We start from the raw sequence: 102,314 nt of genomic DNA, 5'->3' as shown, positions 1-102,314 counted from the left end.
TACCTGTACCGGGGTTATTTGCAAATAGCCGCCTTGGACATGCTCAACAGCCGGAACGTGATTCGAACACTGTTGTGGGATCCTCTGGAACCGACAGCCACCCGCCCCCTGGCCCTCATGCAGGGCGCTTCCCTTTACTGCTACGGCATGGACTTCAACAAGAATGTGACGGAGGTGTTCGACGCACAGGGAACGATCGCGGCGGTTTACGATTACTCGCCCTATGGACAGGCGGCTTCCACGGGAGACCTCGTCCAGCCCGTCCAGTGGTCCGCCGAGATGCACGACGATGATCTCGCCCTGGTTTATTATAATTACCGCTATTACACCCCCAGAGACGGAAGGTGGATCAATCGCGATCCCATCGCCGAAAAAGGAGGATGGAATTTGTATGCCTTCCTCGGTAACAGCACTCAAGATCAGGTTGATGCTTTGGGGTTGATAGGAATATTTGGATTATTAGGAGGAGCTTTAATAGATTATGGTTTTCAAGTTACTGCAAACTATATTCAAGGTAAAGAAGATCCTTGGACAGATATAGATTGGGGCTCAGTTACAACTTCTGCAGCTCTAGGGGCTGCAGGAATACCTGGAAATGTAAAAATAGGGAAAAATATATATAAAAATGTTAAGGAGGCTGTTAAGATGCGCAAACGCATTAAAAACAGTCAAAAAATTCAAACGTGTAAAGAAAAATTACCAACAGCTCATCAGAAAAAACTTTTAAAAAGAAAACAGAAAAGGGAAAATATTTATTATGGATATAAAAATGAAATAAAGGACAATTTTTTAATAGGAATTATCCGAGGATTAGCTAAAAATATAGGTTCTGAGGTTTATGAAAATTATAAAAACACGTTAGGAGACAAGTACGAAAAATGCTGTCAAGATATCATAGTAATAATTATAGTAGAAATAGAAGTAGAAATAAGAATAGATTCTTTTCAACAATATGAGAATAACAATATCATCATTGAGGAAAACCCAAATTATACACCACCTATAAGACCATTTTATCCTTTAAGATAAATACAAATAATGAATTACTTATATATCTTTTCTTTTGCATTAGCCATTGGCTTATCTTTTTATGTGTATGGATTAAAAAAAGGAGCATGGTATTTTTTTATAACATTTTTTATTATCTTATTAGGAATTATAGCCGACGATTTATTATCCCCTCACACAACTATAATCACAATATTAATATTATCAATTTTATTCTATTTTTATAGAAAATTTTTTCCATTAAAAAATAGAATAGAAAATAAAAAAACCATCAAAGAAAATATTCATCCTAGAAAAGTGAAAAAACGGTTCCGAAATAAACAAAAATCTTCTAAATATAAATAATAACGATAGAATTACGTATGTTTAATACACTGGACCGAGATTTGGACATTGTTGTGGGATCCTCTGGAACCGACAGCCACCCGCCCCCTGGCCCTGGTGCAGGACGCTTCCCTTTACTGCTACGGCATGGACTTCAACAAGAATGTGACGGAGGTGTTCGGTGGAGATGGACGTATCGCGGCGGCTTACGATTACTCGCCCTATGGGGCCGTGACCAGTACGGGCAGCCTCGTCCAGCCCGTCCAGTGGTCCTCCGAGATGCACGACGAAGATTTCGCCCTGGTTTATTACAATTACCGCTATTACAACCCCAGAGACGGCAGGTGGATCAATCGTGATCCCATCGCCGAAAAAGGAGGATGGAATTTGTATTCGTTCGTAGGGAATAACCCTATTGATAGTTTTGATATTAATGGTCAAAATGCTATGGCAAGAGCTGTTCCTTTTGCCGCAGGAGCTGCAGCCGTAGATGGGCTTCTTCCAATTGGCGATGTAATAGGAGCAATTGTAATAGTTTCTGCAGGTGCTTATGATTTATCACAGCCAGGTCCAGGAACTGGAAATTGTACCCGTTTATTTCATGGAATGTTACAAAGTGCTGTTAATGCAGCTAAAATAGAGACAGCATTACTGGGTAAATGTAAGGACGCAGATTGTTGTTGGCTGTTGAAAATCAAGGCTGCAACTTGGCTAAAAAATGCAATTGCTCGAGATACTATTAACTCCAAATGTTACCAAGGAGGAGATTCAGGACACCGGAAAGCATCTGAACAAGCTTGGACAAACGTAATCAATTGTCAAAGAAAAATAAAAATAAAGTGTAATGGATGATTTTTTTAAAGAAGTAAAAGCCGCATTTCCTATATACCCTATTCCTTCCTTTGATTTGGTATATGGTTATAAAATATCTAGCGAAGAATCATATGAAGAACTTATTCTGTTGGAAGGTAAGGAATGGACGTTAATAGAATCGAATTATCTACAAAATCATTACACATTTCCTTTCTGGCTTTCCATATCCGGATTACATTATTATCTACCGGCTATCATGATTTTTTCCTGGAATGAATATATAAATAAAAAAGATATTGTTTTAGTTGCTGATTCGGCTGCATTGGCTCTAGAAAAATTTAATGATTATAGCATATATACAACCTCACAGCTGAATGTACTAATAAAATGGGCCGATATGTTAAATTTTGAAATTTAATTGCAAAAAATCAAGAATTTTATTTAGCTATTTTATTAAAATAAATCAAAATTATATAGAATAATCTTGCCATAAGATTTCAAAAAAAATCTGGTTGTTGATATTCAGCAAATTGCTCAACGAACAACAGGAAAAAATGAATAAAACAAGGCTAAAGTAAAAAATATCGAAATATTTTATAATAGGTAGGAAATTTACATGAGAAATTATAGAATCAGACTGGAAAAACTATGGAAATGGGAAAAATTGAACATTAGAAAATGCTAAAAAAGAGGCTATTTTAATAGTTGCTAAAATGATGAAAAAAATATGTAGAGATCAGACGAACACAGTAAAAGATATATTATAGTTATGAAAAAATATATTAATTTTTTTAAAAAAATACCAGCAATATCTTGGATATGTTATCTGATAGGGATATCAAAAGGCATATTAGAGTATTTCCAGATATATGATTCTACAACGCTATTTAACAAATACTCGCGCGCAATAAACTTATCCTATGGAGAATATTATGGAAATGATAAATTTGATGTTACCATCACAGATATTTTTATATGTTTCGAAACAATATTAATCTGGATAGTATTAGGATATATCATAACAATGTTAAATGATATACGGTTAATTAAAAATAAAATTCAGAAATAACAGTCGCCAACCATGAACGCTACCTGTACCGGGGTTATTTGCAGATAGCCGCCCCGGACATGCTCAATAGCCGGAACGTGCTCCGCACGCTGTTGTGGGATCCTCTGAAACCGACAGCCACCCGCCCCCCTGGCCCTCGTGCAGGATAATACCCTTTACTGCTACGGCATGGACTTCAACAAGAATGTGACGGAGGTGTTCGATGGAGATGGACGTATCGCGGCGGCTTACGACTACTCGCCCTATGGACAGGCGGCTTCCACGGGAAATATTGGCCGGCTAGTGGAGCGTCCGGCCTTAGTTATTTCAGGGCCAGGTTCGAATCTACGTAAATATAATATTCCTCCTTTTTCAAGGACAGATTTTCAGGAGGAGCAATAGATTTATCAGCAATATTTTGCTATGTTCATACGAAAATAGAGAGCAAGCAGGGAGACCGGGGTAAAGCTAACTATATAGGCTTCTTTGATGGTGTTCATAAAGACCCTTCCCATCACTCTCTTTTCCTGGAGTCCATGAAAATGGTCACCGGACCGTCGTTAATCAGGGAAACCTGCATATCCGCTCCGAATTCACCGCTTTCCACCCTGCCTTCCAGCAAAGACGCCAGTTCCTTCTTAAACAGCTCATACAGAGGAATGGCCCGCTCAGGCCTCGCAGCGCGGATGAAAGAGGGCCTGTTCCCTTTCCGGGTGGAGGCATGCAGCGTAAACTGGCTCACCACCAACGCGCTTCCACCCACCTCCTTTACGGAAAGATTCATTTTTCCGTCCGCGTCGGAAAAAATGCGCATGGCCGCCGCCTTGTTGGCAAGCCAGCTCACATCTTCTTCCGTATCCTCCTCTTCAATGCCCGCCAGAATTAGCAGACCGGGCCCCACGGCCCCCACGCAAACACCGCCGATATGAACGGCGGCCTTACTGACGCGTTGAATAACCAGCCTCACGGTTCCTCTCCTTTCCCCCTCAGGATAGTCACCTTCGTCCCCGGCCTGGTCAGCATGGCCAGTTCATTGCAGTCCTGCCGACTCAGATAAAACCCCGGCGAGCGGGGCGTGCCGCGGGCGGCGTCAATGACATAGCCTCCCGCCGCCAGCACCAGCGTCTTATCCGCAGAAGGAAACTGCCTGCTGTAGATGGACACGGGGGCCTGCTCATCCTTTACGGTCGTTTCCACATTCTTTTTTCCCCCGTCCTTCATGGAGAGGATGGGGTATCCCTTGACAAAATCCGTTCCGTCGTAAAGGCAGATTTCCTTTTCCGGCACGTTTACCACTACATGGAAATCCAGAGGCCGGTACTTGAATACATCTCCCGTGTGAAGAGCAGGAATATCCATCAGACCGTTCAGGTGGACCATCATGGCCTGGGAGCAACCCAGTTTCCTGACCATGCGTATCCAGGAATCTCCCTTTCGCACGGTATATTTCCTCACGTCCGGCCCGTTGGGATCCAGCAACTGGCGGATGCGCAGCCTTCCGATGAGTTCCTTCGCCTCTTTCCCCACCACGCCTCCCTGTTCCGCCAGGGGCTGCAACAGTTCCAGAGCTTTCGGCAGACTGCCGCGGTCCATCAGGCGGCGGGCTTCTGCAAGAGTCTCCGGACGGCGCGGCCAGAGGGAATAATTTTCTCCGTCCGCCAAAACTTCCTGAGCGCAGAAAGCCGCCGCCAAAAGGCTAAAGAAGACCTTTGCGCTTGAAGTCAAAGATATTGATTTCATGGGATTTTTGTATCATTTCCACCGTGAATTTCAAGAGGGAGACCTCCCATGCGTCATCCACCCCCTCAATGAGAGCCATGAACGTATCCTCCCCATTGCGCACCTGATCCAGCAGCCGGCCGCGCACGGAATCAAGCGGTTCATGCAGAATTTCCTCGCTCACTTCCGACCTTTTGAATCTGAATCCGTATTCCAGCAGCGTCAGAAAGCCCGGCCCATTTTTGGAAAGCCAGTCAAAAAAGCGCCTGGCCTCTCCGGAAAAACCCTCCGTACTGATTTCATTGTAAATGGAAGGCCGTATGATTTTCGGTTTCTCCGCTTCCACCCAGCCGCTGCGCACGCGCACCACGTTCACCTCATCCATCAGTTCGCTGAGGAGAAGAAAATTAAACCTGGTATCGCCAAAAGTATCAATGCGGCGGTCCGGTTCATACACCACCCGCGTCATCTCCGCCGCATAGCGGATATCGTCACGGGAAAAGGAAGGCAGGTCACTCATGGAAGAAAAGGCAGAGGGGCTTTCCATGAAAAAGCGGCTTCCTTGCCTTGCACAGGGAAGCCGCTTTTGTAATAAAGGATTTTAGCAGTGTAACTTAACCCTGAACCTTTTCGATGTAAGCAACGACGTCGGCCACGGACTGAAGTTTTTCGGCTTCTTCGTCGGGCACTTCAATGTCAAAGTTTTCTTCGAAAGCCATCACGAGTTCAACGGTATCCAGCGAATCAGCACCGAGATCCTCGATGAATTTCGCATCAGCAGTCACTTTATCGGATTCAACGCCAAGTTGGTCGACGATGATACTTCTTACTTTTTCTTCGATGCTGTTGTCAGACATGATATTTATTGTTAAGGTTCATTGATACTACATGGGGTATGCGCCATTGGCAATACCTATTTATGAGTTTTTACGCGTCATCCGGCCACGGCGCCAGAAGCAACAGGCTTCCAGCCGATTTTGCCCGCTCTTTAAAGATTCAGCACGGCGGCTATGCGCAAGCCGTTCAGCGTAATGTCAGAGTCCACATGGTCAATGCGCTCCACTCCCCTGGCGATCAGCGCTGCGTCCCCCCCCGTAGCGACCACGGCCGGACGCACGCCCAGCTCACCTTCCAGCCGGGCCAGAATTTCCTTCACCAGCCCCCGGTAGCCGTACACGGCACCGGATTGCATGGCCTCTACTGTGCTGGTCCCAATGACGCGGGACGGCTCCTGGGGGTCAATGGCGGGAAGAAGCGCCGTATTGCGCTCCAGATAATCCCCCATGCTGGCAAGCCCCGGCGCAATAACGCCGCCCATGTAGGTGCATTGGGGCCCGATCACGTCAAAAGTCACGGCGGTGCCGAAATCCACCACCACGCACGGATACCCGTAATAAGCCGCGGCGCCTACGGCGTTCGCCAGCCTGTCGGCCCCTATCTGGCGCGGATGGGGATAGTCGATACCCACGCCCAGCCGGGAATCGCAGGAAAGGAAATGGCAAGGTTTGACAATCCAGTTTTTCAGCTCTTCCGCTACGCGCGGCACGACGGAACACACCACGGCGGCATCATAACGGACGCCGGCCAGCACCTCGTCCAGCCGCTCCCCGCTCACCTCCCGGGTGGGAATCATATACCGTTCCGGCAACAGAGCTTCCGGCGAAGAGAGCACGAACTTGGTGCGCGTGTTGGAATTGTCAATCAGAAGATAGGTCACGGGAATCAGTTAGTATGTTCCTCCACCAGTTTCAAGGCCAAATCCGCTATTCCGGCGCTTCCTCCGGTCATCCCCGCCCGCAGCAGGTTTTCATACATGCGCCGCCACTGAGCTCCGCCGTCCGCCATCATTTCCTGAAGAGCGGACGCCAGGGCGCGGACGTCCGGCACATGGCCGCCGCCGCCCAGTTTTTCCAGGAGACGGGTATTGCCCTCCTCCTGGCCCGGAAGAAGAAAGTTCACCAGCATGGGCCGTGCGGCCGCAAGCACTTCGTGCACGGTAGCCCCTCCCGCTTTCCCGACCACTACATGGCTGGCGGCAAGATAGGAAGGCACGCGGCGCGTCCAGCCGCGCACCGTCAGCCTGCGTCCGTATCTGGCGCGCAAATCCCGGATGCGGGGATAAATGCGCCGGAACCGGCGCCCCAGAATACAGGTCACATGCAGGGCGGGATTCGCATCCAGCATACCCTCCAGTTCCGCCCGGGCATGCCGTGCGGAACGCTGGGCGAAGTAAAGCACCCGGAACGGCTCCCCTTCCTTCCAGGAAAGAGGATGCTCCTTCGCCAACGCCCCCAGAACGGGATTGACGGGAAATCCCGTAACGCGCAGCCTGTCCTGCGGCAGCCCCTTTTCCTCCATGATGGCCCTTGTCCAGGGATCCGTCACGGCCCAGAGCGGGGACTCGGAACACAGCCATAATTTATTGATGACGAAGGAATCCGTCACGACGGTCAGGTAAGGAACCGCCCTGCCCGTGCGGGACGCCAGGGAATCCAGCATGTAGGGATATACCATATAGGTGCAGACTACGGCATCCGGCTTCCATTCCCGCAGAAGACGTTCCAGCAGACGCTCCACGGGGGCGATTCCCCTGATGGGCTTTTCCGCCATATTGCGTTTATCGCTCACCTCATACATCAGTTTCCAGAGGCGGGGCATGCAGGAAATCGTCCACAGATAGGCGGCGCGCGTCAGGCGGAACATCCGGGGCATCGCCTCCGCGCACAGGTCCGTAACGCGGACTTCCGCGCGCCCCGCGAGAGCATCCCGCACTCCCCTGGCTGCGGAATTGTGCCCTTCCCCGTATCCTGCGGTCACAATCAGAATGCGCGGCAACCGTCCTTTCTGCATAGAACGGGATATACCAATATTCCGCTCCACTGGAAAGAACTTCTTGCAGTCAGGCGGACATGAGGGGAAGCGCCCCAGGGCAGGAAGCGTCCGGAACAAACATTTCCCGCAGCAACTCTCCCGGGCGGAAAGTAACGGCAAAAAACGGCCTTTCCTCCCTATGATTCCCTTCTCAAAATCGGATTTAACATTGACCTGCGCAGGCCGTCAGGGCAAGCTTCCAGCCATGCGCATCGTCTTTATGGGCACAGGCGACATTGCCATTCCCGCCTTCCGCAGCCTGATTCGTCACTCGGATCTGGCAGGCCTGGTCACGCAGCCCGACCGTCCCGTCGGCAGACACCAGGTGCTTACAGCCCCGGCCATCAAAAATATTGCCAGGGAAGCGGGCATTCCCGTGCTCCAGCCGCATTCCCTGCGCAGTCCGGATGCGCTGAGCAACCTCAGGAGGTTGAATCCGGATCTGATCGTGGTCATGGCATACGGGCAAATTCTGAGCCAGGAAGTGATTGATATGGCGCCCATGGGCTGCATCAACGCCCATGCCTCCCTCCTGCCGCGCCACCGCGGAGCGGCCTGCATCCAGTCCGCCATCAAGTCCGGAGATGCAGAAACGGGCATCACCATCATGCACATTGTCAGGAAGCTGGACGCCGGGGACATTATCGCCCAGATCAGCACTCCCCTGGAAGGCACGGAAACCGGAGGCACGCTGCATGACAAGCTGGCCAGGATGACGCCGGATGTGCTGCTGCCCGTCATCCATTCCATTGAAAAAGGGACGGCCACGCGCATCCGCCAGCAGGAAATCCTAGCTACATACGCTCCTAAACTCCTGCGGGCGGACGGAAAAATCGACTGGACCCGCCCCGCAGAAGAAATCGGCCGCATGATCCGGGCATATGACCCGTGGCCCGGCACCTTCACCAATTATTGGAACCGCAAAAAACGCATCCGCAACATGAAAATCTTTCCCGGCTTCACCATCCTCCCGGAAGCGAAAGGGAAACCGGGCCAGGTACTCTCCGCCGGGGAGCAGGGGCTTCTGATCGCCTGCGGAAGCGGAGGATTGCTGGTGACAGACGTCCAGCTTGAAGGCAGCACGCGCATGAATATCTCCCAGCTCATTGCCGGCCACCCGAATTTGAAAGATATCCATTTTGACGTATAAATGGCCAAATCCTTTTCCATGGAGAGCCTGAACGCGGCCCAGAAGAAGGCCGTGCAGACCCTGCAGGGGCCCGTGCTGATCCTGGCCGGGGCCGGAACAGGCAAGACGCGCACCGTCACCTGCCGCATCGCCCATATGGTGGACCGGGGCATCAGCCCCAAAAGCATCCTGGCCGTGACGTTCACAAACAAGGCTGCCCTGGAAATGCGGGAACGCGTAGGCCAGATGGTGGAACGCAAAGCGGCGCGCCAAATAATGGTGAGCACCTTCCATTCCCTCTGCGTGCGCATCCTGAGAGAGGACATAGGGCGCCTGGGGTACAAGACCAATTTCACCATTTACAGCGGTTCCGAGCAAAGCGGCCTGATCCGGCGACTGATTGTGCGCCATGGCGGCATTACGGAGAAAATCACGCCCAAGGACGTGCTTTCCTCCATGAGCCGGATGAAAAACAGCGGCCTGGGCCTTGACTCCATTGAAGACAACCTGACGGCCAACATCGCCGCCTCCTACCAGCGGGAGCTTCAGGCGCAGAATTCCGTGGACTTTGACGACCTGCTGATTCTGGCGGACAAATTGCTGAAGGAACACCGGGACGTCAGGGAGGCGTGGCAACAGCGCTTCCGCTATATCACCGTGGATGAATTCCAGGACACCAACAGTCTCCAAATGAGCCTGCTGGGCCATCTGGTGGGCCCGGAACACAATGTCTGCGTGGTGGGTGACGACGACCAGTCCATCTATGGCTGGCGCGGAGCCCAGATCAGCAATATCCTGGAATTCGAACGCTTTTTTCCAAATCCCTCCGTCATCAAGCTGGAGGAAAATTACCGCTGCACCGCCCCCATTCTGGACACGGCCAATGCCCTGATCCGCCATAACCTGGGCCGGAGGGACAAGACGCTGCGCGCCCACAAAGGCGGTGGAGAAGCCGTCCGGCTGATTTCCATGCCCGGAGACGCGGAAGAGGCTGAATTCATCATCACGGACATTGAAAACGTCCGCAGGCAGGAAGGCCGCCCCTGGGAGGACTTCGCCATTCTGTTCCGGGCCAATACCCAGAGCCGCGTTATTGAACAAACGCTCCGGGAACACAAAATTCCCTACCGCATGGTGGGCGCGCAGAGTTTTTTCGACCGCAAGGAGGTAAAGGACCTCATTTCCTATCTGGCGACTATCGAAAACCCGCAGGCTGACGAATATCTGCTGCGCATCCTCAACACGCCGCCGCGCGGCATCAGCGAGCTGACCAGCCATCTGGCCATCGACTGGAGCCGGGAGCACGGCAACAGCGTCTGGGCCGCCCTCCAGGACGAAGAATTCCTGGCGGCCCTTTCCACCCGCGCACGCAACAGCGTACAGGCGTTCAATGAGCTGATTGCAAAATACATTGACCTTTTCCAGGACAAGGAAACCGACTTCGGAGACATCCTGGAGCAGCTTATTGAGGAAACCGGGTTCAGTGAATACGTCACGCGCCTGTGCAAGACGGAAGCTGAAATCCAGAAACGGCTGGTGTCCATCGGGGATGTGAAAGCCTCTCTCCGCAACTTCTGGCAACCCGGGAAAACCCTCCGGGACTACCTGGCCCAGGTCACCCTGGACAAGGAGGATAATGATGACGACGTGGAGAACAAGCCCGGCGTATGCCTGATTACCATGCACGCCGCCAAGGGACTGGAATTCCCGGCAGTGTACCTCGTGGGGCTGGAGGAAGGCATTCTTCCCCACAAGCGTTCCCTGGAAGACGGCAATTGCGACGAAGAACGCCGCCTGCTTTACGTAGGCATCACGCGCGCGCAGGAAAAACTCATGCTGACCTATTGCGCCACGCGCCTGCGCTACGGAGACCGCATGCCTTGCCAGCGTTCCTCCTTCCTCAGTGAAATTCCCCCCCACCTGATGGAATATTCCCAATGGGAGGATCTCATGAACGCGGAAGCGACGGAAGAGGAATCCGGGAACTTCTTTGACTCCCTGCGCAGCATGCTTCTGGAAGAGGAATAAAAGCAGCCTGGCGTCTTACCGGCCTCTTTTCAATGGTGGCGAAGGACAAGACGCCGTTGCCGCCCGGAAACGCCAGTCTGCCGGTTTCACAGGCCAGGTTTTCATAATAAGACCGTCCAGGCAGTTTGTCAGGGGTCTTTCCCGGACATGAAAAATCCTCCCGGCCTGAACCGGGAGGATTGAAAATACAGACCGGGAGGCCTTCCCTGAATTACCAGAAGATGATGTACAGGGCGACCGTCGCGGCAACCACGAACCATCCGAAGATTTTGGCCCGTGAAGAGGACTGAAGGGCCACCACGCCTCTGTCGGGCAGCACGATGGACTGCCCGCCGCGGGCGGCGTTCACCGCCGTGAAGATGAAGCCGATGAGCACTACCGTGATGAAACACACGGCCATGCGGTTCAGGAAGGCCATTTCCGGCTGCCACACTTTCAGGATTCCGTACAGGAGGGCATTAATGACGATGCCCAGCCAGCCGAAGATGCGCGGGCACTTGGGCACAAAGAAGCCGAAGAGGAACACGCACAGGGCGCCCGGGCTCAGGAAGCCCTGGAATTCCTGAATGAAGTTGAAAATGCCGCCAAAGGCCGGACTGTCCAGGAACGGAGCAATGGTCAGGGCGATCACGGCGCACACCAGCAACCCTATCTTGCCGACGGTAACCAGCTCCGTGGGCCCCGCGTTTCTGCGCAGCTTGTTGTAGATGTCCATCGTAAAGATGGTGGATGCGGAATTCAGCATGGACGCCAGGGAAGACACCACCGCGCCAAAAAGGGCTGCAAGTACAAACCATGTCCAGCCCGTGCCGGGAAGCAGTTTTCTGATCAGCGTGCCGAAAGCGGAGTCGTAATCAAAGCCTACCAGCGTATCCGTCAGATAGTAGTTATCTGAGTTATCCACGGCCGGCTTGATGATTTTGTTGTTAAGGGAAGCGATTTTTTCCACGAACGGGGCACGTTCCGCCAGCGTGGTCTGGTCGTTGGCGGCATCCGCCTTCAAATCGGCGCAGGCCTGTCTCAAATTGGCCATAACGTCTTCTTCCACCTTCATTACTTCCGCATTATGAATGGCATGAGCACAGCCTGCCTCCACGTTTTCCACCAGGAAGCTGTCCGTAAGCTTGTAGATGACGGGGCGGCCCTTGACGGCTGCGGGATCTTCCGTCTTACGGATTTCCGCCGCGTATTTCACTTCCGCCTGTTCCTTCAGGTCATTGCGGTACAGGTTGTAGGCCAGAATGCCGGGGACCACCACCACAAATGGGATGAGGAGCTTGAGGAACGCGGCGAACACAATGCCCATCTGGCCTTCCGCCAGGGATTTGGAAGCCAGCGTACGCTGCATGATGTACTGGTTGAGGCCCCAGTAGAAGAAGTTGGGGATCCACAGGCCCAGGCAAAGAGCCGTCCACGGGATTTCCGCATCATCCGCAGGGCGGATCATGTGCAGCTTGCCGCCCACGGTATTTACGCCGCTGGCCGCGTCACCGGAGTTCAGTTCAAAAAAGCGCGTCACCCCATGCCAGAGGCTGTCCGAAGGATTCCCCAGGGAGGCGACCGTCGCGCCGGAATTGGCGGCGGCGGATTGAATCAAATGGTTCGGGTCTGCGCCGCTGAGCTCCGTCAAGGCAAAATAGGCCACTACGCCGCCGCCCACAATCAGAGCGGCGCCCCAGAACAGGTCCGTCCAGGCGCAGGCTTTCAACCCGCCCACGAATACGTATACCGTGGCGCAGAAAGCAATGATGACGCAGCCGACGGTAATGTTGCCGAAGTCGATGCCCATGGCAGAGTATCCCGTGAAGAACACGGAGATCACCTTGGCGCCGGCATAAATCACGCCCGCAGTCGGCACGCCTACCAGAATCAGCAGCGTGGCAATGGCCATCAGGGAGCGAGCCAGCGTGTTATACCGGTATTCCAGGAATTCGGGAATCGTATATACACCGCCTTTCAACAACTTGGGAAGGAAACAGAAGGCTACAACCACCAGCGTGATAGCGGCCAGCCATTCATACCCGGCAATGGCCATGCCCACCCAGTTGGCGGATTTGCCGGACATCCCCACAAATTGTTCCGTGGAAATGTTGGCGGCAATCAGGGAGAAACCCACCAGCCACCAGGTCAGACCGCGGCCGGCCAGGAAATAATCTGAAGCACCTTTGGTTTTCTTTTCCTCTTCCGTTTCCTCAGGGTCACGGCTCTTCCAGATGCCCAGGGCGATTACGCCCACCACGACTACGCAGAAGAGAATGACTTCCACCATGGAAAGAGGAGCCGTCTTAGGTTCCGCGGAAACGGCCTGTACGGCATCCGCGGCGGGAGCCGCCGGCTGAATTTCCGCTGCCGGCTGGGCCTCTACGGCGGGAGTCACGGCCGGAGCGGCCAGGGCGGGCTGCGCATCGGCTGCCGTTTCAGGTACGGAACCCTCCTGGGCGGCTGCGCCCCACGTCATCAGGGCGAGCGCCCCGAATATGGTTGCTAGTGTCTTCATCATCAGTATGGATTAAGCTTGGTACAGAACACGGGCGCCTTCTCCGGCACGGGTCACGAGGTACGTGGTTTCAATACCCGTTTCCTGGCAGTAGCCGTCCAGAAGCTCCTGGGCCACCTTTTCCACGTCCTCCGTCTTCACCAGGGCCACAATGCATCCGCCAAACCCGCCGCCCGTCATGCGCGCGCCGTAAATGGAAGATGCGGAGGGAATACGGTCACAGAGGGAAACAAGGGTGTCCACCTCGGCACAGGAAACCTCATAGTCGTCACGCAGGGAAGCATGGCTGCCGCGCATGGCGACACCAGCCTCATCCCAATCCCCGCGGGCAAGGGCGTTCGCAAAAGCGTTCACGCGCGCATTTTCCCCAATGACATGGCGGGCGCGGCGGTAGCGCACGTCTCCAAGCTGTTCCCTGAAGGATTCCAGCAGCTCCAGCGTAGCTTCCCGCAGGGAGGGCACTCCCATGATGGAGGAAGCTTCCTCACACTGCTTGCGGCGCTGTCCATAAGCTCCGTCCGCCAGGGAATGCTTCACAGCGCTGTCCAGCACCAGTACGGAAACGGAATCATTATTCATCGGGACCAGCTCATATTCCAGAGAGGCGCAATCCAGTTTGAGAGCCATCCCCTTCTTGCCGTTGGCGGAAATAAACTGGTCCATGATGCCGCAGGGAACGTTCACGAATTCATGTTCCACGGCCTGCCCGATCAGGGCTACTTCCTTGGGATCTATGGCAACGCCGGCAAAAGCGGCGAGCGCCGTACAGACGGCGACTTCAAGAGCGGCGCTGGAAGAAAGGCCGCCGCCGCGGGGAACATTGCTGTCAATCAGCATATCCACAGGCCCGATTTCTATGCCGCGCCTGTGCAGATTGGCCAGAACGCCGCGGACATAATTGGACCAGAACGGTTCGCCGGGAATCAAGGCGTCTTCCACCGCAATTTCATGGATCTGGTCGCCCAGGGAACCGCAAAAGCGGTGTTTGCCCACGGGGGAGGGAGCCACAGCCACAACACAATGGTTATCAAGCGCCATAGGCATCACAAAACCGTTATTATAATCCGTGTGCTCACCGATAAGGTTCACACGTCCCGGTGCCGCTGCCACATGAGTAGGCGCCTGACCGAAATACTCGATGAAATACGGAGTCACCGTTTCTTTAGAGATTTCTCGCTGAACTAAATCCATAGTAAATTGATTTTGCCTTATCCCTTTCCGCACCTCAAGGTTAAAGTCTCTGTCCGGCAACAATTTTCTTCATCTTTCAACAAATACGCCAAATTCCGTTCCCGTCCGACTGTCGTATTCTTAAAAACAGGCTTGCTCCGCCCGTCATAGGGCTCCGGCCAGATTCCGAATCCCCGGAAAAAGACCGCCGACCTTGCAGTTCAGGGAGCCCTGGAAGCTACTTTGCCCCACGGGCGAAAAGCACCGCCGGAACGGTTTTCAAAAGCAGCTTGATATCCAGCCACAGAGACCAGTTGTCAATATACTTCATATCCAGCTCCACCAGCTTTTCAAATTCCCGGATATTGCTTCTTCCGGCAATCTGCCAGTACCCCGTCACGCCGGGCAGCACGCTCAACCTGCGGCGGTGGGCGTCGCTGGTAAAGGCTTCCGTTTCATAAACGGGCAGCGGCCGCGGGCCAACCAGGCTCATTTCCCCCTTCAACACATTAATGAGCTGGGGAAGCTCGTCGATGCTGAACTTGCGCAGGAAGCGCCCGAAGGAGAAAATGCGCGGGTCATGCTCCAGCTTAAAAATGGGGCCGTCCATGTCATTGCCGTACTTGGCTTTCACTTCATCCAGCCTTTTATCCGCGTCCCGGTACATGGTACGGAACTTCCACATGCCAAACTCGCGGCCATACAGCCCGGAACGTTTCTGGCGGTAAAAGACAGGGCCGCGATCCGACAGCTTGATGCCCACAGCAGCCAACACCCACAAGGGAGACGTTCCCACCAGAAGCGCAAGCGCTCCCGCCCAGTCCAGTATTTTCTTCAGCTGCCAGGAGGTGGTATAGGGGATGGGAGTTGATTTGTACACCAGCATTCTTGTTCCTCCGATCACGCCGAAATAGGTTTTGTGCACAGCGGGCATGCTTACCACCATGCTTGCGTAAAAATCGACTCCCATCTTGCCGCACAGCTCCACCAGGCACCGCGCCACGGAAGAGTCCACCTCCTCCGGCAGAAACACCACTTTGCTGACGCAGTCTTTAATCAGCAAATTCCTGACTACCGCACTGTCAACCTCTTCAGGAGCCATGACCAGCAGCTCCTTCCTGAAGTCCACATGATTTCTCTCCAGCATCCTGCGGAATTCTTTCACATGGTCCGGAGTTCCCACCACCAGCGTAGGGGCCTCTTCCACCAGCTTTTTTTCCGCCCGGAACCGGCTGACACGCAGCCAGAGGGAACCCAGAAAAGTAAGCAAATACGCCAGAAACTGAACACCAACGTCTGCGGAGAAGGGAACAAAGAACTTCCATATCATCACGCTCAACACCACAAAACAGGCATATGCCACCACAAACCGCCGGATGCTTTCCCTGAGCGTCATGCAGCGGAAGTAAACGCCGAACTGGTCACAACATATATACAGCAACAGAGACATCGTCAGAGGCGCCAGCACCAGAGTCCGCAGACGCCACGGTTCCGGAGCCACCCCATCCCACTGCCAGGACACAAATCCGACAACGAAGAAAACGACGAATGCGAGAACGGAAACAACAATCTTATTAATCCCGTAGGTAGTACGGTCTGCGTTTTGAATCAACATCGAGAGAATATGTAGATTAGTTGGTACTTAAATACTCCGTCATCGTCTTTTTGTCAAATTGTCAGCTCACTCTGAGCCTTGTCCGGCACGGCAGCGTGCCGTTCGTCTGGTCTTCTCTCCTCCGGATGCCGGAAAACCCAGAATGACGAGATACCGGCTTGCAAGAATCCGGCTCCCTGTGCATTGGTATACGCGTCAATCGACCGGACTGGCCACGCGCCTAGCCTGATCGCCCCCCCTATCAGACCTGCATGGACCGTTGATCGGGGCATGGGATCCCTTACTCCCGGCTTTTCTCATGGCAGCGGAACGTCCCGGCGATCCTCCGGATGGAATTTACTGCATACAGCGATAAATCCGGCATGACACCAACATAATCACCAACTTAGAATATAAGTATGTCACAACACAACACACAGGGAAGACAGGGCCAGGGGGCTCGCCGCCGCTACAACAAGGGCGGACGCTCCTATGGCAATGACCGCCGCGACTCCAGCGGTTACCGTCCCAAGTATAGAAAAGAAGCGCCCGCCAAACTCTCCTTGTGGCAGCGTTTTCTGGGCCTCTTCGGCATCCGTCCGTCCAAGAACAACAAGCATGCAGCCAGGGATAAAGCCGCCGCTAAAACCAACACCCGCGTAGCCCGCAACAGGCAGGACCGCGCTTCCGCCCCCAAGCAGCCCGTCTCCAACCGCCGGCTTTATGTGGGCAATCTTTCCTATGAAGCTACGGAAAGCGACCTGGAGGACGTGTTCAAGGGCATCGGGGAAGTCAATTCCGTGGAAATCATTTACAACCCCCGCACCCACAAGTCCAAGGGGTATGCTTTTGTGGAAATGAAGAAGATGGAAGACGCCATCCGTTCCGTGGACATCCTCCACAACCAGCCTTTCATGGGCCGCAATCTGCTGGTCAGCGGCGCCAATGAACGCCAGGAACAACCCCGGCAGCCCCGCGAAGACCGCGCGCCCAGGGAAGAACAGGCTTCCATGGCGGAAGTGAAGGAAACCTCCACTCCCCTGCTCCAGCCGGAAGCTCCCGCTCCCCAGTCCCAGGAACAATAACCTTTTTACCATGCGGAAGCCGGCCTTTCTTCAAAGGCCGGCTTCCTGCGTTTACGGGAAAGGGAACTCCAGGCAGCAGCGGACGTGCAGCCGGCACGGGGTCCAATGCCATCCCACCGGACCCGCCATCCGATGGTTTAAGCCAATCCCCTGCCTCTTCCCGCTCCGGGGCGGAGAGGAAACAGGCAGAAGGGTTATCTGAAAACGTCACGGCAGTCCCCAGGCTCCGCGCAGACGCAAATATTCCTTGGCGGGGAGCAAAATGTAAAGGGGATGCCTGGAAGGATCCAGCCATGCAATCATGGCCCTCAAATTTTCCTCGCTCATCGCGGTGCACCCGGCTGTAGGGGCGCCTCCGTCCCGGCGCCAGATATGGAAAAAAATGGAGGAACCCGCACCCGGCACGGGTTTCCGCCGTCCGTCTGCGGCATTATGCCGGATAAACAGTTTCAGACTGTGGGCGTAATCATTCAGCTTCATCTGCTGCTTGAACTCCCACGGCGTCACGGGATCATGCTTCAGTACAAAGTGCTGGTTGTACAGGGGAGAAGCAGGATCATCCACCCACATGTCCCGCGGCGTAATGCGGCGGTACGGCATGGAACGCTTTTTCTGCGGCGCGGGGACGGTTCCATATACGCCTCCCAGTTCAAAAATGCCCGCGGGAGAACGCAAGTCCCCCTCCTTCTTCACCGGCCCCCCGGCGGGAGGGAGGCTGACGCCCCTGCCCCAGACCAGCCCGGATTTTCCCAGACGCGCCGGAAACGGACCCTTCACCATCACCCAGCCGCGCGGCCCTTTCTCCAAAAGGCTCAACTGCACATGGGAACTATTCCACCCGTCCGCGGAACCTACAATCACCTGGCTGCAATCCGCCGGAAGAGCCGCAGCCGGAAAACAGAACGCCGCCAGCATGCACAAACACAGGTATACTGCCTTCATGAGCCGTAGCATAACGGCGCCGTTCCGGAAGAAAAGCAATTACTCCGTCTCCGCAGACACGCCATGCGGCGGAATTTATCCGTCCAGTTCAACGGAAAATTTCATCCAGCAGGGACTCAATTCCCTCCTTGGCAAACCGGGAATACAGATACAGCCTTTTAGCTTCCATGTACTTGCCCAGGGCGGATCCCACTTCTCCCTCATTCCTGCATTTTTCCGCATCATTCAGCAAATTCACCAGCGTGCTTGCCTTTGTCGTCAGGTCCAGATACCTGGCGTTCAGCTCCTGGTCATTGATGAACAGCTCCTGGTCTTTGGAACGCAGCTGCTGAAGCTCCTCCCAGGCGCCGTATACGTCCTGCATGGCTTCACGCTGACGCGCCGCGCCCAGGGCACGCTCAATAACGGCCATTTTGCCCAAATCTTCCACAAACTGCTTCTGGAGCTCCGGATCATCCTTCACCAGAACGGCAAATTCATGCTGGTTGTCAAAAATGCGGCGATAATTCTTACTCTTGTGGAAACGCTTGAAATCCTCCAGCGCGTGGGATTGCTGACCCGCGGCCATCATGGCGTTCCGCAGCGGAAGAAGGCGGGGGTTTTTCGGCCAGATTTCAATGGCGCTTTTCAGGCATTCCTCCAGTTTGGCGCGGTCTCCCCTGGCCAAGGCTTCCTGACCCTGGGAAATATAGGCGTCACTGGCGAATACGGCGGCGCTGATTGCGGATTCCGCACGGCCCGTGCTGAAATCCCTGGAAGTCTTCTTAAGGGCCTCCACCAGGGAAAGGGCCTCTTCATAATCTTTGCCGTTCATCAGCTCGAACAACTTTTCCACGTCCCGCTTGAAGGCATACAGCTTTTGCTTCTTCTCATACGGAAACGTATTTACGGCAGGCATGAATTCCCCGATCAGGAGGGCTTCGTTCAGCCGTTCCAGCGCATCCACATAATGACGGGAATCCACCAGATTGTTCACGGCCTTCATGTGCCGGTCGGAGTCACGGGCCAGCTCCCGGGAAAGATTGTCCAGAATAGCGACGGTGGGCGGAGCGCCCAGCGTGCCGCTGAACATCTTGGCGGCATCGGAATTTTTATCCAGCCGCAGCTTGGTATCCCCGTCATTGAACAGGCGGCTGTAAACGCCGCAGCCTATGGAAACATGGTCAAAACGCCGCTGGGCAAACAATTGAACCAGCGTAGACTGGAAAACAACCTTCGCTTCCGTCACCGTCAGCACCTGTTCACTCTCCAGCTTCAGCTTGCGGGCTTCCATCTCCACCACACGCTTTTCCAGGTATTTGTAACGGGGATTATTTTTCGCCGGATGATTGGAGGGAGCCCCCTTTTTCCCGCCCTTCTGGCCGGAGGGTGCACCGGAAATCGCCGTCACGCCGCTTTCCATCAGGCTCATCTTCTGGGCGTTGCTGCGGATTTCCCTCTCCACCGCCTCAAGCATCTTCCCCTTGTTTTTCCCATTGCTCCTGGCCTGCCACGCGGTGTAAATGGCCTGGCAGAGAGCGTCGGAAACGCCTCCGTCCAGCGGATTGCTGGAAGCGGCGGTCAACAGGTCCACTACCTGCCGCACCACATTATCCGCCGCCAGTTTTTCCTTGCGCATGGAGAGCGTCTCGTGAAGCTTTTCAAAGATTTTCTGATATTCCTTCGCATCCTCCGTGCTCTCTTCCGGCTGGCTCAGGTACTTGTTGAAACGCGCTTCAATCTCCCGGAAACTGCCCATGTTCAACGTCGTTCCGTTGATGGTCACCGTGCCGTCCTGAGGATTCAGAAAAGGCAGCTCATTGCCGTACAGGGACTTGGCATCCCCTTGCCTGGAAGGCTGGTAAGCATTCGGCTGAACGGCGGGAGGGGAGGAAGGGGACGCGGCAGGCGCGCCGCTGCCGGCTACAGGAGGATTGTACATCATCTGCCCCAGCGCGGGAACCGCGCAGGCCAGGGTCATCAAAAAACAGCATTTCATAGGATGAGGGAGATTGTTTATTTAGGCTGAATGGATGTAGCTACGCACACGCCGCGCACCTTCGGATTGATGTTTTCCACCTGGAACTCTATCCTGTATTGCTGATTCCGATTGATATTCTTCAATTTATTCCTGACCTCGGCGGAAACACAGACGGGAATGATGCACTCACGCCCGGAGGCATCTTTGTACAAGAAGGAAATAAGCTCGGACTCGCCGCGCTGAAAACGGTCAATCACCGTTCCGTCCAGCGCGTAATTGTTCTTGGAAAGCTGGGAGGCGTTCGCCGCCAGAATGTCCAGAGGTATATCCGACCCGGCCTGAGGCTTCTCCCCGGCACGGAACATGACCACTGCCACAATAACGGCCAGCACAAAAACCACCGCCACGACCGTCAAAACCAGCGCGGATGATGAGGAACTTTTCTTTTTTGCTGCACGCCGTCTCGCCATAACTTTTGATGGAAAAAGTATATAACGGACCTCCCTCAAGTGCACGCATTAAATTAAAGCTCCCAGCGCGAACGGCGGATTCCCGCGTAGGCGGCCGCAATGCCGCACGCAACATGCACCCCCAGAACAATGTAACAAACCAGGGAGGGTGTCAGGTTCGTATCCAGCACATTCTTGACGGCGTAATATACGTCGTCCTTCAGGGCGGAGATGCTGCCGGACCACGCCCAGTATGCGGAAATGAAGGGCCGTATGAGGTTCTCCACCTGTTCCGGAAGCGCCAGCACCGCTCCGGAGAGGGGAAGCTGGAACCCCACCAGATAAATGCTCAGCAGGGAAGCCTGGTCCGCACTCCGGGCCAGCGCGGAAATGCCCAGGCATACAAAGGTCATGGCGGCATCCGCCAAAATCAGGAACAGCAGGTGCGTCAGGCCGCCGCCGCGATCCCAGAAAAAATCCACAAAGGCAAACATCCATACGGATTGCACCAGCACCAGAACGCTCAGATAGGACAGCTTGCTCGCCAGGTAGGCGGAAGGCCTCATGCCCGCATACTTCTCCTTTTCCATGACGGCGCGTTCGCCGGCTACCTCGCGGGCGGCATTGTTGGATCCCATCAGCCCCAGCAGAATCACCTCAAACATGATGATGCCGGAGACGGCGGATCCCGTCTTCATGTTCAGCTGCTGGGCTTCCATATCCTTCTGGACAGTCTGGACATCCTGCGTGGCGGAAAGCCCCACGATTTGCCCGGAGCCCTTGTCCGTGAACATGGCTACCAGCACGGGAAACAGCAGCACCATGACCAATTGAAGGACCAACTGGGAACGGTCCCGGAAAAAGATGCGCCAGCGCCGCCCCAGCAGGCAGAAGAACTGGGTGAAGAATCCGGGAACTTCCGGAATATTTTCCTCCACGGCCTTTTCCCTTTCCGTTCCGGATTCTCCGGAGGCTCCCTCCTTCTCCGCCTCCGCAAGGCGGACGGCATCCGGATCCGGCAAATCTCCGGAAAGAATTTTCTTTTCCCTTTCCTGTTCCAGACGGGAATAATAGGAATCCCGGTACTTGCTCCAGGACCGGCACCAGGAAGGGCCTTCACGATCCTGAAGCTTCGGATAAATCTCTTCCAGCGACGAAACGCCGAAGTAATGCAGCATGGTCTTCGGAGAACCGTGGTAAGCCACGCAGCCCTGGTGCATGACCAGAATGGAATCATACCTGTCCAGATGGGAAAGGCTGTGCGTGACGGAAATGACGATGCGGCCTTCCGAGCGGGAGATTTCATGCAGAAGGTTCACGATATCGTGTTCCGACCTGGGATCCAGTCCGGACGTCACTTCATCGCAAATCAGCAACCGGGGATTGGAGACCAACTCCATAGCCAGCGCCAGACGCCTCTTCTGGCCGCCGGAAAGAATCTTCACGTCCCGGTCCATAATCCCCTCCATTCCCGTTACCTCCAGGGCATTGTCAATGCTGTCGTCCAAATCGTCCACGGAATTGAAGCGGCAGCGGAGCCTAGCGGCGCTCTCCACATTCTCATCCACGCTCAGCTGGTCATAGGCAATGCTGAACTGGGGAACGAACCCGATTTCCGAAGGTTCAAAGTCCTCTTCAGCCAAATCATGGCCATTCCAGAAAAAACGGCCGTCCGTTTCCGCAATCATGCCCGCAATCGCCTTCAATAAGGTGGTCTTTCCGCAGCCGGAAGGACCAACGACTGCCATAAAATGTCCGCGGGGAACATGAAAACTGACATTGTCCAATAATTTCAAAGGACCATCCGGTGTTTCTATCTCATACGTAATGCCGTCCGCCTGCAACATGGTTCTTTTACTCTAACGTATCAACTTCCGCATCATCAAGGAAAATCGGGCATTTGCACTCTATCCCGCCGTAACCGGAGAACATATTCTCCGGGAACGTTTCCGAGGGCAGGTTCCTCCTGCCCCCCGCTCATTTCGACGCTCCCCGCAACCGTATCTATGCCGCAAACAGGGCTGCATGGAATTCCCCCGAAAAACCGGATGGACAGACACAGCCCTCCCGGAAGAAAGGGTTGGAGCCTCCGGAAGCGTTTATTTCATCATCTTCCACACCGCCAGCCGTTTTCAAAACGGAAAATCCGCATCTCCCACCGGATCCACAGCTTTTTCCTCAAACTTTTTAACAGCTTTCTGCTGGGGGTTTACGGCACGGACAACCAGCGCCCGGGGCGGCATTTCCCGTTGTCTTCCGAACTCGCATTTTTCCTCGCACAGATTGCAGGAGTTCCGGCATTCGCGTTCCTCTGGCCGTTCCGTAGTGACGGGACAGGCGTGTTCGCACGCGCCGCAGCCGATGCACAGGGAAGGATCCAGCCTGGGCAGGCGGTGCTCCTGGCCGTCACGCCCGATATAGGGCACCGTGTAAAGGGCCTTAGTGGGACAATGCTCCGTACAGGCTCCGCAATCCATATCCTCCCGGGCGACCAGGCAGCGGCAGACGTAAAACCGGGCCACGGCAATGCGCGTAGTATCTTTTGTCATTCCCTCAGTATCCCGTTCCGCGGTAACGGGCATCCTGCGTATGGCCCCCGTGGGGCAGACCTCCGCGCAGCGGTGGCAATCATAAAGGCAGTACTTGGTGGCAAAATCCATCCGGGGCTTCATGAATCCCTTCAGGCCAAGCTGCAGGTATGAGGGTTGAAGCACATGGGTGGGGCAGTTGGCAACGCACATCTGGCAGCCGGTGCAGATATCCAGAAAACGTTCCAGGGAACCGGCGCCGGGAGGGAGAACGCACTGGGTGGGGTCCAGCTTCCGGGCGGCCTCTCCCCGGCATCCGGAAAGGGCGGCCGCAGCCAGCCCGGCCGCAGTAGCCTCCAGGAACTGGCGGCGGGAGCTCCCGGCAATGGGGGAAACCGCGGCGGAAGAAGAAGGAGCGGGGACCGGGGAAACCTTCTCTTTTTTGGCCGGAATCAGTTGGCGGGTCCTGGTAAACAAGCGGTAGCGTATTCCTCCCTCACTGCAGGAGCGCACGCAATCATAGCATGCCACGCACCGGGAGGAATCTATCTTGTATTCCTTCAGGTTCAGGCATTGCGCCTTGCAGGATTTGACGCATTTACCGCATTTTTTGCAGGTGGCGGGATCAAAACCCAGCCGGAAAAGGGAAATGCGGGAAAGCAGGCCCAGCAGCGTGCCGACGGGGCATACCGTATTGCAATACAGGCGCCCCTTCCAGGCGCTCATGACGGCCACCAGGCCGAGCATGCCGGCGGAAGCCAGCAGAACCGGAAAAGCCACGGGGAAATAATCCATTTGAACCAGATCCGCAGAAGAACTGTCCGCCGCCAGCAGGTTATTGCTCCAAATGGCGGCCGGCCATGCCAGCACATACATGATGCGCCCGAAAATGCTGTAAGGGTCCAGCCAATTCAGAGACAGCCCGGCCAACCCCGTCACGCAGCAGGCGGCCAGCAATGCCAGCACCCCATACCGCACCCACGGCACAGGCCGGGAGAATTTCAGGAAACGCTTCGGCGCCAGCCAGCGGCGGACTCTGAAAACAATATCCTGGAGAATCCCCAGCGGGCAGACGAAGGAACAGTATACGCGGCCGAACAGCAGCGTAAGCAGCAGCAACGCCCCCAGAATCACGGCGGAAACGGCTGCCCCGTTCAGGGTTCCCAGCACGGACGGCACCAATTGCCACTGCGCCAGGGAAAAGGAATCTTCCATCCCCTCTCCGCCCCCCGTCATGTTCGGCACGTTCCATGCGGGAATATGGTGCAGGAAAGCGTATGCAATCCCGATGAAGAAAATGACGGCCACCGTCACGCGGAGCCACTTCAGAGGACTGACGAGAAAGGCTTTGATGACTGACATATGAATCATAAACCCGCCGGAAGCGGAAAGTTGCTCTCCCGCCGCGTCATCCGCAGAGGGAAGAGGGAGCCGCCGCGTCAGGCCATGCTGATACGGCGGATATGAAGCCTGGAAAGGTCGGCGGTGCCCAGCCCCATTTCCTCACCAAGCTGCACATGGCGAATCTTTCCGGCCTTGTTCAGCAGGGCGGCGCCCGCAGCGTCAATGGCCACAATATCGCGGGAGGCTAAAAGGGTTTTGCGCTCCACCAGGTCATTCGTATCCTTCCCCACGGGGCCGTTGCGCACCATGGGCATGTAAGCGTCCAGCACGCACAGGTCCGGCTTGCGGAAATACACGGCGTCAGCGATGCACTGGTGCAGGTCGTTCTTATGCATGGCCCCGCGGTCCCAGACGGTGCCCATTACATTCTTCATGCAGGCGGTCATCTCGGAACCGCTGTGGTGCTTGAGGGGCGGGCAGGTGATGTAAACATCCGCCTCCAACACGGCCTTATGCACCTTGGCGGAGGTAAATTTTCTGGCTTTCGGGTTTTCCGTCTGCACGTACTGGCTCTCATTGCCGCCGTCCACCATTACGCCGCCGGCCTTCTCTACGGCCTCTTTCACGCCGCTGCCCTCATAGGCGCCATTGTGGCAGCAGTGGTCAAACACCCTTACTTCCTTCGCTCCGGCCTGCCTGCACAGCTCCACCAGCGTGGCGACGGTTTCAGGATGAGTGTTGGCGCCGAATTCCGGAGCCTTGTTCCAGCCGATGTTCGGCTTGATTACGACGGTCTGGCCCGGCTTGACGAAGGCCTGCATGCCGCCCAGCGTCTCCACGGCCTTCCTGACCATCTCCGCACGGGTGCCGTTGCGGACGGCCACCAGATCCGGAATGCCGGAAGCCGCCGGAGCTCCGGCCTCCTGGGCAAACAGGGAATCCATGTCCGATATGGCCGCCAGCGCCCCTGCGGCGGCAGTCCTCTTCAAAAAAGTGCGTCTGTCAGTCATCTTCATGGCAACGTCTTTGGTTTATCCCCGCATGCAGGGACACGCGGAGGATTTTGAGCCTCTTCCTAACACATGCCCTGCCAAAAAACAACCTGTCATTCTTCCCGCACCGGAATTTCATAAACGAATTGTCATACAGGCAGAGCTTCTGTACAACCCGGTCATGAAATGTTCCCTGCTCAGCCGCCCCATGACCTGCGCTCATGACTGGATCAGCCGCGTCGTCTTCCCCGGGGACGCAGTCGTGGACGCCACGGCGGGCAACGGGCATGATACGGTTTTCCTGGCCCGGCTGGCTGGCCCTTCCGGCCAGGTGCACGCCTTCGACGTGCAGAAAGAAGCCATCTGCGCCACCAGGGAACGCCTGGAGAAGGAAGGACTGCTCACCCCTGCCGTCCGGCTCCATCTTGCCAGCCATGACCGCCTGGCGGAACTGGTCGGCGGCCCCGTGAAAGCCGTCGTCTTCAACCTGGGCTATCTGCCGGGCGGGGACAAAAAAACGGTCACCAGGACGGAATCCACCCTGGCGGCGCTGGAACAGGCTGCCGCCCTCATTGCTCCGAACGGGCTTCTCAGCGTCATGTGCTACCCCGGCCACGAAGGCGGAAAGGAAGAAGCGGAAGCCGTGGAAGCCTTCCTGTCCCGCCTGCCCCATCATTCCTGGCGCGCCGGCAAATACCAGCTTCTGAATACCGGAACACCGGCTCCCTTCCAGATATGCGCGTTCAGGCTGGACTGACCTCCCCGCCGCCGGACGCCCGAAGAACCCCTCAGTCCCGGCGTTCCTTCATCCACGCCACCACCTGCGCCAGGGCGCGGGCGCGGTGCGACATGGAATTCTTCACTTCCATGGGAAGCTGGGCGAAACTCCGGTCATGCCCTTCCGGGACAAACAACGGATCGTAGCCGAACCCCCCTTCCCCGGCGGGTTCCGTCAACATGTAGCCTTCCACGGAACCGGAAAACTCCGCCAGCACGCGGCCATTCCCGGCAAGCACCATGACGCAGCGGAACCGTGCGGAAGGCCGGTCCCCCGGTTTCACTCCGGCGCGCCGCAATTCCTCCATCATGCGGAGGTTATTCCTCGCATGGTTCCCTTCTTCCCCGCCAAAGGAGGAGGACCAGACTCCGGGGCGCCCGTCCAGCACATCCACCTCCAGCCCGGAATCATCCGCCAGCAGGACGCCGGGGATGCATCTGGAAGCGGAAAGCGCCTTGAGCGTGGCGTTCTCCGTAAACGTGACTCCCGTTTCATCCACGGGCGGAGCCTGGGGATAGTCGGAAAGATCCTTCACTTCCCATTTCCCGGCCAGCATGGCGCGGATTTCCCCGGTCTTGTGGGCGTTGCGCGTGGCAACCACCAGCAGCGGCAATTCCTGTTCCATAATCATCAATCTCTTACAGTTAAACTCGCATAAAAGGCCGCGCTCAGCAGTCAATCTCCAGGCTGACGGGGCAATGGTCGGACCCCGTCACATCCGGATGGATGGCGGCTTCCTTCACTCTGGAAGCCAGCGGATTGGAAACGCAGAAATAGTCAATGCGCCATCCGATGTTCCGGGCGCGGGCGCCCGCGCGGTAGGACCACCAGCTGTACCAGCCCGGCTCCTCCGGATGCAGGGCGCGGAACGTATCCGTAAAACCGGCCTCAAGCAGCCGCGTGAACCCGGCGCGCTCCTGGTCGCTGAATCCGGCGGAAAAACGGTTCTCTTTGGGACGCGCGATGTCAATCTCCTCATGAGCCACGTTCAAATCCCCGCAGAAAACGACCGGCTTGATTTCCGCCAGTCCCGCCACGTACCCGCGGAATGCGGCGTCCCACTGCTCCCGGTACGGAAGACGCGCCAGTTCATTCTGTGAATTGGGGGTATAGCAGTTGACCAGGTAAAACCGCTCAAATTCCATCGTGCAGACGCGCCCTTCCCGGTCATGCTCCGGCCAGCCGATTCCGACGGACGTGGAAAGAGGCTGCACCCGGCTGAGGATCAGCACGCCGGAATAACCGGCCTTCTCCGCCGGATTCCAGAGCTGGTGCGGCCAGGAGGAAATCCACAGGTCTTTCACCTGTTCCGGACGCGCCTTGATCTCCTGAAGGCAAAGGACGTCCGGCTCCAGGGCATCCACGGCGGCCGCCATCCCCTTGCCCAGAATCGCCCGCAATCCGTTCACGTTCCATGAGACGAGTTTCATGCGCGCATACTTCCCGTTTTTGACGGGTCCGTCAAGCCCTCAAACACCGTTGTCCCGCCCCCTTTCGGAGGGCTCCGGAAAATTCTTCTTTCGGAATCATCCCCAGTCTTTTGCATGCCGCATAGAACAAGCGTTTTTTCTTGCCAGAACCGCCCCCTCGTGCTTACTTAGATAGGCAAACACCCCGAGAGACACTCGAGAGTGGGTCTGTCGACCCGCTCTTTTTTGTCTATCCATCACACTCCTCCACACTCATGACAAACGATATTAAAGCTTTGATTGACTACTACGAGAGGGAAAAAGGGCTCTCCCGTGAAAAAATTCTCCTCGCTCTGGAGTCCGCCTTTCTCTCCGCCTACCGCAAGATGGTTCCCGGCTCCGGCAGCATCAACTACCTGAGGGCCGAAATCAACGTGGACAAAGGCAAGGTGCGCATTTTTGCGGACCTGGAAGTGGTGCCGGATGAAGAATACTCCGACAAATTCAACCAGATCCCCCTCTCCCTGGCCGTCAAGCTGGACAAGAACGCCGTTCTGCACGACCTGCTTCCCACCAACATCACGCCCAAGGGCTTCGGCCGCATCGCGGTGCAGACCGCCCGCCAGACCATGCTCCAGAAACTGCTGGACGCGGAAAAGGAAATGCTCTACGACGAATTCAAGGACCGCGCCGGAGATCTGGTAACGGGCACCATCCGCCGTTTTGAAAAGGGGGATATTTTTGTGGACCTCGGCAAATTCGAAGGCGTCATGACCTCCCGCGAACGCGTGCCGAACGAAGACTACAGCGTCGGCGACCGCATGCGCTTCTACGTGGTGGAAGTGCGCACGGAAGCGCGCGGCCCGGAAGTCATCCTTTCCCGCAGCCATCCGAACCTGGTGCGCCGCCTCTTTGAATCGGAAGTGGTGGAAATAGGCGACCAGACCGTGGAAATCCACGGCATCGCCCGCGAAGCCGGCTACCGCACCAAAGTGGCCGTCATCAGCCATGACGACAAAGTAGATCCGGTAGGGGCATGCGTAGGCATGCGCGGCGCCCGCGTCAAAAACATCGTCCGGGAGCTCAACAATGAAAAAGTGGACATCCTGGAATGGACGGAAGACCCCGTCGCCTTCGTCCGGGAAGCTCTCAGCCCCGTGGAACCGCGGGAAATCACCGTGGACGAGGAAGCCAGAAAAATCTTCGTTATCGTCCAGGACGACAAGGACCTCTCCAAGGCCATCGGCCGCAGGGGACAGAATGCCCGCCTCACCTCCCGCCTGATGGGCTGGGATGTCCAGGTGCGCGTCTTTGACGTCCAGGAAGCGGAAAAACGCCAGAGCCAGGCCGCAGCCGAGGAAGTCATGCGCCAATGCCAGGCTGCGGCCAAAACCCTCAGCGAACAATTGGAAATCCCGGAAGAAACCGCCATGGGCCTGGTGACCATGGGCGGAACGGACCTGGTAGCCCTCACCGGATTTGAAGCTTCCGACATCGCGGAAAGCATGGGCATTCCCGCAGAGGAAGCCGCCCAAATCCTGGCCAAGGCCCGGGACCTCATCTCTCAATAACCGTTGGGCGCGGCGCTCAACATCTAACAACCTTAAATCAAGATGCCTAATAAACAAGAAGAGAACGAACCCAAAAAGGAAGTATTGGATCTGATCGGCGGATCTTCCAAAAAGAAACGCGCACCCCAGCCGGCCCCCGCACCGGCGCCCTCCCGCCCTGCTCCAGTCAAGAAAGAAGCTCTCGACTTGCTTTCCGGCACCAAGAAAAAGGCGGCGCGCGCCGCTGACGCCGTTCCGGCGCCCTCCGCTGCCCCGGCCGCCGCAGAACCCGCCGCGCCCGCACCCCAGGAAGAAACCTCCGCGGACGATAAAATCATCAACCTCAAACCGCCCGTCTCCGTTTCCGAGCTGGCGGGCATGCTGAAAGCCAAGCCCTTCCAAATCATCAAGGATCTGATGGGCATGGGCATCTTCGCCAACCCGAATACGCCGTTGGATGCGGACGCCGTCAGTACCATCTGCGACATCCACGGCTACACATTCGCCCGTGAAAAACGGGAAAAAGGCGGCGGCGTGAAAGCCCAGCAGGAACCCGTCAAGGAACCGGAACCCGTGCCGGTGGTGGAAGAACCCAAAGCCACCCTCATCACGCGCACCCCTATCATCACCGTCATGGGCCATGTGGACCACGGCAAAACATCCCTGCTGGACTACATCCGCAAAACGCGCGTGGCCAAGGGAGAAGCCGGGGGCATCACCCAGCACATCGGCGCCTATACGGTTGACTACAACGGCAGCACGCTCACCTTCCTGGATACGCCGGGCCACGCCATCTTCACGGAAATGCGCGCCCGCGGGGCGGACGTCACGGACATTGTGGTGCTGGTAGTGGCCGCCAATGACGGCATCATGCCCCAGACGCGGGAAGCCATTGCCCACTCCAAAGCGGCCGGCAAAACCATCATCGTGGCCATCAACAAGTGCGACCTTCCGGCCGCAGACCCCGTCAAGACCAAGAGCGGCCTGATGGAAGAAGGGCTGGTTCCCACGGACTTCGGAGGCGATGTGGAATGCGTGGAAGTCTCCGCCCTGACCGGGGCCGGCATTGACGACCTTCTCGGCCTTCTCGTCCTCCAGTCGGAAGTGCTGGAACTCCAGGCCAACCCCAAGGCCAACTGCCGCGCCTCCATCATTGAGGCCCGCGTGGAACCCGGAACGGGCAGCTCCGCCACGGCCATTGTGGAAAGCGGCACCATCCGCGTAGGGATGCCCTTCATCTGCGGCCCTTACGCCGGCAAGGTGCGCGCCCTGGTCAACGACCACGGCGAACGCGTCAAAAAGGTAGGCCCCGGCATGCCCGTGGAAATTACCGGCTTCTCTGAAACCCCGAATGTGGGGGACGAACTGGTGGAAATGGAAAACGAACGCGCCGCCAAAAAGCTTGGTGAAGAACGCCAGGAGGAACTGCGCAAGCAGCGCCTGGCCCAGCCCCGCAAGGCACGCATGGAAGAACTGCTCGCCATGATGGGGGACGGCACCCAGAAAGCCCAACTCAAAATACTCCTGAAGGGGGATGTGCAGGGTTCCGTGGAAGCCATCAAGAAGGCTGTTCTGGACATCCAGTCGGACAAAGTGGAATGCGTCTTCCTGAACGCCTCCGCCGGCCCCATTTCGGAATCGGACGTTCTGCTGGCCTCCTCCTCGGATGCCGTCATCCTGGGCTTCAACGTCAAAGTGGAAGCCAACGCCGTCAAACTGCTCAAGCGGGAAGGCGTGCAGGTAAAACTGTATTCCATCGTTTACGAACTCATCGACCAGGTGAGGGATGCCATGCTGGGCCTGCTGGAACCGGAAACGCGCGAAACCATCATCGGGCACGCCAAAGTGCTCCAGGTCTTCAAACTCAACAAGGGCCGCGCGGCGGGCTGCATGGTGGAGGACGGCAAAATCCTCCGCAGCTGCGAGGCGCGCGTCATCCGCGACAAGACGCCTGTCTTTGACGGCAAAATGTCCACCCTTCGCCGTTTCCAGGATGAAGTGGAAGAAGTCAAGGCGGGCCTGGAATGCGGCATCCGCCTCGGAGACTTCAACGAATACGAGACGGGCGACATCATCGAATGCTACACGCTGGAAAAAATCCAGCAAACGCTGTAACCCTCAACGAGAATCAACCAACAGGGACAGAGCCTCCTGTACGCTCCTCCGGGCGGCCGGGAAACCTCCGTCCCTGTCTTTTCCTCCATTCTTTCTTCTCCGATTGAACCAATTGGCCCATTTATCACTCTATCTCTTCATATGAGCAGACGCACTGACAAGGTAAACGAACTCCTGCGCCGGGAAATAGGCACCACCATTCAGCGGGATTTTGAATTTCCCGGCACAATTGTCACCGTGATTGAAGTGGAAGTGACGGACGATCTGAAAGAGGGGAAAGTATGGGTGGGCGTCGTAGGGAAAATGGCTCCCTCCCAGGTGCTGGAAAAACTGAACTCCCGGCACGGGCTTATCCAGTCCGCCGTGGCCAGGCGCGTGGTGCTGCGCAATACGCCGCGCCTGACCTTCCGTCTGGACGACTCCGCCCAGCGCGGCGTTGACCTGGTCAACCTTTTGGAAGACATTGACAAAAACCTGCCCAAAGCGCCCCCTGCCGATTCGGAAAATGACGGGGAATAAAATTTCTCTTTCTGTTTAACGCACGGCGCCTCCGCCCGTCACTGTCGCGCGTCGCGGAACATCGTTTTCCAAAGTCAGGGAAATATAATCCCCCGGACGGGCGTCATCGTCATTTCCCACATACAGGCTGCGCCCTTCAGCCACATGCCGCACCTGGTCCGCGGTTACGCGCAGCCGGGCGATCCCGAAATCCGCAGTCCCCCGCCGGCGGTTTCCACGGTAATGCCGCCCTCTCCCACACGCAGCTATACACCCTTGTTCGTATTTTAATGAACAAGAGAATCTTGCCTTCCGGCGGCTGCTAAGCCGCGAATCCTGGCTCCCTTCAAATACCGTCCCCCCGCGCCCAATCCGCCGACATCCGCCCTTCCCGCAAAATCCATTCATATTGGTCACCATCCAATGCGTGTAGGCGGAAGCGGACGCCCCTGGCACGGATTCCGCGGCGGCGCCCCCAACGCTCCAGTTGGACAAAGAATCCCCACTGGCTGAAAACAAACAAGCCGCCAGTTTCAAAAAACGGGCGGCCTGTTCAAATACATCAGAAGCAGGAACCTCAAACTCTGCGGCGGCGCATCATCAACGCGGCCAGCCCCAGAAGACTGAGGGAAGCTGCAGCAGGTTCCGGAACCACTTCCCCATTCACCTGGATTCCCGTAAGCCCAATAAAGCAGCCGCTGCCGTAGGCCTCGTTTTTGGAAGCCGTGACCGTTAACGTCATGGACTCCCCGGCTTTCAACACAACATCGCTATATTCATAGTTTCCCGTACGAACGCCATCCCAGGATCCCACGGATGTATTTGTACTGGTGGCGCCATTATAGGCCAGCGTCTGACTTTCCTGCCCGCTCATGCCGAGGGTGATATTGACAGGTTTGTTCAAATTGCCGTCGGCTCCTCCAACATAATCGTTATTGGCCACACCGCCCCCGGCATTCTGCGCGGCGCCCGCTCCAGTGAATCCTATCATGGAAAGATCAATGGAAGTAATCAGCATATCCTGGGAACCGGTGTTGGTAAACGTGAAAGAAACGCTCCACGTATTATTCTGGTTATTCCCCACATTGGCATTGGGGGAGAATACGGAGGCGGGAATGGAGCCTGAAGCCAGCAGGTCATTGCCCGTAGTGCTCTTGCTGAAATTCTCGGAACTAATCGAGGTGGATGTGGTAAGTCCCGCATCGGAAACCGTGCTCACCGTGACGGTATCCAGGGAAGTCCCGGTCCGGTTAAACGTAGTGGTACACAGTACCGCGGCCTGGGAAGCCGCCGCGCCAAGAACCAGAGATGCAATGATTATCAATGTTTTCTTCATAAATGGAAATGGGGAAGGTTGAGCGGGGCCAATTTTTTAGCGGATTCCCAATCCGAAAAATAAATCCAGGTCTGTTTTTCATGCGCAAAAAATTGGAATTATGAATTTTACGATAGTTTAAAATCTCCAGCAGGGAAACTTGCAATTTCAAGATGGCCCTGTTCGTTTATCTGCATAAACATCTCATTTCTATTATTTAGTGTTGACTTCGGATTGGGAATCCGCCCCTCCTTTTCCTCTTTTTCACTAACGGCTTGCCAGAGGGAGGGAGAAAAGTTAAGTTCCGTGAACGGACGGCAGCCCATGAGGCGGCCGGTCTTTTTCCAACATGAACGGTTACTGCTATTTCATTCTGGGGATATTGGCCCTGGCGGCCGGTTATTTCACTTACGGACGGGTGCTGGAAAGGATTTTCCGTCCGGACGCCTCCCGGCAAACTCCCGCCGTGGCCTGTACGGACGGCGTGGATTATGTGGTCATGCCGCGCTGGCGCGTTTTTCTCATCCAGTTGCTGAACATTGCAGGGCTGGGCCCCATTTTCGGCGCCGTCATGGGCGTGCTGTACGGGCCGGCCGCGCTTCTGTGGATCGTTTTCGGCTGCATTCTGGGCGGAATGGCGCACGACTACTTCTCCGGCATGATTTCCCTGCGGCACAAGGGGGAAAACCTGCCGGAAATCCTGGGGCGCTACCTGGGCAACCAGGCCCAGTGGATCAGCCGCGCCGTCTGCATCGTATTCAGCGTGCTGGTGGGCGTCGTCTTCGCCGTGGGGCCCGCCGCCATCCTGTCCCCCATGACGGGCTGGAGCGTTTCGGCATGGGTTTGGATTATCTTCGGCTACTACTTTCTGGCGACCATTCTTCCCATCCAGGCTATCATGGGAAAGGTCTATCCTCTTTTTTCGGTCGCCCTGATCATCATGGTCATGGGCATTCTGGGCGTGATGCTCCTGGCTCCCTTTGCGGATTCCATGCCGGCCTGGATGCACCTGCCCCGCATGGAAGTGCTTCCGGATCTGGACTTTTTCCATAACCGCCATCCGGCGGATTTCCCGCTTTTCCCCGTGATGTTCATCACCATCGCCTGCGGAGCCGTGAGCGGATTCCATGCCACACAGTCCCCGCTGATGGCGCGGTGCCTGAAAACGGAGCGGGAAGGGTTGCCCGTCTTTGGCGGGGCGATGATTACGGAAGGCATCATCGCCTTCATATGGGCCGCTGCCGCACTGACCTTCTACGGCTCTCCGGAAGCCCTGGGAGCGGCTACCGCCAACGGAAAGGCTCCGGCGCTGGCCATCCAGACGATTTCCGAATCCTGGATGGGAAGCGTCGGTTCCATCCTGGTCATGATCGGCGTGGTCATCCTCCCCATCAGCACGGGGGACGGCGCCCTGCGGGTCACACGCCTGATGATTGCGGATAGTTTCAAGCTGAGCCAGGAACAGCTGAGCCGCCGCCTGATGATCGCCATCCCTCTCTTCGCCGCGGCCATTGCCGTCAGCAGCATGGACTACGCCGTCATCTGGCAGTACTTCGGCTGGGCCAACCAGCTGCTGGCCGCCGCCACGCTCTGGGCCGTTTCCATTTACCTGCGCAGCAAAAACCGATGCTGCTGGCCGGCGGCGGCTCCCGCCGCCTTCCTGAGCCTGGTAGTATTCCAATATCTGTTCTCCAGCTCGGAAATGTGCGGTTTCAGTGAAGAAGCCTCCCTGATTGCCAGCGTCCTGCTGACCGCCGTCATCGGCGTGCTGTGCCTGTTCCGCGGCTCCGGCCTGGAAAAAGCGGAGGAGCCCAGCCTGTAACTTCATGAATTCCAGCGCCCATACGCCAGGACACGCCCGCAAAGTTCCATGGGGAGCTTTCTGGCGGCTCGTGCTGATTCAGGCGCAGAACTCCTTTAATGAAAAAGGGGCTCAATTCCTGCTGATTCCCCTGGGCGTCTGGCTGTACGGCGCAGAGGGGGACCTGGAATATCCGCTGGGGGCCATCATCGTGCTGCCCTTCATCCTGTTCTCCCCCTTCGTCGGCTGGCTTTCGGACCGTTTCTGCAAGGCGCGCATCATCCAGTCCATGGCCCTGCTCCAGATATGCGTTCTGGCGGGCATGTACTGGAGCCTGCGCGTCCACAACCTGAACGGGGCCATCCTGTGGTTCTGCGTCTTTGCCGTGCAGGCCACCGTCTTCAGCCCGGCCAAGAAAGGAATCGTCAAGGACATCGTGGGAACCTCCCGCATGGGGTTCGCCAGCGGCATCGTGGAAATGGCTTCCATCCTCAGCCTGCTCATCGGCCAGATTGGCGTCTTTATCTGGTTCCGCTACCTGCTGGAGCCTTCCACGGATACCATCTGGCACCGCTGGCTGGGGGAGGGCTTCTTCCCATGGTTTGACGCATGGCTGAAACCCTCCGGCATCAATGACGGCTGGTATGCCGCCTCTTTCCCATGCCTGGTGTTTCTGCTCCTGGCCGTTCCGGTGGCCATCTCCAGCTTCTATCTGCCCCGGTATGCCCCCGAAGGCTTCCGGCCCTTCTCCTGGTCCCTGTTTTACGAGCACTTCCACCAGCTGGGCAAGCTGTGGAACAACCGCAACCTGCGCGTCAGCGAAATGGGCATCGGCTATTTCTGGTTTTTCGGCGGCACGGTCATGCTGATGACGATCCAGATGGCGAAGGAAATCTCCGGCGGCGGGGACGACTTCAGCTCCGTAGGAGCCGTGCTGATGGCCTGGATGAGCGGGGGAACGGTGCTGGGCGGCATCCTCGCTTCCGTGATCTGCCGCCGCCGCATCCGGATGAACGTTTCCGTGGCGGGTGGCGTGCTGATGGCGGCGAGCTGCGCGGCCCTGTCCGCAGTTTCCATGACATCCCCGGTCTTCTACGCCCTGCTGATGGCGGCGGGCATTTCCGCGGCCCTGTTCCTGGTGCCCCTGAACGCCTTTTTCCAGGACCGGGCGGACAATGACAAGCGCGGGGACATGATCGCCGCCGGCAACCTGGTGGACTGCGCGCTCGGTTTGCTGGCCGTCGGGTTCCAATACGCCATGATGCTGGTCATCCCCCCTTCCTGGCAATTCGTCGTCATGGGAATCCTCAGCCTCTTCATGGCGTGGGCGGTCTTCCGTTTTTCCCGCGCGTATTCCGGCTCAAGGTAGTGCCGGGCCGGCAACCGGACGCACACCTTAACAATCTCTTCTTCAGGGAACAACCTTCCCTCATTGACGCGTCCGGAGCCATTCTCCCGTCAGGGCGCGCGATTTACTTGCAACCCTGCTTCTATTCGGGCAAGATAGGGGGGAAACAAGAAGCCATGAAAAAATATCTCACCCTTCTGCTGTGTTCCCTGTGCGCCCTGGCGTGCTTCAGCGCCTCCGCGGAATCCGCCGCCGGCCTCAAGGACGTCCATGTCGTCATCTCCACTACCAAGGGGGACATTGAACTGGCCCTTTACCCCTCCAAGGCGCCCGTCACCGTAGCCAACTTCCTGAACCTCGCCAACAGGGGCTACTACAAGGGAATTACCTTCCACCGCGTGATTCCGGATTTCATGATCCAGGGCGGCGACCCCACCGGCACGGGCATGGGAGGCCCCGGCTACAGGTTTGAAGACGAATTTTCCCCGGATCTCAGGCATGACGGCCCCGGCGTGCTTTCCATGGCGAACGCGGGCCCCGGCACCAACGGTTCCCAATTCTTCATCACCCATGTGGCCACGCCTCATCTGGATGGCCGCCACACGGTCTTCGGGAAGGTGCTGAAAGGGCAGTCCGTCGTCAACTCCATCGTCCGGGGAGATAAAATCAAAGACATCCGCATTCTGGACAAAAACGCCGCGGCCGCCGTGCTGAAAGCGGAAGCCTCCCGCGTAGCCCGGTGGAACAAGGCCCTGGACGCCGCCAGATAACCGGGAAGCGGCAGAGGCCAGACGGGAAAACGCGGCCGAACAAAGAAAAACGACGATCAACATCCATCCAACAACCATTCATTGTTATGAAAACACTCATTAAAAACGCACGCATCATCTCCCCCGGCATTGATATGCCCGGGGCTGCCGTGGAAATGGAAGGCAAAACCATTACCGCCGTCTATCCCGCCGGGAGCGAACTTCCCGCCGCAGACAAGGTCGTGGATGCGGAAGGCCGCATGCTCCTGCCCGGCTTCATTGACATCCACAGCCACGGCGCCGGCGGCTGCGACACCTGCGACGCCAAGCTGGAAAGCCTCCGCACCATTGCGGAATGCAAAATGAAGGAAGGCGTCACTTCCTGGCTGCCGACCACTCTCACCCTGTCTCCCAAGGTGCTGGAAGACGTATGCGCCTCCGTGGCGGAATACATGAAGAACCAGGAATTCGCCAAAACGCCCGGCGTTCACCTGGAAGGGCCGTTCATCAACCCCAAATGCTGCGGCGCGCAGAACCCCGCCTTTGTCCGCCAGCCGGACTATGATGAAGTGGCCAACCTGAACTCCATTGCCAGGGTGCTGCTGGTCTCCCTGGCGCCGGAAATGCCTGGAGCCATTGAATTCATTGAGAAAGCTACGGCCAACGGCATCCGCTGCTCCGCCGGGCACAGCGCCGCCACCCATGCGGACTTCAACAGGGCGAAGTCTGCGGGGCTGGCGCACCTGACCCACTACTGCAACCAGATGTCCCCCCTGCACCACCGTGAAATCGGCCTGGTGGGGTCCGGCCTTCTGGACAGGGAAATCAAGATTGAAATCATCTGCGACACCATCCACCTCTGCGCGGACATGCTCAAAACCGTGTTCAAGAACAAGGATTCCGACCAGATGCTGATGATTACGGACTCCCTGGCCTGCTCCTGGATGCCGGACGGCCCCGGAGACCTGGGCGGCCTGCCCATCATCGTGAAGGACGGCGTGGCCCGTCTGCAGGAATCCGGCGCCCTGGCCGGCAGCACCCTCAAATACGCCCACGGCCTGAAAAACGTGCACCGCCTGACCGGGAAACCCCTCAGCGACCTGGTGAAAGCCACCTCCTGGAACCAGGCGCAGTCCCTGGGCCTGGAAGGCCTGGGCAAAATCGCCCCCGGCTTCACGGCGGACATGGTTCTGCTGGACGATGACTTCAATACCTGCAAGGTATTCATCGACGGCGTGGAAAAATACAGCGCGTAACCGCGTTTCCGCGCGCCGGAAGGAGACATCCCGCCCCTTCCGGCGTGCCTTCCTCCCTTTTACCATATTTCAACATTCACCTCCATGGCTATTACCATTGAAATGCCCCGCCTGTCCGACTCCATGCACGAAGGCACCGTCCTGAGATGGATCAAAAAAACAGGGGACTTCGTAGAAGTCGGCGACCATCTGGCCGACATTGAGACGGACAAGGCCCATGTGGAGCTCCAGGCCTGCGAGGACGGCACCCTGACGGAAATCCTGGTGCCGGAGGGAGGTTCCGCCGCGGCGGGAGCGCCTATTGCGCTGCTTCAGTCGGAACTCGGCGCAGCCGCCTGCGGCGGCCTCCCGCGCCCGCCCGCGACATTTAGCCCGCTGGCCGCCAGGCTGGCGGCGGAAGCCGGCCTGAACCCCGCCACGCTGCGCGGCACCGGACCCCGGGGCAAAATCATGGCCGCGGATGTACGGGCCGCCCTGCGCCCCGCGGGCGGCCCCGCCCGCCGGGTGCAGACCCCGCTGGCGCCCCGGGACACGCGCCACGCCACGCGCGTAGACAACTTTTACCTGTATTCCCTGGAGGCGAACATGGCTTACCTGGCCGCCATCAGCACGCCCATCGCCGTCCAGTGCGAAAAACTCATCGGCGGCCGCTACAGCCTCTTTGACTACGTGGTGCGCGCGGCGGTGAAAGCATGCGCCAGCGAACCGGAATGGCTGGCCGGAGACGCCGCCGCGGAACTGCTCATGGTGCTGGACAAGGGAGAAAAATACGTCTTCATTGAAAACGCCTCCGGCAAGACGATTTACAACATCGCCATGGAACGCCTGGCCGCCCCCGCGGCAGGTCCGTTCCCCGCGGGCAGCGTCGCGCCCAACATCCTTCTTTGCGACAGCGGCGTGAACGTGGCAGCCCAGCGCGCCGTGCTTCCGGAAATGCCCCACAGCATCATCAGCATAGGAGGCACTACGCCGAAAACGGGCATTGAAGCGGGGCGTCCCGTGTCCAAACTCATCCTGCCCGTCACCCTGTACGTGAATGCCAGCATTCTGCCGGAATGCAAGGCTTCCAACATTGCAGCCGAATTCAAAACCCTGCTGGAAAACCCGGTTCTTCTCCTCCTGTAGGGCTACCGGAACATATTGCTCTTTTCCTTGAACGTTCCACTTCCTCCCCCTGTCTTACCAACCATGAAAAAAGTCGCCATACTTGCCGCCCCCGGATTTGAAGAAATCGAACTCATGGCTCCGCTGGACATCCTGCGGCGCCTGAACATGGACGTAGTGCTTGCCGGCGTCCAGTCCGACAAGGTGGTCAGCACCCATGAAGTAACCGTCAGCACGGACACCATGCTGGATAAACTCCATGCCGACAAGCTGGACGCCCTGATCCTGCCCGGCGGCGCGGGCTCCTGGGTACTCCGCGACACGCCGGAAGTTATCCATCTGGTCAAAAAAATGCATGAAGCGGGCAAGCTGGTGGCCGCCATCTGCGCCGCCCCCATCGTGCTGGCCAAAGCGGGCCTGGTGAAGGACAGGAACGTCACGGCCTACCCGGCCCAGGACGTTTACCGGGAACTCAACGAAGCCGGCGCCCATATTGTGAAAGATGAAAATGTGGTGCTGGACGGCAACATGCTCACCGCCAACGGCCCCGGCGCCGCCATGCTCTTCGGCTACTCCATCGGGGAATATCTGGGGGAAGACCTCCAGGTGGCCCAACTCAAAGAGCAGATGTGCTACACGGGCCTGTAGGATGCCGGCAGGCATTCCGCCTTTCCGCAAACCCCATGCGGCACCGGAACAACAGGGAAAGGGGGAGGAATTTCCCCTTTTCACTTCATCAGGCGCCTTTTCAGGGTATAGTAAGCCCCCCGGCGTCCCTTGCGGGACGACATCAGGCGGGAATGCAGGGCAGAGAAAAAATTGCTCCGGCAGGGGTAATCCAGCAAAAGGCGGCAAAAAGCCCGGTCCCATCGGTCCAGACGGGGGAGGACGTTCTCCGCGCCCACCAGCTCCAGCCACTTTTTCCAGCCGGAAAGCAGAACTTCCCGGTCTTCCGGAGACGCCCTGAAAAAAGCTCCCTCTTTCATGATGAAATGCCTGCGCATCAACTCCATGCAGTAGTCCACCAGACCGAAGGCGGCGGGTGAATCAAGGAGCCCCCGCTCCCCCCAGAAACGCGCCAGAGATTCCATGCCCATCAAATCCATGCGGAAATCCCCCAGGCGGGGATCCCGCCCGCAGGAGGCGGAACCGGGGCGTTCCCTCCGGTAATGGTACAAACGGTCGGGAAGGATCAGGAGCCGCGGAGCAACAGTCAACAGCATCAAACAGAAATACAAATCCTCCCCCTGGCGCAATCCGGGAACGAAACGCACACCGTTTTCTTCCAGCAGCTTCCTGCGGATCAGCTTATTCCACACCGTTCCCGCGCACCGGCTCCAGGGCGTCCCCCGCCGGAACCGCTCCGCTTTTTCTTCCGGGAAAAACCCGGCTGACGGCGACCAGCCGCTTTCAGGCATATCCATGCCTCCGCGGTCGCAGAACTCATGGTATCCGCACACCGCTACGTCCGCATCTTTTTCCACGGCCGCATCAAACAGGCGCCGGAACATATTCCGCTCCACCACGTCGTCCGGGTCCACAAAACCGATATACTTTCCCGCAGCCTCTTCCATGCCGCTGTTCCTCGCCGCGGAAACACCGCTGTTTTTCCGGTCAATCACCCGGACGCGGCCGTCCCTGTCCCGCCATTCGCGCAATATCTCCGCCGTATGGTCGGAAGAACCGTCATTGACGCAAATGATTTCGATATCTTCCATGCTCTGACCGGCCAGGCTTTCCATACATTGGTCCAAATAGGCGGCAACATTATAACAGGGAACAATGATGGAAACGGATACGCTCATGGCGGAAGCATCCTTTTTTATCCGGATTGAAAATTCACATCAAGAAAAAACAGCAACGCCATCTGTTGAAAAACGGAACAACCGGAAGAGGGAAACTGTTTCCGGAAAGAAATGCAAAGGCTGCCTCCCGAAGGAAGTTCCCGGGAATAACGGAAACGGAGGGCTGTGGTACGGCTGCAATACGGCGGAAAATTCAAACCGTCAGGAATACTCCGGCATCATGCGCCAAGGAGTTTTTTTGATATTGCTTTTCAGTATGAATTTATTAAGTATTCAGCCCTCGTCACACAACGTATTCTTTTTTACCCGGCGGGGGAAAAACCGCCCGGAACGGTAACAAGGGCCATTCATCATCCGCGTCAGGCGATATTCATTATATTTCCTGCAATTTTTCACCATGAAACCAATGACACATACGCAGACAGTCATGCTCCGATTGCTGACCATGTGTATTCCGTTTCGGAACCTGCGTAAAAAATGGCGCACTTTCCTGCGCGATTTCCTGTCCGACTATGACCGGGACGCCCGCCGAAGCATGCGCGCATGGCGCAGGCATCCAGTGGCCGGCCGTACCATCCTTATTCTGGAACCCAACTATTGCCACGGGGAAGTCATCCCCGGTTTCTGCCGCCACCTGCTCGACATGGGATACCGCGTTGATGTCCTGATGCATCACAGCCTGGCCAGACAATCGCCCCTGTGTTGTTTCAAGGAAAACGAGATCCAGATCTTCACAGCCATGTGCACTTCATGGAAGCGCCTGGCCAAAGCTCCCGTCCTCAACCGGTACGAAGCCATTTTAGTATCAACATCCGCCTTTTATGACACTCCGGGATGGGCAGGTTTCCTTCACATGACGGGGCTTGACAGATTCACCAATCTTCTGGCCGTCGAACATGAATTAAATGACATCCCACGGTTCGGGGAAGAAGGGCTTGAACGGCAGGGACGTCTGCTGACGCTGGGCTCCTTTCCCAAAGGGACGATGGTCAATCCGCACTTTTTCGGGGAAATCCCGCCTGCGCCCAGGAACCGTGAACCCGTATTCATTACCGTAGGTTCCCTTTCCGCACAGCGGAAAAACCACAACCTCCTGATTGAAGCGCTGCAAACCATCTACCATGAAGGCCACAGGGACTTTTCCGTCATCATCGTAGGGGAAGGAGAACTGGGAGAAATTCCCGGCCACCTGCGCCCCTTCCTGCATGTGGCCGGAAAACTCGACTTCCCCGCCATGTACGAGGCCATGAGGCGGGCGGACTATTTCCTGCCTCTCCTTGATCCCGGCAATCCGGCGCACGACCGCTACATTACCACCGGCATCACCGGCTCCGCCCTGCTCATTTACGGATTCGCGAAGATTCCGGTCATCCATGAAAAATTCGCTTCCTTCTACGGCTTCAATGACCGGAACGCACTTCTTTACGGGGAAGAAACGCTTGGCGGCGCCATGCTCCGCGCCATCAGGCAAACGGAGGAGGAATACGCGGAAATGCAGCAGGCGCTTCTCCAATTGGGCAGGGATATTGACAGGGAATCCCGCTCCAACCTGAAGCGGGCTCTTGCCGCATGCTCCCCCTCCGAACCTCAACAGTCCCGCCAATGACCCAATCCTGCCCGCCACAGCCCCAGGTTTCCGTCATTGTTCCCGTTTACAACCAGGAACGATATCTTGAAGAGTGCATCAGCAGCATACGCCGGCAAACCCTTGCGGAGTGGGAATGCCTCATCATTAACGACGGTTCCTCCGACTCGTCGGGGGAAATCGCCCGGCGTTTTTCAGAGGCGGACTCAAGAATCCGTTATTTTGAACAGAAAAACAGAGGCGTTTCCTCCGCCCGAAATCTGGGCATGCGGCGCGCTTCCGGGCGCTATTTGTGTTTCGTTGACGGCGACGATTTCATCGACGCGGCCTTTCTCAAACATCTTCTGGACGCCTCGGACCGCGGAGCAAGCGATTTGACCGTAGCGGGAAAGCTGTTCTGCGACAGGTTTCCGCCGGATAAAATCCCCGCCCTGCCCACCTGCGGCATATTTCTGCGCCGGGAGTTCCCCTTGAAAAACAATCTGGAATTCCCGGAAGGCATTCACCCCTGTGAAGACGGCCTCTTCTCGCATTTCGTGCTCGCGCTGACAGAAAAAATTTCCTTCTGTCCGGAGGCCGTTTACCATTACCGCCAGCATGAACAGGGCAACCACCACCAGATACGGAAAAGAACCGCCGACATCCTGCCCATGATCCCCCGGTGGCTTTCCCTGATTGAAGAGTTTTATGAACAACGCCATCTCTGGAAAAGAAAAGCCGGCCATCTCGTCCGCTTTATTGAGCATGAACCATTTGAACTGAGGCTGCTTGGCATGCCTTTCTCCCCGCCGGAGCAGGAAATACTTTACAGCATCATCCGGGACTTCCTGACCGCCCATTGCACGGCCGCCGAGTGCCGGAGGGCCTCCCTGCATCTTCCTTTCCGCCTGTTGTTGCAATCCTCCGGCTTTTCAGACTTCGGAAGAAGGCTCCGGAGGGCCGGCAAAAACACCGGAATCCGCCGGAAGCTCCTCCATTTCTGCCCTGTCCCCTCATGGAGGAGGAATGGCAGGGCACAGCTGCGGCAAGTACGCGAACAGCTGGAGGAAATACGCAGGAATATCACGTTTTAACCCCTTTTCCCTGCTTGAACATGGCAAAGAAAAAAGAATTGGTCATGCGTCTTTTCGGAGGGCTGGGAAACCAGCTGTTCCAATACGCCTTTCTCTTCGCGCTCTCCCGGCAAGGGGAAAAAGCAAGGCTGGAAGCCTCATCATATGAACATGATGACAAGAGGGTCTGCGAACTCCATCACTTCCACATTTCCCTTCCCATTGAAGGGGGCCCTCCCTCCTGGGCTTTCCGCAAGTCCCGCATTCCCGCCTGCCTGCGTTCCCTGTTCTCCGCCCCCAAATATCCTCATTTCCGGGAGGAAAAACGGCACGGGTTCGAACCCGGCCTCATGGCCCCACCCCGCTGCCATACCTATTTCAAGGGATATTTTCAAACGGAACAATACTTCTTCCACTGCCGGGAACAGCTTTGCAGGGAATTCCGTCTAAAAACTCCCCTGACTCCGGAAAACGCCCGCATTCTTGAAGACATCCGTTCCTGCTGCTCCATTTCCCTGCACATCAGGAGAACGGATTACCTCTCCAACCCCTACCTTTCTCCGCCGCCGCTGGAATACTATCTCCGGAGCATGGCTGAAATGGAAGGAAGGCTGCGGGCGGCAGGCGTTCCGCAGGAATCCCTGCGTTATTTCATCTTCTCGGACGACACAGCGTGGGCACGAGAACACCTGAGGCCCGCCCTGCCCCATGTCCATGTGGATATCAACGACGGCGGCGCCGGCTACTTCGATCTGGAGCTGATGCGAAACTGCCGCCACCACATCATCGCCAACAGCACGTTCTCCTGGTGGGCGGCCTGGCTCAACGAACACGCGGAGAAAATCGTCATCGCGCCGCGCATCTGGTTCAACAGGAATGAAAACGACCGGTACCATACGGACGACGCACTCATCCCCGGCTCATGGCTCCGGATATAACCCCGTTTCCTTACGCAGCAGCCCATGTCCTCTCCCCTCATTTCCGTCATCGTCCCCATCTACAACATGGGACCCCTTCTTCCGCGCTGTCTGGACAGCCTGGCGGCACAAACCCTCCGCGACCTGGAAATCATCTGCGTGGACGACGGTTCGACAGACGGGTCCGGAGACATCGTCCGGAAATATGCTTCCGGAGACAGCCGGTTCCGCCTGATTACACAGGAAAATTCCGGCAGGGCGGAAGCCCGCAACGCGGGAATCAGGGCAGCCGCAGCGCCTTACCTGGGTTTTGCGGATCCGGATGACTACGTTGAGCCGGACATGTACGAACGGCTCTACCGGCTCGCGGAAGAAACCGGGGCAGACATGGTCCAATGTTCCTATTCCCCCTTCCTTCCGGCTGAAAGCGAAGAATCGCGCGGAATGACTGAGGAAAAACTCCTTCATGTTGAAAACACCGCCTGCGACGGCGTCTTTACGGAGAAAGGAGAAATATTCCGGCTCTTTCTGGAAGACAGGATCACCGGCGTCGTCTGGAGCAAATTGTTCAGGCGGCTCCTCCCCGGCTGTTCCGCCCCCCTGGAAGTTCGCCTGCCTTCTTCCTTCACCAGCGGAGAAGACACACTTTACGTTTCCCGGGCCATCGCCCGCTGCCGCAGCGTCGCCCTCACCTCTGAAAAACTCTACCACTACGGGCTGGGCGGCCCCCAATCCGTTTCTTCGCGCAACCGGAAAGCGGAAACCCGGCCCGCAAGCTATTACGCCATATTCGAGATGCTTACCAGGGAAAAACTCCGGGAAGGGGTTCTGGGCAGCAACCGCACGGCCTACATGAACTATATTGTCCCTCTGCTTTTTCCGGACAATGAAATGCCGGCCGGGCGGCTCAGGCATTGGACGGAACTCTGGCGGGAGGCGGGCATCACTTCCGAACACGTTTGTGGGATTCCCAGGGAACAGCGGGCTTACCTTGAGGCCGCCCTGGCCGGACAGTGGATTTACCTGCGCCTCCTTCAATGTTTCTGGAAGTTCAAAACCGCCAGGAGGCACATGTTCCGGCTGAGGTTTTCCAAAAACGGAATAGACACCATCCAAATACTCGGGCGCACTCTTTATTCTGCAAAGAGGCCCCCCCGCTCATCCCTGTAACCGCTGTTTTCCCCGTGTTCATCTATTCCTATCAGCAACACGACCACCTCCTGCCCGGCAATGACAGAATGCTGGTGATCGGCAGTTCCGCTCTGGCAAAAAACCATGGCTATCTGAAATCGTCCAGACTGACCGCGGACACGCTCATCTTCAATTTCCCGCTCAACCATCCCCGCCTGTGGCGGCAAATGGAGCACAGCCTTTCCGGCGCCCGCTACAGCGTTATTCTTTTCATGTGGCCGCCCCTGCACCTTTCCCTCGCCAACGGCAGGCTCATGGGAAAGCCCCTCCGGGAAGGAGTGCTCATGGAAAGCGCCGAAGATATGCTTTGCAGGCTTTTCGCCTTTCTGCGGAAACAAACGCGCCGCCTGATCCTCCTGTCATCCCCGCCCTCCGACTACGGCAGCGCCCGGCATCCCTATGCGGAAGAACCAGGCCTCCTTGAAGCCTGGAACACCCTTCTTCGCACGCTGGCAGGCAAGCTGAACCTTCCATTCATTGACTTTTGCGGCGATATGCTGCAATGCCGCTCCCTGCCCGGTTCCGGGGAAGAAGATTTCCCGGAAGCTTACCGGAATCTGGGAAAACAGGTTCTCCGCCGGCTGCCTTTCGGCCAAACGTGGGCGAAAAGGCGTTCCGGGAAAATACACCGCCTGCTGGAGAAAAGAAGAAAACGCCGGAAGGAACGCATGCTTGCCCGCTGGAGGACATTGACGGCCCCTCCCCATTATCGTGAGGAAACCGACTGGATTACGGCCATTCATTCAGAAAAAGGGCAGGCGCGCATACTGCTCATTGGCGGCTCCGTCATGCGGCATTTGTGGCGGCCCCTTGCCTCAGAACTTCAGGAAGACATTGACTTGTTCTCCTCCACGCTGATTCCCGGAGATCCGGACTATCTCCCCACTCTTGCAGGATATTTTCCCTCCTCCGGATACGAAGCCGTCATTGTTTCCTTCGGTTCCCACGTCACCAATAAAGTCTCCGCCATTTCCGTGGATGACTTCCGCAAAAATTACATGGCATTCGCCTCCCAGCTCAGCAAGCGCTGCCGTTTCCTCATCCTGGCGACCAGTACGTCCATCATGGATGGGCCGGACGGCACGCTGAATGAAGAAAAAGAGAAAACCCTCGCCGCCTTTAATGCCATTGTCCGCGAGGCGGCATCTTCCCTGCCCGGCGCGGTTCTTTCAGACCACCATGGCTTCATGCAGGGGCGCAGATATATAGATCCCTTCCATTTCTCCCCTCCGGACCGCGCGTACCAGGCCGGGAAAACAGCCGGACTGCTCCTGCCCCTTCTCTCCGCCCGGCAGGAACCGCCAAAGGAACAGGAATGTCCGAAAACCCGCCCCGAACCATGAAACGGACAAATGAACGAAAACCGCCAAATTATTTTCCATACGGGGAGAAACGGTTACCCCCCGCAAAAATCCCGGCCCCGGCATTTAAAGACTTCAAATTCCCCCCCCTTCTTCAAATAACAGACGTCCCTTTTCCGGCCTGAACGGAGCTTCCATGCTCTTTCCCTCCCCGGCCTATTCCTTCCCGCAGCCCCTTCTTCAAGACCCTTCCCATGAAATTCCCCGATGCCATGACAACCCCGCCCGTTCCCGCATCCCCGGAAAAATCACGCATCCCCGTCATGTTTTCCGCCACCGGCGGCTGGGGCCTGCCCCTGGGCGTAGCCATTCACACCCTTTGCCTTCACGCCGGTTCCGGACGCTTTTATGACATTCACATCGTTCACGACGGAATGGACGCGCGAATAATACAGGAGCTGAACCGGGTCGCCGCCCCCTTTACGCAGGTTTCCCTTTCTTTCCTGCAACTTCCGGAAGAATTCCGCCAGCTCTTTCAAAACGGCAACAAGGACCGCTACTCCCCCCTTGCGTATGCCCGCCTGATGGCCGGCAGCCTGTTCCCGCAGTACGGCAGGATCGTTTATCTGGACGCGGATGTCCTGCTGGCCGGAGACGTAGCCGAACTGTATTTTTCCGATTTGCGGGGAGCTTCCGTAGCGGCGGCCGGAGACGGCCTGGCCCTCTGGAGTATTGAAAAAGGAACGATGCACCCCCATCTGGAATATATGGGCAACTACCTTTCCTCCCCCCTTTCCTACTGCAATTCCGGCGTCCTGGTGCTGGATCTGGATCAGATGCGCCGCCGCAACCTGGAACACCGCCTGCTCCAATGGCTCCGGAGCCGCCCGGAACCCTTCCCCTATCCGGACCAGGACATCTTAAATATCGCCCTGCACGGAGACATAACGCCGTTGCCTCCGGAATGGAACTTCCAATTCCTGTCCTGGACCTGGGATGAAGAAAAAACACGGCTCCTGCGCGGGACCGAATTTGAAAACGTTCCGTCCATATCCTGCGGACGTTCATGGAAACTGCTGCATATGGTCGGCCCGGAAAAACCATGGCGGCTTCCTGACGCCCCCGGAACCATGGGGCAGTTCCACTGGATCCTGTACTCCTTTTTCTGGTGGCCGGAAGCAAAGAAACTTCCCGCGTTCCGGAAGGAACTGGATGCGATTTCCCAGGGGCTGGCCCCGCTACTCCGGCACCATATCCGCGGCCAGCAATGGAAACTGTTCTTCTCCCGGGGCCATATTTTCCGGAAACGCCGGGACAAAATCAGGTGGCTGAAAAAATTGCTGTCCATTCTTGACGGCAGAAAACCGTAACCGGCTTCCCCCTCCCTCTCCGGAAAACATGGGCAGCCTCCGCAGACGGCCGGAAAACCGGCGTACTCCGGAGACTGTTCCCGGCTGACCTTCAGACGCCCGTGACGAGCGCCTTTAATGCGGTGTGTGCGGTTCCAGCATCTGCTGGCGTTCCCGTTCCTTGTCCTTGGCCAGGCGGCGCGCCTCCTTGGTCAGGTACTGCTGCAAACGGAAGGCTTTCTGGCCTTTTTTCCGGACGACATGTTCGGAAGTGCCGTCCGGCAGAATATTGCAGGCCTGGACATTGTCCCTGAAGCAGGCGTCCAGAATGGATTTCAGGCGGCGCGCCAGCTTTCCGTTGGTGACGGGCACCATAAGCTCCACCCTTTTATCCAGATTCCGGGTCATCCAGTCCGCGCTGGCGATGAAAAGCTGGTGGTTGCCGCCGTGGTGGAAAAAGAAAATGCGCGCGTGCTCCAGATACCTGTCCACAATACTGACCACGCGGATTACCTTGCCGTTGGGCCGGGGGCCCGTTTTCAGGCAGCAAATGCCGCGCACGTTCAGTTCAATGTCCACCCCGGCGTCCGCGGCCCTGTACAGGGCGTCAATAATTTCCACGTCCTGAAGGCTGTTCATCTTGGCGGAAATGCGGGCGGGTTCCCCCTGCCGCGCGCGTTCCGCCTCCCCTTCAATAAGTTCAATAAGGCGCGCCTTCATCAACACCGGGGAGGGATACAGCTTGCGGAAGCGCATGAGCTTGGTGCGCCCCGTCACGGAATTGAAGAACTGGGAAGCGTCCGCTCCCAGCTGGTCGTCGCACGTAAGGTAGGAAATATCCGTGTAAATCTTGGCGGTGGTCTCATTGTAATTGCCCGTGCCGAAATGGCAGTAACGCCGCAGCATGCCCTGTTCCCGGCGCACCACCAGGCAAATCTTGGCATGGGTCTTCAACCCCTTGACGCCGTAAACAACCTGCACGCCGGAACGCTGAAGCTCTTCCGCCTTCTCCAGATTGCGGGCTTCGTCAAAACGGGCTTTCAGCTCCACCAGCGCCGTCACCTGCTTGCCGCTCTCCGCCGCCTTTTTCAGGGCGGCCACGATGCGGGAGTTCCTGGCGGTGCGGTACAGCACCTGCTTGATGGCGATGACGTCCGGATCTTCCGCGGCTTCCTCCACCAGGCGCAGGACGGGTTCAAAACTTTCATAGGGATGGTTGAGCAGAATGTCCCCGCCGGCAATGTTTTCAAAAATGCTGACGGCCGGGTCCACGGAAGGGGACGGCTGCGGGGACCACTGCTCCACCTTCAACTGGTCATTGCCGGGTGCAAAGGCCATTTCCATAAAATCGGAAAGCATCAGGGGCCCCTTAAGGTCATAAGTCTCTTCCTTCCCGGCGCCTACGATCCGCATGATTTTGTCATGCAGGGGAGCGGGCGCGGAGGACTCTACTTCCAGCCTCACGCATTCGGAAAATTTCCGGGCTACGAGCACTTCCTCCATCTCATCCGCCAGGTCCAGGGCGTCTTCCTCCTGCACGGCAATATCCCCATTGCGCGTGACGCGGAACACCGCTGCGGAAAGAACGGTTTCACCGGGAAAAACGGTGCCGATGCACTCACGGACCAGGTCCTCCAGCATCACGTAGCGTTCCGCCTCCGCGGAAGGGACGGGAACGCGCCGCGGCAGGCCGTCCGGAAGGGCCACCACGGCGGAGCGCATCTCCCCGGTCTCATTGTCGCGCAGTTCCACGCCCATCAGCAGCTTGAGGGACGGCAGCGCGGGAGCCTCCGGAGCATCCATGTCCAGCGGCGTCAGAAGCGGGAATATCTGGTTGTTGAAATACTGCTCCAGCGTCAGTTTCTGGGAAGTGCTGAGATCCTCCATCGCCAGGGGGTTGATCCCGTTGATTTCCATCCACGGCAGAATTTCCTCATGGAACAGGCGGTATTGGTCCTCAATCATGCGGCCCACGCGGGAGCGGATGGCTTTCAGCTGGCGGGTGGGCGTCAGCCCGGAAATGTCCTTCACGCGGGAACCGGAATGCCGCAGCATCTGAAGGCCGCCCACGCGCACCATGAAAAACTCATCCAGGTTGGAGGCGGTAATAGCCAGAAACTTCAGGCGTTCCAGGAGGGGAAGATCCGTTCTTACGGCCTGGTCCAGCACGCGCTGGTTGAATTCCAGCCAGGAAAGTTCTCTGTTGATATATTCGTCAGACATGGGAAAAATGGAAAATGGAAGTTTTTTAAATCAGCCTACCGCTGGGGCGCCAGCACGACGTCATACCCGAAGATATCCGCAAACAGGTCGCCCTTCAGCCGCAGGGCCAGGTCTTCCACGGCGGTTTCCCGCACGCCCTGAAGCTCCAGCTCCAGCATGCGCCCGCGGATATGCGCCCGGACGCCGTTCACGCGCTGGGCATGGCCGCGTTCCAGGGCGTCCGCCACGCGCAGGATGGCGGCCATCTTGGCTACGCGCATGCGGTCCCTCAGTTCCAGCTCCCCGTACATGGGATCGGAATTGGCGGGAACCTCATGCCGGTGGTAGCGGGCCAGCAGGGCGATCGTTTCCACATCATCCCGGGAAAGGCCGAAAATTTCACTGTTGAGAATGATATACTGGGAATGGAGCTGGTGGTTCTGCTGGTTGATGAAAGACCCAACCTCATGCAGGATGGAGGCCACTTCCAGCAGCAGCCGGTCATGTTCGGAAAGGCGGTGCAGGTCCTGAAGCTGGTCAAACATCTCCATGCACAGGCGCGCCACATGCTCGCGGTGCCCTTTGTCCGCCTTGTACCTGTCCGCCAGAATCCCGGCGAAATGAAGGACCTCCGCCTCCAGGTCCCCCGGATGCTGTTCCGCGCGTATCAGGCTGCTTGAAAACTCCTCGTCATAACCGCTCGCGGGAATGATGACGTCATTCAGGTTCAGGCTGCGGGCAATCATTTCCGTCATCAAAACGGCGGGCAGCAGGGAGTCCACCCCGGCGAAATCCGCCCCGTAAACGTTCATGCGCTGTTCCAGAGTGGTGCGGGACATCCGCTCCGCCTCCGCCGCCAGGGAGGAGCACGTCACCTTGCCTTCCGGCGTGGGGGCCAGGCGGTCCCGGAGCTGCTGCATTTCCTGGCCGATGACGATCAGGCCCGCCAGGCCCTTCACGCCCCCGTAATCCAGGCAAATCTGGTCCACCTGCCCGCGCATGTGCTCCCGCAGAATGGAAAGCTCCGCCACATCGTCTCCGTACTCGATTTCCCCGACGGCCTCCCCCGTGCGATGCGTTCCCAGCCTGTAGCAGGAATAACGCACGATGCGCCCCTTCTGGAACAGGAGCACGCGGGTATTGCCCGGCCCCGTATGGACCACAAGCACCTTTTTCTTGCTGAATCCCGGATACTGGGCCAGAGCCTCCTGCACCTTCACGTAAATGAGGCGCGTCATCTTGCCGTCGTCAATGCGGCGTCCACGCAGGCCGTGGGCCACGTGCATGCGGTTCACGAACACGTCCACATTATCCGCCTCGGAAATGATGTTGGAAATCATGAACCGGACGGAAAGCTTGCTGCCGGCTCCGTATTCCTTGAGAATTTCCAGATAGTCGCCGATGATTTGCACGCAGCGGTCCATGGTATGCCGGGAAATGCGGTGGAACCGGAAAATGTCACGCGCCATCGGAACGGGCTGCTGAAGGAAATCCAACAGGCGAATCCTGTCCCGAACTGCCTCAGCCACCATCAGGCTCATGGAGCTCGGGCCCAGATAGATCACCGCCTGAGTTGATAATTCCGAATCCTGAACCAGCTCGCCTTGAATCATTGCCATACCATGTATTGTTTCCCGGCCGTGGAGCAAGAACGGCAACGTGACAAAAAAGCCGTTTCCACCCCTTTCAGCAAAGGAAAGAATAAGGGATTTGCCTTTTGACGGCAAGAGATAAGCGCGGCTCCCTTCCCGTCCCGGCGGAAGGGTTCTTCAAGACGGCTATTTCCCATAGGCACCCAGCAGGGGAACCAGCCGCGGAGCAAATCTTTTCATGAAGAAAAAAAGCCCCGCCAGCACGACGAAAATGACCGGGACCAGGCAGAGCCAGAGCATGTCCCACGCTTCCCCCTTCCATGTAATCCAGCCGCTTCCACGCAGCAGGATGATGACGATGTAATGCGTTCCGAAAATGAAAAAACACGCCGGAGCCAGCCCCGCCACCCATCTGGCCGCGCGCGGAAACCATTCCGTGAACAGAATGGCCAGGGACATCAGCCCCAGCATGCCCAGGGCGATGAGCATGGAATTGTGCTGGTCCCGGTGGCCTGCCAGCCACCAGGTAAGCGCAAGCGTGGCAGCCAGAAAAGGCACCGCGTACCGGCGCACGGCCTCCGTCAGAAACGGCAGGGAATACCGGGAAACATACATTCCCAGCAGGAAAAATCCCAGGCTGTTGGCGATGGGATAATCATGATCCGCCAGATCCAGCGCAAAATAGTTCAGGGACAGCATGATAATCCCCACCCAAAGCAGATAGTCCCCCAAGCGGTAAAGAAGGGGAGCCGCAGCGGTATAAATAATAATATCGCGCAGGAACCACATAGGCGCGTCCACGGGATGCCCGGCAATGCCCAGGCAGCGTCCGAACGCCGCGAGAGCGGGCCAGAACCCGGCGCCCTCCCCCCCTTCCAGCCATTCATACATAGGCCGGTAGGACGCGTAATATTCATGCAAGGGAGACCAGCCGATCAAGACGGCCGCAACCAGTCCCCACACCAGATACGGACGGAGAAGAAACCAGCTCCGCCTCCAGAGGAAAAGGCTTCCTCCATCCAGAGGGCCGAACGAACCTCTCCCCACAAAGTAGCCCGCCGCCAGCAGAAAAAAGGGCGTGCGCGCCGCCAGGAACTCCGCCCATATCCACCGGTACAGCTCCGCAGAATAGAAGGCCATGTGATTCGCAATAATCAGGATGCAGGCGACCACGCGGGCCACATCCACCCACACCATGCGGCGGGCGGCGGTCTTCTCCAGAATCACGGGAATGGAGGCTTCCGGCGGCGTCATTCCCAGGAAGTGCTGAAGTTACAAAGGAGCAATGCCGAGCTGCTCCGGCAACGCGATGCGGGGGCGGTCCGTCACAATCAGGGGCGCGCCGTCCGTTACGATAACCGTGTGCTCAAAGTGGGCGGAAGGCTTGCCGTCCGCCGTGACGACCGTCCAGCCGTCATCCAGAATTTTAACGGAAGGCCTGCCCGCGTTCACCATCGGCTCAATGGCCAGGGCCATTCCCTTTTTCAGGCGCGGAAGCTTGTAATGAGGGCGGTAGTTGGGAATCTGGGGTTCTTCATGCAGGTGGCGGCCTATGCCGTGCCCCACAAAATCCCGAACCACGGTAAAACCGCGGGGACGCACAAAGCCCTCCACCGCCGCGCAGACGTCCGCCAGCAAGGCGCCCGGCCTTACCAGTTCAATGGCGCGGAACAGGGATTCCTCCGTCACGGCCAGCAGCCGCAGTTTTTCCGGATCCACCATGCCCACCGGCACGGTCATGGCGTTGTCTCCATGCCAGCCGTCCACAACGGCGCCCACGTCCAGGCTCACAATGTCCCCGTTCTGGATGCGGCGGGGACCAGCGCTGCCGTGCACCACCTCCTCATTAATGGAAATGCAGAGCTGGCCGGGAAACCCGCGGTATTGGTAAAAGGAATTGCCTACCTTGTGCTTTTTAAAGATTTCACGCGCAATATCATCTATTTCCCGCGTGGTGCGTCCCACCTGGACTTCGGCCCCGATCTCCATCAAGATTTCCGCCGTTACAGCCCCGGCCTTCTGCATCTTGGCCACCTCGCCGGGAGACTTGATATGGATTCGTTCTGCCATGGGATTATTCTTTTTATTGCCGGTACTCTTCCAGCTTGCGGGCCAGATCCCGGGAAACCTCGGCAGGTTCCCGTTCTTCGGACACCGTCATTTTAACGACCAAGCCGCGGGCTTCGTAGTACCTGGCTACGGGCAGCGTCATGGCTTCAAAATCTTTCCAGCGGCGGGCGAAAGCTCCCATGTTGTCATCCTTGCGGGAAACCATTTTCCCTCCGCACTTGGAACATTCCTCTTCCGGAGTCTGCACCACGTAACCGCATGTGGAACATTCCCGGCGGCGCATGATGCGCTGTTCAATGAGTTCTCTGGACACATCCATCCAGACGACCACGTCCACGGACGTTCCCCGCTGATTCAGAAAATGATCCAGCGCTTCCGCCTGCGCAACCGTGCGGGGATAGCCGTCCAGCAGCCACGCGCCATGATCCATCTCCGACAGCCAGCCGCGCACCATGTCGTTGACAATCTCGTCCGGAACCAGCATGGCCCTGTCCATATAGCTCAAGGCTTTCCGGCCCAGTTCCGTGCAGGATTCCACTTCCCTCCGCAACAGGGAGCCGGTGCTCAGGGAATGGAGGCCGAAGGTATCAGCCAGAAACCGGCCCTGGGTCCCTTTGCCGGATGCGGGAGCCCCAACCAGAATGAAATGCTTGAGTTCCTTCATATCTTTACTTTCAGTAAAAAAAGGGGGGGGGGAGGGCTTACTGCATGGCGTTGTAGGCGATGGCTCCGGCCAGCACAAGCAGGGCGATCACAATCCACATGACGGTAACGGTGCGGCTGCCCGCGGCGGCGCCGGTACCCTGGATGTGCCCGTATTTGCCCTTGAGCTTGCCTTTCTTCAGGAAGCCGTCGTAATTGCGGGAAAGAAGAGTCGTTTCCACCTGACGCATCATGTCAAGCAGTACGCCCACCAGAATGAGAAGGCTGGTGCCTCCGAAGAACTGGGTGACCAGGTAGGGGATATTGCCCCCGATATTCAGCAGGGAAGGCAGGAAGTAAATGAGGGTCAGGAATGCGGAACCGGCAAAGGTCAGCCTTTGCATGGTCTGGTCCAGGAAAAGGGCAGTGGGGGGGCCGGGACGGATGCCGGGAATATAGCCGCCGTTGCGCTTCAGGTCTTCCGCGATCTGGGAGGGCTGGAACATGGTCGCCACCCAGAAGTAGGAGAAGAAGAAGATCATGAGTCCGGAAATAATGTAATAGCCGGAAGAAGCAGGATTCAGCCAGTCATTCATCTTGGTCGCGATCCACTGCAGCGTAGTGTTGTAGTGGGCGATCTGGGAGAAGAGGACCTGCGGAAGGGAAAGGATGGCCGTAGCGAAAATGACGGGCATCACGCCGGAGTAGTTAAGCTTGAGAGGCAGGTACTGCGTGGCGCCGTTGAACATTTTATTGCCCATGACCCGTTTGGCGTACTGCACGGGAATGCGCCGCTGGGCCTGCGTCACCGTCACGACGAGCGCCACCACGACAATCAGGAAGGCAATCAGGGCCACGAGCAGCATGGCTCCCATGGGAACAACCGCGCCGTCCTTGTACACCAGGGTTTTCCAGGCCAGGGTGACTGCCCCCGGAAGGGCGTGAATAATGTTGACGGAAATGATGAGGGAAACGCCGTTGCCGACGCCGCGTTCCGTAATCTGGTCGCCTATCCACATCAGGAACATGGTGCCCGCCACCATAATGAGCACCGTCATGAGGGCGAACTGGATGCCGGGGTCAATGACAAGCTGGCAGTCCGCAGGAATGTTGAGACCCACGGCCTGCAGGCGTTCCGGATGTTCCAGCGTGCCGACCAGGAACCAGCCCTGCACAAGGGCAATGACGATGGCGATGGCGCGCGTCCACTTGGTCATTTTCTGGCGGCCGCCTTCTTCCCGCACCATCTTGGCCCACTGGGGAACCACCGCGGAAAGAAGCTGGGTCATAATGGAAGCGGAAATGTAGGGCATGATGCCCAGAGCAAAAATGCCGCACTGCTGGAGGCCGCCGCCGGAGAAAATGGTCAGCACGGTAGCCAGACCCGCTCCGGGGCCGCTGGCGTTCGTGGAGGCTTCAATCACTTTCTGCAGCTCCATGACATCAATGCCCGGCAGGGGAATCTGTACCCCCAGGCGGACGACGACAATCATCGCCAGTGTGAACAAAATCCGGCGCCTGAGCTCCGGTACTTTCATGGAGTTTGCAAATGCGGATATCATGGTCCTGTAATATAAAAGTTGGCGCGCAGCTTGGCTTGCATGTCGCGGCGGTTTGCACCCGGGGCATCCATGGGAACCGCAACAGTAAACACAATGATGCGAACCGGGTCAAGCTGCATGACCCGGTTCGCCAAATGTGATTAGGCTTCGCTAAGCACGGTGACGGTGCCACCGGCCTGGGTCACCTTCTCGCGGGCGCTGGCACTCACGAAGTCCACGACTACGTTCAGGTTCTTGGTCAGGGTGCCGTTGCCGAGAAGCTTCACGGCGTCGCAGGGACCTTGGACGAGCTTGGCTGCACGCAGGGTGTTTTCATCAACCGTAGCGCCGGCTTCAAACACGCGTTCAAGCTGGGAGAGGTTGACGATGAGGATTTTATCCTGGAAGCGGGTATTGTTGAACCCCTTCTTGGGCAGACGGCGGTGAAGGGGCATCTGGCCGCCTTCAAAGCCCGGCCGGATCGTGCCGCCGGAACGGGCCTTCTGGCCTTTGTTGCCTTTGCCGCAGGTCTTGCCGAGACCGGAGCTTTCCCCGTTGCCGAGGCGCTTCTTGCGGTGCTTGGCTCCGGGATTGGGCTTAATCGTATGAAGCTGTAACATGTTATTTACAATGGTTGGATTTCGTGGAGGCGGCGGCGCCGGGCCGCCGCCTCCTGATCAGATTAGATGGCCTTTTCCTTCTTCTTGCCGCGGTCGGCAAGAACCTGGTCGCTCGTGCGCAGGGAAGCGAGAGCCTGCAGGGTTGCCTTCACCACGTTGGCGTGGTTGGAGGAACCGAGGGATTTGGCAACAATGTCACGCACGCCCGCTGCTTCCAGCACGGCACGGATGGTGTTGCCGGCAATCAGGCCGGTACCGGGGGAGGCGGGCTTCAGAAGCACCTTGCCGCCGCCGAATTCGGAGTAGACTTCATGCGGAATCGTGCCGTTAGCGATGGAGACCGGGCGAAGCTGGCGCTTGGCGGCTTCCGTAGCCTTGCGGATGGCGTCTGCCACTTCATTGGCCTTGCCGAAGCCGAAGCCTACGCGGCCTTCCATGTCTCCGCTCACGACGAGGGCGGAGAAGGAGAAGCGGCGGCCGCCCTTGACGACCTTGGCGCAACGGTTGATGAACACAACCTTTTCAGCGAGCTGGGGGCCTTCTTCCACGGGAGCTTCAGCCTGAGGGCCACGGCGTCCGTCACGACGGGGTCCGCGGGGTCCGCGGCCATTCTGGCCGTCACGGCGGGGTCCGCGGGGTCCGCGGCCGCCCGTTGCGGGTTGCTGCGCTTGAGCGGGAGCGGCGGCTTCCGTAGCAGGAGCAGTGTTTTCCGTTTCGTTATTCATTTAGGGAATCTTTCAATTAGAATTTCAAACCGGTTTCGCGGGCGGCATCGGCCAGGGCCTTCACCTTACCGCAGAACTTGAATCCACCGCGGTCGAAAACGACTTCAGTGACATTGGCAGCCTTCGCGCGTTCGCCGATCAGATTGCCCACCTTGGTAGCGGTAGCGCAGTTGGCGAGTTTGGAAGGATCGGCGATGGAAGCATCGGCCGTGGAAGCGGAGCAGATAGTCTTGCCCACCGTATCGTCGATGATCTGGGCATAGACGTGGCGGTTGGAGAAATAGACAGCCAGGCGGGGGCGGGAAGCCGTTCCGGAAACCTTTCTGCGGATGCGGCGGCGAACCTTGGCGCGGATGGCTTTGCGATTGATAGTACTCATCGTGTGTAAATATGTTGTAATAGTTATTACCTGAATTACTTACCGACGCTCTTGCCTTCCTTGCGGCGGATAACTTCACCGACGAAACGCACACCCTTGCCCTTGTAGGGTTCCGGGGGATAGTACGCACGGACTTCAGCGGCAAACTGGCCCACGACCTGCTTGTCGATGCCTTCGACCGTCACTTTCGTGTTTTCAGTCACGGTTACCTTGAGGCCTTCCGGGATTACCTGGTTGATCGGATGGGATTTGCCCAGGTTCAGATCCAGGATGTTGCCCTTGACGGCGGCGCGGAAACCGACGCCGACGATTTCAAGGTTCTTGACGAAGCCTTCGGACACGCCGATGACCATGTTGTTCAACAGGGAACGGTTCGTACCGTGCAGGGCGCGAAGCTGACGGCTTTCGCCGGCGCGGTCAACGGAGAGCTGATTGCCTTCAACGGTAGCGGTGATGCCTTCCGGAAGCGTCCAGGAAAGCTTTCCTTTGGGGCCTTCCACCTGAACGGAAGAGCCGTTAACCTTTACCGTTACCTTGTCCGGCAATGTGATGGATTTTTTACCAACTCGGGACATATGTTTAGGAAATGTTAATGGTTACCATACAAGGGCGAGAAGTTCGCCGCCAATGCTCTGCTTGCGCGCCTGCGCACCGGTCATCACACCGCGGGAGGTGGAGACGATGGCAATGCCAAGCCCGCTGAGAACGCGAGGAATGTCCTCGGAAGAAACGTACTGGCGGCGGCCCGGCTTGGAGCTGCGCTTCACATCGGTAACGACCGGCTTGCCCTGCGGGGTAAACTTGATCTTCACCTTGATTTGCTTCTTGGAGCCTTCTCCGGTCACTTCATAGTTCCAGATGTAGCCTTCTTCCTGCAGAATCCGGGCGATTTCCACCTTGATGTTGGAGCAGGGAGCGGTAAATTCCTCGTTGCCGGCCAGGCTGGCGTTTTTCAGGCGGGTGAGGAAGTCGGAAATGGGATCACTTAATACGGCCATGGTAAGAAATAGTTAGGCGTTGGCGGTTTGGGTTTCTTCGGCCTTCTTCGGTTCGCGCATGGGGACACCCAGGGCGCGAAGCAGGTCGCGGCCTTCATCGTCCGTAGGAGCGGAAGTCACGAAAATGATATCGAAGCCGATCTGACGCTTGATCTGGTCAAGTTCGATTTCGGGGAAGATGGACTGGTCGGAGATGCCGACGGCATAGTTCCCGTTGCCGTCAAAGGACTTGTAGGGAAGACCGCGGAAGTCGCGAATGTTCGGAGCCGTAATATTGATGAAGCGGTCCAGGAATTCCCACATGCGGGCGCCGCGCAGCGTTACGCGGGCTCCCAGAGGTTCGCCTTCACGCACCTTGAAGTTGGCCACGCTCTTGCGGGCATAGGTGACGGAGGGTTTTTGTCCGGTGATTTTGGCGATTTCATTAACGGCATCTTCCACGGCCTGCTTGCGGTCCGGGTGCTTGCCCATGCAGGAGGTGACAACAATCTTCTCCAGGCGGGGAATCTGATGCACGTTCTTGTATGCATGCTTCGCTTGAAGGCCGGGAACGACCTTTTCACGGTAGTATGTTTGCAGTGTTGGTGTACTCATTGTTTTAGCGGGTCAGCTCTTTATTAATGATTGATATGGCTTAAGCGCAGGGTCAGACCGGATGGCCTAGCCTACTTTTTTCACGTTGGAGATGTGAATCGGGCCGTTGATTTCCTGAATGCCGCCTTCCGGGTTCTGTTCGGTCGGGCGCACAGCCTTTTTCAGGGTGCGGGCGCCTTCTACGATGACAGTACCTTTGGAAGCATTCACGGCGAGAACGGTGCCGCGCTTGCCCTTGTGGTTACGTCCGGCGATGATTTCCACTTCATCACCTTTTTTCACGTGGGTCTTCATATATGACTATTTCTTACGCGTTTATGCGATTAAGATCTGCCACCCCCTTGGTGGCAGGGCAGGAAGAGTATGATAGGATAGGCCTTTTCGTCAAGCCCGCATCCTAAAAAAATCGTTTTACCGCCCCTGCGCCAATGCGGAACGATGAACGAAGGACTGTTCCCGGATGCGGGAATTCCGCAGGGGGGAACAGCCCGCCGGGAGCCGGGCTTCCGCGACGGTCTATTCATCATCGGAAGGGATCTCCGCCCCCTGCCAGCGCAGCTTGGCCCTCAGCAGGGCGCCGAAATTCTGCTTCCGGAGATGAACCAGGGAAAGCGTTTCCGGCGCCTTCCGGATTACCAGGCTTTCTCCCACTTCAATGGGATAGGCGGAACGGCCGTCCAGGGAATAGACCATGGAGTCAAAGCGGCCACGGCGCTCGCGGGGCCGCAGGCGTATGGTCATGGTGTCAGGAAGCACCACGGAACGATTGGTCAGGCTGTGCGGACAGATGGGGGTGACGCATACGACACGGGACATGGGCCAGACCAGAGGCCCCCCGGCGGAAAGGGAGTATGCCGTGGAGCCGGTGGGAGTGGAAACCAGAACGCCGTCCGCATGGTAGCGGTTCAGCAATTCCCCGTCTATCTCCGCATCCAGGTCCACCATCTTGCCGGACTGGGCGCGGATCAGGGAAACTTCATTCAAGGCCAGCTTGCGGGGAGGAGCCGCAACGCCGTCTTCCCCTGCCCGTACTACTTCAAGCATGGAACGTTCATCCGTCAGGTAGGAACCTTCCTGAAGAGCATACGCCAGAAGCGGCAGTTCCTGCACGGAACAGGTGGTCATGAATCCCAGCCGACCCAGGTTCACTCCCGCCAGGGGAACGCGGTGCATGGCCGCCAGGGAAGAGACGGTCAGCATGGTGCCGTCCCCTCCGAAGGTCACCAGCATGCCGCACCGCCCGATAGCCCGTTCCAGGGCATCCGGCGTTTCAATGACGCAGGAGCCCAGCCCGTGGCGGGAAAGTTCCCGGCGCATGATGCGCAACGCTTCCCCCAGTCCCGGTTTTTCCGCCAGCGCGACCAGGCCGATTACCTTGGAAGAATTCATGCGGGAGATCATACTGCATTTTTCCGGGCCGCTCAACTGGTAAACCGCGGCCGGGAAAAGATTGTTCCGCCCTTATTCTATTCCTTAAATTTCAATTCCTGTTCCTTTTTTGTTATACAGGATTATAAATATGTGTTAAATGTAGAAAGCGTGAAATGGCTCCTCTTCGTTCCGCTGCTTTTTCTGATGCCGGGCTGCTCCACCATGGAGAAGCGCCCTCAGAAAACAGAGCCGTCCGTTCAGGCGGCAGAGGCGCATGTTAAAAATGCGCCCTATCGGGTGCGGGGAAAAAGATATATTCCCATGAGCGTGGCGGATGCCCTGCAATATCATGAAACCGGCTATGCCTCCTGGTACGGCGGCAAAGCGCGCCGCCTGAAGACATCTTCCGGAGAGTACATCAATCCCCGGCGTTCCATGACGGCGGCCCATAAAACCCTGCCCATGCCGTGCAAGGTAAAAGTCACCTGCCTGGAAACCGGCAAGTCAATCGTCGTCAGGATCAACAACCGCGGGCCCTTTCACAGTAATCGCCTGATAGACCTCACCACCTCTGCTGCAAGCCGCATCGGCCTGCATAAACGCGGCGTGTCCAGGGTTCGTCTGGAAGTCATCTCCGTGGGCGACGGCCCGTATGAGGTTTTCGCCCGTTAATCCCATTTCATTACCTTCCCCTGCATGATTCCGCCCCGCATTGTTCTTGCCGCCCTGGCATGCCTGTGCCCGTTCTCTCTGGCCCAGGAGTTTGAACCGGATCCCAATAAAACGCTGATTATCATTTCTACCAGTGATATTCACGGCAATCTGGACAATTTCCCAAAACTGGCCACGCTGGTAAAACAATACCGCGCCAAATATCCGCACGTGCTGCTGGTGGATTCAGGAGATTATTTCGTGGGCAATCCCTATGTGGACGACTGCGAAAAACGGGGCAAGCCCCTTACCATCCTGATGAATAAACTGGGGTATGACGTAGTGACCATCGGAAACCATGACCTGGACTACGGACAGGAGGCCCTGCGCGACCATATTGAGGGAATGCCTTCCACCAAATTTGTCATTACCAACGCCAATCTTTCCCCTACTCTGGAAAACTGTTTCTCTTCGTATGTCAGCATTCCGATTGAAGGCACGTCCGTTTCCGTAGGGTTCATAGGTCTGGCGGACCTTCAAACCACGGATGTGAGGAAGATGGCCGGCATCTCATGGACGCTGCCGGATGAAGAAGATTACAAGGGCATCACGGACAGGTTCCGGCTTCACCATAACACCATTAACGTCATCCTCAGCCACCTGGGATACGGTAAGGATCTGAAAATGATGAAGTATTCGCCGAATATCGACGTCATTCTCGGAGGCCATACCCATGTCATGCTTCCCAGCGGTCATCTCAGAACAGGCACGCTGCTCAGCCACACGGGACATAGTTTGAGCCACGTAGGAGTTACGGAAATCATCTTCTCCACAGAAAAACCCGTTTCCGTCCTTTCCAAATCAACCAGGGCCGTTTCTTTGGACGCAGACATTCCCAACGATCCGGAAGCAGAGAAAATCGTCCGGGAATTTACCGTCAATCCGTCTTTCAACCATCAGGTAGGCGTCGCCGAAGAAGATATCACGCACGTCACCATAGGCACCCTTTTCTGCAAAGCCATTCAACAGGCTTCCCGTTCGGACATCGCCATTTATAACCGTAACGGCGTACGAACCAAAAACCATCTCGCCAAGGGACCCATTACCATCAGGAACGTTTACGAACTGGAACCCTTCCGGGAAAAGATCGTCACCTGCTCCATGAGCAAGGCGGACGTTGAACAACTGATCCTGTCCAAATTCATATCTCCGACCGATGACGAAGGAGGCATTCTGGAAGTTTACTGCTCCGGATTTTCCTACCAGATCATGGACGGTGTTACGCCCAGCATTACCAGTACGCTGAAAAACGGGGTCATTTACACTGTCGCCATGGGAGACTACCTGTGCAGCAATTTCATCTTTCCCCAACGGGGAAACGGCAAACCGACGGGGATAGATGTCCGTAAAGCCCTGATTGATTACCTGAAACAAACCAAAAAGCTGCTCAATCCACCGCCGTCCAAGCTGCCTATCATCAGAGATAAAACGTTCGCCCTTTGAACTACGGCCGCAAGCTCACGCTACATTCCCGCCAGCCATGCAGCCGGATCCCTATGATGCAGTACCGGAAGAGAAACGGAATATCAATGGTTTCCGCATCCTTCCCTCCGGCGCTCCGGTGACGGACACGCCGCCCCTCGACCGCCTGTTTGAAGAAGGAACCGGAAACGGACTGTATGCACTGGCCGTATCCAACTGGGAAACCGCCCCGGATCCGGGCGCGTTCTTTATCAAGAACATGGCGCGCCAGGCGCTTACCCGCATGGCGCACGCTGCCGCAGAAAGGCCGGATGAGGTAGATGCTGTTCTGGACCATCTTCTGGCCTCCGCCGCGGAAAAAGCCTCTCTGGCGGAACAATTCCCACCCATACCGGGCGCGGAATATGCCACGCCAGCTATCATTGCCGGATGGCTTGAAGACTTGCGAAAGGTAATAGCAAAGGAAATCCGCGCCCGAGGCATCACCCCCGCCGAATGGCTGAACGGCCTGGGCGCTCCCTGGAATCAGATAGGCAAGGTATTTTTCCACCTTGCGGAAAATCGGGATGACGCCACAGGAGCCCGCCCCTTTGCTTTCATGGCCACCTTTGCGCATCAAAGCGCTGCGGACAACCAGGTGCGCCACCTTCCCCTCTCCACCGCCCTGAAACTTCATGAAGGGAATCACACCGCCCTGCTGGCTGTGCTCCAGCCCTTGAAAGAAGCGGCACGGGAAAGTTCCCTGCTGAGGCGGCTGCTGGATAACGGGAAAATTTATACGCCGATGGCCTGGAGCGCTCCGGAAGCACGGGACTTTCTGCAGGATACGCCGACCTACGAACGCGCAGGCATTATTGTGCGCATGGTGAATCTATGGAAAAAGAACCCTCCCAAACTGCAGGTAAAAGTCACGGCGGATGCATCCGGAAGCGAAAAGACGGTCCATTCCTCCGGGCTTTCCGTCCGCAGTTTGCTGAATTTCTCTGTATCCGCCATTCTGGGAGGCAAAGACCTGACCCCGGAGGAACTGGGGGAACTGCTCAGCGACGGAGACGGCCTGATCCGCTTCAAGGGGGAATGGGTTCGCGTAGACGCCCGAAAAGTCCGGGATTTAATGGAACGGTGGACTAAAGCGGCACGTATGATGAGCTCCCTCGGCATCCCCCTGGTCCAGGGCCTGAGAATGCTGGTTAATGGCCCTTCCAGCCAGCTTGTACAGATTCCGGAACCGGATGAAGACTGCGTTATGGAACCGGGACAAAACCTCCGGCAGGCTCTGGACATCCTGACGGGGGAAACCCCTGCCCCTGTACCGGAGCTTCCTCCCCGGCTGGACGCACTGATGCGCCCTTACCAGAAAGAAGGGTTTTCTTTCCTTTACCGGATTACGGAACGGGGTTTCGGCGCATGCCTGGCGGATGATATGGGACTGGGGAAAACCCTTCAGGCTATCGCGTGGCTGGACGTCCTGCGGAGAAAAGGCCGGCTGGAGAACCTGCCGGCTCTGATTGTAGTTCCGGCCTCCCTCCTGTCCAACTGGAAGGAAGAAGCGCAACGCTTCGCTCCGGAACTTATGCTGCGCATCATGCACCCTTCCTCCCCGGACCCGTGGCAGCCGGAAAATACCCCGCGCCGGAAAAACTGCCACGCCGTCATCACCACGTATGGCATGGCCGCGCGCACGTCCGCGCTGGCCGACCTGCATTTTCCGGCCATCATTCTGGATGAAGCACAGGCTATTAAAAACGCAGGCTCCGCCCGTTCCCGCGCCATCCGTTCCCTGCATGGGGAGCGACGCATAGCCCTGTCCGGCACACCGGTGGAAAACAACCTGAATGAACTCTGGAGCCTGATGGAATTTCTGAATCCGGGGCTACTGGGCAGCAGAAAAAGCTTTGAATCCTTCACCCGTTCCCTGGAACACGGCTATGCCCCGCTGCGGCGCCTGGTACGCCCCTTCATCCTGCGCAGAATGAAAACGGACCCGGCGCTGGTTCCCGACCTGCCGGACAAAACGGAAATACCGGCCTATTGTTCCCTCACGCCGGAACAGGCCGCCCTTTACCAAACACAGATAGACATGCTGCATGCCGTACTGGACGAACCGGATCCGGCTGCCCGCCTGATGCTGATTTTACCCATTCTGGCACGCCTCAAGCAGATATGCAACCACCCCGCCCAGTTCCAGGGCACGGACGACTACGCGCCGGAACGTTCCGGAAAATTCCGGCGTCTTCAGGAACTGTGCGCTTCCATTGCCGCCCGGCAGGAAAAAACCATTCTCTTTACCCAGTTCCGCTCCATCATTCCTCACCTGCACGATCTCCTGTCCGGAGTCTTCGGCCGTTCCGGGCTTACCCTGCACGGGGGAACGCCCATTCCGGAACGCCAGAACATCGTCACCGCCTTTCAAAAGGAATCCGGGCCTCCCTTCTGCATCCTGTCCCTGAAAGCCGCCGGCACCGGCCTGACGCTGACCCAGGCCTCCCACGTCATCCACGTGGACCGCTGGTGGAACCCCGCTGTGGAAAACCAGGCCACGGACCGGGCCTACCGCATCGGGCAGCACCGGAACGTACTTGTGCACCGCCTGATCTGCCGGGGCACTATTGAGGACCGCATTGACGCCATGCTGAAGAACAAGAGCCGCATGGCGGACGACCTGTTCTCCGGAGGCCCCGAACAATGGCTCCTGAAGATGAGCGCGGAAGAATTAAACGATTTGTTTTCCGGCAGTCCTTGTTGAACTCTCTGCGGAAGAACGGATTCCTTCCCGAACTTCCCGGAAGAGGACAATGCCCCTTCATCCCCGGCGCCATTCATGAAACCACGGACAGAGGCGCAGTGGTTTTCCAGTCTCCGCGGGTGAAATCCGGAAATTCCACGGGGAGGCCGCCCTGGGCGATAGAACGGGCTGTCAACGGCAGCAGGGAAGACCAGGCGGCTCCTTCGTAAACGTTCTGATCCATCGGCTTTCCATTCCGGAGGCATTCCACGATGCGGAAAAGCATCACGAAGTCCATGCCTCCGTGGCCGCCCATTTTCGTGGCCAGCTCCCCGATGCGTTTCCAAAGGGGATGGTCGTATTTTTCGTAAATAGCGGCCAGTTTTTCCCTGCCTTCAATCCATTCATGATAATTGCCGTTGCCCAGCTTTTCGCCCGCTACGCGGGTTGGGAAGCCGGCCAGCGTGCCCTCCGTTCCCTGAATCAGGTTGGCGCGGGAGTAAGGCCGGGGAGACGTCTCATCCAGCTGGACAAGAATGGTCCGCCCCAGCTGCGTCTTGACGACGGCCGTATTCATGTCGCCGCAGATGAATGGGGTATTGTTCCAGCGGTGGTCGGCGGGAAGATGTTTTTTAGCGTAGGCATTGCGCCCGAGAGCCGGGGAGGCAAATGCCGCAACACGGCTGAAACGGTCCTCCCCGCGCTCCAAACTCATGTACTGCGCCACCGGTCCCAGCCCATGGGTGGGGTACAGGTTGCCATTGATTCTGGTATGATATTCCGGCCGCCAGGCCCCTTCCCCGCGCGTATCCCCCAGCTGCGTCACCAGGCAATGGATATACGCGGCCTCCCCGTGAAGCAAGTCGCCGATGACGCCCTGCCGAACCATGTTCAGGAACATGAGTTCATCCCGCCCATAGTTGACGTTTTCCATCATCATGCAATGCTTCCTGGTGGCCTCGCTGGTATCCACCAGGCTCCAGAGCTCCTCCAGAGAGACGGCCAGCGGAACTTCCACAAAGGCGTGAGCGCCGTGCTTCATGCTGTCGCAGGCGATTCTGGCATGCGAACTCCAATCCGTACTGATAATGACGGCATCCGGTTGCAGCTCCTTCAGCATGGTCAGGTATTCCGTGTCGCCGCCGGAATAACCCAGAGGGCTTTTCCCCATTCTGGAAAGCACGCGGTCCACGCCGCGTCTCGTCAACTCTTCCTTCAAATCGCATATGCCCACGATTTCCACTCCATCCATCACGCACATTTGCGTCAGATGGGAGAACCCGCGCCCGCCCACGCCGATGAAAGCCAGCCTGATGCGATCCAGCCGGGGAGCCTTGAACCCACCCATATATGTGGAACCGGAAGGCCTAGGAACCGCCGGAAAAGCCGATTTCCAGAGATGGTCTCCGGCAGGGATTTCCACAGCCTGCCCGGGGAGGGCATTTCCGGCGGCAGCCGCTCCGGCCGCAAGCCCCAGGGATTTGAGAAACTGTCTGCGCGATGGGAAAATAGACATGGCTTGAAAGTATGGCTTCAAGGAAAACTACGCCCCCTCCGGAGTGGATTTATCATCATTCTCCCTATTGAGGGAAAAAGCTCCGGATGGCTGATTTTAGGATTTGCAAAATCCGGCGGAACTCCCACTATGAGATTTGCTTCTGACTCTACCCTCCTTTCATTTATGCGTTACCTCCTTCTCATCCTGTTGCTCGCCGGGGGATACTACGGCTGGAATTATTATCAAAACGGCCTCGCACCCAGGCATGAAGCTCTCAAAGCCATGGAGCAGGAACCGTGCCCGGAGCTGGATGCGGCCCAAGCCCGTTTTGATGAAGCCGCGAAACTTCAGGAACAGCAGGCGGCGCGCCTCCAAAACGCCATTCAACGGAAGGAAGAAGCCGTACGCAAGTACTGGGATTCCCGAATTAAGCAGACCGACCAGGGAAAAGACGGGAAAAAGGCGCCCTCCCCCGTGAACGGGAGGCCCAATGCCCGAAGCGCGGAAGCCCGAATAGCCTATCTGCTGGAACAATATGACCGCCGCGTTGCGGAAGTGGAAGAACTCAAAAGCAGGCGGAACGCCACCAGACAACAATTGGACAGCGCCCGAAACCGGATTCAGGAACAAATACGCCAGGTGGAAACCCGTCTGGACATCAACCGCATCCAGCGCGCGGAGGCATCCAACAAGAAAAGCGGAGATTTTAAAGTGACGGAGAACCGGGCGGATCTGCTCCAACTTCAGGCCAGCCTTCCGCAGGAACTGGAGCGCATTACCAACCAGGGGGAAGCCGCTCTGCGAGACCAGACGGAAGCCTACGAAAAGGCCAAAAGGGAGCTGGGTCTGTTCCAAAACAACGTGGACAGACAAATCGCCAGCCTTCGGGACTCCATAAATTCCCCCCTGGCGGAAGATTATGATGAAACGGAAATACTTTCGGAAGACCCCGAATTCCGCGCAATGATCGCTCCTTACGACCAGGCCGTCAACCATGAGGAAACGATTGTCATGCGAACGGAGGCGGATGTAGAGGAACAGGCCAAAGCCCTGCACGGGCTGCAACGCGTCAGAGACGCGAAAATCGAAGAAGAGCGCAGCCGGCTCAGACAGGAAGAAGAGATTTTTTTCACGGCGGCGGCCGTCATCGGCGTAATGTTGCTGATCTCCATTCTGCTCTCTTTCGCCAGAAGGAGATGATGTCTTTGAAGGTTGACACTGCACTGCAAACCTAGTTTACTGGGTGGGCCACCGGGAACCCCGTGGAGGCACGACTGGCAAACCCCGCCAGGACCGAGAGGTAGCAACGGTAGCTTGTTCGTGTTTGCCGCGTCTGTTCCCGGCGGTATTTTATGGCTCTCCCCGCCATACCGGAGTTGAACGGGAGTTTTCCCGTGGTAAAATACCGCCCATGAACGTATCCGCCGCCCTTGACTGGCTCTTTTCCACCCAATTTTTCGGGATCAAGCTGGGGCTTGACAACACAGAAAAACTGTTGGCGGCAGCCGGGGCGGACCGTATCAACGCCACCGTGGTTCATGTGGTCGGCACCAATGGCAAAGGCTCCACCTGCGCCATGATTGAGGCCCTGGCCAGGGCGCAGGGTTATGTAACGGGCCTGTTCACATCCCCTCATCTGGTAGATTTTTCTGAACGCATCCGCGTCAATGGGAACATGATTGCTCCGGATGCCCTGGCGGAGGAAATTTCCTTCCTGAAACAACTGGCGGAAGGCTGGGAACAGCCGCCCACCTTTTTTGAGCTGGCTCTGGCCGTCGCCCTGCGCCACTTCCGTAAAAACAACGTGAACTTCATCATTCTGGAAACAGGGCTGGGCGGAAGACTGGACGCTACTAACGCCGTGCCCAAGGACATTGCCGTACTGACCCCCATCGGTCTGGACCACCAGCAGTATCTGGGAGACACCCTGGAAGAGATCGCCGCGGAAAAAGCGGCCATCATCGCCCCCGGCAAACCGTCCGTAACCGCCGTGCAGCACCCGGACGTCATGGCCGTCATTGAACGGACGGCGCGGAACCGCCGTTCTTCCCTCACGATTGCCCGGGCGGACCGGAACACGCCCCGCCCAGCCCTGCCCGGAGCCCATCAGCAGGAAAACGCAGCCCTGGCGCTGGAAACCATGAGGCAACTCCATGCCCTTCCCTCCCCTGCCGCAGCCGCCGCTGCCCTGGCCAAGGTACAGTGGCCCGGACGGTTCGAACGCCTTGAGACGCCCCCTCTGGTACTGGACGGCGCTCATAACGAACATGCGGCGCGCGTGCTCGCGGCCACGTGGAAAGAGGAATTCCCGGGACGGAAGGCGGCGCTGGTTTTTGCCGCATCCGCAGACAAGCATATCCGGGAAATGATTCCGGTTTTGCGGGAAATTGCCGGAGAATGGCACCTGGTTCCCTGCACTTCCCCCCGCATCATGCCGGCGGAAGAAATGGCTGCCCTGCTGGCCGGGCAGGAAACCGGCCCCGTTTTCATTCATTCCACGCTTCCGGACGGGCTGCAGGCGGCGCTGGCTTCCCCGTTCCCCGCTCTGGCGGCAGGTTCCCTGTTCCTTCTGGGAGATTTGAAAGCATTGCTCCGCCATGCGGAAAAACGCAGCACCGCCCAATAACCCCTACATCCTCTTTGCCTTTCCCCGTGACTTCCGACGACATGACCCTTTCCGCCCTCCGGCCCGGAGACCTGCGTCCCGAACTGCTTGCCCCCGCCGGGGACATGGACTGCGCACGCGCCGCCGTAGCCAATGGCGCAGACGCCATTTATTTCGGGCTGGACCGTTTCAACGCCCGTCTGCGCGCAAACAACTTCACGCTGGATTCCCTTCCGGAGCTGATGCGTTTCCTTCACGCGCACGGCGTGAGGGGGTACGTGACCATGAATACGCTCATTTTCACCTCCGAGCTGGCGGACGCCCTCTCCTACCTGGGCCACCTGAATGCCGCCGGCGCGGACGGGGTCATCGTGCAGGACATTGGACTTGCCCGCTGCCTGACGGAATGGGGAAGGCAGGTTCCCGACATGAAGCTGGAACTGCACGCCTCCACCCAGATGACGCTTTCCTCTCCGGACGGGCTGGAATTCGCCTCCGGATTCCTGGACCTGAAGCAGGCCGTCCTGGCCCGGGAACTGAGCCTGAAGGAAATCGGGCAATGCATACGGCATACGGACATACCCCTGGAAGTATTTGTTCACGGGGCGCTCTGCGTGGCCTACTCCGGCCAGTGCCTTACATCGGAAAGCCTGGGCCAGCGCAGCGCCAACAGGGGGGAATGCGCGCAGGCCTGCCGCCTGCCCTATTCCCTGGTTGTAGACGGCAAAGCCGTTCCTCTGGGAGAACGGCGCTACCTGCTCAGTCCCCAGGACCTGTGCGCCATTGACCGCATCCCGGACCTGGTCCGCATGGGCGTAAAAAGCTATAAAATAGAGGGTCGCCTGAAAAGCCCGGAATACGTTGCGGCGGTGACGGCGGCCTATAGAAAAGCACTGGACGCCGCCTGCGCTGGAATACCTGTGGATGAAATGGTAACCGTACGCGACCGCTACGCACTGCAAATGGTATTTTCACGCGGCTTCTCCACCGGCTGGCTGGACGGAACGGACCACCCGCGTCTGACCCACGGCCGCTACGGTAAAAAGAGGGGCGCTTACGCAGGCGTCATCATGAACAGCGGTCAGGGCTGGCTGGATATCAGACCGGAAGGAGGCATTCCGCTCGCGCCCGGTGACGGCTTCGTCATTGATGCAGGGGAAGACCGCAATGAAGAACAGGGCGGTCGTATCTGGAAAGTGCAGAGAAACCGCCTTTTCTTTCATGGAAAAGCATCCCGCATTGACTGGAGCAGGGTCAGGCCGGGGCAGAAGCTCTGGAAAACGGATGATCCGGCCCTGAACGCGGAGTTGAAAAAAATGCGGGAACACCTGCCGGAAGCCTCCGTACCCCTCCATTTGACATGCACCGGATCCGCCGGGGAGCCTCTGACGGTTTCCTGCCCGGAATACGGGTGTTCCGTGCAGTCCGCACAGCCCCTGCAAACGGCGGAAAAACGCCCGCTGACTCCTGAAGCGCTGAAACAGCAGCTCGGCAGACTGGGAGGAACGGGGTTCCGCCTGGCTTCCTGCGAATGCCGGTTGCCGAACGGGTTGATGCTCCCGCTCAGCATCCTCAACCAGGCAAGGCGCGCCCTCGTGGAACAAATTCAAACGGTCCGGCAGGAGAGGGAAGCCCCCGTTCCCTCCCGTCTTTCCGCGGCTTTCACCCCTGCCGCGCTTCCGGCGGGGGCGGCAGCTCCGGACGCGCCGCCGCACCTGTCTGTGCTGTGCCGCAGACCGGAACAGATACCTTCCGTTCTGGATGCCGGGGCGGATGCCGTTTATCTGGACTTTGAAGACCTCCGGGACTATGCGGCGGGAGTGAAAGCGGTTCGGCAGCACGCGGACAGCATCCCCGTCTTTCTGGCGACGCCCCGCATCCAGAAGCCATCTGAAACCGGTTACTTTAAGCTCATGGAACGGGCGGAGCCGGACGGCATCCTCATCCGCAACCTGGGCGCGGCGCAATACTTCCGCCATTCCCCCCTGCGCCGCATTGGGGATTTTTCCCTGAATGTCGCCAATCCGTATAGTGCGGCTATCCTGAAAGAACGGGGGAGGCTGGAATATCTCACCCTCTCTTACGACCTGAACGCGAAACAGGTGGCGGACCTGCTCCGCGGCGCGCCGCCGGAATGGTTTGAACTGACGCTGCATCAGCATATGCCCATGTTTCACATGGAGCATTGCGTGTTCTGCACCTTCCTGTCGGACGGCACCAGTTATAAGAATTGCGGACGCCCCTGCGAACGGCATCATGTGCAGCTGCGTGACCGCGTAGGCCAGCTTCATCCCCTGCTGGCGGACGCCGGGTGCCGGAACACGCTGTTCAACGGACGCGCTCAGACGGGAGCTGGCTTCCTCCGGGGCTTCCGCCGTCTGGGTCTTTCCCGCTTCCGTCTGGAACTGCTGGATGATCCCCCGGAAAAAATACGCCTTCTGGTGTCCCGCTACCGGGAATTGCTGGACGGCTCCTGCACGGCGGCCCGGCTCATCCGGGAACTGGATGTCGCGGAACAGCTCGGCACCACGGAAGGCACGCTCCGGCCCAGATAACGCCCATTTGAACAATGGTCAATTCCTATTCGGATTCCCGGTTTTGACCATACATGTTCAATATTTTATCATTCTTTAAAAGGATACCCATTTTTCTACCCATGCCGGCCATCTCCTTTTTCACCTGGTCGCTGGTAATGCCTTTTAAATGGTCCTGCACAAATTCATGTGCCTGCATCATATATTTCTCATCATTCCACATGATGAGAAACCGGCGGTAGCTTTTCATCATTTTAATGAAAGTTTTTTCCTTGCCGGTCAAAGCCAGCAACGCCTGTTGAAAAGCTTTGCTGGTTTTGCTCTTCATTTTGGAATTCCATTTGATATTTTTTGATTTCTCCAGCCACAAATTTAAGAAATTACCAGTAGTCCTTTCCTTGTAAATAGCATGGAGTTTAACCTCAGGGCAGTCGGCAATCAGCTTTTTCCAAAATTGCCGGATGAAAAGTTCCTCTGCTTCGGGCGTACTGTCCGGGCTGACCCCGCAGGCGTATAATTCATAGGGATTCACCTTTTCAGGGTTAATCTTCAAAACATGACCCGCCACGTAATCAATCAGGTTATGTTCACGGGGCATCGCCTTGCTGAACTGAATGAGGTACTCCAGCTTCTTCTTATCGCCCGCACCTCCCGCCTTGATGCCCAAATAACGCGCCCAGGCCGGATAATTGTAAGGATTGGCCCGGCACGCCTCCTGAAGCAGCAGTTCCACATGCTGCGGATTCCGGGAATAAAAAGATAAATCGTACATCAAGGAAGATTCACGGGCCTGGGGGCCCTGCCAGAAAGCGCAGAGGGCGGAGATAATCTGCACGGGGCCTTTCCACGGCAGTTTATTTCCACCATTGGCCCAGTTCCATCCTCCAATGTTGTTGCCGATCAGCCATTGCCCTTTGGGGTGCTTCCAAATAAAAGCGCAATGCTCCGGCTGCCCGATGGGGTACGCTGGGACGCCTTTGGCTCTTAAAAAACCCGCGGCCCCCTTGGAAACGGCTCCGCACACGCCTCCATATTCCGTATAAAGCTGAAGAGTGATGGGCTTGTTATCGTAAAACGCGGCCCCGGCATGGACGCTGATTCCTCTGTGATTCTTTTTACGGTAGGGAATAAATCCGGTAAATTTACCCCCTGCCTGCTCGGGTTTGATATTTTTCCCTTCAATAAATTGCTGGGCCCATGCCAGATCTTCCAGACTCTCTTTTCCTCTCAGAACTACGGCCCACTCCCACGGTTCAAGGCTGTCGGCCTGCGGATAACACCTGCCATGATGATGGGAATCATGGTAAAATCCATACCTGGCTATACATTCCTCTGCCGTGAAAACATCGGCGATGAGACAGGCCCCCAGGGCGATGTTAAGGTCAACTCCGCACAAATCCCTGTCTGCGCTATTCCACAGACGGTAAAGAATAGCCAGACTGTTCTGCTGAGCATACCCAGCATGGGCCAGTTTCCGGAAAACTTCCGGATGGGAGACAAGCCACCTGGTAAACGTCCGGTCCCGGAGCTCTCTTGTTGGAAACGTCTTTTCCTGGCTGGCATAACGGAAAAATTGTCCGATATGGCACAGTTGCTCCAATTCCGGATGATGTACTATCCGCCGGATTTTTTCCGGTGAAAGAGTACCGGAATCAAGCTGTTTCCGGAGTTGATTCCGTACGCCGTCAATGATGACTGAAGAATAATCCGCTCTCAGCAAACTCTCCACGGCGGCGGCATCCCGGGCCCGGGAAACACCAGATACCAGTAACAGGACGCAGCACAACAGCATTCTCAGCAGAATATTCGCGGCCATGGCGGCTAATCCTCCTTCCCGAGTTTTCTGTGTTCCCGGAGCATCCCGGGAGAGTACAGGAATTGAACTCTCTTTCTCATGCCGCCGGTCCTCTCCAGAAACTCCACCAGCTCCCGGTCCGTCTTGTAGCCGCATTCCCTCAGCCTTTCCAGCGCGCGGCCCCTATTCCCGGGGTGAAGCTTCAGAACGATATTCAACAGGATACCCTCGCTGTTCTCAATATACCAGCGGAAGGACTGCCGGAGGCGGACCAGCTCGTCCACGTTCCGCTCGTACAGGCTCTTCCTGCGCCGTTCCTCTTCCGCACCGCAGGCGGCGAGGTTTTTCGTCTCCCGGTAGCGCCAGTAGGGCAGCGTGTCGACCGGCCTCACGGGATGGAACTTCCCGTGCTCCGCCTCCAGGCCGGCGATGTAGCGGTAAACGGTGGAGCCTTGGAGAATCATCCGCCTGAGGTATTCGAACTTCGCCTCCAGACAGAACCTCGCGAGCTCTTTTCCATGTTTTAGTTTTTTGTTGTCTTGAATATATTTACAGATTTTAGAAAAATTAATCCCAGCCTTAAATTTGGTTTCCAGCTCACCTCCGTTGATCCAGATGGAAAAGTTGTCCAGCCGGTAGTCCTGATAGGGGGCCTTGACGACCATGTTGTTGATGAACAGGGCGTTTTCCAGCTCCTCCGGGGTCATTCCGCCGTCCTCGTCAAACAGATCCCTGTTGAGCACGGGCAGCGCCTGCTGGTAAAAGTCGCCCAGCTTCCCCTGGTCCAGCAGGTCTTTCAGATGCCGCGCGTCCCCGCTAAGCCGTTCAATCCGGATGTCCATGAAGGAGGGCAAATCGTCGTACACAGCGGCTTCATCCGCGCGGCTCCCGACGGAAAAGAAGAGAAACACGGAAAGACAGAGGGAAAGGTAATAGTTCATAAAGAAAATCAGTTGCTTGTTGCGGTGACGATGCCCGGGTCATTTTTGTTCAACCCCTTGAACTTCTGGATCCGGTAGTGCACCGTTCCCGTATCGGGATCGCGCCTGATGAAGAAAACCTGATCCGTGTTGAAATCCCAGAGCACTTTTTCTTTCGTGTACCTGCCGCCTTGGGGTTTATCCGTGCATCCGAATATCTGCCAGCGGCACTTCCACGTCCAGCCGATGGACCCCGAGAACGCGTCAATGAGCGCCGGCGGATACAGGCAGTTGGTGCTGTCATAGACTTCATTGGTGACGGAAACCCGTGCGGGCTCCCGCAAAGGCGCATGCTCGCTGACCAGGGGATGGTCCGGAAGAGGGTCGGGCTCATAACCGGCATGCTGCTCCAGGGAGTAAAGATTGGTGAAGCTGACGTTCAAGGGATACACGCGCAGGATGCGGAGGGCGCTCAGCCCCACGGTGCATCCCACCTTGGCCGCTTCTTCCTCCGCCTGCCGGAAAGGGCTCTCCGCCCCCGCGTACATCAGCCCCTGGGGCGGGATGAGGGTGAATTCCACCACCTGTTCCACCCCGTCCACCTCCGCCTTCACCTTGAGCGTCTGACGCGTTTTGGCCAGGGTATTGATATCGACGGTAGCTTGATCCGGTTTATCATTATCAATTACAAGTTTGAAATATTCCACTCCTTCCACGGCGGACCAGTCACACCGGGTGTCTTCGGGAAGCTCTTTGCCGTCCAGCGTGGCGGTCAGGGTGATGTATTCCCGGAGGGTGACGGTCGTTCTTTCTCTGTTGCTTTTGTCTATCTCCTCCTGGGGAGGGTTGCGATCGGGATACCTGAAATATACTTCCGCCGCGCAGAACTGGGTTTTATGCCGTATTTCAACGCCCTTGGACGCCAGCGCGTTGAACGCCAGGAAACAGCAGGCCAAAAACGGGAAAATAAATGTTTTCATAAAAAACAACCAAACATCATTAAATCCAAAAACAGATCATTGTCAATACATATACCACATAATTAAAAAAAATCCCTAGACGGATTGCGGACATGCTCCGTACAACGGCATGCCCGGCAGCAGGCCAAAAACCGCTGACGAACGCGGCATGCACCGCCCGCGCCTTGAAGCGGCGCTCAAACCGCCCTATGATGGCTCCCATGGGAATGGGAGACACCTTTTCCCGGAACTTCCGCAAAATGAATCATTCCCTCAAAGACCGCCTGATCCGTCACATGGAAGACGGACGTTACGAACCCCAGAGCAAATCCGAACTGGCCCGCGCCCTGAACGTGGATTCCCGGCAGAAACTGGATTTCCGCGCCCTGGTGGACCAGATGGAAGAGGAAGGAAAACTCGTGCGGCTGCAAAAGGGCAGGTACGCTTTAAAGAGGGAACGCCGGAACCTGGTGCATGGCATGATCCGCATCCTGCGCTCCGGCAAGATTCTTTTTCTCCCCAGAAAAGGGGACCCCGCCGCTGCGGCCCTGGGATGGGACACGGAAGCCATTCCGGAGCTGGAACTTAAACCCAACCGTCTGGGCACTGCCCTGGACGGGGACCGGGTGGCCGTGCGCGTGGAACGCAAGACGGCCAAGGGCCGGAGGAATATCCGCAGGGACCGCTTTTCTTCCCCGGATGCCGGCATGAAAGCCCGCGTGGAGGAAGTGACGGAACGAGCGCGCTCCCGCTGGCTTGGCGTCTTCCGCACCGGAAAGAACAAGCTGGGCCGCGTGCTGGGAGACGGCGTAAGCTCTCCGTCATCCATTGAACTGGCGGAAAAACCCGCCATGGAGGTGCTTCCCGGCCAACTGGTTTCCGTGGAGCCCGTACCCTGCGGTGAGGAAAAGAAAGCCCCGCGCGGGAAAATCGTGGAGGTGCTCGGCTATCCGGACGAACCCCACGTGGACATGGAAGCCGTTATCAGAAAATATGGCCTTTCCGCGGAATTCCCCGCCTCCGTGCTCCGGGAGCTGGAAACGCTGCCTCAAAACCCTTCCCCCGGGGAACTCGCCCGCCGGGAAGACTGGACGGATCGTACCGTCATCACCATTGACCCGGCAAGCGCCAGGGATTTTGACGACGCCATTTCCATCACGGCCACTCCGTCCGGCTGGACGCTGGCCGTTCACATTGCGGACGTCTCCCATTTCGTCAGGCCCGGCGGCGCGTTGGATGGGGAAGCCCTGCGCCGCGGCAATTCCACGTACCTGCCGGACCGCGTCCTTCCAATGCTCCCGCCCCGCCTTTCCGACGATTTGTGCAGCCTGCGGCCGGATGTCGTGCGCCTGACAAAAGTATGCGAAATGAAATTTGATCAAAAGGGGAAGATGCTCCGTGCACGCTTTGCGGACGCTTTCATCCGCAGCAAGGCGCGCCTGACCTACCAGGAGGCTTTCGCCATGCTGAAAGGAAACGACAAGGGGGAAGTTCCCTCCACGGTGCGGGAAGCCTGGAATCTGGCCTCCATCCTGCGCCGCAACCGCTACGCCAAGGGAGCCCTGGATCTGGACTTCCCGGAAGTGAGAGCCGTTATGGACAAGGACGGCCGCGTGACGGGCATCATCACGGAAGAATACGATGAAAGCCATCAGCTTATTGAGGAGTGCATGCTGGCCGCCAACGAGGCCGTGGCCCTGGCTCTGAAAAACGGGAACCGTCCCACCATCTACCGTGTTCACGAAGAACCGGATTCCTCCAAACTGTTTGAATTCGGCCAGCTGTGCAAACTGTACGGGCATCCCGTCCACGATATCGGACAACGCCAGTACCTGAATGAACTGATGAAGTCCATCAAGGATTCCCCGGACGAGCAATTGCTTAAACTGGCGCTCCTGAAAAACCTGATGAGGGCCAGGTACGACACGGAACCCCTGGGCCACTACGGCCTGGCCACTCCCAATTACTGCCATTTTACCAGCCCCATCCGCCGTTACGCGGACCTGGTGGTTCACCGCTCCCTGAATCCCCTGCTGTCCAATCCTCCCAAAGGAGCCAAAGGAGCAGGCAGTGCAGGCAGGCTGGAGGAAGACGCGGAACACATTTCAGAGACGGAACGAATTTCCGCCAGCGCGGAAAAGGACGCGAACCGGATGAAACTCTTCGAATGGCTGGAAGGTCAGTGCTACACGGATCATCCGGAAGTGCACGAAGCTCTGGTTACGGAAACGCGCCACTTCGGCGTGCTGCTGGAAATCCCGCGCCTCCAGATTAAGGGGCTGGTCAAGCCGGACAAACTTCCCGGCGGCCGCTGGGTGTATGAGGCGTTTGCCAGCCGCTGGAAAAACGACCATGGTTCCGTGCTGTGCGCGGGGCTGCGCGTTCCCGTCATTCCCGTGAAAGTGGACAGGGAACAGCAGTGGGCGGATTTCGCCATCGTCTCACGGAAGAAACCGCGGCAAACGGAAAAAACGGCCTTCCCCGCCAAACAGGAGAAGCGCACATCCGGCCGCGGGCGGCGGAACCGCTGACGGCAGATGCCCGCATTTGGAAACAACCTCATACGGATGCTGAATCCGAACTTTCCTGCAGAAATTCTCTTGAAGTAAATTGTATTTTTCATATATAGAAAAATTGTTGTTTACTTGTGAACTCGACCTCACGCCTATGAATTCAGGACGCTGACTCCGTAAGTAAGCACCATATGAATGCTGAATGCCAAGGTCCGCTCCCGGGTCTGGAGCGGACCTTTTTCCCGGAAGCCTGTCATGGAGAAACGGGAAGAGCCAACAAGGATGTCCAATTTGTATGACATCCATTCAGCGCCTCCCCGAACGCACGCCCTTCAATTACGCCGATCTGACCGATTACCGCGAAGGGCAAATCACCAGTCTGGCCCTTGTACGCTCCAAAGGGGTCAACATGACTATTCTGGCCTTTGACAGCGAACAGCTCCTTCCCACTCACCAGACGCCCGGTCCTGCGCTGATACAGATTCTGGACGGGACGGCGTACTTCACCGTGGGCAATGAAGAAGTTATTCTGCCCCAGGGAAAAAGCCTCCTGATTCCCGCCGGAGTGCCTCACTCCGTCATTGCCCGGGAACGGTTCAAAATGCTGGTTACTTCCATCCTGCCGCTGGATTGACCGGGAAGCTCCCCCCCCCCGGAGATAACGAAGAACAATTCCGGGGGCTTTGCCCTCCGGACATGGAGCTGCGGCAAAACCATTCTTTCCGGGCTTCTCCCGACACGGGACCCACGCAGATACGCAACATGCCGGAACAGGAAGACGGGCGGAAACGGTCTGCTCAGGCGTGGACCTTTTCCCCTGCGGCCAGCGCCTCAAAACGGGCCAGCACCCAGCAGAGATCGGAAAGGCGGTTCAGGAACAGGGCCGTGTTCACGTTGCTCAGGGCATGATCCAGCCTTAACGCCACCACACGGCGTTCCGCACGGCGGCAGACGGAACGGGCCAGGTCCAAATATGCGGAACCCAGCGATCCTTCCTTGCCCGGACGGGCCCAGCCTTTGAAACGGATGTCGCATTCCTTTTCCAGTAGATGAGCCTGTTCCTCCAGCCATGTCACATCCTCCTCCGTAATGCGGGCGTACCCCTTGGTGTCATATTTGGGCAAATCTTCCTCCATCGTAGCCAATTCCCCCATGGCTCCCACCAGGCGCGCCTGGACGCCGTCCAGCATCTCCACCGTCCGGGAACTTACCCCGGAATGGCGCACCACGCCAATCAGGGAATTTAATTCATCCACCGTTCCGTAAGCTTCAATGCGCGGCGCTGTCTTGGGACTCCGCTTGCCGAACATCAGGTCCGTTTCGCCGCTGTCTCCACGCTTGGTGATTACGCTCATACCATGTACCCTACCATGCCCGCGCCGTCCTGCACGCAAAAAAGAAGGCATATTCCGGAGCGGGAGCCAGCGTCATCTTTCCCGGTGCATACCGCACTCTCTATTCTTTTGACATGCAATAGAAATTATATAAGAAGAATGAATAAATGCTTCTGCTTCGTCTTCTTGCCGTTTTCCTCCCTCTCTTCATCAGCTTCCTTTTTGAGGCATGCTCTAAAAAGGAAAGCGACCTGCTGCCCGGAGAAATAATCGTGAACGCATCGGAACTGCCCGGCCCCATACAGGAATGGAAGACGGATTCAGCCTGCGAAAGATGCCTGACCATCAATCTGGACAATCCGTCCCTTCCCTGGTTCCGCGTCGCTGAAGGCATATCGGAGGCTTATGCGCATGGCGTAAATAATCTCCGTTTGAAAAGAGGGGATGCCATCGCGTCCGCCTTTGGAAATGGAATTTGCTGGGATCTTCCCGTCTCCACGGATATGGCCCCGGAATCTGATCCGGAATCTGAAAAAGATATGAACCCGGACACTCCCTGCCTTTCCGACGATGCCGTTCTGGAACATCCTTTCCGTGAAAATGACTTTCTTGTTTTCAGCAAAACACCTTCCCGGGAACCCGTTTATCCCGTCGTGAAATTCATCCGGTCCCCTTACCCGGAAAGAGGGAACTACCAGCTTGTTTACTGGCGTATCCAGAAAAAACCATCCGGTCAATCCCGGAAAAACGACCTTCAGGCTTTCTCCAATATGGCAAATGAACATATCAACCAGCGCAGAGCATTCATTTTCCTCATTGAGAACGAAACACCCTGCGGAGAAGTATTCGACTATCTGAATGCCATTGACGGGAGAAACACGCTGGTGGGCGTAACCTTTTCCCGTGAAAATGAATAACGTCTCCCAACAAGGATTCATCAGGGCTTTCCTCCCCCCGCTCCTCATCATCATGACACGTCAGGCCGTTTGAAACTTTTCCCAACGGCTGTACAACCCCTGCATGACCCGGACCAGAGATGAATTGGCGGCGGGAACCGCACCATCCGTCAAAGCGCCTCTCTGGACGCGAGACTACATCCTGGCCTGTTGCGCCAACTTAATGACGGGGCTGGCCTTCTATGAACTGGTGCCCGTTCTCCCGCTGTATCTGACGGGGCAATTGCAGGTCTCCTCCGGCTGGCTGGGCTGGATCATGTCCATTTATGTTCTGGCCGCCATTATCTCCCGCCCCTGGTTCGCACACCGGGTGGACACCGGAGACCGCAAGAAGATTTACATCACGGTTTACATTCTGCTGGCCCTGTCCTTTTCAGGGTATGCTGCGGCCGCCACCGCCCTGGCGTTTTTCCTGACGCGTTTCATACAGGGCCTGATCTGGGGAGGCATGACCACCTCCGGCCCGACAATGGCGGTGGATATCATCCCCCCTGCCCGCCGCGGGGAAGGCCTGGGCTTCTTCGGCATGACAATGACGCTGGGCATGTGCCTGGGTCCCGTCATCGGCCTTCAGGTATACCAGCAGTACGGCTTTTACGTAATTACCTGGAGCTCCCTGCTCCTGTGCCTGGCCGGAGCGGGCATTGCATCTCTCATCCGCGTTCCCGGAAGCCCTGTTCAGGAGCCCGTGTATGAAACGCCTAAAAAGGCACTGGACCGTCTGGTGCTGCGCGTGGGCATTCCGCTGGCGGTGAACGTGATGATCGCCACCTTCTCCTATGGCGTGGTGGCCGTGTATTCCGCCCTGTATGGGGAAATGCACGGATTCAGATATGCCGGGCTGTTTTACGCGCTGATGGGGCTGGGCATGCTGGTCTCCAGATTCATGGTAGGCAGGCAAATCGACCGCGGACGCGTGGCGGAGCTTTCCGTCATCTCCCTGGGCATTCTGACCGTCAGCTTCGGCGCGCTGGCGCTGGCGCCGCTGGAATGGATTTATTACGCTTCCGCCATCCTCATCGGCTTCGGTTTCGGCATTTTCATCCCCACGTTCCAGACTATGAAACTGAACATGGCGGACCGCGGCCACCGGGGAGCCGTCAACTCCACATTTTTCACCGCTTTTGACATCGGGGTGGGAACAGGCATGTTCCTGGGAGGCAAAATTTACGCGTACCTGAACCTGAACTGGGCCTTCGGAGCGGGAGCCCTGCTGAATCTGCTGGCAATCGTGTATTTTTACCGCATTTCCCTGGACCACTACCGGAAAAATAAATTGGGCGTGGATTCGGATTGATTTTCCTTTCATCACTCCCGTTCCGGGATGGAAAAAACACCAATTACCCGTTTGGCGGAAGGCCTCACGCGCAGCAACCGCGGATTCCAGGCCAGGGAAATACTGCGGGACAACCCGTCCAGCGCCGGATGAGCAACCTTGACGAATCCCTCCCCCAGTTCTTTTTCCGCCATACAGGGCAGAATCGCCATAAACGCCCCGCTCTTCAACATTCGGGCCGCAAAAGGAAAAGACTGCGTTTCACACTGCACCCGCAGCCTGATGCCGAACTCAGCGCAGTTCCTTTTCAGCAACGCATGAAACCCGGAACCGCTCCCCAGCGTCGCCAGGGGGAACATTTCCAGTAGACGGAGAAAATCCTCCTCCCTCCCCCGCGCCTTTTTCCCGGCCAGGGCTACAGGAACGTACAGCGCATAATCCATGGAGCAAATGACCCGGCTTTCCAACCCTTCCGCCTCCAGCGCGCTGGTACGCACGATGCCGAAGTCTATATCCATATTCTGGAGCTTAGAGGGAATCTCACTGTTGCGGAGGTTCTCCAGCGCGAAAAGCCACGGCAGCCCCCGTTTCTGGATATTCGCCAGAACGGGAGCCGCCACCCAAGCATGCAGGCTGTCCCCGGCTCCGATGGTGAACCGGTAGGGCAGATTCCGGCTCCGGCTTTTGAAATCATCCAGCAGGCACAGGCTTTCACTGGCCAGCCTCACCAGCTCCCACCCGGCTCCGGTAAGAGCCAGCACTTTCCCGCGGCGGCTCGCCAGCTCCACACCGAAGAATTCCTCCAATTCCTTGATCTGCCGGGAATACAGGCTCTGCCGCGCGCTGTCCCCCCGGGCGGCAGCGGCAATGCTCCCGGCCTTGGCCACTTCTATCAAGGTTTTCAATCGGTCCAGGGACAGCCCCCGTTCTGCGAAAAGATGCTCAAACATAACTTTATAGTTAAATAATATGAATACTTATATAATGCAAGAGTCAATAAATGCGTTATGGTAACAAGGTCACAGGGCGCGAAGGCGCTTTCCGCATATCTCTGCGCCCCTTCAACCAAAAGAATAAAACCATGATCACCATTGACGGAAAATACACGGAAGCCCGCGTGTTCACGGATGAACTGGAAGACCTGGCCCGCACCCAGATCAGGGACGTCTGCAACCACCCCGCCTTTGAAGGAAGCCGGGTGCGCATCATGCCGGACGTGCACGCCGGAGCCGGCTGCGTCATCGGGTTCACGGCGGAATTGAAAACGGATAAGGTAATTCCCAATCTGATCGGCGTGGACATCGGTTGCGGAGTGCTTACCGCCAGACTGTCCGGACTGCCGGATTTTTCCAGCTTTGACGCACGCCTGCGCGAGCGCGTCCCGTCCGGGATGCACGCCCGTCCCTCCGTTCATCAAGCCCTGCTGGACGACCCGGAACTGGATGAAGAAATCTCCCGCATCTGCATGGACGTGCTGAGAACGGACAAAGACAGGCACCGCCGCTCCGTGGGGTCTCTGGGAGGAGGCAACCACTTTATTGAAATAGCGCAAGGGAAGGGACACGCTTTCCTGTGCATCCACTCCGGTTCCCGCAATTTCGGCCTGAAGATTGCGGAACGCTATCAGAAAATCGCCGTGGACACTTGTCCGGACGCCTATCTCAAAGAACGCAAAAAAGGACTCTGCTACCTTCAGGGAGAAGATACGCTGAACTACATGCGGGACATGAAGGCGGCCCAGCGTTTCGCGGCCCTGAACCGCCGCGTGATACTGCATGAACTGCTGGACGATGCTGCGGATCTGGAAATGTTCGACACCGTGCACAACTACATTGCGGAAGACCAAATCATCCGCAAGGGAGCCGTCCGGGCCGGACGCGGAGAAAAACTCATCGTTCCCCTGAATATGCGTGACGGCTCCGTCATCTGCATCGGCAAAGGAAATGAAGAATTCAATTCTTCATCCCCGCACGGCGCAGGCCGCAGCATGTCCCGCAAAAAGGCAAAGGCCAATCTCTCCCTGGAGGAATTCGAAGCTTCCATGCAGGGTATCTTCTCCACCTGCGTTTCCCGCGCCACGTTGGATGAAGCGCCGATGGCCTACAAGGATGGCGAGAGCGTGCTGGACAACATCCATGAAACGGCGGAAATCGTGGAACGCATCAGGCCCGTATATAACTTCAAGGCACCCGAATAGCAGGCGCCCCAATACCCGCCCCACCCGGAACATGGCTTTCCGGGTGGGACCTGTTGCCATAAAACGCCCGGGAACAGGAAGAATATCTCCCGTTCTCTCTCAGCTCCATGCAAAAGAACCCCGCAATGGCATCCGGCCCGGCAACGCTTCATCACCCTGCATTTACTGATGGACACTACCGGGAACCCATGCCATGCTTCAGCTTCTTCCATGACTGGGGGGAAAGACAACGGCAAAAAACGGAATAAAAACAGGCTGCGCCAATGGGCCTCCATTCTGGCTATTCCCGTTTTTCTGGCGGGAACGGCCCTGTTTTCTTTCCTGTGGAACGTTCCCATGGACAAGCTCGCGGCTCCCCGCGCAGCGGATGCTCCCGTTGCCGTTCTTTTTAGAGAGCCTTGCTCGCCCGCCGCGCGGACCATGTCCAGAGGTTCTTCCCTTCAGCCGGCAATTCTTTCCCTGATTAAAAATTATGTGGGAACTGTCACCAATGCCGGGCGCTTCGACTTTTCCAGCCATGTCCCGCAAGAGGTGGAAATACGGATGGATGGGCTTTCCATCGGCCTGAGCCCTTCCCTGGCCGTCTTCAACTTCCGAACTAAATACGGATTCAGCATGCAGACAAGCAGAAAACCGGACGCCTCCGACCGTGTTATTTACCAGTGGCTGAAAAACAGGATGCAGACGGAAAAACGGGAGAAATAAGGGCATACTGACCCAGGCATCGAACGGAATGAACCTGCTGGTGTCTAATTCTTTACCTTTCCGGAAGAGATGGGGACAACAGATCCCCGGCCCACGGGGCTACTGCGCCCGCACCGGAATACGACTCCATACAGCGTTGATGAAGCATATTTACCACGGACCATGGACACTGGCCGGACTGGCATGCGCCATTCTGGCCGCAGTCGCCATGCTCTCCTTTTTTTCCTGCGGGGGAAAAGGCCAGGCGAGCAGCAATGACAAATCTCATATGGACAACAAGAATTTAAAAACGATTTACCTGGCGGGAGGCTGTTTCTGGGGAGTGGAAAAGTACTTCTCCCTGATACCCGGCGTTCAGGAAACGGAAGCGGGATACGCCAACGGCTCCACACCCTCCCCCACGTATGAAGAAGTATGCAGCGGGAAAACGGGCCATGCGGAAACGGTAAAAATAGTATTTGACCCGGAAGAACTCAGCCTCCCCTTTCTGCTGGAACGGTATTACTCCATTATTGATCCCGTTTCCGTCAACAAACAGGGAAACGACAGGGGAATTCAATACCGCACGGGCATTTATTACGCGGATGAAAAGGATAAACCTGTTATAGAAACGTCCCTGAAAAGGCTCCAGCAGCACTTCAGGCAGCCTCTGGCAATTGAAGTTCAGCCCCTCCGCCAATTTTCACGGGCGGAAAAATACCATCAGCGCTATCTGGATAAAAACCCCGGCGGATACTGCCATATTCCACCCGCCAAATTCCGGGAAGCGGCCCAGGCCCGTGAAAACGAACCTGTTTACCGGAAAAAACCGGACGAAGAGCTGCGCCGCATCCTGACAAACGAACAATTTGCCGTCACGCGGAATAACGCTACGGAACCTCCCTTCCACAACGAATATTTCAATAACGACAGACCAGGCATTTATGTGGACGTCACAACAGGAGAACCTTTATTCCTGTCCACGGACAAGTTTGATTCAGGCTGCGGCTGGCCCAGTTTCTCCCGCCCCATCAAAGAAGAACTGATTCAGGAAAAACAGGATTTCTCCCACGGCATGCGGCGTACGGAAGTCCGCAGCAAAACGGGAGACGCCCACCTGGGCCATGTTTTCGCGGACGGCCCGAAGGAGCTGGGCGGCCTGCGCTACTGCATCAACAGCGCCTCCCTGAAATTCATCCCGGAACAGGAGATGGAAGCGCAGGGTTATGGAAAATACCTGCCCCTGCTTCACCGGGCGGGAACAGACAGAAACGCTGCGAAAAAATAATCCGGAAGGCAAACAGGGAATGCCATCCCTCCTTCTCCATTAATCCTTCACAACCCGGAGGAACACACGGGCAGTCCGTTCATCCCGCAGGTTCCTCGGCTAAGCGGACGGCCTCCATGCCGCTGCCGATGAAGTGAAGACAATGAGCCGGCAGCGGCATGGAAGTTCGGGTTGCTGAGGCAATGCGACTTGCGGCAAGTACCGTTTATTAAAATAGCGGCGGGCAGCGTTTTTTTGTTTAAAAAAATGAGTTTTTTAACGCGGGAAACTTTTCTGCCGGAAAAGCGTCCAGAGATTTTCCGGGCATTATTGTACAATCGTAACGGGCGTGCCTACCTTAACGGTTTTGAAAAGCGGCACGCAGGAAGAGCGAGTCATGCGGATGCACCCATGGGATTGGGGCGTCTGGAAAACAGGGCCTACGTGCATCCCGATGCCGCTGTCCGTCAGCCGCATGAAGTAAGGCATGGAGGCATCGTACAAATTGGAAACATGATGTACCGCCTTTTCCGTAATGCGGAAATGGCCCACGGGCGTACGGTGGGAAGCCTTACCCACGCAAACGGGAAAATCCATGGCGACCTCATCCCCCACCATCAACTGGCCCCTTTGACGCCCGCGGCTGATCACCACGCGCGTATTGCCCGGGGTGGCCTTTTTCATGGTATCCGTATCCATCCATTCGTCGTGCACCTCCGTATAATCAATTCCTGCCACGACCACCCTCGCATTCGGTCCGTAGGAGGTCATGGGTACGGTTGCAGGCACGGTCAGGGGCACCATGCGCAAATTCTCTTCCTGCGGGCCGGAGCAGGAAGCCAGCGCCAACGCTCCCACTCCGGCAGTGATTAATAAGATATTTTTCGCATTCATTGTTTTTAACTCTTTGCAGAGTTAGACAATGCCACAAACTTATTTTTAACGCTTTATGACACATTCCCCTATTTTTGCTCAATATTTTAATAGTTGAAAAACTGAGGAAGAATATTAATACCGCAAAATACATGTACGGGATTTGACTAACAATTTCATTGCTCCCATACTATCATAAAATGTCCGACATTTCATCATTGGAAAAGAAAATCGGCTGAAAAAACTGAAACTATGATAAAAGCCGTAACGTTCGCTAGAAACGTTACGGCTTTTATATTTATCAATTAGCTCTACACTCTATTCGTTTTTCAGTTTACCATTACGAAAATCTGATACAGCAGTTTCCGTGATTGATACTTCTGAAAAACGACATGTATGTTCATTATCCTTGGGGCTTTGGGAACTAAGCCCTAAGAATAATTTTTTCCGGAAATCATTTCCATAAAGACGGGCCATATGCCATGTCTTGCCATCTTCAGAAAAATAATTCCCAATCTGTTTACCATCGGAAGAAATCCTCATATATACTGACGGCCCTTCAATAGATTGATGATTGTTATCATCAGAAGTGCCAATTGTACGAACAGTTACGATACGATGAATGCCATATTCATCCTGCTCAAAACATAATTTCTGGCAGTGTTCTTTATTTGCGTAAGCATAAAGCACTCCTGCTGAATATGTTCCATTTTTTGTAAATTCTGGTTCAACTTTTGCCGTAAAAGTAAAGGGCTTTGTATTATCTACCTCTGTGAATATTACCGGAGATGTATCAATAACGCTTCCGTTCGGAGAACGGAAGTAGTCAGTCTGTGCACCAGCAATAAATTTTAATGTATCGCCAAATACCGTAACCCTGTTTTCCGCTCCATTTTTTGATTGAGTGAATTCCATGTTCCCAAGTACTATATTACATGGAGATAAAACCTCATTTCTGGTTCCATCTTCGTGTTCCTTTTCAGAACAACCAGTCGCAACAATGCCCATAAGCAATCCCAAGTATAGATTTTTATTAATCATGTTATTGGATTTTGAATATATCCCAGCCTAGCAGATTTTAGATTCTTTTTGCAATACTGAATAATAACCATTTTTGCGATCTCATGTAAACTATATCTATCAGCCTTACGCTATATGAGACGCATCCGCAACCCTATTCCCACTGCCGCAACTGTGTTTGTTACACGAAGAATTGAAAGGATATCTTGCCTATGCCGATTTACAGTATGTAGCGATATATTAAGTTTGTCAGCTATTTGCTTACTTCCAAAACCTTTCGCTAAGAGTGCAAGGATTTCCGTTTGGCGTTTACTAAGCAACTTGCTGCTACATTCCATATATTGTTCTTTTCTGACTGTCTCACCGGTACTGATATTAACAATACATCCCTCTGATTTCTCATGGATTTGAGTAGAAGGAGCATATGTACAAACTCCACACCATACACTGCCATTGGACAGACAATTTAGATAACGCATGTTATGAATTATTTGCAATACTTTATTATTCTTATTTAACAACCGTATCAGGCAAGATGCCTGATATTCGCATTTTTTCTCAGGCAGAACATTTTTTAAAAAATTGAAAAAATATAATTCAAAAACATGCCGTTTCAAAAGATCTTCTTTAAAAATCCTGTTGAAAATTACATCTTCAAAAGCTGAATTATCATTAACAAAATAATTAGGAAGGTTAAAAAATTGTCCGAATTTTCCGGAATAGATATAACTGACGTTCTTATGAAAATCAGAAATTACAGCTACTCCTTCTGTTATTTGTGCATAACCGTACGCCCAAGCTTTTGCCGATTCCAGCAGAAGTTCTCTATTCGTTAAAACTTCAAACTGCTGTTCGATTAAAAGTGATTTCAATTCACATTCTTGTTTCATTATAAATTAATGCATCAATGTTGGATTAATTTTATATATAGCAATTTATTATTTTAGAATCGGTGCATCCAGAATAAAGAGCTTCTGATATCTAAGCATACATGGTTGATCAACCAAGACCGCTGATGCTTAATCATAGGATACGTCCGATTTTTGGATGCGGAGGGCTGTGACATATTATCAAACCATTCTTCAGCCATCATTTATCTGTTAGTAAAATCCTCTCTCCAAAAGACAGACAGGACCTGGACGGCACAACTTTCATGATTGGGGGAATATTGGAATAACGAATCTATAGAAGCATATCTGGCTAGAAAAATACATTTGATTTCATCATCATCACATCGTTCAGGCCTCTATTTCAATTCATGCTATTTCAACTATATTGATAAAATATCGGTTCTTTTCAAACCGTACAATAACGTATGGTTTTTAATCGTTGCAACCATTCTACGATCATCGTCGTATGAATATTTCTCTAAAATGGGAAATTTCTCCCGGTTTCGTCTCCAGCTTCCTGCGCTTCTTGCAGACAAGAATGCCAGAAAACCGGCCATTTTTGTGCAGAAAGGAATTTCCACCAACATGACCAAGGAGAAAAATCCGCCCTCCATCACACAGATTCCTTGCCTTATCACATTTGGCCTGTATAGTACCCGCGACTGCCAGGAGGGCAGCCGCCTGTTTACAGTTAACCCTCTATTCCGCATCATGACCAAGATTGCCAAGAGCACGTTCACCACGGGAGCCGGAACCCCGGGACAGTTTTATTCACTGCCAGCCTTGGCGGAAAACGGCTATTCCCGCCTGAACCGCCTTCCCGTTTCCATCAGGATCGTTCTGGAATCCCTGCTCCGCAACTGCGACGGCCTGAAGGTGACTGAAAAGGATGTGGACAACCTGGCTTCCTGGGATGCGGACAATCCCGGTTCCTACGAAATTCCGTTCACGGTAGCCCGCATTGTCCTTCAGGACCTGACGGGCGTCCCTCTTCTGGTGGACCTGGCGGCCATGCGCTCCGCCGTAGCCGGCCTGGGGAAAGACGCCTCCGTCATTGAACCTCTGGTCCCTGTGGACCTGGTGGTGGACCACTCCGTCCAGGTGGACTGGGCAGGCTGCACGGATGCCCTGGAAAAGAATCTGGACATTGAATTCCAGCGCAATGCGGAACGCTACGAATTCCTCAAATGGGGCCAGCAGGCCTTTCAGACTTTTTCCGTAGTGCCTCCGTCCGTGGGCATCGTCCACCAGGTCAATCTGGAATACCTGGCGCAGGGCGTGATGGAAAAGGACGGCGTTTACTTCCCGGATACCCTGGTGGGGACGGACTCCCATACCACGATGATTAACGGCATGGGCGTTGTAGGCTGGGGCGTGGGCGGCATTGAGGCGGAAGCCGGGATGCTCGGCCAGCCCGTCACTTTCCTGGTTCCGGAAGTAGTGGGTGTCCATATGACGGGAGAACTCCGCGAAGGAGTGACCGCTACGGATCTGGCGCTGCATGTCACCCAGATGCTGCGCAGCCACGGCGTCGTAGGCAAATTTGTGGAATTCTTCGGAGACGGGGCGGCGGCCCTGCCTCTGGCAGACCGGGCTACCGTAGCCAACATGGCCCCGGAATACGGCGCCACCATGGGCTTCTTCCCCATGGACGAACGCTGCTCCGACTATCTGCGCCAGACAGGCAGGAGCGAAGAAGCCATCACCACGTACGAGAACTACTTCAAGGCGCAGAACCTGTGGGGAATGCCGCGCAACGGAGATCTGGACTACACGGACCAGCTGGAACTGGACCTGTCCGCCGTGGAACCGGCCGTCTCCGGCCCCAGGCGCCCGCAGGACCACATCCGCCTGAACTCCATCAGGGACAGCTTCCGCAAGCTTGTCAGCATGCCCGTGGCGGAAGGAGGTTACGGCAAAAAGGAATCTCCGGAAGTCACAGTCTCCATGCATTCCCCGGCGGGCGTCCCCGTCCCGGTGGACGGCTTCAGCCAGGAAGCGAAGCTGAAAGACGGCAGCATCCTCATCGCCGCCATCACCTCTTGCACCAACACGTCCAACCCGGGCCTGATGCTTGCCGCCGGGCTGCTTGCCAAAAAGGCGGTTGAACGGGGCCTGAAAGTTCCTCCGCATGTAAAAACTTCCATTGCTCCGGGTTCCCGTATCGCCTCCGACTACTTTGCGGCCAACCGCCTTCAGGAATCCCTGGACGCCCTGGGCTTTGAAACCGTCGGCTATGGCTGCACCACCTGCATCGGCAACTCCGGCCCGTTAAATCCGGAACTGGAACAGGCCGTCCGGGACAATGACATCGTCGCGGCCTCCGTCCTGTCCGGCAACCGCAACTTTGAAGCGCGCATCCATGCTTCCATCAAAACCAACTTCCTGATGTCCCCCCCGCTGGTCGTCGCCTTCGCTCTGGCCGGCCGTGTGGATATTGACTTCCAGACGGAACCGCTGGGCACGGACCGCAGCGGGAACCCCGTATTTTTGAAAGACCTCTGGCCCAGCTCCGGGGAAATTGCGGAAGCTGTTGCCAGATCCCGCAACCCGGAAGCCTACCGGGAGCTTTACACCATCACGCCGGACAAGAATCCCCGCTGGGCAGCCGTGTACGCGCCGGAAGGCTCTGTCTTCCAGTGGAATGAACACTCCACCTACATTCAGGACCCTCCCTTCTTCAGCGGCTTCAACGGCCAGCCCCGCACACTGGCGGATATCACGGACGCCCGCCCGCTGGGCATTTTCGGCGATTCCGTAACCACGGACCACATCTCCCCTGCCGGAGCCATCCGGGAAACAGGCCCCGCAGGGCTGTACCTGCAGGGCATGGGCGTGGACAGAAAAGACTTCAACTCCTTCGGCTCCCGCCGCGGAAACGACCGCGTGATGACCCGCGGCACCTTCGCCAATGTCCGCATTAAAAACCTGATGGTGGACGGCACGGAAGGCGGCTACACGCTGTATTTCGGCAACCGCGCCGTTCCCGCCCCGGACAAGGCAATAACCCCGGCCGCGGGAACGCCCGCCTTCATCTATGATGCGGCCATGGCCTATGCTCAGGACGGAGTGCCGCTCATTGTCATCGGCGGAGAAGATTACGGCATGGGCTCTTCCCGCGACTGGGCGGCCAAGGGAACTAACCTGCTGGGCGTCAAGGCCGTCATCACCAAGAGCTTTGAGCGCATCCACCGCTCCAACCTGATCGGCATGGGCGTCCTGCCCCTCAACTTCGCCGACAAGGCGGACTATGACCGCATCGCTCCGTTGAAGGACGCCACCTTCTCCATTCTGGGCCTGAACAACGGCATCGCTCCGCGCCAGCAGGTTACCCTGCGCGTACAGCCCGCAGACACGGAAGCGTTTGACGTGCCTGTCATCGTCCGCATTGATACGCCTATTGAAAAAGAATACTATCTGGCGGGCGGCATCCTGCAATATGTCCTTACCCAAATTCTCAAATAACGGGGTATGTGCCGGGCGTTCCCGGCACGGCTTCCCCTCGCGGACGGGCTCCCTCCTGAAGGCGCGGCCCGTCCGTTTTATCTGCACAGGGTACATCTGCAGCTTCATGGCGCAGCTCAATTAGTTCAGGTGAACTAATTCCAAATTCTTCTTGCAATCCTTCCAGGCTATTTCTAGAACAAACGCATGGAATATAGATTTGTCTGGACGGGCTTTCTTGCCGTATTCGCCGCCCTGACGTTCTGCAGCTGTTCGCAGAACGATAAAATGAGGCCTCCGGCCGTCTCCTTTAAAATTCAAAAGGCGTCGGTAGTCCCCCGCACACCCGGCCAGATGAGCCGTGAAGTAGGCATTAAAGTTTCCTACATGCCTAAAAATACGTATGCCCGCAAGCGCGCGTCCTCCATGCGTCCCCGCTTCATCACCATCCACAGCACCGCCAACCCCAAGGGAGACGCCAACGCCCACTCCCGCTATCTGAACAGCGGCAAATCCCGCAGCCTGAACTGGCACTTTACTGTGGACCAATTCGGCGCCTACCAGCACCTCCCCACTACGGAAACAGGCCACCATGCGGACCATTCCGGACCGGGAGACCAATACTCCGTAGCCATTGAAATGTGTGAATGCACCACGCACAACCCTGTCGTCATCTACAACAAAACGGCCAAACTGGCGGCTCTGCTGATGATGCGCTACAACGTCCCCCTGCGCAACGTAGTGCCCCACAACTACTGGTCCGGCAAGAATTGCCCCGCCCCGCTAATGACTAACGGGCGCCCCGGATATAAATGGAGCTGGTTTATTTCCCGCGTGGATTATTATTACCGCTGCCTCCAGGCGGGAAAATAACATTTTCCCCCCGCCGTATTGCCGCATATGCAGCGCTCTCCTTTGCCGCTTCCGGCATCAAGGGGACAGGGAATGTTTCAGGTATTCCGCTTCCTGGCGGATTCCACCAGGCGCCGCCGGGCCTCCCGCTTGGCCCGGCATGCCTGTTCACGTTTTCTTTCCTCCGCCAGCGCCGCTTTTTTCTCGGAATCCCGTAGTTTCCCGTAAAGCAGCGGGTTCATGGCGGCCTCATCTTCCGGGCCTTCATGATGGTACACGGGCAGGCCGTCCGCGGCCAGCGCCACATGATAGTAACGGCCTTTCTCCTTCAAGCTCCTGCCTTTTTTCTCCAGCCGGGAAAGAATCACGGCATATCCCAGCCCAGGGGCATTCATCAGCTTCCGTCTGCCGTCAAATAACGCGGCCACGCGCATGTTGTCATAGTCCAGCTTCATGACGCCGCAAACCATTTCACCCTCCGTATTCCAGTACATGACCAGTTTTTTTCTTCCCAGGGAATTGGGCTTGCATGTTTCATAGGCTCCCCTGACGGGGCGGTTTTCCACAAGCAGGGAGTAGTCCGCATTCCTGTAGTTCCTTGCTTCCCTTGCGGCAAGCTGTTCCCCCTGAGGAAGCAGAAAGGAAACGGGAGCGCGCATTTCCGTGCGTTCCTCAGACAGGCATTTGGAAGGAATAAGAACGCCCTTACCCATATCATAATAAGCGCAACGGTTCCCCTGCTCCAGAACCACATCGAAATTCTTCTGCCCCCTGCCGCTTTCCGGACGCGCCTGCGGACGGAAGTATTCCCGGATACGGACCGGAGGCCCCTGAATGATGGAAAGCGATGTGGCGCAAACCAGCCCATCCACTTTTCTGGTTCCCGTCAAAGCTCCGGCATTTTTCCTCCGGGCCATCTCCTGATACCGGGGCGGGATATCTTTTTCCGCCGGCGTCCACGTTACCTTTTCCAGTTCCTTCATCAGGAAGGGCCAAAGCATCGCGGCCAGTTTCAGATTCCGGCGCGCCTCCGCTCCCGTCAGAGAAACCGCAAGCGCGGCGTCTTCCTCATCCAGACGGGTTAACGGAATTTCCACGCGCCTGCGCCCCATTTTCAGAACTGCTCCGGCCCCTGTACAGGACTGGAAACTGCCCTTCACCACATCTCCAAATTTGGAAATCCATTCCCGTTCCCCCGGAAAGGCGCATTCCTCCGCCGGCGCACAAACCGCGCCGCACCACGCCAGCACAGCAAAGAAAAGGAATTTCATCGTCAGGAATCCAGGGGGTGCGCTTTCAAGCTAACATACGGGAACGGCCGGAAAGAAGCTTTTTCCCGGCTCTTCCCTCAATCTCCGTTCCCGGCGGCATTTTTCCGCCGGCGTTATTGCTTGCGCCCCTTTTTGGGCGCAGCCCCGGATTTGGAGTCTTTCCCGGCTGTTTTGGCGGCGCTTCGGCTCGTCTTCTCCGCCTTGCCTTCCGTTTTTCCGGCAGCGTTTTTAGCGGGATATTTCCTTTCCCGCGGCGGGAATTCAAAACCGATTTTTCCCGTCTTCGCGTTGAAGACCAGATAAGCGTCAAACGGGCGCTTGGTACGCTGTGAAATGAATCCCTTCATCAGATCGGATTTCCCTTCCGCCAGAATCTTCAATACCTGGTCCAGCGGGATTTCACGCCCCAGAATAGTCCGGGAGACGGAAACGGCGGCATGTTCCTTTCCAAGGGTCAGGGAAGGAATTTTCCAGGCCTTGGCCGTTTCCATCACATCATGCTCTCCCATGTCCGGGATGGTGACGGAAGCCACTTTCACGGCTTCCTCCGCCCCTGCGGCCTCATCTTCTTCCCGCGCCGGGAAATAAAGCGTGGCCCGGAATTTGTCGTTGAGTTCCAGCCCCGCCTCAAAAGGCTTGCCGAACCGGGAGGTAAATCCGTGGAGGATTCCCGTTCTGCCGTCCACAATAAGAGTTTTCAATTCTTCGTCCGTCATGTCGCGGCCGGAGATAACCTTGCGGATGCTGAACTTGCAGGAACGGCAGGAAACGGCATCCAGCGTGTTCTTCAGGCCGTGGGCATGGCAGGAAGGGCAGTCCAGTTCCATCTCCGGCAGTTCCACCTGCTGCTGGGCTTCCCGGAAATCCTTCACCCTCTTCACGATTTCCCCGGTCAGGGTCTTAATGCCATCCATGAAGGAATCCCTCGGCAGGGCGGCCTGTTCCATCTGCTTGAGCTTGTATTCCCATTCCCCTGTCAGGCTGGGGGAGGTAAGCGTTTTCAGGCCGATGCGTTCCAGCAGGGCAATCAGCTCAATGCCGCGGCGCGTCGCCAGAAGTTCGCGGCCGTCCCGGACAATGTATTCCTGGGAAATCAGTCCCTCAATGATGGAGGCGCGTGTGGCGGGAGTGCCCAGGCCGCGTTCGCTCATGGCGGCGGCCAGTTCTTCGTCATGCACCAGCTTCCCGGCTCCCTCCATGGCGGCCAGCAGCGTGGCTTCATTGTACCGGGCGGGCGGCTTGGTCATGGCGTTGCGGATTTCAATTTCACGCAAGGCGGCCTGCTCCCCGTCGCGGACGGGCACCAGTTCTTCCTTGGAGGAAGCGCCGGCTTTCCGTCCGTAAACAGCCTGCCAGCCCGGCTCCACAAGCACCCGGCCCGTGGTCAGGAAAGCGTCCGCCACGCCGTCCTGGTGGGTAATGAGCGTGGTTCTCCGCGTGTCTTCAAACACGGCGGCGGGGAAAAAGACGGCCAGGAAGCGGGCCATGACCATTTCAAAGAGCTTCTGCGCGTCCCCGGTAAGCTTCTCCATCTTCCCGGTCGGGATGATGGCAAAGTGGTCGCTCACCTTTTTCGTATCAAACACGCGCCGGTTGGGCTTGATGCGCTTGTTGTCCAGAATGTCCCTGGCAAAGGGGGCGAATTCAGGATTCTGCTCCGCCACCGTGCCTACGATGCCGTAAACCTTGCCCAGATAATCTTCCGGCAGGTAGCGGGAGTCCGTACGCGGATAAGTGAGCACCTTGTGCTTTTCATAGCATTCCTGCGCCAGCTGCAGCGTGCGCTTGGCGGAAAAGCCGTAGCGGTTGGCGGCTTCCCGCTGAAGGGAAGTCAGGTCATACAACAGCGGAGCAATCGTCGTGACCGGTTTTTTTTCTTCCGTCACCGTGCCGGACTTGCCGCGGCAGCGGTCGCGGATAACGGCTGCCTGTTCCGGATCCCAGATGCGTTCCGCGCGGGAGTGGGGATGATCGTTTTTTTTCCAGTCACGGTCAATCCAGCGGCCGGAGTAAGAGCCGGACTGCACGTCGAATTCAGCCCATACTTCCGAATAAGGAACCGGTTCAAACGCCTGGATTTCCAATTCCCTCTGCGTCAGAATAGCCAGCGTGGGCGTCTGCACGCGCCCGGCGGGGGTGACGTTGAAGCCGCCGCGGGATTGCAGGATAGTCAGGGCGCGGGTGCTGTTCAGCCCTACCAGCCAGTCTGATTCGGAACGGCACACGGCGGCATTCGTCAGGGGCTTCATGTCAGCTTCGCTGCGCATGCCGTGCCATGCGTTGAGAATGGCCTCATCCGTCATGGACTGCATCCACAGGCGCCGCGTAGGCTTGGTCCATTTTCCGTAACGCACCAGATTGTGAAAAATCAGTTCCCCTTCACGCCCGGCGTCGCATGCGTTGACAATTTCCGTGACGTCCTTGCTTCTGGCAAGCTGAAGAACCTTTTTCAAACGGTCTTCCGACTGCTTGATGGGTTCCAGTTCAAACTTCCGGGGGATGACGGGCAGATAGTCGAATTTCCACGGCAGGGATTTTCCTTCTTCCGTCATGGGTTTTTTCTGTTCCAGCAGATGCCCCACGGCAGAGGTGATGATGGCCCGGTCATTCTGGTAAAATGCCCCGGACTTGTCCCGGGTGAATTTTCCAAGCTCTTTGCCCAGCACTCTCGCCAAATCAGTGGCGACGCTCGGCTTTTCTGCTATAATTAACGTTTTGGACATATCGGCGGCTCGGAAAAAAGTGCTGAACAATAAAGGCGGCGCCCGCTTCGGGAAAGGGGGGCGTTGCAGTTGGAGGTGAATTCCTACTCCCCTACCCCCCATGCTTGTCAATAACCAATTATGTACTTACGGGAAAAGCGCGCTTTTATGTCAAAATAACGGATCCTTTCATCTCCATTTTCCCGGGAAGCCGCTCCGCCATCTTGCCAGGCATCCGCCGCCGTGCTATTTACGGGATGATGAAAACCGGCCTTTCTTTCGTTCTTCTTCCCTCCTGCCTCGTGCTGCTGGCAGCCTGCACCCCCACGCCGTCCGACCGCATTGCGGAGAATATGCCGGCTTACGAGCAGCTCCCGAAGGAGCATCAGGCCAAAGTGGCGCGCGGGGAGCTGGAAAAAGGAATGTCCCCCACGGCGGTTCTGCTGGCATGGGGAGAACCCGAACAGAAAATGGCGGGCAGCATGAATGGGAAAAACACGGAACGGTGGATTTACACGCGGAGCGGCACGGGCTGGTCCGTGGGTTTGGGCGGAGGAGGATTCCGGGGCTGGGATTCCGGCACAGGCGCCGGGATAGGCGTCACGATGCCCCTGGGCAGCCGTCCGCCCGTTTCCTGCAATGTCCTGTTTGAAAACGGGAAGGTCATCGGCTGGGAAGCCGTCAACGGCTTTTAGACGGCCTCCCCGCGCCTCGTGTCTTCCATCTGCCCGGCCCGGCATTTCACGCCGGCCGCGCCGTTTTCCCTAGTTGCCGGCGGCCTTGACGATGGCTTCCACCAGACCGTTGATATCGTGTGTTTTCGCCGTGATTGAAGGGGCATGCCCCAGTTCCTTGAGGGTTGCCGTGGTTATCGGGCCGATGCTGGCGGCACGGCATCCCTCCGGCCACGGAAGCCCCAGCTTGAAGAAGTTCTCCGCCGTGGAGGAACTGGTGAACGTCACGATGTCCGCGCCATGTTCGCGGAAAGCCGCCTGGGCTCCCGCCGCATCCTCCGTTTCCGCTTCCGTTTTGTAGGCGATGCATTCATCCACAATGGCGCCCAGAGCATTCAACCCGTCATAAATCACGCGGCGGGCTTCTTCTCCGCGCACCCACAGGAAAGTGCTGTGCTCAATGCTTCCGATTTCTTCGCGCGCGTCCCTGAACGCTTTAACGAGTCCTTCCGCCACAAACTTCTTAGGCATGATATCCACGGCCAGCCCGTATTCCCGGAGCTTCGCCTCCGTCCCCGGCCCGATGGCCGCAATCCTGGCTCCGCCAATGCTCCGGATGTCCCTGTACACGGCAAAAAACGCCTGGAAGAAGCGCTCCACCCCGTTGGGGCTGGAAAACACCAGCCAGTCATACGTGTGGGCGTGCACCACGCTTTCCGCAAATTCCCTCCTGTTGGAGGGCGGGGCAATGCGTATGACAGGCATCTCCAGCACTTCCGCCCCCAGACGGCGCAGGCGCGCGCTCAATTCCCCTGCCTGGGCGCGGGTGCGCGTCACCACGATGCGCTTGCCGAACAGAGGAAGCTGTTCAAACCAGTTCAGGGACTCGCGTTCTTTCACCACATCCCCGATGACCACTACTGCGGGAGCGCCCAAACCGGCCTTTTGCACCCTGGCGGGCAGTGTTTTCACAGTGCCCGTAACCGTACGCTGAACGCCCGTGGTGGCCCACTGGACGGCAGCGGCAGGCGCAGACGGCTCCTGCCCGTACCCAATCAGGGCTTCGCACACATCCGCCAGTTTCTGCATTCCCATCAGCATGACTTTCGTGCCCTGCGCTCCCGCTATTCCCTTCAGGTCCAGGGAAGACGCTTTCTTGTTCACGTCTTCATGCCCTGTAAATACGGTGAACTGCGTGCAATACCTGCGGTGCGTCACCGGAATGCCCGCGTAGGCCGGCCCCGCAATGGCGGAAGTAACGCCCGGAATCACTTCAAACGGGATGCCCGCTTCATGCAGGGCGTCCGCCTCCTCCCCCCCGCGCCCGAAGACGTAGGGGTCGCCCCCCTTCAGGCGCACCACTTTTTTCCCGGCACGGCCCAGTCTGACCAGCAGGGCGTTGATTTCCTCCTGCGGCAGGACGTGGCGGGAAGCCCGCTTCCCCACAAAAATCCTTTCACATGCAGCAGGAACCCAGTTCAGCATTTCCGCCGAACTCAGCGCATCATATACCAGCACTTCCGCCATTCCCAGCAGTTCCCGCCCGCGGACGGTGATCAGCCCGGGGTCGCCGGGACCCGCTCCAAGCAAATAAACAATACCCTGTTGCATGCCGCCATTCAACTCCACCATCCGCTTTTTGGCGACAAGAAACCCCGCCATGCCCGGATTCATTTCATGGATGGCCCACCTGTCGCGAAACATCCGCAAAAGGATTCCCGTTTCTTAATAAATGCCATTATTCCGTATGACAGAAGCCGGGGGACTCCCCCCGGAGGCTGACACGGCGCCCTCTGGATTCAACAAAGCCTGATGATATAAGGTCAAATTTGCAATGATTGAGTTATTCAATATCGATCTCCTTTCCTATACGGTGCAGACGGCGGAAACCGCGCCAACGCATTCCTATACCATTTACTGGCTGATTCTGCTGGGTTCCATGCTTCTGAGCTGGCTGGTCAGCGCGCGCATGAAGAGCCGCTTCAGCGAATATTCCCAGATTCCCATTCCCGTCACAGGGCGGGAGGTGGCGGAGCAAATGCTGAAGGACAACCATATTACGGACGTGAAGGTAATTTCCACGCCCGGCCATCTGACGGACCATTACAATCCGGCAAATAAAACCGTCAACCTGAGCGAGTCCGTTTACAATTCCAACAGCATCGCCGCCGCGGCCGTCGCCGCCCATGAAGTGGGGCATGCCGTGCAGCACGCCCAGGCTTACCACTGGCTGGGCCTGCGGTCCGCGCTGGTTCCCATCGTCCAGCTCTCCTCCAACCTGGTGGGCATGGTGCTGATGATCGGCATTGTGCTGCTGGCCATGGGCGGCTCTCCCTGGGTGCTGGGGCTGGGCATCGGCCTGTTTGCCGTGACCACGGTCTTCGCGTTCATCACGCTTCCCGTGGAATTTGACGCCTCCGCCAGGGCTTTGAAATGGCTGGACCGCTCCCGCCTGATGAATTATTTCGACCATGGGAAGGCCAAAAGCGCCCTGTTCTGGGCCGCCATGACTTACGTGGTAGGCGCGCTTTCCTCCCTGGCCATGCTGCTGTATTACGTGTTCATTTTCCTGAACGCCCGCGGCAGGGAATAATCCCGCGCCGCGCTGCGGAGGAAAAATCATCCTCTGGAAACCTGTCCGGGCTGCCTGGCCCGGCCGCCGGCCCACAGCCTCCACCTGGGCGCACGCCGCGCCGCGCACAGGGAAAATGAAAAAACAAACGCCATCCGGGGCCGGCAAAACATCGTCATCGTGCCGACGATCGCCCGTCAATCAGAGGGGGCGCCTCCCGCGGCCTGCGCGGAAAACGCCCCCTCCTTACTTCCTTGATGACTTCAGGTATTACTGAAGAATTGTTCCCGGAAGCTCCGGGCCACGCCGGCATTCACCCGGCAGGACACGGAGTTCCCTTATGGGCAGAGCCGTTTAATGGTCAACGTAAAGGATCGTGCCGTCCGGAGTAAGCAGAACATCGTAATCGTCCAGATTGTCCACTACCTCCACCTTGTAACGGATCAGTTCTCCTTCCGTCACTTTGTCCGCCTCCCTGATTCTGCCGCCGGGGTACGGCTTCAGGGCGGCCGCGCGAACCGGCTCAGGAAGGGAAGATACCGCTATCTCTTCCTTCACCCGGATGATCTTTCCTTCAGGAGTCACTTTGACGTCAAATTCAAAACCGTTGATGTTGAACTCGGCTTCATAAAGTTTTCCTGACCCGCTGGCGTCCCATTCAATGAAGCCGGCTTTGGGCCAGGCGCCTTTAACGGCGGAAACGGCCGCGGCGGCCACGGAGGATTCCGGAATATCCGCCCATGATGAAGGAATAGCCAGCGCCATGACGGCAAATATCACTTTTTTGCGTATATTCATGCTGAAATAACAGGATGATGTTTATAGTTGAGTTCCTCGAAGAGCCTTCTAAAAACTCCTGGCCACGCCGGCATTGACGCGGTGGTACAGGGAGTTCCCTCTCGCTTCCAGGCTGTAGCCTCCGTACACGCTCCAGCGCTCATTGCACTGCAGGGACGTGTTGTACTCCGCGCGCAGGCCGTGCCGTTCCAGGCTCACCGCCCTCCCCCTCCAGCTCATGTCGCTGTACGGGCTGTACACCGTTCCTTCCGGCACGTCCTGCAGGACGTCTCCCACGTAGGACACGCGCAGGGCCTGTGCCCACGGCTTTCCCTTCCATTCGTCCGTCCTGCCTATTTCCAGCCCCACGGGAATGGACAGGCGCTTCAGAGACGCCCCTCCGAAATCACGGCCGTACCCTCCCTGTTCCCGGAAGGCGTCCTGCGTGCCGTGCGTGAATTCCACCCTCAGGAAGGGCGTCAGCC

Annotated in this window: 90 protein-coding genes and 1 other RNA gene; 42 read left to right on the top strand and 49 right to left on the bottom strand. The window is 56.8% G+C overall.

Annotated elements, in window-relative coordinates; genetic code table 11:
• The 5 genes from CI070_RS14085 to CI070_RS13015 all read left to right on the top strand — a co-directional run.
• Window positions 1-1,029: RHS repeat domain-containing protein (locus CI070_RS14085; RefSeq protein WP_256943599.1), on the top strand; the 1,029-nt coding region annotated here is incomplete at its 5' end.
• Window positions 1,030-1,038: 9 nt separating this feature from the next.
• Window positions 1,039-1,353 (top strand): hypothetical protein, encoded by a 315-nt coding sequence (locus CI070_RS13020; protein WP_143245716.1) that lies wholly within the window; start codon window positions 1,039-1,041, stop codon window positions 1,351-1,353.
• 126 nt (window positions 1,354-1,479) lie between these two features.
• On the top strand, window positions 1,480-2,184 hold the full coding sequence (locus CI070_RS03780; protein ID WP_143245715.1) for an RHS repeat-associated core domain-containing protein: 705 nt from the start codon (window positions 1,480-1,482) through the stop codon (window positions 2,182-2,184).
• On the top strand, window positions 2,177-2,563 hold the full coding sequence (locus tag CI070_RS03775) for a DUF6714 family protein (RefSeq protein ID WP_094137256.1): 387 nt from the start codon (window positions 2,177-2,179) through the stop codon (window positions 2,561-2,563). The genes CI070_RS03780 and CI070_RS03775 overlap by 8 nt, the downstream gene beginning before the upstream one ends.
• Before the next feature lie 819 nt (window positions 2,564-3,382).
• A complete protein-coding gene (locus CI070_RS13015) occupies window positions 3,383-3,595 on the top strand; it encodes a hypothetical protein (protein ID WP_143245714.1) in 213 nt (70 codons plus the stop codon).
• Window positions 3,596-3,707: 112 nt separating this feature from the next.
• On the opposite strand, the gene dtd is transcribed toward CI070_RS13015, so the two are convergent.
• The 6 genes from dtd to CI070_RS03740 form a co-directional block, all read right to left on the bottom strand.
• The gene (dtd, locus tag CI070_RS03765; protein WP_094137255.1) at window positions 3,708-4,160 is read right to left on the bottom strand and encodes a D-aminoacyl-tRNA deacylase; all 453 of its coding nucleotides are present in this window, start codon (window positions 4,158-4,160) and stop codon (window positions 3,708-3,710) included.
• Window positions 4,157-4,933: a hypothetical protein gene (locus CI070_RS03760; protein ID WP_143245713.1), complete on the bottom strand. Its 777-nt coding sequence runs from the start codon at window positions 4,931-4,933 to the stop codon at window positions 4,157-4,159. Before CI070_RS03760 ends, dtd begins: the two co-directional genes overlap by 4 nt.
• A complete protein-coding gene (locus CI070_RS03755; protein WP_256943598.1) occupies window positions 4,890-5,432 on the bottom strand; it encodes a hypothetical protein in 543 nt (180 codons plus the stop codon). Before CI070_RS03755 ends, CI070_RS03760 begins: the two co-directional genes overlap by 44 nt.
• Window positions 5,433-5,526: 94 nt before the next feature.
• Complete coding sequence (locus CI070_RS03750) at window positions 5,527-5,769, bottom strand: acyl carrier protein (protein WP_012420022.1); 243 nt, start codon at window positions 5,767-5,769, stop codon at window positions 5,527-5,529.
• A 131-nt stretch (window positions 5,770-5,900) separates the two neighbouring features.
• On the bottom strand, window positions 5,901-6,629 hold the full coding sequence (locus CI070_RS03745; protein ID WP_094137252.1) for a type III pantothenate kinase: 729 nt from the start codon (window positions 6,627-6,629) through the stop codon (window positions 5,901-5,903).
• 5 nt (window positions 6,630-6,634) lie between these two features.
• Window positions 6,635-7,762: an MGDG synthase family glycosyltransferase gene (locus CI070_RS03740; RefSeq protein WP_094137251.1), complete on the bottom strand. Its 1,128-nt coding sequence runs from the start codon at window positions 7,760-7,762 to the stop codon at window positions 6,635-6,637.
• A gap of 226 nt (window positions 7,763-7,988) precedes the next feature.
• Between CI070_RS03740 and fmt the strand changes: the two genes are divergently transcribed.
• The gene (fmt, locus tag CI070_RS03735) at window positions 7,989-8,933 is read left to right on the top strand and encodes a methionyl-tRNA formyltransferase (RefSeq protein ID WP_094137268.1); all 945 of its coding nucleotides are present in this window, start codon (window positions 7,989-7,991) and stop codon (window positions 8,931-8,933) included.
• Window positions 8,934-10,940 (top strand): ATP-dependent helicase, encoded by a 2,007-nt coding sequence (locus CI070_RS03730; protein ID WP_094137250.1) that lies wholly within the window; start codon window positions 8,934-8,936, stop codon window positions 10,938-10,940. It begins immediately after the preceding gene.
• Window positions 10,941-11,151: 211 nt separating this feature from the next.
• Here CI070_RS03730 and CI070_RS03725 read toward each other — a convergent pair whose 3' ends face one another.
• The 3 genes from CI070_RS03725 to CI070_RS03715 all read right to left on the bottom strand — a co-directional run bounded on the left by CI070_RS03725 (window position 11,152) and on the right by CI070_RS03715 (window position 16,222).
• On the bottom strand, window positions 11,152-13,440 hold the full coding sequence (locus CI070_RS03725) for a sodium:solute symporter family transporter (protein ID WP_094137249.1): 2,289 nt from the start codon (window positions 13,438-13,440) through the stop codon (window positions 11,152-11,154).
• Window positions 13,441-13,449: 9 nt separating this feature from the next.
• Complete coding sequence (gene galK / locus CI070_RS03720) at window positions 13,450-14,628, bottom strand: galactokinase (protein WP_094137248.1); 1,179 nt, start codon at window positions 14,626-14,628, stop codon at window positions 13,450-13,452.
• 217 nt (window positions 14,629-14,845) lie between these two features.
• Window positions 14,846-16,222 carry a sugar transferase gene (locus tag CI070_RS03715; protein ID WP_094137247.1) on the bottom strand — a complete coding sequence of 459 codons (1,377 nt, stop codon included), beginning with the start codon at window positions 16,220-16,222 and terminating at the stop codon, window positions 14,846-14,848.
• A 398-nt stretch (window positions 16,223-16,620) separates the two neighbouring features.
• Between CI070_RS03715 and CI070_RS03705 the strand changes: the two genes are divergently transcribed.
• On the top strand, window positions 16,621-17,286 hold the full coding sequence (locus CI070_RS03705; RefSeq protein WP_094137245.1) for a hypothetical protein: 666 nt from the start codon (window positions 16,621-16,623) through the stop codon (window positions 17,284-17,286).
• Between the two features lie 207 nt (window positions 17,287-17,493).
• Here the strand turns inward: CI070_RS03705 and CI070_RS03700 are convergent, their stop codons facing one another.
• The 6 genes from CI070_RS03700 to CI070_RS03675 all read right to left on the bottom strand — a co-directional run bounded on the left by CI070_RS03700 (window position 17,494) and on the right by CI070_RS03675 (window position 25,525).
• The gene (locus CI070_RS03700) at window positions 17,494-18,228 is read right to left on the bottom strand and encodes a L,D-transpeptidase family protein (protein WP_179218556.1); all 735 of its coding nucleotides are present in this window, start codon (window positions 18,226-18,228) and stop codon (window positions 17,494-17,496) included.
• 88 nt (window positions 18,229-18,316) lie between these two features.
• Entirely contained in the window at window positions 18,317-20,206 is a 1,890-nt protein-coding gene (locus CI070_RS03695; protein WP_094137243.1) for a hypothetical protein, read from the bottom strand.
• Between the two features lie 17 nt (window positions 20,207-20,223).
• A complete protein-coding gene (locus tag CI070_RS03690; protein ID WP_143245711.1) occupies window positions 20,224-20,658 on the bottom strand; it encodes a hypothetical protein in 435 nt (144 codons plus the stop codon).
• 53 nt (window positions 20,659-20,711) lie between these two features.
• Entirely contained in the window at window positions 20,712-22,484 is a 1,773-nt protein-coding gene (locus CI070_RS03685; RefSeq protein WP_094137241.1) for an ABC transporter ATP-binding protein/permease, read from the bottom strand.
• Window positions 22,485-22,769: 285 nt separating this feature from the next.
• Window positions 22,770-24,527 carry a 4Fe-4S binding protein gene (locus CI070_RS03680; RefSeq protein WP_179218554.1) on the bottom strand — a complete coding sequence of 586 codons (1,758 nt, stop codon included), beginning with the start codon at window positions 24,525-24,527 and terminating at the stop codon, window positions 22,770-22,772.
• 77 nt (window positions 24,528-24,604) lie between these two features.
• A complete protein-coding gene (locus CI070_RS03675; RefSeq protein ID WP_218823916.1) occupies window positions 24,605-25,525 on the bottom strand; it encodes a DUF362 domain-containing protein in 921 nt (306 codons plus the stop codon).
• On the opposite strand from CI070_RS03675, the gene CI070_RS03670 reads away from it, so the two are divergent.
• Complete coding sequence (locus CI070_RS03670; protein ID WP_218823915.1) at window positions 25,524-26,258, top strand: class I SAM-dependent methyltransferase; 735 nt, start codon at window positions 25,524-25,526, stop codon at window positions 26,256-26,258. The genes CI070_RS03675 and CI070_RS03670 overlap by 2 nt on opposite strands.
• Before the next feature lie 31 nt (window positions 26,259-26,289).
• Here CI070_RS03670 and CI070_RS03665 read toward each other — a convergent pair whose 3' ends face one another.
• A complete protein-coding gene (locus CI070_RS03665) occupies window positions 26,290-26,910 on the bottom strand; it encodes a non-canonical purine NTP pyrophosphatase (RefSeq protein ID WP_218823914.1) in 621 nt (206 codons plus the stop codon).
• A gap of 37 nt (window positions 26,911-26,947) precedes the next feature.
• Window positions 26,948-27,709 carry an exodeoxyribonuclease III gene (locus tag CI070_RS03660; RefSeq protein ID WP_094137239.1) on the bottom strand — a complete coding sequence of 254 codons (762 nt, stop codon included), beginning with the start codon at window positions 27,707-27,709 and terminating at the stop codon, window positions 26,948-26,950.
• A gap of 254 nt (window positions 27,710-27,963) precedes the next feature.
• On the opposite strand from CI070_RS03660, the gene nusA reads away from it, so the two are divergent.
• From nusA to rbfA, 3 genes are all read left to right on the top strand, one after another.
• Window positions 27,964-29,259 carry a transcription termination factor NusA gene (gene nusA, locus CI070_RS03655; RefSeq protein WP_022196903.1) on the top strand — a complete coding sequence of 432 codons (1,296 nt, stop codon included), beginning with the start codon at window positions 27,964-27,966 and terminating at the stop codon, window positions 29,257-29,259.
• A gap of 42 nt (window positions 29,260-29,301) precedes the next feature.
• Window positions 29,302-31,353 carry a translation initiation factor IF-2 gene (infB, locus tag CI070_RS03650; RefSeq protein ID WP_094137238.1) on the top strand — a complete coding sequence of 684 codons (2,052 nt, stop codon included), beginning with the start codon at window positions 29,302-29,304 and terminating at the stop codon, window positions 31,351-31,353.
• A 141-nt stretch (window positions 31,354-31,494) separates the two neighbouring features.
• Window positions 31,495-31,872: a 30S ribosome-binding factor RbfA gene (gene rbfA / locus CI070_RS03645; RefSeq protein ID WP_094137237.1), complete on the top strand. Its 378-nt coding sequence runs from the start codon at window positions 31,495-31,497 to the stop codon at window positions 31,870-31,872.
• 15 nt (window positions 31,873-31,887) lie between these two features.
• On the opposite strand, the gene CI070_RS14080 is transcribed toward rbfA, so the two are convergent.
• Complete coding sequence (locus CI070_RS14080; RefSeq protein WP_256943683.1) at window positions 31,888-32,016, bottom strand: hypothetical protein; 129 nt, start codon at window positions 32,014-32,016, stop codon at window positions 31,888-31,890.
• A 412-nt stretch (window positions 32,017-32,428) separates the two neighbouring features.
• Window positions 32,429-33,187 (bottom strand): PEP-CTERM sorting domain-containing protein, encoded by a 759-nt coding sequence (locus CI070_RS03640; RefSeq protein WP_094137236.1) that lies wholly within the window; start codon window positions 33,185-33,187, stop codon window positions 32,429-32,431.
• A 328-nt stretch (window positions 33,188-33,515) separates the two neighbouring features.
• On the opposite strand from CI070_RS03640, the gene CI070_RS03630 reads away from it, so the two are divergent.
• The 6 genes from CI070_RS03630 to CI070_RS03605 all read left to right on the top strand — a co-directional run bounded on the left by CI070_RS03630 (window position 33,516) and on the right by CI070_RS03605 (window position 40,072).
• A complete protein-coding gene (locus CI070_RS03630) occupies window positions 33,516-34,988 on the top strand; it encodes a carbon starvation CstA family protein (RefSeq protein WP_094137234.1) in 1,473 nt (490 codons plus the stop codon).
• Window positions 34,989-34,992: 4 nt separating this feature from the next.
• A complete protein-coding gene (locus CI070_RS03625; RefSeq protein ID WP_094137233.1) occupies window positions 34,993-36,336 on the top strand; it encodes an MFS transporter in 1,344 nt (447 codons plus the stop codon).
• A 155-nt stretch (window positions 36,337-36,491) separates the two neighbouring features.
• The gene (locus tag CI070_RS03620) at window positions 36,492-37,085 is read left to right on the top strand and encodes a peptidylprolyl isomerase (protein ID WP_218823913.1); all 594 of its coding nucleotides are present in this window, start codon (window positions 36,492-36,494) and stop codon (window positions 37,083-37,085) included.
• A gap of 86 nt (window positions 37,086-37,171) precedes the next feature.
• Window positions 37,172-38,320: an N-acetylglucosamine-6-phosphate deacetylase gene (gene nagA / locus CI070_RS03615; protein WP_094137232.1), complete on the top strand. Its 1,149-nt coding sequence runs from the start codon at window positions 37,172-37,174 to the stop codon at window positions 38,318-38,320.
• 84 nt (window positions 38,321-38,404) lie between these two features.
• Complete coding sequence (locus CI070_RS03610; protein ID WP_094137231.1) at window positions 38,405-39,445, top strand: biotin/lipoyl-containing protein; 1,041 nt, start codon at window positions 38,405-38,407, stop codon at window positions 39,443-39,445.
• A 63-nt stretch (window positions 39,446-39,508) separates the two neighbouring features.
• Window positions 39,509-40,072: a DJ-1 family glyoxalase III gene (locus CI070_RS03605; RefSeq protein ID WP_094137230.1), complete on the top strand. Its 564-nt coding sequence runs from the start codon at window positions 39,509-39,511 to the stop codon at window positions 40,070-40,072.
• Window positions 40,073-40,152: 80 nt separating this feature from the next.
• On the opposite strand, the gene CI070_RS03600 is transcribed toward CI070_RS03605, so the two are convergent.
• A complete protein-coding gene (locus CI070_RS03600) occupies window positions 40,153-41,229 on the bottom strand; it encodes a glycosyltransferase (protein WP_094137229.1) in 1,077 nt (358 codons plus the stop codon).
• Between the two features lie 397 nt (window positions 41,230-41,626).
• On the opposite strand from CI070_RS03600, the gene CI070_RS03590 reads away from it, so the two are divergent.
• The 6 genes from CI070_RS03590 to CI070_RS03565 all read left to right on the top strand — a co-directional run bounded on the left by CI070_RS03590 (window position 41,627) and on the right by CI070_RS03565 (window position 48,645).
• A complete protein-coding gene (locus tag CI070_RS03590) occupies window positions 41,627-42,835 on the top strand; it encodes a glycosyltransferase (RefSeq protein ID WP_130088638.1) in 1,209 nt (402 codons plus the stop codon).
• Window positions 42,832-43,887, top strand: a complete 1,056-nt coding sequence (locus CI070_RS03585; protein ID WP_179218553.1) for a glycosyltransferase family 2 protein — start codon at window positions 42,832-42,834, stop codon at window positions 43,885-43,887. The genes CI070_RS03590 and CI070_RS03585 overlap by 4 nt, the downstream gene beginning before the upstream one ends.
• A 20-nt stretch (window positions 43,888-43,907) precedes the next feature.
• The gene (locus CI070_RS03580; RefSeq protein ID WP_179218551.1) at window positions 43,908-44,804 is read left to right on the top strand and encodes an alpha-1,2-fucosyltransferase; all 897 of its coding nucleotides are present in this window, start codon (window positions 43,908-43,910) and stop codon (window positions 44,802-44,804) included.
• 24 nt (window positions 44,805-44,828) lie between these two features.
• Window positions 44,829-45,953, top strand: a complete 1,125-nt coding sequence (locus CI070_RS03575) for a glycosyltransferase (RefSeq protein WP_094137225.1) — start codon at window positions 44,829-44,831, stop codon at window positions 45,951-45,953.
• Window positions 45,954-45,967: 14 nt separating this feature from the next.
• Entirely contained in the window at window positions 45,968-47,317 is a 1,350-nt protein-coding gene (locus tag CI070_RS03570) for an SGNH/GDSL hydrolase family protein (protein ID WP_143245710.1), read from the top strand.
• Between the two features lie 212 nt (window positions 47,318-47,529).
• On the top strand, window positions 47,530-48,645 hold the full coding sequence (locus CI070_RS03565) for a glycosyltransferase family 8 protein (RefSeq protein ID WP_094137223.1): 1,116 nt from the start codon (window positions 47,530-47,532) through the stop codon (window positions 48,643-48,645).
• 114 nt (window positions 48,646-48,759) lie between these two features.
• Here the strand turns inward: CI070_RS03565 and ppk1 are convergent, their stop codons facing one another.
• The 14 genes from ppk1 to CI070_RS03495 form a co-directional block, all read right to left on the bottom strand.
• Window positions 48,760-50,847 (bottom strand): polyphosphate kinase 1, encoded by a 2,088-nt coding sequence (ppk1, locus tag CI070_RS03560; RefSeq protein ID WP_094137222.1) that lies wholly within the window; start codon window positions 50,845-50,847, stop codon window positions 48,760-48,762.
• Between the two features lie 35 nt (window positions 50,848-50,882).
• Complete coding sequence (locus tag CI070_RS03555) at window positions 50,883-52,445, bottom strand: HD domain-containing protein (RefSeq protein ID WP_094137221.1); 1,563 nt, start codon at window positions 52,443-52,445, stop codon at window positions 50,883-50,885.
• A gap of 159 nt (window positions 52,446-52,604) precedes the next feature.
• Window positions 52,605-53,672 (bottom strand): acyltransferase family protein, encoded by a 1,068-nt coding sequence (locus CI070_RS03550; protein WP_094137220.1) that lies wholly within the window; start codon window positions 53,670-53,672, stop codon window positions 52,605-52,607.
• An 18-nt stretch (window positions 53,673-53,690) separates the two neighbouring features.
• Window positions 53,691-54,488, bottom strand: a complete 798-nt coding sequence (gene map / locus CI070_RS03545) for a type I methionyl aminopeptidase (protein WP_094137219.1) — start codon at window positions 54,486-54,488, stop codon at window positions 53,691-53,693.
• Between the two features lie 13 nt (window positions 54,489-54,501).
• On the bottom strand, window positions 54,502-55,152 hold the full coding sequence (locus CI070_RS03540; protein ID WP_094137218.1) for an adenylate kinase family protein: 651 nt from the start codon (window positions 55,150-55,152) through the stop codon (window positions 54,502-54,504).
• 37 nt (window positions 55,153-55,189) lie between these two features.
• Entirely contained in the window at window positions 55,190-56,668 is a 1,479-nt protein-coding gene (secY, locus tag CI070_RS03535; protein ID WP_022196959.1) for a preprotein translocase subunit SecY, read from the bottom strand.
• Window positions 56,669-56,832: 164 nt separating this feature from the next.
• Entirely contained in the window at window positions 56,833-57,291 is a 459-nt protein-coding gene (gene rplO, locus CI070_RS03530; protein WP_012419978.1) for a 50S ribosomal protein L15, read from the bottom strand.
• Window positions 57,292-57,353: 62 nt separating this feature from the next.
• On the bottom strand, window positions 57,354-58,016 hold the full coding sequence (rpsE, locus tag CI070_RS03525; protein WP_031930630.1) for a 30S ribosomal protein S5: 663 nt from the start codon (window positions 58,014-58,016) through the stop codon (window positions 57,354-57,356).
• A gap of 16 nt (window positions 58,017-58,032) precedes the next feature.
• The gene (gene rplR, locus CI070_RS03520; RefSeq protein WP_046434433.1) at window positions 58,033-58,395 is read right to left on the bottom strand and encodes a 50S ribosomal protein L18; all 363 of its coding nucleotides are present in this window, start codon (window positions 58,393-58,395) and stop codon (window positions 58,033-58,035) included.
• Between the two features lie 35 nt (window positions 58,396-58,430).
• Window positions 58,431-58,970: a 50S ribosomal protein L6 gene (rplF, locus tag CI070_RS03515; protein ID WP_012419975.1), complete on the bottom strand. Its 540-nt coding sequence runs from the start codon at window positions 58,968-58,970 to the stop codon at window positions 58,431-58,433.
• Window positions 58,971-58,991: 21 nt separating this feature from the next.
• Window positions 58,992-59,393: a 30S ribosomal protein S8 gene (gene rpsH, locus CI070_RS03510; RefSeq protein WP_012419974.1), complete on the bottom strand. Its 402-nt coding sequence runs from the start codon at window positions 59,391-59,393 to the stop codon at window positions 58,992-58,994.
• 12 nt (window positions 59,394-59,405) lie between these two features.
• Window positions 59,406-59,987 (bottom strand): 50S ribosomal protein L5, encoded by a 582-nt coding sequence (gene rplE / locus CI070_RS03505; RefSeq protein ID WP_012419973.1) that lies wholly within the window; start codon window positions 59,985-59,987, stop codon window positions 59,406-59,408.
• A 66-nt stretch (window positions 59,988-60,053) separates the two neighbouring features.
• On the bottom strand, window positions 60,054-60,281 hold the full coding sequence (gene rplX, locus CI070_RS03500) for a 50S ribosomal protein L24 (protein ID WP_012419972.1): 228 nt from the start codon (window positions 60,279-60,281) through the stop codon (window positions 60,054-60,056).
• Between the two features lie 222 nt (window positions 60,282-60,503).
• Window positions 60,504-61,376, bottom strand: a complete 873-nt coding sequence (locus CI070_RS03495; RefSeq protein WP_161994145.1) for an NAD(+)/NADH kinase — start codon at window positions 61,374-61,376, stop codon at window positions 60,504-60,506.
• A 150-nt stretch (window positions 61,377-61,526) separates the two neighbouring features.
• On the opposite strand from CI070_RS03495, the gene CI070_RS03490 reads away from it, so the two are divergent.
• From CI070_RS03490 to CI070_RS03480, 3 genes are read left to right on the top strand one after another with little or no spacing between them, the layout of a single operon-like run.
• Complete coding sequence (locus tag CI070_RS03490; protein WP_143245709.1) at window positions 61,527-62,030, top strand: septal ring lytic transglycosylase RlpA family protein; 504 nt, start codon at window positions 61,527-61,529, stop codon at window positions 62,028-62,030.
• A gap of 24 nt (window positions 62,031-62,054) precedes the next feature.
• Complete coding sequence (locus CI070_RS03485) at window positions 62,055-63,512, top strand: bifunctional metallophosphatase/5'-nucleotidase (protein ID WP_094137215.1); 1,458 nt, start codon at window positions 62,055-62,057, stop codon at window positions 63,510-63,512.
• A 37-nt stretch (window positions 63,513-63,549) separates the two neighbouring features.
• Window positions 63,550-66,237 carry a DEAD/DEAH box helicase gene (locus tag CI070_RS03480; protein WP_094137214.1) on the top strand — a complete coding sequence of 896 codons (2,688 nt, stop codon included), beginning with the start codon at window positions 63,550-63,552 and terminating at the stop codon, window positions 66,235-66,237.
• A 73-nt stretch (window positions 66,238-66,310) separates the two neighbouring features.
• Here the strand turns inward: CI070_RS03480 and CI070_RS03475 are convergent, their stop codons facing one another.
• Window positions 66,311-67,732, bottom strand: coding sequence for a Gfo/Idh/MocA family protein (locus CI070_RS03475; RefSeq protein WP_094137213.1), 1,422 nt, complete (start codon window positions 67,730-67,732; stop codon window positions 66,311-66,313).
• Window positions 67,733-67,897: 165 nt separating this feature from the next.
• Between CI070_RS03475 and CI070_RS03470 the strand changes: the two genes are divergently transcribed.
• The 4 genes from CI070_RS03470 to CI070_RS03455 all read left to right on the top strand — a co-directional run bounded on the left by CI070_RS03470 (window position 67,898) and on the right by CI070_RS03455 (window position 72,874).
• Window positions 67,898-68,914 carry a hypothetical protein gene (locus CI070_RS03470; protein WP_143245708.1) on the top strand — a complete coding sequence of 339 codons (1,017 nt, stop codon included), beginning with the start codon at window positions 67,898-67,900 and terminating at the stop codon, window positions 68,912-68,914.
• Window positions 68,915-68,965: 51 nt separating this feature from the next.
• Window positions 68,966-69,060: signal recognition particle sRNA small type (gene ffs, locus CI070_RS03465), an RNA gene on the top strand.
• Window positions 69,061-69,125: 65 nt separating this feature from the next.
• Window positions 69,126-70,340 carry a bifunctional folylpolyglutamate synthase/dihydrofolate synthase gene (locus CI070_RS03460; RefSeq protein ID WP_094137211.1) on the top strand — a complete coding sequence of 405 codons (1,215 nt, stop codon included), beginning with the start codon at window positions 69,126-69,128 and terminating at the stop codon, window positions 70,338-70,340.
• A 26-nt stretch (window positions 70,341-70,366) separates the two neighbouring features.
• Window positions 70,367-72,874 (top strand): U32 family peptidase, encoded by a 2,508-nt coding sequence (locus tag CI070_RS03455; protein WP_094137263.1) that lies wholly within the window; start codon window positions 70,367-70,369, stop codon window positions 72,872-72,874.
• Between the two features lie 25 nt (window positions 72,875-72,899).
• Here CI070_RS03455 and CI070_RS03450 read toward each other — a convergent pair whose 3' ends face one another.
• From CI070_RS03450 to CI070_RS13870, 4 genes are read right to left on the bottom strand one after another with little or no spacing between them, the layout of a single operon-like run.
• On the bottom strand, window positions 72,900-74,669 hold the full coding sequence (locus CI070_RS03450) for a hypothetical protein (protein WP_094137210.1): 1,770 nt from the start codon (window positions 74,667-74,669) through the stop codon (window positions 72,900-72,902).
• Window positions 74,670-74,674: 5 nt separating this feature from the next.
• Window positions 74,675-75,589 carry a hypothetical protein gene (locus tag CI070_RS03445; protein WP_094137209.1) on the bottom strand — a complete coding sequence of 305 codons (915 nt, stop codon included), beginning with the start codon at window positions 75,587-75,589 and terminating at the stop codon, window positions 74,675-74,677.
• A gap of 8 nt (window positions 75,590-75,597) precedes the next feature.
• Window positions 75,598-76,548 (bottom strand): hypothetical protein, encoded by a 951-nt coding sequence (locus CI070_RS03440; RefSeq protein WP_094137208.1) that lies wholly within the window; start codon window positions 76,546-76,548, stop codon window positions 75,598-75,600.
• A 19-nt stretch (window positions 76,549-76,567) separates the two neighbouring features.
• Window positions 76,568-76,750 carry a hypothetical protein gene (locus CI070_RS13870; protein ID WP_218824880.1) on the bottom strand — a complete coding sequence of 61 codons (183 nt, stop codon included), beginning with the start codon at window positions 76,748-76,750 and terminating at the stop codon, window positions 76,568-76,570.
• Window positions 76,751-76,787: 37 nt separating this feature from the next.
• Between CI070_RS13870 and CI070_RS03435 the strand changes: the two genes are divergently transcribed.
• Both CI070_RS03435 and CI070_RS03430 read left to right on the top strand, forming a co-directional pair.
• Window positions 76,788-79,058, top strand: a complete 2,271-nt coding sequence (locus tag CI070_RS03435; RefSeq protein ID WP_218824066.1) for a ribonuclease R family protein — start codon at window positions 76,788-76,790, stop codon at window positions 79,056-79,058.
• Between the two features lie 277 nt (window positions 79,059-79,335).
• Window positions 79,336-79,674: a cupin domain-containing protein gene (locus CI070_RS03430; protein WP_179218549.1), complete on the top strand. Its 339-nt coding sequence runs from the start codon at window positions 79,336-79,338 to the stop codon at window positions 79,672-79,674.
• Between the two features lie 163 nt (window positions 79,675-79,837).
• Here the strand turns inward: CI070_RS03430 and CI070_RS03425 are convergent, their stop codons facing one another.
• A complete protein-coding gene (locus CI070_RS03425; protein ID WP_179218547.1) occupies window positions 79,838-80,395 on the bottom strand; it encodes a cob(I)yrinic acid a,c-diamide adenosyltransferase in 558 nt (185 codons plus the stop codon).
• Window positions 80,396-80,541: 146 nt separating this feature from the next.
• Here CI070_RS03425 and CI070_RS03420 point away from each other — a divergent pair, with 146 nt between their 5' ends.
• Together CI070_RS03420 and CI070_RS03415 are read left to right on the top strand one after the other, a co-directional pair.
• Entirely contained in the window at window positions 80,542-81,291 is a 750-nt protein-coding gene (locus CI070_RS03420; protein ID WP_094137204.1) for a hypothetical protein, read from the top strand.
• Between the two features lie 103 nt (window positions 81,292-81,394).
• Window positions 81,395-82,627, top strand: coding sequence for an MFS transporter (locus CI070_RS03415; RefSeq protein WP_094137203.1), 1,233 nt, complete (start codon window positions 81,395-81,397; stop codon window positions 82,625-82,627).
• An 11-nt stretch (window positions 82,628-82,638) separates the two neighbouring features.
• Here the strand turns inward: CI070_RS03415 and CI070_RS03410 are convergent, their stop codons facing one another.
• Window positions 82,639-83,556, bottom strand: a complete 918-nt coding sequence (locus CI070_RS03410; RefSeq protein WP_094137202.1) for a LysR family transcriptional regulator — start codon at window positions 83,554-83,556, stop codon at window positions 82,639-82,641.
• Between the two features lie 131 nt (window positions 83,557-83,687).
• Between CI070_RS03410 and CI070_RS03405 the strand changes: the two genes are divergently transcribed.
• The 3 genes from CI070_RS03405 to msrB all read left to right on the top strand — a co-directional run bounded on the left by CI070_RS03405 (window position 83,688) and on the right by msrB (window position 86,775).
• A complete protein-coding gene (locus tag CI070_RS03405) occupies window positions 83,688-84,803 on the top strand; it encodes an RtcB family protein (protein WP_094137262.1) in 1,116 nt (371 codons plus the stop codon).
• 210 nt (window positions 84,804-85,013) lie between these two features.
• Complete coding sequence (locus CI070_RS03400) at window positions 85,014-85,508, top strand: hypothetical protein (RefSeq protein WP_094137201.1); 495 nt, start codon at window positions 85,014-85,016, stop codon at window positions 85,506-85,508.
• 139 nt (window positions 85,509-85,647) lie between these two features.
• Window positions 85,648-86,775, top strand: a complete 1,128-nt coding sequence (gene msrB, locus CI070_RS03395) for a peptide-methionine (R)-S-oxide reductase MsrB (RefSeq protein WP_094137200.1) — start codon at window positions 85,648-85,650, stop codon at window positions 86,773-86,775.
• A gap of 306 nt (window positions 86,776-87,081) precedes the next feature.
• Here the strand turns inward: msrB and CI070_RS03390 are convergent, their stop codons facing one another.
• The 3 genes from CI070_RS03390 to CI070_RS03380 all read right to left on the bottom strand — a co-directional run bounded on the left by CI070_RS03390 (window position 87,082) and on the right by CI070_RS03380 (window position 89,537).
• Complete coding sequence (locus CI070_RS03390) at window positions 87,082-87,648, bottom strand: L,D-transpeptidase (protein ID WP_094137199.1); 567 nt, start codon at window positions 87,646-87,648, stop codon at window positions 87,082-87,084.
• Window positions 87,649-87,945: 297 nt separating this feature from the next.
• Window positions 87,946-88,668, bottom strand: coding sequence for a DUF1349 domain-containing protein (locus CI070_RS03385; protein WP_094137198.1), 723 nt, complete (start codon window positions 88,666-88,668; stop codon window positions 87,946-87,948).
• A gap of 110 nt (window positions 88,669-88,778) precedes the next feature.
• The gene (locus CI070_RS03380) at window positions 88,779-89,537 is read right to left on the bottom strand and encodes a response regulator transcription factor (RefSeq protein WP_094137197.1); all 759 of its coding nucleotides are present in this window, start codon (window positions 89,535-89,537) and stop codon (window positions 88,779-88,781) included.
• Window positions 89,538-90,248: 711 nt separating this feature from the next.
• On the opposite strand from CI070_RS03380, the gene acnA reads away from it, so the two are divergent.
• Complete coding sequence (gene acnA, locus CI070_RS03375; protein ID WP_094137261.1) at window positions 90,249-93,002, top strand: aconitate hydratase AcnA; 2,754 nt, start codon at window positions 90,249-90,251, stop codon at window positions 93,000-93,002.
• A 186-nt stretch (window positions 93,003-93,188) separates the two neighbouring features.
• On the top strand, window positions 93,189-93,854 hold the full coding sequence (locus tag CI070_RS03370) for a peptidoglycan recognition protein family protein (RefSeq protein WP_094137196.1): 666 nt from the start codon (window positions 93,189-93,191) through the stop codon (window positions 93,852-93,854).
• Window positions 93,855-93,931: 77 nt separating this feature from the next.
• On the opposite strand, the gene CI070_RS03365 is transcribed toward CI070_RS03370, so the two are convergent.
• Together CI070_RS03365 and CI070_RS03360 are read right to left on the bottom strand one after the other, a co-directional pair.
• Window positions 93,932-95,104 (bottom strand): hypothetical protein, encoded by a 1,173-nt coding sequence (locus CI070_RS03365; protein ID WP_094137195.1) that lies wholly within the window; start codon window positions 95,102-95,104, stop codon window positions 93,932-93,934.
• A 113-nt stretch (window positions 95,105-95,217) separates the two neighbouring features.
• Entirely contained in the window at window positions 95,218-97,827 is a 2,610-nt protein-coding gene (locus CI070_RS03360; protein WP_094137260.1) for a DNA topoisomerase, read from the bottom strand.
• Between the two features lie 203 nt (window positions 97,828-98,030).
• On the opposite strand from CI070_RS03360, the gene CI070_RS03355 reads away from it, so the two are divergent.
• Window positions 98,031-98,501 carry a hypothetical protein gene (locus CI070_RS03355; protein WP_143245707.1) on the top strand — a complete coding sequence of 157 codons (471 nt, stop codon included), beginning with the start codon at window positions 98,031-98,033 and terminating at the stop codon, window positions 98,499-98,501.
• Window positions 98,502-98,570: 69 nt separating this feature from the next.
• Here the strand turns inward: CI070_RS03355 and cobA are convergent, their stop codons facing one another.
• Window positions 98,571-100,142, bottom strand: coding sequence for a uroporphyrinogen-III C-methyltransferase (cobA, locus tag CI070_RS03350; protein WP_256943596.1), 1,572 nt, complete (start codon window positions 100,140-100,142; stop codon window positions 98,571-98,573).
• A 172-nt stretch (window positions 100,143-100,314) separates the two neighbouring features.
• On the opposite strand from cobA, the gene CI070_RS03345 reads away from it, so the two are divergent.
• Window positions 100,315-101,073, top strand: coding sequence for a zinc metallopeptidase (locus CI070_RS03345; RefSeq protein WP_218823912.1), 759 nt, complete (start codon window positions 100,315-100,317; stop codon window positions 101,071-101,073).
• Window positions 101,074-101,406: 333 nt separating this feature from the next.
• On the opposite strand, the gene CI070_RS03340 is transcribed toward CI070_RS03345, so the two are convergent.
• Entirely contained in the window at window positions 101,407-101,850 is a 444-nt protein-coding gene (locus CI070_RS03340) for a hypothetical protein (protein ID WP_094137193.1), read from the bottom strand.
• Between the two features lie 48 nt (window positions 101,851-101,898).
• Window positions 101,899-102,314: autotransporter outer membrane beta-barrel domain-containing protein (locus tag CI070_RS03335; protein WP_143245706.1), on the bottom strand; the 416-nt coding region annotated here is incomplete at its 5' end.

It is taken from the genome of Akkermansia muciniphila, from assembly GCF_900184965.1.
In the GTDB taxonomy this organism is placed as follows: Bacteria; Verrucomicrobiota; Verrucomicrobiia; order Verrucomicrobiales; family Akkermansiaceae; genus Akkermansia; species Akkermansia muciniphila_A.
This window is presented reverse-complemented; position numbering and strand designations above follow the sequence as displayed.

Bases quoted from the DNA above. Each gene is read 5' to 3' on its own strand.
- CI070_RS03555 (WP_094137221.1), bottom strand. From the start codon at position 52,445: ATGGCAATGATTCAAGGCGAGCTGGTTCAGGATTCGGAATTATCAACT.
- CI070_RS03485 (WP_094137215.1), top strand. From the start codon at position 62,055: ATGATTCCGCCCCGCATTGTTCTTGCCGCCCTGGCATGCCTGTGCCCG.
- CI070_RS03690 (WP_143245711.1), bottom strand. From the start codon at position 20,658: ATGGCGAGACGGCGTGCAGCAAAAAAGAAAAGTTCCTCATCATCCGCG.
- CI070_RS03590 (WP_130088638.1), top strand. From the start codon at position 41,627: ATGAAACCAATGACACATACGCAGACAGTCATGCTCCGATTGCTGACC.
- CI070_RS03780 (WP_143245715.1), top strand. From the start codon at position 1,480: ATGGACTTCAACAAGAATGTGACGGAGGTGTTCGGTGGAGATGGACGT.
- CI070_RS03665 (WP_218823914.1), bottom strand. From the start codon at position 26,910: ATGATTATGGAACAGGAATTGCCGCTGCTGGTGGTTGCCACGCGCAAC.
- fmt (WP_094137268.1), top strand. From the start codon at position 7,989: ATGCGCATCGTCTTTATGGGCACAGGCGACATTGCCATTCCCGCCTTC.
- rbfA (WP_094137237.1), top strand. From the start codon at position 31,495: ATGAGCAGACGCACTGACAAGGTAAACGAACTCCTGCGCCGGGAAATA.
- msrB (WP_094137200.1), top strand. From the start codon at position 85,648: ATGAAGCATATTTACCACGGACCATGGACACTGGCCGGACTGGCATGC.
- CI070_RS03360 (WP_094137260.1), bottom strand. From the start codon at position 97,827: ATGTCCAAAACGTTAATTATAGCAGAAAAGCCGAGCGTCGCCACTGAT.
- CI070_RS03475 (WP_094137213.1), bottom strand. From the start codon at position 67,732: ATGTCTATTTTCCCATCGCGCAGACAGTTTCTCAAATCCCTGGGGCTT.
- CI070_RS03585 (WP_179218553.1), top strand. From the start codon at position 42,832: ATGACCCAATCCTGCCCGCCACAGCCCCAGGTTTCCGTCATTGTTCCC.
- CI070_RS03440 (WP_094137208.1), bottom strand. From the start codon at position 76,548: ATGAAAACATTTATTTTCCCGTTTTTGGCCTGCTGTTTCCTGGCGTTC.
- CI070_RS03730 (WP_094137250.1), top strand. From the start codon at position 8,934: ATGGCCAAATCCTTTTCCATGGAGAGCCTGAACGCGGCCCAGAAGAAG.
- CI070_RS03420 (WP_094137204.1), top strand. From the start codon at position 80,542: ATGCTTCTGCTTCGTCTTCTTGCCGTTTTCCTCCCTCTCTTCATCAGC.
- CI070_RS03480 (WP_094137214.1), top strand. From the start codon at position 63,550: ATGCAGCCGGATCCCTATGATGCAGTACCGGAAGAGAAACGGAATATC.
- CI070_RS03630 (WP_094137234.1), top strand. From the start codon at position 33,516: ATGAACGGTTACTGCTATTTCATTCTGGGGATATTGGCCCTGGCGGCC.
- CI070_RS03365 (WP_094137195.1), bottom strand. From the start codon at position 95,104: ATGAAATTCCTTTTCTTTGCTGTGCTGGCGTGGTGCGGCGCGGTTTGT.
- CI070_RS03415 (WP_094137203.1), top strand. From the start codon at position 81,395: ATGACCCGGACCAGAGATGAATTGGCGGCGGGAACCGCACCATCCGTC.
- CI070_RS03685 (WP_094137241.1), bottom strand. From the start codon at position 22,484: ATGTTGCAGGCGGACGGCATTACGTATGAGATAGAAACACCGGATGGT.
- CI070_RS03725 (WP_094137249.1), bottom strand. From the start codon at position 13,440: ATGATGAAGACACTAGCAACCATATTCGGGGCGCTCGCCCTGATGACG.
- CI070_RS03400 (WP_094137201.1), top strand. From the start codon at position 85,014: ATGACTGGGGGGAAAGACAACGGCAAAAAACGGAATAAAAACAGGCTG.
- CI070_RS13020 (WP_143245716.1), top strand. From the start codon at position 1,039: ATGAATTACTTATATATCTTTTCTTTTGCATTAGCCATTGGCTTATCT.
- CI070_RS03345 (WP_218823912.1), top strand. From the start codon at position 100,315: ATGATTGAGTTATTCAATATCGATCTCCTTTCCTATACGGTGCAGACG.
- CI070_RS03680 (WP_179218554.1), bottom strand. From the start codon at position 24,527: ATGTCAGTCATCAAAGCCTTTCTCGTCAGTCCTCTGAAGTGGCTCCGC.
- cobA (WP_256943596.1), bottom strand. From the start codon at position 100,142: ATGGCGGGGTTTCTTGTCGCCAAAAAGCGGATGGTGGAGTTGAATGGC.
- CI070_RS03670 (WP_218823915.1), top strand. From the start codon at position 25,524: ATGGCAACGTCTTTGGTTTATCCCCGCATGCAGGGACACGCGGAGGAT.
- CI070_RS03410 (WP_094137202.1), bottom strand. From the start codon at position 83,556: ATGTTTGAGCATCTTTTCGCAGAACGGGGGCTGTCCCTGGACCGATTG.
- CI070_RS03600 (WP_094137229.1), bottom strand. From the start codon at position 41,229: ATGAGCGTATCCGTTTCCATCATTGTTCCCTGTTATAATGTTGCCGCC.
- rplX (WP_012419972.1), bottom strand. From the start codon at position 60,281: ATGAAGACCCACGTGAAAAAAGGTGATGAAGTGGAAATCATCGCCGGA.
- CI070_RS03640 (WP_094137236.1), bottom strand. From the start codon at position 33,187: ATGAAGAAAACATTGATAATCATTGCATCTCTGGTTCTTGGCGCGGCG.
- CI070_RS03430 (WP_179218549.1), top strand. From the start codon at position 79,336: ATGACATCCATTCAGCGCCTCCCCGAACGCACGCCCTTCAATTACGCC.
- CI070_RS03495 (WP_161994145.1), bottom strand. From the start codon at position 61,376: ATGAATTCTTCCAAGGTAATCGGCCTGGTCGCGCTGGCGGAAAAACCG.
- infB (WP_094137238.1), top strand. From the start codon at position 29,302: ATGCCTAATAAACAAGAAGAGAACGAACCCAAAAAGGAAGTATTGGAT.
- CI070_RS03540 (WP_094137218.1), bottom strand. From the start codon at position 55,152: ATGAAGGAACTCAAGCATTTCATTCTGGTTGGGGCTCCCGCATCCGGC.
- secY (WP_022196959.1), bottom strand. From the start codon at position 56,668: ATGAAAGTACCGGAGCTCAGGCGCCGGATTTTGTTCACACTGGCGATG.
- CI070_RS03575 (WP_094137225.1), top strand. From the start codon at position 44,829: ATGTCCTCTCCCCTCATTTCCGTCATCGTCCCCATCTACAACATGGGA.
- map (WP_094137219.1), bottom strand. From the start codon at position 54,488: ATGGCAGAACGAATCCATATCAAGTCTCCCGGCGAGGTGGCCAAGATG.
- CI070_RS03675 (WP_218823916.1), bottom strand. From the start codon at position 25,525: ATGAAGATGACTGACAGACGCACTTTTTTGAAGAGGACTGCCGCCGCA.
- rplF (WP_012419975.1), bottom strand. From the start codon at position 58,970: ATGTCCCGAGTTGGTAAAAAATCCATCACATTGCCGGACAAGGTAACG.
- CI070_RS03750 (WP_012420022.1), bottom strand. From the start codon at position 5,769: ATGTCTGACAACAGCATCGAAGAAAAAGTAAGAAGTATCATCGTCGAC.
- CI070_RS03660 (WP_094137239.1), bottom strand. From the start codon at position 27,709: ATGAAACTCGTCTCATGGAACGTGAACGGATTGCGGGCGATTCTGGGC.
- ppk1 (WP_094137222.1), bottom strand. From the start codon at position 50,847: ATGTCTGACGAATATATCAACAGAGAACTTTCCTGGCTGGAATTCAAC.
- rpsE (WP_031930630.1), bottom strand. From the start codon at position 58,016: ATGAATAACGAAACGGAAAACACTGCTCCTGCTACGGAAGCCGCCGCT.
- CI070_RS03380 (WP_094137197.1), bottom strand. From the start codon at position 89,537: ATGAAACAAGAATGTGAATTGAAATCACTTTTAATCGAACAGCAGTTT.
- CI070_RS03435 (WP_218824066.1), top strand. From the start codon at position 76,788: ATGAATCATTCCCTCAAAGACCGCCTGATCCGTCACATGGAAGACGGA.
- rpsH (WP_012419974.1), bottom strand. From the start codon at position 59,393: ATGGCCGTATTAAGTGATCCCATTTCCGACTTCCTCACCCGCCTGAAA.
- CI070_RS03625 (WP_094137233.1), top strand. From the start codon at position 34,993: ATGAATTCCAGCGCCCATACGCCAGGACACGCCCGCAAAGTTCCATGG.
- CI070_RS03760 (WP_143245713.1), bottom strand. From the start codon at position 4,933: ATGAAATCAATATCTTTGACTTCAAGCGCAAAGGTCTTCTTTAGCCTT.
- acnA (WP_094137261.1), top strand. From the start codon at position 90,249: ATGACCAAGATTGCCAAGAGCACGTTCACCACGGGAGCCGGAACCCCG.
- nusA (WP_022196903.1), top strand. From the start codon at position 27,964: ATGACAAACGATATTAAAGCTTTGATTGACTACTACGAGAGGGAAAAA.
- CI070_RS03470 (WP_143245708.1), top strand. From the start codon at position 67,898: ATGCGTTACCTCCTTCTCATCCTGTTGCTCGCCGGGGGATACTACGGC.
- CI070_RS03450 (WP_094137210.1), bottom strand. From the start codon at position 74,669: ATGGCCGCGAATATTCTGCTGAGAATGCTGTTGTGCTGCGTCCTGTTA.
- CI070_RS03620 (WP_218823913.1), top strand. From the start codon at position 36,492: ATGAAAAAATATCTCACCCTTCTGCTGTGTTCCCTGTGCGCCCTGGCG.
- CI070_RS03425 (WP_179218547.1), bottom strand. From the start codon at position 80,395: ATGAGCGTAATCACCAAGCGTGGAGACAGCGGCGAAACGGACCTGATG.
- CI070_RS03610 (WP_094137231.1), top strand. From the start codon at position 38,405: ATGGCTATTACCATTGAAATGCCCCGCCTGTCCGACTCCATGCACGAA.
- rplE (WP_012419973.1), bottom strand. From the start codon at position 59,987: ATGAGTACACCAACACTGCAAACATACTACCGTGAAAAGGTCGTTCCC.
- CI070_RS03740 (WP_094137251.1), bottom strand. From the start codon at position 7,762: ATGCAGAAAGGACGGTTGCCGCGCATTCTGATTGTGACCGCAGGATAC.
- CI070_RS03565 (WP_094137223.1), top strand. From the start codon at position 47,530: ATGAAATTCCCCGATGCCATGACAACCCCGCCCGTTCCCGCATCCCCG.
- CI070_RS03390 (WP_094137199.1), bottom strand. From the start codon at position 87,648: ATGAATGCGAAAAATATCTTATTAATCACTGCCGGAGTGGGAGCGTTG.
- CI070_RS03340 (WP_094137193.1), bottom strand. From the start codon at position 101,850: ATGAATATACGCAAAAAAGTGATATTTGCCGTCATGGCGCTGGCTATT.
- rplR (WP_046434433.1), bottom strand. From the start codon at position 58,395: ATGAGTACTATCAATCGCAAAGCCATCCGCGCCAAGGTTCGCCGCCGC.
- CI070_RS03405 (WP_094137262.1), top strand. From the start codon at position 83,688: ATGATCACCATTGACGGAAAATACACGGAAGCCCGCGTGTTCACGGAT.
- CI070_RS03705 (WP_094137245.1), top strand. From the start codon at position 16,621: ATGTCACAACACAACACACAGGGAAGACAGGGCCAGGGGGCTCGCCGC.
- CI070_RS13015 (WP_143245714.1), top strand. From the start codon at position 3,383: ATGGACTTCAACAAGAATGTGACGGAGGTGTTCGATGGAGATGGACGT.
- CI070_RS03460 (WP_094137211.1), top strand. From the start codon at position 69,126: ATGAACGTATCCGCCGCCCTTGACTGGCTCTTTTCCACCCAATTTTTC.
- nagA (WP_094137232.1), top strand. From the start codon at position 37,172: ATGAAAACACTCATTAAAAACGCACGCATCATCTCCCCCGGCATTGAT.
- CI070_RS03385 (WP_094137198.1), bottom strand. From the start codon at position 88,668: ATGATTAATAAAAATCTATACTTGGGATTGCTTATGGGCATTGTTGCG.
- CI070_RS03580 (WP_179218551.1), top strand. From the start codon at position 43,908: ATGGCAAAGAAAAAAGAATTGGTCATGCGTCTTTTCGGAGGGCTGGGA.
- CI070_RS03695 (WP_094137243.1), bottom strand. From the start codon at position 20,206: ATGAAATGCTGTTTTTTGATGACCCTGGCCTGCGCGGTTCCCGCGCTG.
- rplO (WP_012419978.1), bottom strand. From the start codon at position 57,291: ATGTTACAGCTTCATACGATTAAGCCCAATCCCGGAGCCAAGCACCGC.
- CI070_RS03775 (WP_094137256.1), top strand. From the start codon at position 2,177: ATGGATGATTTTTTTAAAGAAGTAAAAGCCGCATTTCCTATATACCCT.
- CI070_RS03715 (WP_094137247.1), bottom strand. From the start codon at position 16,222: ATGTTGATTCAAAACGCAGACCGTACTACCTACGGGATTAATAAGATT.
- CI070_RS13870 (WP_218824880.1), bottom strand. From the start codon at position 76,750: ATGGGAGCCATCATAGGGCGGTTTGAGCGCCGCTTCAAGGCGCGGGCG.
- CI070_RS03445 (WP_094137209.1), bottom strand. From the start codon at position 75,589: ATGAACTATTACCTTTCCCTCTGTCTTTCCGTGTTTCTCTTCTTTTCC.
- CI070_RS03550 (WP_094137220.1), bottom strand. From the start codon at position 53,672: ATGACGCCGCCGGAAGCCTCCATTCCCGTGATTCTGGAGAAGACCGCC.
- CI070_RS03700 (WP_179218556.1), bottom strand. From the start codon at position 18,228: ATGAAGGCAGTATACCTGTGTTTGTGCATGCTGGCGGCGTTCTGTTTT.
- galK (WP_094137248.1), bottom strand. From the start codon at position 14,628: ATGGATTTAGTTCAGCGAGAAATCTCTAAAGAAACGGTGACTCCGTAT.
- CI070_RS03605 (WP_094137230.1), top strand. From the start codon at position 39,509: ATGAAAAAAGTCGCCATACTTGCCGCCCCCGGATTTGAAGAAATCGAA.
- CI070_RS03755 (WP_256943598.1), bottom strand. From the start codon at position 5,432: ATGAGTGACCTGCCTTCCTTTTCCCGTGACGATATCCGCTATGCGGCG.
- CI070_RS03370 (WP_094137196.1), top strand. From the start codon at position 93,189: ATGGAATATAGATTTGTCTGGACGGGCTTTCTTGCCGTATTCGCCGCC.